The sequence below is a fragment of the Mesoterricola sediminis genome, assembly GCF_030295425.1.
GTDB lineage: Bacteria > Acidobacteriota > Holophagae > Holophagales > Holophagaceae > Mesoterricola > Mesoterricola sediminis.
The window spans coordinates 3,832,603-3,942,253 of record NZ_AP027081.1 but is presented as its reverse complement, the minus strand read 5'-3'; the positions used below and the strand labels follow the sequence as shown (position 1 = coordinate 3,942,253).

General features: G+C 71.1%; 103 protein-coding genes and 2 pseudogenes (2 of these 105 running past the window's edge). 43 read left to right on the top strand and 62 right to left on the bottom strand.

Translation table 11 applies throughout. From position 1 onward, the window contains the following. Both R2J75_RS17115 and R2J75_RS17110 read left to right on the top strand, forming a co-directional pair. Positions 1-105: the final stretch of a pirin family protein gene (locus R2J75_RS17115; RefSeq protein WP_243345781.1), read on the top strand. 762 nt of this gene lie to the left of the window's left edge; 105 of the gene's 867 nt are visible here — the last part of the coding sequence; its start codon lies beyond the left edge, outside the window; the stop codon is at positions 103-105. A gap of 55 nt (positions 106-160) precedes the next feature. Further along, complete coding sequence (locus tag R2J75_RS17110) at positions 161-1,552, top strand: sigma-54 interaction domain-containing protein (protein WP_243329143.1); 1,392 nt, start codon at positions 161-163, stop codon at positions 1,550-1,552. A 25-nt stretch (positions 1,553-1,577) separates the two neighbouring features. Here the strand turns inward: R2J75_RS17110 and R2J75_RS17105 are convergent, their stop codons facing one another. The 10 genes from R2J75_RS17105 to R2J75_RS17060 all read right to left on the bottom strand — a co-directional run bounded on the left by R2J75_RS17105 (position 1,578) and on the right by R2J75_RS17060 (position 10,627). Next, positions 1,578-1,811, bottom strand: coding sequence for a hypothetical protein (locus tag R2J75_RS17105; RefSeq protein ID WP_243329144.1), 234 nt, complete (start codon positions 1,809-1,811; stop codon positions 1,578-1,580). A gap of 151 nt (positions 1,812-1,962) precedes the next feature. Next, on the bottom strand, positions 1,963-2,844 hold the full coding sequence (locus R2J75_RS17100; RefSeq protein ID WP_243329145.1) for a LysR substrate-binding domain-containing protein: 882 nt from the start codon (positions 2,842-2,844) through the stop codon (positions 1,963-1,965). 101 nt (positions 2,845-2,945) lie between these two features. Continuing rightward, a complete protein-coding gene (locus R2J75_RS17095; protein WP_243329146.1) occupies positions 2,946-3,377 on the bottom strand; it encodes a MaoC family dehydratase in 432 nt (143 codons plus the stop codon). 73 nt (positions 3,378-3,450) lie between these two features. Beyond that, positions 3,451-3,741 (bottom strand): ferredoxin family protein, encoded by a 291-nt coding sequence (locus R2J75_RS17090; protein ID WP_243329147.1) that lies wholly within the window; start codon positions 3,739-3,741, stop codon positions 3,451-3,453. Further along, positions 3,738-5,018, bottom strand: coding sequence for an FAD-dependent oxidoreductase (locus tag R2J75_RS17085; RefSeq protein WP_243329148.1), 1,281 nt, complete (start codon positions 5,016-5,018; stop codon positions 3,738-3,740). Before R2J75_RS17085 ends, R2J75_RS17090 begins: the two co-directional genes overlap by 4 nt. 9 nt (positions 5,019-5,027) lie before the next feature. Next, positions 5,028-5,954, bottom strand: coding sequence for an electron transfer flavoprotein subunit alpha/FixB family protein (locus tag R2J75_RS17080; RefSeq protein ID WP_243329149.1), 927 nt, complete (start codon positions 5,952-5,954; stop codon positions 5,028-5,030). 10 nt (positions 5,955-5,964) lie between these two features. After that, positions 5,965-6,744 (bottom strand): electron transfer flavoprotein subunit beta/FixA family protein, encoded by a 780-nt coding sequence (locus R2J75_RS17075; RefSeq protein WP_243329150.1) that lies wholly within the window; start codon positions 6,742-6,744, stop codon positions 5,965-5,967. 9 nt (positions 6,745-6,753) lie between these two features. Further along, positions 6,754-7,860 carry an acyl-CoA dehydrogenase family protein gene (locus R2J75_RS17070; protein ID WP_279341756.1) on the bottom strand — a complete coding sequence of 369 codons (1,107 nt, stop codon included), beginning with the start codon at positions 7,858-7,860 and terminating at the stop codon, positions 6,754-6,756. Beyond that, a complete protein-coding gene (locus tag R2J75_RS17065) occupies positions 7,860-9,014 on the bottom strand; it encodes an acyl-CoA dehydrogenase family protein (protein ID WP_243345779.1) in 1,155 nt (384 codons plus the stop codon). The genes R2J75_RS17070 and R2J75_RS17065 overlap by 1 nt, the downstream gene beginning before the upstream one ends. Continuing rightward, positions 9,011-10,627 (bottom strand): acyl CoA:acetate/3-ketoacid CoA transferase, encoded by a 1,617-nt coding sequence (locus R2J75_RS17060; RefSeq protein WP_243329152.1) that lies wholly within the window; start codon positions 10,625-10,627, stop codon positions 9,011-9,013. Before R2J75_RS17060 ends, R2J75_RS17065 begins: the two co-directional genes overlap by 4 nt. 434 nt (positions 10,628-11,061) lie before the next feature. Between R2J75_RS17060 and R2J75_RS17055 the strand changes: the two genes are divergently transcribed. Further along, positions 11,062-11,436, top strand: a complete 375-nt coding sequence (locus tag R2J75_RS17055) for a hypothetical protein (protein ID WP_316410678.1) — start codon at positions 11,062-11,064, stop codon at positions 11,434-11,436. Position 11,437: 1 nt separating this feature from the next. On the opposite strand, the gene R2J75_RS17050 is transcribed toward R2J75_RS17055, so the two are convergent. Then, positions 11,438-12,955, bottom strand: a complete 1,518-nt coding sequence (locus R2J75_RS17050; RefSeq protein WP_243329153.1) for a methyl-accepting chemotaxis protein — start codon at positions 12,953-12,955, stop codon at positions 11,438-11,440. Positions 12,956-13,076: 121 nt separating this feature from the next. Here R2J75_RS17050 and R2J75_RS17045 point away from each other — a divergent pair, with 121 nt between their 5' ends. Then, a complete protein-coding gene (locus R2J75_RS17045; RefSeq protein WP_316410676.1) occupies positions 13,077-13,556 on the top strand; it encodes a DinB family protein in 480 nt (159 codons plus the stop codon). 10 nt (positions 13,557-13,566) lie between these two features. On the opposite strand, the gene R2J75_RS17040 is transcribed toward R2J75_RS17045, so the two are convergent. After that, entirely contained in the window at positions 13,567-14,730 is a 1,164-nt protein-coding gene (locus R2J75_RS17040; RefSeq protein ID WP_243329155.1) for a phospholipase D-like domain-containing protein, read from the bottom strand. Between the two features lie 68 nt (positions 14,731-14,798). After that, entirely contained in the window at positions 14,799-15,356 is a 558-nt protein-coding gene (locus R2J75_RS17035; protein WP_243329156.1) for a plasmid pRiA4b ORF-3 family protein, read from the bottom strand. Positions 15,357-15,436: 80 nt separating this feature from the next. Here R2J75_RS17035 and R2J75_RS17030 point away from each other — a divergent pair, with 80 nt between their 5' ends. Genes R2J75_RS17030 through R2J75_RS17020 form a run of 3 tightly spaced genes read left to right on the top strand, consistent with a single transcriptional unit; the run spans position 15,437 to position 18,271 of the window. Next, on the top strand, positions 15,437-16,333 hold the full coding sequence (locus R2J75_RS17030; protein ID WP_243329157.1) for a DUF7544 domain-containing protein: 897 nt from the start codon (positions 15,437-15,439) through the stop codon (positions 16,331-16,333). Between the two features lie 55 nt (positions 16,334-16,388). Continuing rightward, the gene (gene lpxD / locus R2J75_RS17025; RefSeq protein ID WP_243329158.1) at positions 16,389-17,393 is read left to right on the top strand and encodes a UDP-3-O-(3-hydroxymyristoyl)glucosamine N-acyltransferase; all 1,005 of its coding nucleotides are present in this window, start codon (positions 16,389-16,391) and stop codon (positions 17,391-17,393) included. After that, positions 17,393-18,271, top strand: a complete 879-nt coding sequence (locus R2J75_RS17020; RefSeq protein WP_316410675.1) for a hypothetical protein — start codon at positions 17,393-17,395, stop codon at positions 18,269-18,271. Before lpxD ends, R2J75_RS17020 begins: the two co-directional genes overlap by 1 nt. A gap of 67 nt (positions 18,272-18,338) precedes the next feature. On the opposite strand, the gene R2J75_RS17015 is transcribed toward R2J75_RS17020, so the two are convergent. Beyond that, positions 18,339-20,051 carry an NAD-dependent malic enzyme gene (locus R2J75_RS17015; protein ID WP_243329160.1) on the bottom strand — a complete coding sequence of 571 codons (1,713 nt, stop codon included), beginning with the start codon at positions 20,049-20,051 and terminating at the stop codon, positions 18,339-18,341. 217 nt (positions 20,052-20,268) lie between these two features. Here R2J75_RS17015 and R2J75_RS17010 point away from each other — a divergent pair, with 217 nt between their 5' ends. The 6 genes from R2J75_RS17010 to R2J75_RS16985 all read left to right on the top strand — a co-directional run bounded on the left by R2J75_RS17010 (position 20,269) and on the right by R2J75_RS16985 (position 26,922). Next, on the top strand, positions 20,269-21,000 hold the full coding sequence (locus R2J75_RS17010) for a 4Fe-4S dicluster domain-containing protein (RefSeq protein WP_243329161.1): 732 nt from the start codon (positions 20,269-20,271) through the stop codon (positions 20,998-21,000). Beyond that, positions 21,000-22,193, top strand: coding sequence for an NrfD/PsrC family molybdoenzyme membrane anchor subunit (gene nrfD / locus R2J75_RS17005; RefSeq protein ID WP_243329162.1), 1,194 nt, complete (start codon positions 21,000-21,002; stop codon positions 22,191-22,193). The genes R2J75_RS17010 and nrfD overlap by 1 nt, the downstream gene beginning before the upstream one ends. A gap of 1 nt (position 22,194) precedes the next feature. Beyond that, positions 22,195-23,727, top strand: coding sequence for a sensor histidine kinase (locus R2J75_RS17000; protein WP_316410674.1), 1,533 nt, complete (start codon positions 22,195-22,197; stop codon positions 23,725-23,727). Further along, entirely contained in the window at positions 23,724-24,824 is a 1,101-nt protein-coding gene (locus R2J75_RS16995; RefSeq protein ID WP_243329164.1) for a response regulator, read from the top strand. Before R2J75_RS17000 ends, R2J75_RS16995 begins: the two co-directional genes overlap by 4 nt. A 185-nt stretch (positions 24,825-25,009) precedes the next feature. After that, positions 25,010-26,005, top strand: coding sequence for an aldo/keto reductase (locus R2J75_RS16990; protein WP_316410673.1), 996 nt, complete (start codon positions 25,010-25,012; stop codon positions 26,003-26,005). Beyond that, entirely contained in the window at positions 26,005-26,922 is a 918-nt protein-coding gene (locus R2J75_RS16985; protein ID WP_243329166.1) for an AraC family transcriptional regulator, read from the top strand. The genes R2J75_RS16990 and R2J75_RS16985 overlap by 1 nt, the downstream gene beginning before the upstream one ends. A 169-nt stretch (positions 26,923-27,091) precedes the next feature. On the opposite strand, the gene R2J75_RS16980 is transcribed toward R2J75_RS16985, so the two are convergent. After that, positions 27,092-30,343, bottom strand: coding sequence for a S41 family peptidase (locus R2J75_RS16980; RefSeq protein ID WP_243329167.1), 3,252 nt, complete (start codon positions 30,341-30,343; stop codon positions 27,092-27,094). Positions 30,344-30,472: 129 nt separating this feature from the next. Next, a complete protein-coding gene (gene acs / locus R2J75_RS16975; protein ID WP_243329168.1) occupies positions 30,473-32,437 on the bottom strand; it encodes an acetate--CoA ligase in 1,965 nt (654 codons plus the stop codon). 127 nt (positions 32,438-32,564) lie between these two features. On the opposite strand from acs (R2J75_RS16975), the gene R2J75_RS16970 reads away from it, so the two are divergent. Genes R2J75_RS16970 through R2J75_RS16960 form a run of 3 tightly spaced genes read left to right on the top strand, consistent with a single transcriptional unit; the run spans position 32,565 to position 35,098 of the window. Further along, on the top strand, positions 32,565-33,683 hold the full coding sequence (locus R2J75_RS16970) for an NADH:flavin oxidoreductase (RefSeq protein WP_243329169.1): 1,119 nt from the start codon (positions 32,565-32,567) through the stop codon (positions 33,681-33,683). Further along, entirely contained in the window at positions 33,680-34,393 is a 714-nt protein-coding gene (locus tag R2J75_RS16965; RefSeq protein WP_243329170.1) for an NAD-dependent deacylase, read from the top strand. The genes R2J75_RS16970 and R2J75_RS16965 overlap by 4 nt, the downstream gene beginning before the upstream one ends. A 30-nt stretch (positions 34,394-34,423) precedes the next feature. Then, entirely contained in the window at positions 34,424-35,098 is a 675-nt protein-coding gene (locus R2J75_RS16960) for a phosphatase PAP2 family protein (RefSeq protein ID WP_316410672.1), read from the top strand. Here R2J75_RS16960 and R2J75_RS16955 read toward each other — a convergent pair whose 3' ends face one another. The 6 genes from R2J75_RS16955 to acs (R2J75_RS16930) form a co-directional block, all read right to left on the bottom strand. Continuing rightward, positions 35,099-35,872, bottom strand: a complete 774-nt coding sequence (locus R2J75_RS16955) for a dioxygenase family protein (protein ID WP_243345771.1) — start codon at positions 35,870-35,872, stop codon at positions 35,099-35,101. It lies immediately after the preceding gene. Positions 35,873-35,935: 63 nt separating this feature from the next. Continuing rightward, positions 35,936-36,154 carry a hypothetical protein gene (locus R2J75_RS16950; protein ID WP_243329173.1) on the bottom strand — a complete coding sequence of 73 codons (219 nt, stop codon included), beginning with the start codon at positions 36,152-36,154 and terminating at the stop codon, positions 35,936-35,938. Positions 36,155-36,232: 78 nt separating this feature from the next. Next, positions 36,233-37,000: a type I methionyl aminopeptidase gene (gene map, locus R2J75_RS16945; protein WP_243329174.1), complete on the bottom strand. Its 768-nt coding sequence runs from the start codon at positions 36,998-37,000 to the stop codon at positions 36,233-36,235. Continuing rightward, entirely contained in the window at positions 36,997-37,206 is a 210-nt protein-coding gene (locus tag R2J75_RS16940; protein ID WP_243329175.1) for a ParD-like family protein, read from the bottom strand. Before R2J75_RS16940 ends, map begins: the two co-directional genes overlap by 4 nt. Positions 37,207-37,276: 70 nt before the next feature. Then, positions 37,277-38,758 (bottom strand): glycerol kinase GlpK, encoded by a 1,482-nt coding sequence (glpK, locus tag R2J75_RS16935; RefSeq protein WP_243329176.1) that lies wholly within the window; start codon positions 38,756-38,758, stop codon positions 37,277-37,279. Further along, complete coding sequence (acs, locus tag R2J75_RS16930; RefSeq protein ID WP_243329177.1) at positions 38,755-40,728, bottom strand: acetate--CoA ligase; 1,974 nt, start codon at positions 40,726-40,728, stop codon at positions 38,755-38,757. Before acs (R2J75_RS16930) ends, glpK begins: the two co-directional genes overlap by 4 nt. 111 nt (positions 40,729-40,839) lie before the next feature. Here acs (R2J75_RS16930) and R2J75_RS16925 point away from each other — a divergent pair, with 111 nt between their 5' ends. Continuing rightward, positions 40,840-41,307 carry a hypothetical protein gene (locus tag R2J75_RS16925; RefSeq protein WP_243329178.1) on the top strand — a complete coding sequence of 156 codons (468 nt, stop codon included), beginning with the start codon at positions 40,840-40,842 and terminating at the stop codon, positions 41,305-41,307. Here R2J75_RS16925 and R2J75_RS16920 read toward each other — a convergent pair. Next, positions 41,304-41,795 (bottom strand): ferritin, encoded by a 492-nt coding sequence (locus tag R2J75_RS16920; protein ID WP_243345769.1) that lies wholly within the window; start codon positions 41,793-41,795, stop codon positions 41,304-41,306. The two genes, R2J75_RS16925 and R2J75_RS16920, sit on opposite strands and share 4 nt — an antisense overlap. A gap of 64 nt (positions 41,796-41,859) precedes the next feature. Continuing rightward, a complete protein-coding gene (locus R2J75_RS16915) occupies positions 41,860-42,327 on the bottom strand; it encodes a hypothetical protein (RefSeq protein ID WP_316410668.1) in 468 nt (155 codons plus the stop codon). 164 nt (positions 42,328-42,491) lie between these two features. Here R2J75_RS16915 and R2J75_RS16910 point away from each other — a divergent pair, with 164 nt between their 5' ends. Genes R2J75_RS16910 through R2J75_RS16900 form a run of 3 tightly spaced genes read left to right on the top strand, consistent with a single transcriptional unit; the run spans position 42,492 to position 45,379 of the window. Then, positions 42,492-43,937 (top strand): aminotransferase-like domain-containing protein, encoded by a 1,446-nt coding sequence (locus tag R2J75_RS16910; RefSeq protein WP_316410667.1) that lies wholly within the window; start codon positions 42,492-42,494, stop codon positions 43,935-43,937. Positions 43,938-43,991: 54 nt separating this feature from the next. Further along, positions 43,992-44,762: a class I SAM-dependent DNA methyltransferase gene (locus R2J75_RS16905; RefSeq protein WP_243329182.1), complete on the top strand. Its 771-nt coding sequence runs from the start codon at positions 43,992-43,994 to the stop codon at positions 44,760-44,762. Between the two features lie 38 nt (positions 44,763-44,800). Next, positions 44,801-45,379, top strand: a complete 579-nt coding sequence (locus tag R2J75_RS16900; protein ID WP_243329183.1) for an HD domain-containing protein — start codon at positions 44,801-44,803, stop codon at positions 45,377-45,379. Here the strand turns inward: R2J75_RS16900 and R2J75_RS16895 are convergent. Further along, a complete protein-coding gene (locus R2J75_RS16895) occupies positions 45,376-46,452 on the bottom strand; it encodes an NADH:flavin oxidoreductase/NADH oxidase (RefSeq protein WP_316410666.1) in 1,077 nt (358 codons plus the stop codon). The two genes, R2J75_RS16900 and R2J75_RS16895, sit on opposite strands and share 4 nt — an antisense overlap. Positions 46,453-46,559: 107 nt before the next feature. Between R2J75_RS16895 and R2J75_RS16890 the strand changes: the two genes are divergently transcribed. Continuing rightward, positions 46,560-46,928, top strand: a complete 369-nt coding sequence (locus R2J75_RS16890) for a response regulator (protein WP_243329185.1) — start codon at positions 46,560-46,562, stop codon at positions 46,926-46,928. Positions 46,929-46,937: 9 nt separating this feature from the next. On the opposite strand, the gene R2J75_RS16885 is transcribed toward R2J75_RS16890, so the two are convergent. Both R2J75_RS16885 and R2J75_RS16880 read right to left on the bottom strand, forming a co-directional pair. After that, the gene (locus R2J75_RS16885; RefSeq protein ID WP_316410665.1) at positions 46,938-48,224 is read right to left on the bottom strand and encodes an ABC transporter ATP-binding protein; all 1,287 of its coding nucleotides are present in this window, start codon (positions 48,222-48,224) and stop codon (positions 46,938-46,940) included. A gap of 10 nt (positions 48,225-48,234) precedes the next feature. After that, a complete protein-coding gene (locus R2J75_RS16880; protein WP_243329187.1) occupies positions 48,235-49,974 on the bottom strand; it encodes an ABC transporter permease in 1,740 nt (579 codons plus the stop codon). A gap of 287 nt (positions 49,975-50,261) precedes the next feature. Here R2J75_RS16880 and R2J75_RS16875 point away from each other — a divergent pair, with 287 nt between their 5' ends. Then, on the top strand, positions 50,262-51,443 hold the full coding sequence (locus R2J75_RS16875) for a trans-sulfuration enzyme family protein (RefSeq protein ID WP_243329188.1): 1,182 nt from the start codon (positions 50,262-50,264) through the stop codon (positions 51,441-51,443). 10 nt (positions 51,444-51,453) lie between these two features. After that, positions 51,454-51,825 carry a thiol-disulfide oxidoreductase DCC family protein gene (locus R2J75_RS16870; RefSeq protein ID WP_316410664.1) on the top strand — a complete coding sequence of 124 codons (372 nt, stop codon included), beginning with the start codon at positions 51,454-51,456 and terminating at the stop codon, positions 51,823-51,825. Here R2J75_RS16870 and R2J75_RS16865 read toward each other — a convergent pair. The 4 genes from R2J75_RS16865 to pyrR form a co-directional block, all read right to left on the bottom strand. Beyond that, positions 51,803-53,215, bottom strand: a complete 1,413-nt coding sequence (locus R2J75_RS16865; protein ID WP_243329190.1) for an alpha/beta hydrolase — start codon at positions 53,213-53,215, stop codon at positions 51,803-51,805. The genes R2J75_RS16870 and R2J75_RS16865 overlap by 23 nt on opposite strands. An 87-nt stretch (positions 53,216-53,302) precedes the next feature. Further along, the gene (gpmI, locus tag R2J75_RS16860) at positions 53,303-54,826 is read right to left on the bottom strand and encodes a 2,3-bisphosphoglycerate-independent phosphoglycerate mutase (protein WP_243329191.1); all 1,524 of its coding nucleotides are present in this window, start codon (positions 54,824-54,826) and stop codon (positions 53,303-53,305) included. 104 nt (positions 54,827-54,930) lie between these two features. Beyond that, entirely contained in the window at positions 54,931-55,890 is a 960-nt protein-coding gene (locus R2J75_RS16855; RefSeq protein WP_243329192.1) for an aspartate carbamoyltransferase catalytic subunit, read from the bottom strand. A gap of 2 nt (positions 55,891-55,892) precedes the next feature. Further along, positions 55,893-56,438 carry a bifunctional pyr operon transcriptional regulator/uracil phosphoribosyltransferase PyrR gene (pyrR, locus tag R2J75_RS16850; protein ID WP_243329193.1) on the bottom strand — a complete coding sequence of 182 codons (546 nt, stop codon included), beginning with the start codon at positions 56,436-56,438 and terminating at the stop codon, positions 55,893-55,895. A 212-nt stretch (positions 56,439-56,650) separates the two neighbouring features. Here pyrR and R2J75_RS16845 point away from each other — a divergent pair, with 212 nt between their 5' ends. Continuing rightward, positions 56,651-58,123: an aminoacyl-histidine dipeptidase gene (locus R2J75_RS16845; RefSeq protein WP_243329194.1), complete on the top strand. Its 1,473-nt coding sequence runs from the start codon at positions 56,651-56,653 to the stop codon at positions 58,121-58,123. Between the two features lie 96 nt (positions 58,124-58,219). Here R2J75_RS16845 and R2J75_RS16840 read toward each other — a convergent pair whose 3' ends face one another. From R2J75_RS16840 to R2J75_RS16830, 3 genes are all read right to left on the bottom strand, one after another. Continuing rightward, complete coding sequence (locus R2J75_RS16840; RefSeq protein ID WP_243329195.1) at positions 58,220-58,867, bottom strand: peptidase associated/transthyretin-like domain-containing protein; 648 nt, start codon at positions 58,865-58,867, stop codon at positions 58,220-58,222. A gap of 7 nt (positions 58,868-58,874) precedes the next feature. Then, entirely contained in the window at positions 58,875-60,242 is a 1,368-nt protein-coding gene (locus R2J75_RS16835) for a response regulator (RefSeq protein ID WP_316410663.1), read from the bottom strand. Positions 60,243-60,314: 72 nt separating this feature from the next. After that, positions 60,315-61,625 (bottom strand): hypothetical protein, encoded by a 1,311-nt coding sequence (locus tag R2J75_RS16830; protein ID WP_243335114.1) that lies wholly within the window; start codon positions 61,623-61,625, stop codon positions 60,315-60,317. Between the two features lie 82 nt (positions 61,626-61,707). Here R2J75_RS16830 and R2J75_RS16825 point away from each other — a divergent pair, with 82 nt between their 5' ends. Continuing rightward, on the top strand, positions 61,708-62,208 hold the full coding sequence (locus R2J75_RS16825) for a class IV adenylate cyclase (protein WP_243345762.1): 501 nt from the start codon (positions 61,708-61,710) through the stop codon (positions 62,206-62,208). Beyond that, positions 62,205-62,609: a DUF4440 domain-containing protein gene (locus R2J75_RS16820; RefSeq protein ID WP_243345761.1), complete on the top strand. Its 405-nt coding sequence runs from the start codon at positions 62,205-62,207 to the stop codon at positions 62,607-62,609. The genes R2J75_RS16825 and R2J75_RS16820 overlap by 4 nt, the downstream gene beginning before the upstream one ends. An 826-nt stretch (positions 62,610-63,435) precedes the next feature. Here the strand turns inward: R2J75_RS16820 and R2J75_RS16815 are convergent. Genes R2J75_RS16815 through R2J75_RS16780 form a run of 8 tightly spaced genes read right to left on the bottom strand, consistent with a single transcriptional unit; the run spans position 63,436 to position 72,730 of the window. Beyond that, positions 63,436-64,974, bottom strand: a complete 1,539-nt coding sequence (locus R2J75_RS16815; protein WP_243345760.1) for a serine/threonine-protein kinase — start codon at positions 64,972-64,974, stop codon at positions 63,436-63,438. A 60-nt stretch (positions 64,975-65,034) separates the two neighbouring features. Beyond that, positions 65,035-67,023, bottom strand: a complete 1,989-nt coding sequence (gene ligA, locus R2J75_RS16810; protein ID WP_243335108.1) for an NAD-dependent DNA ligase LigA — start codon at positions 67,021-67,023, stop codon at positions 65,035-65,037. Positions 67,024-67,032: 9 nt separating this feature from the next. Beyond that, positions 67,033-68,121, bottom strand: a complete 1,089-nt coding sequence (gene rodA, locus R2J75_RS16805; protein WP_243335107.1) for a rod shape-determining protein RodA — start codon at positions 68,119-68,121, stop codon at positions 67,033-67,035. Further along, a complete protein-coding gene (mrdA, locus tag R2J75_RS16800; RefSeq protein ID WP_243335105.1) occupies positions 68,118-69,989 on the bottom strand; it encodes a penicillin-binding protein 2 in 1,872 nt (623 codons plus the stop codon). Before mrdA ends, rodA begins: the two co-directional genes overlap by 4 nt. 3 nt (positions 69,990-69,992) lie before the next feature. Beyond that, positions 69,993-70,472, bottom strand: a complete 480-nt coding sequence (locus tag R2J75_RS16795; protein ID WP_243335103.1) for a hypothetical protein — start codon at positions 70,470-70,472, stop codon at positions 69,993-69,995. After that, the gene (gene mreC, locus R2J75_RS16790; protein ID WP_243335102.1) at positions 70,469-71,353 is read right to left on the bottom strand and encodes a rod shape-determining protein MreC; all 885 of its coding nucleotides are present in this window, start codon (positions 71,351-71,353) and stop codon (positions 70,469-70,471) included. The genes R2J75_RS16795 and mreC overlap by 4 nt, the downstream gene beginning before the upstream one ends. Further along, entirely contained in the window at positions 71,353-72,396 is a 1,044-nt protein-coding gene (gene mreB / locus R2J75_RS16785) for a rod shape-determining protein (protein ID WP_243335100.1), read from the bottom strand. Before mreB ends, mreC begins: the two co-directional genes overlap by 1 nt. A gap of 37 nt (positions 72,397-72,433) precedes the next feature. Then, on the bottom strand, positions 72,434-72,730 hold the full coding sequence (locus R2J75_RS16780; RefSeq protein ID WP_243345759.1) for a glutaredoxin family protein: 297 nt from the start codon (positions 72,728-72,730) through the stop codon (positions 72,434-72,436). A gap of 68 nt (positions 72,731-72,798) precedes the next feature. Here R2J75_RS16780 and R2J75_RS16775 point away from each other — a divergent pair, with 68 nt between their 5' ends. Then, positions 72,799-73,398 (top strand): hypothetical protein, encoded by a 600-nt coding sequence (locus R2J75_RS16775; RefSeq protein ID WP_243335095.1) that lies wholly within the window; start codon positions 72,799-72,801, stop codon positions 73,396-73,398. 81 nt (positions 73,399-73,479) lie between these two features. Here R2J75_RS16775 and gatD read toward each other — a convergent pair whose 3' ends face one another. Next, entirely contained in the window at positions 73,480-74,910 is a 1,431-nt protein-coding gene (gene gatD / locus R2J75_RS16770) for a Glu-tRNA(Gln) amidotransferase subunit GatD (RefSeq protein ID WP_243335093.1), read from the bottom strand. Continuing rightward, positions 74,907-76,829, bottom strand: coding sequence for a Glu-tRNA(Gln) amidotransferase subunit GatE (gatE, locus tag R2J75_RS16765; protein WP_243335091.1), 1,923 nt, complete (start codon positions 76,827-76,829; stop codon positions 74,907-74,909). Before gatE ends, gatD begins: the two co-directional genes overlap by 4 nt. Before the next feature lie 234 nt (positions 76,830-77,063). Here gatE and R2J75_RS16760 point away from each other — a divergent pair, with 234 nt between their 5' ends. Continuing rightward, positions 77,064-77,285, top strand: coding sequence for a hypothetical protein (locus tag R2J75_RS16760; RefSeq protein WP_243335089.1), 222 nt, complete (start codon positions 77,064-77,066; stop codon positions 77,283-77,285). A 98-nt stretch (positions 77,286-77,383) separates the two neighbouring features. On the opposite strand, the gene R2J75_RS16755 is transcribed toward R2J75_RS16760, so the two are convergent. From R2J75_RS16755 to R2J75_RS16720, 8 genes are all read right to left on the bottom strand, one after another. Next, the gene (locus tag R2J75_RS16755) at positions 77,384-77,866 is read right to left on the bottom strand and encodes a cytochrome c3 family protein (RefSeq protein WP_243335087.1); all 483 of its coding nucleotides are present in this window, start codon (positions 77,864-77,866) and stop codon (positions 77,384-77,386) included. Positions 77,867-77,946: 80 nt separating this feature from the next. Beyond that, positions 77,947-79,647, bottom strand: coding sequence for an FAD-dependent oxidoreductase (locus tag R2J75_RS16750; protein ID WP_243335085.1), 1,701 nt, complete (start codon positions 79,645-79,647; stop codon positions 77,947-77,949). Between the two features lie 340 nt (positions 79,648-79,987). Continuing rightward, positions 79,988-82,429, bottom strand: coding sequence for an SIS domain-containing protein (locus R2J75_RS16745; RefSeq protein ID WP_316410661.1), 2,442 nt, complete (start codon positions 82,427-82,429; stop codon positions 79,988-79,990). Positions 82,430-82,453: 24 nt separating this feature from the next. Then, complete coding sequence (locus R2J75_RS16740; protein WP_243335081.1) at positions 82,454-84,073, bottom strand: ABC-F family ATP-binding cassette domain-containing protein; 1,620 nt, start codon at positions 84,071-84,073, stop codon at positions 82,454-82,456. A gap of 31 nt (positions 84,074-84,104) precedes the next feature. After that, on the bottom strand, positions 84,105-84,566 hold the full coding sequence (locus tag R2J75_RS16735; RefSeq protein ID WP_243345757.1) for a MauE/DoxX family redox-associated membrane protein: 462 nt from the start codon (positions 84,564-84,566) through the stop codon (positions 84,105-84,107). Beyond that, positions 84,563-85,183, bottom strand: coding sequence for a rhodanese-like domain-containing protein (locus tag R2J75_RS16730; protein ID WP_243335078.1), 621 nt, complete (start codon positions 85,181-85,183; stop codon positions 84,563-84,565). Before R2J75_RS16730 ends, R2J75_RS16735 begins: the two co-directional genes overlap by 4 nt. 3 nt (positions 85,184-85,186) lie before the next feature. Next, positions 85,187-86,293, bottom strand: coding sequence for a response regulator (locus R2J75_RS16725; RefSeq protein ID WP_243335075.1), 1,107 nt, complete (start codon positions 86,291-86,293; stop codon positions 85,187-85,189). Then, positions 86,290-86,658 (bottom strand): response regulator, encoded by a 369-nt coding sequence (locus R2J75_RS16720; protein ID WP_243335073.1) that lies wholly within the window; start codon positions 86,656-86,658, stop codon positions 86,290-86,292. The genes R2J75_RS16725 and R2J75_RS16720 overlap by 4 nt, the downstream gene beginning before the upstream one ends. A gap of 155 nt (positions 86,659-86,813) precedes the next feature. Between R2J75_RS16720 and R2J75_RS16715 the strand changes: the two are divergent. Then, a pseudogene (locus tag R2J75_RS16715) lies at positions 86,814-87,520 on the top strand (IS5 family transposase). A 303-nt stretch (positions 87,521-87,823) separates the two neighbouring features. On the opposite strand, the gene R2J75_RS16710 reads toward R2J75_RS16715, so the two are convergent. Beyond that, positions 87,824-88,948 (bottom strand): IS91 family transposase, encoded by a 1,125-nt coding sequence (locus R2J75_RS16710; protein ID WP_316410089.1) that lies wholly within the window; start codon positions 88,946-88,948, stop codon positions 87,824-87,826. Positions 88,949-88,952: 4 nt separating this feature from the next. Beyond that, complete coding sequence (locus R2J75_RS16705; RefSeq protein ID WP_316410090.1) at positions 88,953-89,792, bottom strand: tyrosine-type recombinase/integrase; 840 nt, start codon at positions 89,790-89,792, stop codon at positions 88,953-88,955. Positions 89,793-90,120: 328 nt separating this feature from the next. Between R2J75_RS16705 and R2J75_RS20005 the strand changes: the two are divergent. Then, positions 90,121-90,315, top strand: a pseudogene (locus R2J75_RS20005) (GxxExxY protein); the annotation flags it as partial. A 204-nt stretch (positions 90,316-90,519) separates the two neighbouring features. Here R2J75_RS20005 and R2J75_RS16700 read toward each other — a convergent pair. Continuing rightward, a complete protein-coding gene (locus R2J75_RS16700; RefSeq protein ID WP_243347571.1) occupies positions 90,520-91,488 on the bottom strand; it encodes a CobW family GTP-binding protein in 969 nt (322 codons plus the stop codon). 44 nt (positions 91,489-91,532) lie between these two features. Between R2J75_RS16700 and R2J75_RS16695 the strand changes: the two genes are divergently transcribed. Both R2J75_RS16695 and R2J75_RS16690 read left to right on the top strand, forming a co-directional pair. Then, positions 91,533-92,789: a 3-deoxy-D-manno-octulosonic acid transferase gene (locus R2J75_RS16695; protein ID WP_316410659.1), complete on the top strand. Its 1,257-nt coding sequence runs from the start codon at positions 91,533-91,535 to the stop codon at positions 92,787-92,789. Between the two features lie 27 nt (positions 92,790-92,816). Continuing rightward, on the top strand, positions 92,817-93,734 hold the full coding sequence (locus tag R2J75_RS16690; protein ID WP_243335933.1) for an ATP-binding response regulator: 918 nt from the start codon (positions 92,817-92,819) through the stop codon (positions 93,732-93,734). A 56-nt stretch (positions 93,735-93,790) separates the two neighbouring features. Here R2J75_RS16690 and trxA read toward each other — a convergent pair whose 3' ends face one another. The 3 genes from trxA to ribB are packed head-to-tail and all read right to left on the bottom strand — an operon-like array spanning position 93,791 to position 95,719. After that, a complete protein-coding gene (gene trxA, locus R2J75_RS16685) occupies positions 93,791-94,111 on the bottom strand; it encodes a thioredoxin (RefSeq protein WP_243335934.1) in 321 nt (106 codons plus the stop codon). Positions 94,112-94,154: 43 nt separating this feature from the next. Then, the gene (locus tag R2J75_RS16680) at positions 94,155-94,649 is read right to left on the bottom strand and encodes a Crp/Fnr family transcriptional regulator (RefSeq protein ID WP_243335935.1); all 495 of its coding nucleotides are present in this window, start codon (positions 94,647-94,649) and stop codon (positions 94,155-94,157) included. After that, the gene (gene ribB / locus R2J75_RS16675; protein WP_243335937.1) at positions 94,649-95,719 is read right to left on the bottom strand and encodes a 3,4-dihydroxy-2-butanone-4-phosphate synthase; all 1,071 of its coding nucleotides are present in this window, start codon (positions 95,717-95,719) and stop codon (positions 94,649-94,651) included. Before ribB ends, R2J75_RS16680 begins: the two co-directional genes overlap by 1 nt. A gap of 177 nt (positions 95,720-95,896) precedes the next feature. On the opposite strand from ribB, the gene R2J75_RS16670 reads away from it, so the two are divergent. The 6 genes from R2J75_RS16670 (at position 95,897) to R2J75_RS16650 (ending at position 100,108) form a co-directional block, all read left to right on the top strand. Then, positions 95,897-96,910 carry a DUF4388 domain-containing protein gene (locus R2J75_RS16670; RefSeq protein ID WP_316410658.1) on the top strand — a complete coding sequence of 338 codons (1,014 nt, stop codon included), beginning with the start codon at positions 95,897-95,899 and terminating at the stop codon, positions 96,908-96,910. Between the two features lie 17 nt (positions 96,911-96,927). Then, positions 96,928-98,070 (top strand): hypothetical protein, encoded by a 1,143-nt coding sequence (locus R2J75_RS16665; protein ID WP_316410657.1) that lies wholly within the window; start codon positions 96,928-96,930, stop codon positions 98,068-98,070. Continuing rightward, positions 98,071-99,000 carry a cell division protein FtsX gene (locus tag R2J75_RS16660; protein ID WP_243335943.1) on the top strand — a complete coding sequence of 310 codons (930 nt, stop codon included), beginning with the start codon at positions 98,071-98,073 and terminating at the stop codon, positions 98,998-99,000. It abuts the gene before it with no gap. Between the two features lie 88 nt (positions 99,001-99,088). After that, positions 99,089-99,496 (top strand): IS5 family transposase, encoded by a 408-nt coding sequence (locus R2J75_RS20000; RefSeq protein WP_394365859.1) that lies wholly within the window; start codon positions 99,089-99,091, stop codon positions 99,494-99,496. Then, entirely contained in the window at positions 99,390-99,845 is a 456-nt protein-coding gene (locus R2J75_RS19995) for an IS5 family transposase (protein ID WP_394365924.1), read from the top strand. Before R2J75_RS20000 ends, R2J75_RS19995 begins: the two co-directional genes overlap by 107 nt. Positions 99,846-99,883: 38 nt before the next feature. Beyond that, the gene (locus R2J75_RS16650) at positions 99,884-100,108 is read left to right on the top strand and encodes a GxxExxY protein (RefSeq protein ID WP_316410655.1); all 225 of its coding nucleotides are present in this window, start codon (positions 99,884-99,886) and stop codon (positions 100,106-100,108) included. Between the two features lie 185 nt (positions 100,109-100,293). On the opposite strand, the gene R2J75_RS16645 is transcribed toward R2J75_RS16650, so the two are convergent. Next, positions 100,294-102,192 (bottom strand): cation:proton antiporter, encoded by a 1,899-nt coding sequence (locus tag R2J75_RS16645; RefSeq protein ID WP_279342009.1) that lies wholly within the window; start codon positions 102,190-102,192, stop codon positions 100,294-100,296. 73 nt (positions 102,193-102,265) lie between these two features. Between R2J75_RS16645 and R2J75_RS16640 the strand changes: the two genes are divergently transcribed. Further along, on the top strand, positions 102,266-103,213 hold the full coding sequence (locus R2J75_RS16640; RefSeq protein WP_243329789.1) for a glycosyltransferase: 948 nt from the start codon (positions 102,266-102,268) through the stop codon (positions 103,211-103,213). Further along, positions 103,210-104,730, top strand: coding sequence for a hypothetical protein (locus R2J75_RS16635; protein WP_243329787.1), 1,521 nt, complete (start codon positions 103,210-103,212; stop codon positions 104,728-104,730). The genes R2J75_RS16640 and R2J75_RS16635 overlap by 4 nt, the downstream gene beginning before the upstream one ends. Here the strand turns inward: R2J75_RS16635 and R2J75_RS16630 are convergent. The 3 genes from R2J75_RS16630 to R2J75_RS16620 form a co-directional block, all read right to left on the bottom strand. Continuing rightward, positions 104,708-105,712, bottom strand: a complete 1,005-nt coding sequence (locus R2J75_RS16630; RefSeq protein WP_243329785.1) for a potassium channel family protein — start codon at positions 105,710-105,712, stop codon at positions 104,708-104,710. The genes R2J75_RS16635 and R2J75_RS16630 overlap by 23 nt on opposite strands. A 144-nt stretch (positions 105,713-105,856) precedes the next feature. Then, positions 105,857-106,489 (bottom strand): riboflavin synthase, encoded by a 633-nt coding sequence (locus R2J75_RS16625; protein WP_243329783.1) that lies wholly within the window; start codon positions 106,487-106,489, stop codon positions 105,857-105,859. After that, entirely contained in the window at positions 106,489-108,066 is a 1,578-nt protein-coding gene (locus R2J75_RS16620) for an amino acid permease (RefSeq protein ID WP_316410654.1), read from the bottom strand. Before R2J75_RS16620 ends, R2J75_RS16625 begins: the two co-directional genes overlap by 1 nt. Positions 108,067-108,213: 147 nt before the next feature. Between R2J75_RS16620 and R2J75_RS16615 the strand changes: the two genes are divergently transcribed. The 3 genes in view from R2J75_RS16615 to R2J75_RS16605 are tightly spaced (at most 29 nt apart) and all read left to right on the top strand, a layout consistent with a single transcriptional unit that may run on beyond the window. After that, a complete protein-coding gene (locus tag R2J75_RS16615) occupies positions 108,214-109,089 on the top strand; it encodes a DUF58 domain-containing protein (protein ID WP_243329778.1) in 876 nt (291 codons plus the stop codon). A gap of 29 nt (positions 109,090-109,118) precedes the next feature. Beyond that, positions 109,119-109,541, top strand: coding sequence for a cytidine deaminase (locus tag R2J75_RS16610; protein WP_243329777.1), 423 nt, complete (start codon positions 109,119-109,121; stop codon positions 109,539-109,541). A 27-nt stretch (positions 109,542-109,568) separates the two neighbouring features. Then, positions 109,569-109,651, top strand: the 5' end (the start) of a protein-coding gene (locus tag R2J75_RS16605; protein ID WP_316410653.1) for a tetratricopeptide repeat protein. Its footprint extends 2,581 nt past the window's final position; 83 of the gene's 2,664 nt are visible here — the first part of the coding sequence; it begins with the start codon at positions 109,569-109,571; the stop codon falls past the right edge of the window.

The window sequence follows — 109,651 nt, the reverse complement described above, 5'->3', positions numbered from 1 at the left end:
CGGGAGCCCATCGCCCACTACGGCCCCTTCGTGATGAACACCCCCGAGGAGATCCAGCGGGCCTTCGAGGACTACCAGGCCGGGCGGTTCGGCACGATCGGGTGAACCGGGGGCGGCGCCTTCCGTGCGATCATGGACGGCGATCCCCCCCGAGCCTCCGGTGCCCAAGCCCCTGCCGATCTTCCAGGACTTCCCCCTGCTCAAGCAGCAGGCCGCGCAGCAGTTCTTCGCGTGCTTCGACGAGCTCGCGGAGGGCTGCCTCGTGGTGGACCAGGACGTGCGCGTGGTGATGATCAGCGAGCGCTACGCCGCCAACCTCGGCGTGGAGCCGTCCGACGTGCTGGGCCGCGAGATCGAGACCTTCCTGCCCAACAGCCTCATGCGCCAGGTGGTGGTCACGGGCAAGCCCATCCTCCTCGAGATCTTCGAGGCCGGCGGCCACGCCCTCGTCGTCACGCGCATGCCGGTGCGCGGCGAGGACGGCCGGGTGGTGGGCGCCATGGCCTTCGCCCTCTACAGCGACCTGGAGCCCCTCAAGCCCTTCGTGGACCGCTACGGCCAGCTCCAGGCCGAACTGGCCCACGCCCGGCGGCGGCTCGCGGAGGCGCGGCGCTCCAAGTACACCTTCTCCTCCTTCCTGGGCACGAGCCCCCAGGCCATGGAGACAAAGCGCCTGGCGCGCAGGGCCGCCCTCCTCCAGGCGCCGGTGCTCCTGCGGGGCGAGACGGGCACGGGCAAGGAACTGGTGGCCCATGCCATCCACGCCGGGGGTCCCCGCGCGGACCGCCCCTTCGTAGCCGTGAACGTGGCCGCGATCCCCGAGACGCTCCTGGAGGCCGAGTTCTTCGGCGTGGCCCCGGGGGCCTACACCGGGGCGGAGCGCAAGCCCCGTCCGGGGAAGTTCGAGCTGGCCGACGGCGGCACCCTCTTCCTGGACGAGATCGGCGACATGCCGCCGTCCCTGCAGTCCAAGCTCCTGCGCGTCCTCCAGGACCAGGAATTCGAGCCGCTGGGCTCCAACCGGGTGCTCAAGGTGGACGTGCGCATCATCGCCGCCACGAGCCGGAACCTGGAGGCCATGATCCGGGAGGGGCGCTTCCGGCGCGACCTCTTCTACCGCCTCAATGTCCTCACCATCGCCCTGCCGCCCCTGCGGGAGCGCATCGGCGACCTGCCGACCCTCTGCGAGCACCTCCTGGAGCGCATCGGGCACCGGGAAGGGGCGCCGGCCCGGGACCTGGGGCCGGACGCGCTCGAGATCCTCGCCGCCCGGGCCTGGCCGGGCAACGTGCGCGAACTGGAGAACGTCCTGGAGCAGGCCATGCTGGCCTCGGACGCGCACACCCTCGGCGCCGCCGACTTCGCCGGCCTTCCCCCCGAAGCGCCGGCCCCGGCCCCCGCCGGGAGCGTGGCCGACGCCGAGCGGCGGGAGCTCGAGGCCGCCATCGCCGCGGCCTCCGGGAACTACGCCGAGGCCGCCCGCCGCCTGGGCATCGGCCGCACGACCCTCTACCGCCGCATGGCCCGGCTGGGCCTGGAGGTCAGGCGGTAGCCATGCTTCCGCCAGGTCCCGGGATTCAGCGCTGCCATTCCTCCATGTAGGCCTCGAGCAGGGCGACGGAATCGGGCTCCTCTTCCAGATCGAGGAAGGAGAGGCCCACCGTCGGCGCCTGGACGGGGGCGGGGCGGGAGGCGGCGCTTTCGAGGATGCGGGCGACTTCGGCCTGGAGGGTCAGGCCGTCCGCGGCGGCTTTGGCGCGCAGGCGATCCAGCGCGACGGTCTCGACGTTCTCGATGAGCAGGGCGGTCATGGGATGCTCCTGGATGGGATGTCCAGGAAGAGCAGACTCCGTGCCAGGATCGGCGCCGGTCCAAGTGGCGCCGCCAGGGCGGTTGCGGCGCGGGGGCCGGCGCCTTCCGGGGCCCGGGTGTTCCGTTGCCGGAACATGTGCCGCGGCGGGGTCAGGCCTGGGTCTCCACCAGCTCCTCGAGGATGGCCAACGCGGGGCTGTGGTCGTCGCGCCGCCGGGCGAAGATGAGGTCGAGGGTGGGCGCGGGGTCCAGGTCCAGGGGGCGGGTGACGACGCCCTTGGGGACGATGTCCTCGACGTAGTTTGCGAAGAAGCAGAAGCCGAGGCCCGCGGAGACGGCGTTCAGGGAGGTGAGGACGTTCTCGGAGCAGAAGGATTCGGTGAAGGTCACGCCGGCCCGGGCCTGGATGTCCAGGGCGACCTGGTGCACCGCGGGCGCCACGGCCGGGGAGATGGGGATGTGGGGCAGGCCCGCCAGGGCCTTGACGGGGATGCGCGGCAGGCGCGCGAGGTCCCAGGCCTCGGGCAGCACGACGCGGACCTCCTCGTGCATGAAGAGGCCGCCCGTGAGCTCCGCGTGGTCGATGGGCCCCCGGAGGAAGCCCGCGGTGATCTCCCGGCGCAGGAGGGCCTGGACGATCTCGGGCCCGGTCATGGTGCGGACGATGAGGTGGGCCCCGGGGGACTGGCCCTTGATGAGGGGCGCGATCCTGGAGAGCACCATGCCCTCGGGGCCCGGGATGATGCCCAGCACGATGCGGCTCACCTCGCGCCGGGCCGCGGCCCGGGCCTGCTCGAGGGCCATGTCCACCGACGCGAGGATGGCCTTGGCGGCGGGCAGGAGGGCCCTGCCCGCCTCCGAAAGCTGGAGCCGGTGCTTGTCGCGGTGGAAGAGGGGCGCCCCGACGAGCTCCTCCAGCCGCCGCACCTGCTGGCTCAGGTTGGGCTGGGCCGTGTGCAGGCGCTCCGCGGCGCGGGTGACGTTCAGTTCTTCGGCGACGGCCGCGAAGTAGCGGAGGAGGCGGAGTTCCATGAGGGCGCTTTCCGGCCGCCCCGGGGCGGGGGCGGGCTCCCCGCCAGTGTATCGAGAAAAAATCCTCGATTCACCCTCGGAATGGGCCGGCACCGGCGGCCTCAGGCCTTGAAGAGCCAGCCGGGGAGCTTGACCTGGGCCTCGCCCTCGAAGACGACCTCGCCGGTCTGCTTGGTCACCACCGTGGTCAGGGTGGCGATGCTCTTGGGCAGGAGCTCCTTGATGGTCACCTCGGCCCGCACCGTGTCGCCGATGTGGACGGGCAGCTTGAAGTTGCAGGTCTGGCCGAGGTAGACGGTGCCCAGGCCGGGCATCTCCATGCCGAGGATGCGGCTGATGATGCCGAGCAGGATGACGCCGTGGGCGACGCGCTGGCCGAAGCGGCTGCGGGCGGCGACGGCGTCGTCGAGGTGGATGGGGTTGCGGTCGCCGCTGAGGGCCGCGAACTCGCGGACGAGCCTGTCGTCGATGACCTGCTCGCAGGCGTAGCTCTGGCCGACCTCGAAGGCGGGGAGGGTGGCGGTTTCGGTCATGGTGACCTCCTTGGGAAGGACCTCCCCCGCGCGCCCTCGGGGGCGGCGGAGGGGGCGGGTGGGGTTCCGCGGGCTAGCTGCAGCGGAAGGTGACGCCGAAGGTGGCGCCGGGATGGCTCCAGGAGACGAGGCCTCCGTGGGTGCAGACCACGCGGCAGGTCCCGCATTCGAGGCAGCCGGCGCAGTCGAACTGCACCTCGCCGTCCTTGAGGCGGTAGAGCCGGGCGGGGCAGGCCCAGAGGCAGGGGCGGTCCGGGCAGGACGCGCAGCGCGCCTTGTCCAGGAGGATGTGGGGGTTGCCTTCGTCCACGTTGAACCGGTCGAGGCCGAGGGCCTCCTCGGGAGTGAGTCGCTTGAGGGTCATAGGCTGCGGAACCCCTTCCAGGCGTCGCGCGCCAGCTGGCCGAAGGGCACGCGCGCCTTCACGAGCTGGCGGATCCGCCGGACCATGGGGGGCGGCACGGTGCCGTCCACCTTGAACAGGAACTGCATGATGTCGCCCGCCATCGCCGGGTATTCCCGGAAGATGCGGCCGATCTCGAAGAGGCGGTGGAAGCGGCGGTAGGCCTCGAGGGAGGGCAGGAGGGAGAGTTCCTCCAGCCGCCGCATGTAGGCCTCGCCGCACTGGGAAGCCTTCGGGGACGCGATGACGGCCTGGGCCGCCGCGAGGCCGCTGACGATGGCCAGGTCCATGCCCCGGATGATGAGGCCCGTGTTGATGCCGAACTGCGCGGCGTCCCCCACGACGAGGAGGCCCTCGCGGTGGAGCCGCTCCGGGACCCCGTCGTGGCCCAGTTCGGGCACGAGGTGGGCGCCGAACTCCACGGGGGTGGCGCCCGCCACGAGGGGGGCGATGGCGGGGTGGGTCTTGAGGTCCTGGAGCAGCTCCTGGACGGGGCGGCCGCTCCTGCCGGCCTGCTCGGGATTCACCACCAGGCCCAGGGAGAGGCTGCCCCGGTTGGTGTAGAGGAAGGCGCCTCCGGCCATGCCGGCGGTGCAGCCCACGGCCACCCGGGCCGCCCCTTCTTCCGGCCCAACGCCGAACCGGGCGTCGATGACATCGTCCGGCAGTTCCAGGGTCTCCTTGAGGCCCAGGCCCACGGCGCGGGCCTGGACATCGGGGAAGAGCCCGGCCTGGCGTCCGAGGACGGCGTTGACGCCGTCCGCGGCGATGACCACGTCGGCCCGCATCTCGTCCTCGCCGGCGCGGATCCCCACGATGCGGCCGCCCTCCTCCAGGAGGCCGTCCACCTTGACGCCCGAGGCCACCATGGCCCCGGCCGCCTCGGCCTCCCCGGCAAACCAGGCGTCCAAGGAAGCACGGACGACGCTGTAGGCGTTGGGGGCCTCGTCCCCGAAGGCCGGGTCGTGGAAGTCCACGGTGAGGGCCCGCCGCGCATCCAGGAGCATGACCTGCTCCCGGATGATCTTGCGCTGGAGGGGGGCCCGGGCGCGGAGCCCGGGGTCCACCAGGTCGAGCGCATAGGTGTAGAGCCGGCCGCCGCTGACGTTCTTGGCGCCGGGGGCGTCGCCGCGCTCCAGGAGGAGCACGTTCCGGCCAAAACGGGCGAGGGAATAGGCGCAGGCACAACCGGCCGGACCTGCCCCCACCACGATGGCGTCGAAGGATTCATCTGCCATGGGAACGCCTCACCGGGCCAGGGCGGCGGTGAGCAGGGGGAGGACCTGGTAGAGGTCCCCCACGATGCCGTAGTCCGCCGCCTCGAAAATGGGGGCCCGCTCGTCGCTGTTGATGGCGACGATGACCTTGGCCTCCCGGCAGCCCACCAGGTGCTGGACCTGGCCGGAAAGGCCGGCGGCCACATAGAGCTCGGGCTTCACGGTCTGGCCGCTGATCCCGATGTAGCGCTCGATGGGGAGCCAGTGCTCATCCTCCGCGATGCCCCGGGTGCAGGCCAGGTCGGCCTGGAGGGCGCCGGCGAGGCCGGCGGCGAGGTCCAGGTCCTCCCGGGTGCGGAACCCGCGGCCCACGGCCACGAGGCGCTGGGAGGCGGCGATGTCGACCCCCTCCCGGGCGGCCTGCTCCACCCGGGTCACCTGGACCCGGGCGTCCGCCAGGACGGCCTGGGGCGCGATGGCCACCTCGGCGGCGGAGGGGGGCGGGGGAAGGAAGGTCCGCGCCTGGACGGTCACGACGGCCGGGTAGGCCAGCACCTCCTCGGAGACGGCGAGGCCGCCGTAGAGGATCCGCTGGACGCCCAGGCCCCCTTCCGCCGGCGCGAGGGCCTTGGCGTCGCTGGCCAGGCCCGCGTCCAGGACGGCCGCGAGGTGGGCGGCCACGTGCTTGCCCCGGAGGGTGCCGCCCACCAGGACCACCTGGGCCCCTTCGCGCTGGAGGAGGTCGGCCAGGGCCGGCGCCAGGGCCTCGGGGGAGGCCGGGCCCGCCTCCAGCACCAGGACGCGGTCCGGGCCCAGGGCGGCGAGGGCCGCGGCGGAGGCCGCATCGGCCGTGAGGGCGACCACGGGCTGGCCCAGGCTGCGCTTCAGGTCCAGGGCGGGGGTGAGGAGTTGGCCGGCGAGGGCCAGGTCTTCGGAATAGACGAAAATGCCTGCCATCGGTCGCTCCTCAGCACATGCCTTCCGCAGCCAGGCTGGCTGCGAGCCGCGCGACGTTGGCCGCGGCGTCGGGTTCCTTGAAAAGGATGTTCTTGCGGTTCATCACGAACCCCTTGGCCCCCACCCGCACGGCCCGGGGCTCGAGCTGGCCGGGGGTCAGCCCCAGCTCCGCCAGCTTCACCTCCTGGTTGGGCTTCTTGGCCGCCCCCAGGACCTGCTTGAGGGTGGGGATGCGGGGCTTGTTCATTTCGCTGAGCACGCTGGCGACGGCGGGGAGGGCGGTCTCCACCTCCTCGACGCAGTCGCCCAGCTTGCGGGTGGCCCGGAGGCGGTCCCCCGCCACGGTCAGGGCCTGGGCGAAGCTCACGCAGGGGAGGCCCAGGAGCGCCGCAAGGCGGACGGGCAACTGCTGGTTGAAAGCGTCGGAGCTGCCTTCGCCGCAGAGGATCAGGTCGTAGGGACCGTGCTTGCGGATGGCCGCCGCCAGGACCTGGGCGGTGACGCGGGCGTCGGCCCGCTCCGCCAGGGGATCCGCGATCCAGAGCACCTGGTCGGCGCCCCGGGAGAGGACGTCCTTGAGGGCGTTCTTCACGGCGGGCCCCCCGAAGGTGAGGGCATCCACCCGGCCGCCCTGGGCCTCCACGAGCTGGGCCGCGGCCTCCAGGGCATTGCGGTCGAAGTCGCTGATCTTCCCCTTGGCCCGGCTGGTGTCCAGGCTCAGGTCCTCCGGGCGGATCTTGATGTCCTGCTCATCCAGGACCCATTTGAAACAGACGAGGATCTGGGGCATGGGGGCTCCTCAGGCCAGCAGGGAGGCCGCGATGACGGCCTCGGGCAGGTCGGCGGGCGCATCCCGGAGGGTGGTGCCGGCGATGTCGCGGAACAGGCGGGGCAGGGGCATGAATTCCGAGTAGCCGAAGCCCCCCTCCACCTGGACGGTGTCCTGGAGGATGCGGGAGCCCATGCGGCCGAGGAACTGCTGGGCCATGGCCGCTTCGACCTGGAAGGGCTGGCCCTCGTCAAGGAGCCGGGCGGCGCTGCGGAGGGCCAGACGACCCAGGTGGCAATCGGTGGCCGCTTCGGCCAGGAGGGTCTGGATGGCTTCCAGGGCGGCGATGGGCCGGCCGAACTGGACGCGGGTCTTGGCGTAGGCGGCGGCGTGGGCCACGGCGGCCGAACCGATGCCCACCGTCTGGGCCCCATGGACCAGGGCCGCGAGGGCCGCCAGGTCGGCGAGGAGGGCCGCGCCCCCGTCCGGGGCGCCCAGGAGGGCGGTCTCGGCCAGGACGACATCCGAGAAGGCCAGGTCGGCCACGGGGCAGCCCCGGAGGCCCATGGGCTCGGCGGGGGTCCCCACCTCGAGGCCGGCCGCGCCCGCCTCGACGAGGAAGAGGGAGGTGGTCTTCTCGCCCGTGGCCGCGGCCACGACGATCAGGCCCGCGGGGCCCGCGTTGCGGACATAGCCTTTCGTGCCGTTGAGGACCCAGCCCTCGGGGTGCTGCACGGCCATCAGCGGGTTCGGGCCGTGCTCGCCCAGGGCGGCGGCGCCCAGGACCTCGCCCTTGGCGAGGCGGGGGAGCCAGGTCCGCTTCTGGGGCTCGGTGCCCCACCGGTCCACGGCGTAGGCGGCCAGGGCGTGGCCGGCCAGGATGGCCGCGACCGCGGCGCTGGAGCCGGCGAGGGCCTCGAGCACCTCCACGAGGCTCACGAAGCCCGCCTCGGCGCCCCCGTAGGCGCCCGGCAGGAAGAGGCCGAGGAAGTCCTGGCCCGCGAGGGCCTCCACCGCGGCGGCGGGGTAGGCGCCGTCGTGGTCGAGGGCGGCGGCGAGGGGGTCGAGGGCTTCGCGGGCGAATTCGCGCGCGGCCTGGCCGATGAGCTGCTGTTCTTCAGTGAGGAGGAAGTCCATCAGTGGCCCCCTTTCTGGGCGGCGGCAGGCGCGGGAGCGAGCACCGCGCGGGAGATGACGAGCCGCTGGATCTGGTTGGTGCCTTCGTAGATCTGCATGATCTTGGCGTCGCGCATGTACTTGGAGAGTTCGCTGGTGTAGCCGTACGAGCCCATGAGCTGCACGGCCTGGCTCGTGACGCGCATCGCCACGTCGGCGCAGTTGGTCTTGGCCATGGCCGATTCCACGGAGTAGGGGGCGCCCGCGTCGCGCAGGAGCATGGTGTGGTGGAGCAGCTGGCGCGCCGCCTCGATCTCGATCCTCATGTCGGCCAGCTTGAACTGGAGGTTCTGGCCGGGCTGGCGCCGGGGGTCCGGGTAGCGGTGGTGGAGGTGCTCGACGCAGGCGTCCAGGGCGCGCTGGGCGAGGCCCACGCTGAGGGCCGCGATGGCCGGGCGGGCCATGTCGAGGGTCTTCATGGCGATCTTCATGCCCTCCCCCTCCTTGCCGAGCAGGTTGGCGGCGGGGATGCGCACGTCCTTGAAGAGCAGCTCGACGGTGTTCGAGCTGCGGATGCCGAGCTTGTGGTCGACGGTGCCGATGGTGAACCCGGGGCGGCCCTTCTCCACGATGAAGGCGCTCAGGCCCTTCATGCCCTTGGCGGGGTCGGTGAGGGCGTAGATGACGAAGACGGAGGCGAAGCCGCCGTTCGTGATCCAGCACTTGCTGCCGTTGAGGATGTAGTCGTCCCCGTCCTTGATGGCCGTGGACTTGCCGCTGCCGGCGTCGCTGCCGGCATTGGGCTCGGTCAGGCCGAAGGCCCCGATGCCCCCGGCGAGGATGGGCTCGAAGAACCGCCGCTTCTGCTCCTCCGTGCCCGCCACGAGGACGGAGTCCTGGGCCAGGACGCTGGCGGCGAGGGTGGTCCCCATGCCGGCGCAGGCGTAGCCCCACTCCTCCAGGACCAGGGCCTGGGTGAGGGCGTCGTAGTCCAGGCCGCCCAGCTCGCGGGGGACGGCCATCGAGAAGATGCGGCTGGCCGAGGCGGCCTCGAGCAGCCACGGGTGGAACTCGCCGGAGCGGTCGTGCTCGGCGGCGCGGGGGATGATGTGCGCGGCGGCGAAGGCTCTCGCCTCCTCCTTCACGCGCAGGTGGTCGGGGGTGAGCAGGGTCATGGACGTTCCTCCTGGGTTCGGGCGTTGACGGGTTCCGGCGCCGCGGCGTTCCGGCGGGCCGTGATGTGTTCGCGGAGACCTCCCCAGGTCTCCCGGAAGATGGCTTCGGGCATGGTGCGGAGCCCGGGCGCGATGGCGGGGCGGAAGTCCATCAGGGCGAGGACGTCCCGCTCCAGGTCCACGCCGGGCGCGATCTCGGTGAGGGTGAGGCGCCCGTCCCGGAGCTCGAAGACGGCGCGCTCGGTGACGTAGAGGGCCGGCTGGCCCACCTTCGCCGCGTAGGCGCCGCTGAAGGTCACCTGCTCGACGTGCTCGACGAACTTGCGGCCGGAGCCTTCCTGGAGGATGCGGAGCCGACCCCCGCCCACCTCCACGCGGAGGCCTCCGGCGGTGAAGGTGCCGCAGAAGACCACTTTCTTCGCGTTCTGGGTGATGTTGATGAAGCCGCCGCAGCCGACGCAGCGGCCCTTGAACTTGCTGACGTTGACGTTCCCGAGGCGGTCCATCTCGGCCGCGCCCAGGAAGGCGATGTCCAGGCCGCCGCCGTCGTACCAGTCGAACTGGGCGTGGTGCTCGACGAAGGCGCTGGGGTTGAAGGACATGCCGAAGTTCTCGCCGCCGGCGGGCACTCCGCCGATGACCCCGAGCTCCGTGGTCAGGGTCAGCAGGTCCGCCGCGCCTTCCCCGGCGGCGACCATGGCCACCGCGTCGGGCACCCCGATGCCCAGGTTGACCACGGCGCCCGGCTCGAGCTCCATGGCGGCGCGGCGCGCGATCACCATCCGCTCGTCCAGGGGCCAGGGGGGGATGGAGCCCAGGGGGATCCGGATGTTCCCGGAGAAGCTGGGGTTCTTGTAGGTGCCCGCGGCCTGCCAGTGGTGCTCGGGCGGGGCGACCAGGATGTAGTCCACCAGGATGCCGGGGATGCGCACGTCCTTGGGGTGGAGGGTGCCGGCCTCGGCCAGGTGCTCCACCTGGGCGATGACGATGCCGCCGCTGTTGCGGGCCGCCTGGGCCAGGGGCAGGCTCTCCAGGAGCACCCCCTCGTCCTCCATGGTGAGGTTGCCGTCCGTGTCGGCCGTGGTGGCCCGGATCATGGCCACGTCCACGGGGAAGCTGGGATAGAAGAGCCACTCCTCCCCGTCGAGTTCGAGGACCCGCACCCGGTCCCCCTGGGTGGCCGGGCTCATGCGGCCCCCCTCCAGGCGCGGGTCCACGAAGGTGCCGAGGCCGGTCTTGGTGATGACCCCGGGGCGCTTGGCGGCGATCTCCCGCCACAGCTGGCAGATGACGCCCTGGGGCAGGCAGTGGCCCTGCACCTCCCCGTCCAGGATCATGCGGGCCATGGCCGGGGAAAGGCCGGTGTGGCCCCCGATCCAGCGCGCGATCATGCCGGGGTGGGCGAAGTGCTGGGTTCCCTTGGTCTTCCAGTCCCCGGCCCCGGAGGCATGGGCCAGGGTCAGCGCCCGGGGGTGCCCGGTGGCCAGGAAACCCGCCTCCAGGGCGATGGCGACGGCCTCCGGCCAGCCCGACAGGGTGATGACGGCCGCGCCCAGGGTGGCCCCATCGGGCACGAGGCCGGGAATGTCGCTGGGCTGGATGACGCGGGCCATGGGAACTCCTGGGAGGACACAAACCTTCGGCGGGGCCCCCGGTCCGCCGGAGGGCCCAGAAAAAAAACGACCGCTCGGTAGCTTTTTATCCTCGAACGCCAAACTACGTCCCTCCCAGGCTCCAGGGAAAGACTTTCTTTCAATGACTTGAGACGTCCCACGTCTGATCCGCCCGACCGATGGCGCCCGGGGCCGCCCCGTTGGGAAGCGAAGGCGTAAATAAGTAATTACGTTGATGCATGACAACGGGGAGCCCAAGCCAGCCCCGTGATTTATACGTAATTAAAGGGCCCATGTGCAGATCAGCGGGGTTCGAGGGCGGTTCCTGAATGAAGACTTGATTTTTTACGTATAAAAGGGTGAACGTGATTACCGCAGCTTCCGCGGAGCGATCCATGCCCCGTCCTCCCAGTCCCGGGTGGCATCCCAAAACCATGAGCCTGTCCGCCGAGGTCATCGAGGCCGTGTGGGTGCTTGCCGCCAGGACCGGGCGCTCGCCGGGCAAAGTGGTGAACGATATCCTCGCGGCCGCCCTCCTGGGGGAGCCGGCCCCCGCCCCGGCGCCCCCGCAGGCCCACCCGTCGCCGGGCCGGGCGACGCCGCCGGACCCGGCCATCACCCTCCTGCCCCTGGTGGCCCAGCCCTGGCGGACGGCCTACGGCAACCGCATCGGCTTCTTCCAGGAACTCTCCGCCCGGGTCGGCGAGCCCCTGTCCCATCGGCTGATCGCGGACTGGCAGGCCAAGGGCCGGATTCCCGACGCCTACGTGCCCCACATCCAGGCCATGCTGGGGGCTGACGCCGACTGACTCAGACGAGGAAGGCGGAATCGAAGCCGACCCGGACGGCGCCCCAGGGGCGGTCGCCGACGCGCACGGGCACCGAGAGGTCGCAGATCACTTCGCCCGTGTCGCGGGCATAGGTCTGGATGAGGGCCGGCCGCTCTCCGGCGGCGGCCCTCCGCCCCACCGGGTCGTCGAAGAGGCGCTTGTGCCGGCAGTGGACCAGGTCCCGGGCCGGGTTGCCGGTGGGCGGCTGGGAGAAGGCGGTGGTGTGGGCGGGCGCGTAGCCCCGCCCGTCCACGGCCAGGGCGTAGACGCAGCCCTGAAGGCGGCCGACCAGGGCGTCGTAGCGGGCGCGCAGGTCCGCCTCCACCTCCGCGTCGTAGCGGGTCGTGAAGCGGGGGGGTTCGGAGCCGGGGATCCGGCGGTAGTCCCGGTCCCAGATGTCGAGGCCCCGGGCCGCCGCCGCGGCGAGGACGGCCGACACGGCGGCGGCCAGGTCCAGGGCGCCCTGCAGGAGGCCATCGAAGGGGGTGCCGCCGGTGCGGAAGGCGGAGAGGGTGTCCTGGACGGCCTCCGTGCTGGCCCGCAGGCCCTGGATGCCCTCCGCCATGCCGGCCGCGGCGCCGGCGGTGGCCTCGGCCCGGCCCAGGAGGGCGGAGATGCCGCCGCTCAGGTCCCGGCTGATCCCGTCCAGGCGCTCGACGGCGTCCGAGACGGAGGCCACGGATTGCTGGAGTTCCTGGAAATCGTCGATGAGGCGGCCGAAGTGGTCGCTGGTCCGACCCACCGCATCGTTGGAGGTCTCCATGGCGGCCCGGATCGCCTGGTTCTCCGCCTGGGTGGTTTCGACGAGGCCGAGCATGCCGCTGACCTGGGTCTCGATGTCCTCGGTGGCCTCCCCCGTGTGGACGGCGAGCTTCCGGACCTCGTCGGCCACCACCGCGAAGCCGCGGCCCACGTGCCCGGCGTGGGCGGCCTCGATGGCCGCGTTCAGGGCCAGGAGGTTGGTCTGCTGGGCGATCCCCCGGATGAGCTTGCCCAGGCCGTCCACCACCTGGGCCCGCCGGGAGAGGTCCTCCACGGTCGCGGAGAACTGGACCATGCGCCCGGTCACCTCCGCCACCCGGCGCCGCAGGTCCTCCAGGTCGGCGCGGGAGGCCTCGGCGGCGGCCAGGTTGCGGCCCGCGGTGTCCGCCATCTGGGAGGCGCTGGCGGCGACCGAGGCGGAGAGTCCGGCCACCTGGTCCGTGGCCCGGGCCAGCCGGGCCGCCTCCTCCCGCTGCCCCACGGCGTCGTCCGCCACCTGGCCCGCGTGCCGGTGCAGGCGGGCGGTGTCCACGGCGATGCGGATGGACAGGTCCCGGGCCGAGGCCACCAGCTGGCGGAACCGGGCGCGCACCTGGTCCAGGGCGCTCGCGAGGGGACGGGCAACGCCGGGCATCCCGTCCGCTGGAGGCGCGTCCAGGGGCTGGAGCCCCGAGGCCATGGCCTGGGCGCGCTCGGCCTCCCGGCGGATGCGGTTGTAGCCCCTGGCTGAAACCACGTAAAGCATCGGCACCCCCGGCGCGTCCGGTCTGGAGGGCCCATCATACAGCAGGCGCCGTTCTGGCCAAGGGTCCGACCTCCGCCGGCCGTTCGCGCTACCCTGGCGGCGGAGGTGCTGGATGCTGCCGACGCTGGAAGCCGTGGCCAAGGGATTCGCCCTGGGGACCCCGATGCTGGATCGGGCCGTGGGGGACTTCACCCCGGAGGACTGGGGGGTCCGGGACGCCGCCGGCCATGATCCCCGCTGGATCCTGGGTCACCTGGCCACCTACCGCCAGAGCGTGATCGCCCTGCAGGGCCAGCCCCGCGAGGACGCCTCCTGGATGGAGGCGTTCACCCGGGGCCGGACCGCCGTGGACATCCCCGGGGACCTGGACATGGCGACGGTGATGGCCGCTTTCCAGGCCGCCGGCGAGGTCATCGCCCGGGGCTGGGAGGCCCTCACCCCGGAACGGTTGGCGGCCCCCCTGGGCCGCACCCTGCCGGACGGAACCTCCACCGTGGGGGACGGCCTTCGCTTCCTGGCCTGGCATGAGGCCTACCACCTGGGGCAGCTGGGGCTCTTCCGCAAGCTCGCCGGCAAGCCCGGCGTCGCCTGAGGCCGCCGGGTCAGTCGACCTTGCGCGGGGTGTAGGTGCCGACCGGATTCAGGGGTTTGGCGTAAGGGCTGGTCCAGACCCGGGTGAAGATCTCGCCGCCCAGGCGGGCGGCCTCGGGGCGGCGCAGGATCGCCTCCACGTTGCGGCTGGCCTCGAAGTAGTCCTCCTCCCAGTTGCTCGTCCCCACCCAGAGGACCGCGCCGTCCACGACGAGGTACTTGCTGTGGATGGTCCGGGCGTAGGGGATGTGCCCCGTGGAGGCCTCGGGGATGGAGGCGATGCGCACCTCGACGTTGGGGAGCACGGCCAGGGACTTGAGGTGGGCGAGGCCGCGGCTCTTGTAGACCCAGTCGGAGATGAGGAGCTGCACCTTGACGCCGCGGACGGCGGCGGCGCGCAGGGCCCGGTCGATGGCGTTCCAGTAGATCCCCTTCCGGCTCACGGGGGAGTACTGCAGGAGCTGGACCTGGATGGAGGTCCGGGCCCCGTCCAGCAGCTCCACGAGGGCGTCCAGGGCGGGGCGGACGGTGCCGGGGGAGAGGAAGGGGGGGCTGGCCACCAGCTCCAGGTCCCCGGCGGGGCCGGGCCGGCCCTTGGGCTTGGGCAGGGACTTGTCCAGGGCGAAGGCCCAGTCGGCCTCGAAGACCTCCTGGAGGCGGTCCACCAGGGCGGGTTCGGTGGAGCGGAGGCCCAGCTCGTGGATGTGCTCAAGGGCCCGCCAGTCGAAGTTCTGGCTGCCCAGGACGGCCTCGCGGCCGTCGGCGAGGAAGTACTTGGCGTGGAGGATCCCGCCGGAGACGCCCTTCAGGTCGAAGATCCGCAGCTCCAGGCCCTTGACGCGCTTCAGGCGCTCCACGGAGGCGGGATCCTGGTCCAGCATGCGGCTGCTGAGGATGAAGCGGGTCTTCACGCCCCGGGCCCCGGCGGCCTCGAGCTCCCGGAGCACGGGCTCCAGGGCGCCCCCGGGCACCTGGGCGATGTAGAACTCGGCGAAGTCCAGGCGCGTCCGGGCGCCGCGGATCACCTCCACCCAGGCGTCGCGCGCGAAGGCCAGGCCGGGGTGGGCCAGGGCGGTCTCCGACGGCACCGACTGGATGAGCTGCGTGGTGCCCGCCGCCAGGGCGGGAAGGGCGGCGGAGAGGAGGAAGGCGCGAAGGGCGTCGGAAACTCGCATGGGACCTCGGGACAGGAGGTCCATTCTCGCCCGGATCGGCACCGGGGACCACCCCGGCGCCCGCGGCCTCAGCGGGCCGGCCGCTGGAGGGCGGCGTTGGCGAGGTCCAGGTCGAAGCGGTAGGGGTCCCAGCCGGCGGGGAAGCTGGTCTTCGCCTGGCCGTGCTCGGGGTGGCTGGGGTCCTGGGCGGCGGCCATCCGCTCCCGGAAGGCGAGGGGCCCGCCGGAGCCTTCCGGCGGGCAGGCCATGCGGCCTCCGGTGCACACGGGCGCCGCCAGGGGCGGCGCGGGGGCCAGGCGCCCCTCCACCGTGGCCAGGTGGGTCCACGCGTCCTCGACGCCGTACTCGTAGGCGAACACGTCCCCGGGCCCCACCCGGAGGGCCGCCAGGGTCGTGGACTCGGCGCGCAGGCCCAGGGCGGGTTCCGCGTTCCGGGGGCCGTACTCCCGGTCGCGGATGCGGAAGAGGTGGGCGTGGTCGTCCTCCCACCCGAAGGCGGCCTGCAGGACCCGGTGGAGGCCGGCCAGGCTCAGGTTCGCGGGGACCTGGAGCCGGCGCCACACGGGGGGATCCGTCTCCGCGAGGACGACCTTGATCTGGAGCGCCTCCCTGGTTCCGGCGGTCATGGGTGCCTCCCCGGACCGACGATTCTAGCCCAAACCTGCGACAATGGACGGGACAAGTCCTGCATCCCGGAGGCACGCCCATGATCTCGGTCACGGATCCCATCCAGCGGTCCATCGACTGGACCAAGAAGGTCCTTTTCCAGCCCTTCGACCTGGGCACCTGGTGCGTGATGGGCTTCGCCTCCTTCCTGGCCGCCCTGGGGAGCGGTGGGGGCGGCAATTTCCGGGGCCGGAACCCGTTCAAGGGCGGGCACGCGGCCACCATGGCCCCGGCCGAGATGTTCTCCACGGCGCGGGAATGGGTCCTGGCCCACCTGGTCCTGGTCGCGGCCGCGGCGGTCGCGCTCTTCGTCATCGGCATCCTCCTCGCCTGGATCTCCAGCCGGGGCCAGTTCGTGTTCCTGGAGTCCGTGGTCACCGGCAAGGCCGCCATCGCGGAGCCCTGGCGGCGCCATCGCCGGGCCGGGAACAGCCTCTTCCTCTTCCGGCTCGGGCTGGGGGTCGCGAACCTGGCCGTGCTCGCCCTGGCGGGGTGGGCCGGGTGGAAGCTGGCCGGGCCCGGCGCCTTCGACGGTCCCGTCGGGCTGGAGCTCTTCCGGGCCCTCCTGGGGGCCTTCGCCATCCTCCTGCCGGCGGGCCTCGTGCTCTTCCTCATCGGGCTCGTCCTCCGGGACTTCGTCGTGCCGGTCATGTACATCCGCGGCTGCGGAGCCGCCGAGGGCTACGGCCTCCTCTGGCGGGAGGTGATCCGGGGCAACGGCGGCAGCTTCGTGCTCTTCTACTTCCTGCGGCTGGTCCTGGCCCTGGCCGCGGGGATCGTCGTGCTCCTGGGCTCCTGCCTCACCTGCTGCGTCGCGGCCCTCCCCTACGTCAGCTCCGTGGTCTTCCTGCCCATCGCCTTCTTCTTCCGCAGCTACCCGCTCCACTTCATGGGGCAGTGCGGCGAGGCCTGGCGCCTGCTTCCGGACCGGCCCTGAGGCTTGGGGATCCGGGCGATTTCCAGGACAATAGGGCTGCCTGACGAGGATTCCCATGCCCGGACCCAGCCTGACCGCCCTTGAACTCGCCCAACGTCTGGAAGGGACCCTCCAGGGGTGCCCGCCGGACCGCGTCCTGACCCGGGTCCTGCCCCTGGACGAGGCCGGGGAGGGCGACCTCAGCTTCCTCTCCAATCCCAAGTACCGCGCCAAGGCCCACGAGAGCGCCGCGGGCCTCATCCTGGCCGACGCCGGGGCGGACCTGGGCGACCGGCCGGTCCTCGTCGTGAAGAACCCCTACTGGGCCTTCGCCCAGGCCGTGGGCTGGCTGTATCCCGAACCGGAGCCCGAGTTCCACGACGGTCCCGTCCACCCCGCCGCGCGGCTGGGTGAGGGGGTGCGCCTGGGCTACGGCGCCACCGTCGGCGCCCGGACCGTGATCGGGGCCCGCACCCGCATCCATCCCGGCGTGCACATCGCCGAGGACTGCGTGGTGGGCGAGGACTGCGAGTTCTTCCCCGGCGCCGTCCTCTACCGGGGCACCCGCGTCGGCGACCGGGTCCGCGTCCACGCCAACGCCGTCCTGGGCTCCGACGGCTTCGGCTACGTGCCCGTCCAGGGCGTCCACCGCAAGATCCCCCAGGTGGGCTGGGTCGAGGTGGGGGACGACGTGGAGATCGGCGCGGCCTCGACGGTGGACCGCGGGGCCCTGGGCCCCACCCGCGTGGGCGCGGGCACAAAGATCGACAACCTCTGCCAGATCGCCCACAACGTCCAGGTCGGCGAGCACTGCGTCATGGCCTCCATGACGGGCATCTCGGGCAGCACCACCCTCGGCCACCACGTGACCCTGGCCGGCAAGGTGGGCACCGCCGGGCACATCCACATCGGCAACGGGGCGATCTGCACGGGCAACTGCATGGTGGGCAAGGACGTGCCCGACGGCGCCATGATGAGCGGCCACCTGGCCCGGCCCCACCGGGACTGGCTGGAGGCCCAGGCGGCCCTGGGACGCCTGCCGGGCGTGCTGCGGACCCTCAAGCAGAAGGGCATCCTCTGATGCTGGACCGCCTCGTCTACGCCGACTGGGAGGATCCCCCCGAGGCCATGGCGTTCGAGGCGTCCTACGAGGAGGTGCTCGCCGAGCTCCGCGTGCTCCTGCCCCGCGTCATCGAGGGGCGGGACGCGGCCCTGGCCTCGCCGGCCTCCATGCCGACGCCCTACTGGGACGACAGCCTCCGCCTCTACCTGCTGGCGCCCGCCCTGGTGAACGTGGCGCTCAACTACAAGATCTGCGTGGAGCAGGGCCTGCCCCTCCATCCCACCTACTACTTCGAGGTCTCGGAGCGCAGCCGCTTCCAGGCCCACTATCCCCCCGCCGTCCTCCGCCACGCCAACGCCATCTTCCAGGGCTCCATCCGCGCCGCGCGGGCCGTCTACGCCCTGCGGGACAGCGCCGTCGCGGAGCTGGAGGACTTCGAGCGCGACCTGCCCGAGATCCTCGAGGGCTTCGTCTACATGAGCACCAAGGACCGCTACACCTGGCGGGCCTCGAATCCCCGCTGGATCCGGGCCCTGGCCGACCATGTCCTGGCCTCGTTCCAGCCGGCCCTCGTCGTGGGCGCGGCCCACGGGAGCATCATGTCCGGCCTGGTCTTCGCCAACCTCGTGGACGCGCCCCTCTACTTCGTGCGCTTCTCCATGTTCAAGCGCAACGACCAGGACCCCATCCTGGCCCCCTCGGACCTGGCGCACCTGGAGGGCTTCCGGGCGGGCCCCGCGCTGCTCTTCGACGAGGACGTCGCCAAGGGCACCACGCTCACCCGGTTCGAGCAGGTCATGCGGCCCCTCTTCGACGTCGCCCACACGGGCAGCGTCCTGCGGCACACCCTCAGCCCCTGCCGGCCCGAGTTCGTGGGCCACGCCTGGAACGACTGAGCGGCGCCCGCGCGGGGCGCGGCGGGAAGCGGAACCGGAGTCCCGCTTCCCGCCGTCCCGACGGGGTTCAGCCGGCCCGGTAGGGCACGAAGTGCGGCGTCCACTGGGCCTTCTCGATGAGGAGGCGGAGCTCCGCGTCGTCGGCGAGGCGGCCCAGGCCCTCCTCGCGGGCCTGGCGGGCCACGGCGAAGGCCACTTCGGTGGAGGCCCGGCGGATGTCCTCCATGGGCGGGAGCATCAGGCCCTGGGCCTCCTGCTCCGGGGTGACCATCCCGCTGATGGCGCGGCTCGCGGCGAGGAGCATGCCGTCGGTGACCTTGGAGGCCTTGGCGACGAGGGCGCCGAGGCCCACGCCCGGGAAGATGTACATGTTGTTGCACTGGCTGGAGCGCAGGATCCGGCCATTCCACTCCATGGGCGGGAAGGGGCTTCCGGTCGCCACGAGCCCCTTGCCGTCGGTGGCCTTCCACACCTGCTCGGGGGTGGCCTCGCACTTGGACGTGGGGTTGGAGAGGGCGAAGACGATGGGCCTGTCCGTGGCCTGGCCCACCTCGCGGAGGACCTGCTCGCTGAAGAGGCCGGTCTGGGCCGTCACGCCGACGAGGACGGTGGGCCGCGCGTTGCGGACGACGTCCATCATGCCGATCCGGCCGGGGGCCTCGAGGGTCCAGCCGGAGACCGCCGCGCGGCGCTGCGCGAAGGGCCGCTGGGGGGCGTCCAGGGCGGGGTCGTCGTCCACCAGCAGGCCCTGCATGTCGATGGCGAAGATGCGGGAGGCGGCGTCCTCGCGGGAGAGGCCCTCGGCCTCCAGCGCGGCGAGGATGTTCATGGCGATGCCCGTCCCGGCCTGGCCCATGCCGACGATCATGTACCGCTCGTCCGAGAAGCGGTGCTGCTTGATCCGCATGGCCGTCATCAGGGCCGCGATGGCGGTGGAGCCGGTGCCCTGGATGTCGTCGTTGAAGGAGAGGATCCGGTCGCGGTAGCGCTCGAGGTTCTTGAAGGCGGTGCCCTTGCCGAAGTCCTCCCACTGCAGGAGGGCGTCGGGGAAGTGGCGCTTGACGGCCATGACGAAGGTCTCGACCATGCGCTCGTAGGCCTCTCCGCGCAGGCGGGGCTGGCGGTAGCCGAGGTAGAAGGGATCGTCCAGGAGCCGCTGGTTGTTGGTGCCCACGTCGAGGCAGACCGGGAGGCACACGTGGGGGTGCAGGCCGCCCGCGGCCACGTAGAGGCTCACCTTGCCGACGGGGATGCCCATGCCGTCGGAGCCCAGGTCGCCCAGGCCCAGGATGCGCTCGCCGTCCGTCACCACGATGAGGCTCACCTGGGGCAGGGTGATGTTCTGGAGAACCTGATCGATATGTCCGATGTTTTCCGGGGTGATGTAGATGCCCCGGAACCGGCGCTGGATGTTGCTCATCTGCAGGCAGGCCGTCCCGACGGTGGGCGTGTAGACGATGGGCACCATCTCCTTCAGGTGGTCCGTGACGAGCTTGTAGAAGATCACTTCGCTCCGGTCCTGAAGGGCGACTAAAAAGATGTACTTCTCCAGATCGTCCGGCTTGTGCTGGAAGGCCTCATAGGCGCGGTCGACCTGCGCGTCGAGGTCCGTCACGGCTGAGCGGAGCAGGCCATCGAGCCCGAGGGTGGCCCGCTCCTCCGGGGTGAAGGCCGAGGCCTTGTTCAGGTGGGGGTCGTTGAGGAGCTGCCGGCCCCTGGCATAGACCTCGTAGTACTCCTCCCCCGTTAAAGGGTCGATCTTGAAGGAAAAGGTCCTCATGGGGCACCTCCCGTGCCGATATGGAATAAGGACATTCTACCTCCTTAATCTCCTTAGGATTTTGCGAACGATTCTCGACCTTTGCAGTCGGAAACCGGTGATTCGGATCACAATCGAGAAAAAAAGATCGGAATAGGTGTAGGATCAACTCATCCAGGAAATAGGAGGCCAGGGTGAAGATCCCGGCCATGGACTGAACAACGAGTTGGGAGGCCGTATGACGGTCGGACTTCTCTATGATTCAACGCGCTGTGTGGGTTGCCACGCGTGTTCTCAAGCCTGCAAGGAGCAGAACAAGCTCCCGGGGGAGGTGCAGGACCATACGACGGCCTACACCTGGACGGTCGTGAAGGAGCATGAGGGGGCTTTCGTCCGCCAGATGTGCATGCACTGCCTGGAACCCTCCTGCGCCTCCGTCTGCCCGGTTGGGGCCCTCCACAAGACCAAGGAAGGCCCCGTCGTCTACGACGCCAAGAAGTGCATGGGCTGCCGCTACTGCATGCTCGCTTGCCCCTTCGAGGTGCCCAAGTACCAGTGGGACCGCGCGGTGCCCGTCGTCGGCAAGTGCATCATGTGCTACGACCGCGTCAAGGAAGGGAAGGCCACGGCCTGCGCCGAGGCCTGCCCGACGCAGGCGACGGTCTTCGGCGAGCGCAAGGAACTCATCATGGACGCCCGGGAGCGGATGCGGGCCAACCCCTCCGGCTACCAGGACGCCATCTACGGCATCAAGGAGGTCGGCGGGACCGGCGTCCTGATGCTCTCCGGCGTGCCCTTCGCGAGCCTCGGCCTCAAGACCGGGCTGCCCGAGGAGGCCCCGCCCATGCGCACCTGGCAGGTGCTCTCCAAGATCCCCGATTTCGTGGCCATCTGGGCCGCGTCCCTCTATGCGATCCACTGGATCACCAAGCGTCGTGACGACGTCGCCAAGGCCGAAGGAGGCGAGTGATGGATACCCCTGTGCGCAACGACCGCTTCCGCGCCGGCTTCTGGACGGTGCTCTGCGCCCTGTTCACGCTGGCCTTCCTGGTCATCGCGGTCCTCCGGTTCACCAAGGGCCTCGGCGCGGTGACGAACCTCAGCGACCGCTTCCCCTGGGGCCTCTGGATCGGCTTCGACCTGCTCTGCGGCGTCGGCCTCGCCGCCGGCGCCTTCACGGTCACGGCCTGCGTCCACCTCTTCAACCTGAAGGCCTACGAGCCGATCGTCAGGCCCACCATCCTCACGGGCTTCCTCGGCTACGTCTTCGTGATCGTCGCCCTCCTCCTGGACCTCGGCCAGCCCTGGAACATCTGGCACGCCATCATCTACTGGAACCACCACTCGGTGATGTTCGAGGTGGCCTGGTGCGTGATGCTCTACACCACGGTCCTCTCCATCGAGTTCTCCCCCGTGGTCCTGGAGCGGTTCGGGTTCCACAAGGTCGCCCACATGATCCACAAGTTCATCACCCCGCTCGTGATCGTGGGCGTCTGCCTCTCCACCCTCCACCAGTCCTCCCTGGGTTCGGTCTACCTGATCGTCCCCTCCAAGCTCCACCCGATCTGGTACACCCCGATGCTGCCGCTCCTCTTCTTCACCTCCGCGGTGGGCGCCGGCCTGGGCATGGTGGTGATCGAGTCCTACCTCAGCGGCCGCGCCTTCGGGAGGCACCTGGAGATGGACCTGCTCGCGCCCCTCGGCCGCGTCATGGTGGCGGTCCTGTCGATATACGGACTCATGCGCATCCAGACCATCGCGCACAACGGCGCCTTCCGGGATATCATCGGCCTCACCTACGAGGGCAAGATGTTCATCCTGGAGTTCGCCATCGGCGTGCTGGCCCCCGTCATCCTGCTGGCGATCGACAAGGTGCGCAACAACCCCACCGGCCTCGTGACCGGCGCCTTCCTGGCGGTGATGGGCTTCGTGGTCAACCGTCTGAACGTGAGCGTCACGGGCATGGAGCGCTCCGCGGGCATCCACTACATCCCGTCGGCCATGGAGATCACCGTCTCCATCGCCCTCGTCGGCATCGGCATGGCGATCTTCGCCCTGGCCTGCCGCTACCTGCCCATCTTCCCCGACGCCAAGGGCGCCAAGCGGTCCAGGCGCCCCGCCTCCCCGTCGCCCGACCTGGTCCCGGCCGAAGAGGGCCGCTAGCATGGGCACGCGCATCGGAACCCGCCTGATCATCGGCGCCAGCCTCGTCTCGGCGCTGGTGATCGGCGTGATGTCCGTCCTCACGGTGCGCAGCCACAACGACGAACTCGTCGCCCAGCTGATGCGCAACGCGAACCAGCTCGGCGAGACGATCAAGATCTCCACCCACTACGACATGCTCGAGAACCGCCGCGAGGACCTGCACCGCCAGATCCGCACGCTGGGCGGCCTCCAGAGCGAAGGCGTCCGCAAGGTCCGGCTCTTCAACAAGGAGGGCCGGATCATGTTCAGCTCCGACAGTTCGGAGATCGGGACCACCCTCGACAAGCGGGGGGAGGCTTGCTACGCCTGCCACCAGGAAGGCAAGCCCCTCGAGAAGCTGGACATCAACGCGCGGGCCCGGATCTTCCGGGATCCCGACGACGGGGTGCGGGTGCTGGGGATCATCAATCCCATCCCCAACGAGCCCGGGTGCTATACGGCCGCCTGCCACGCCCACTCCCGGCAGCAGAGCGTCCTCGGCGTGCTGGACGTGAACATCTCCCTCGCCCAGGCCGACCAGGACATCGCCCGGAGCCGCCGCAACATGGCCCTCCTGGCGGGCGCGGCCATCTTCTTCACGGGCATCGTCATCTGGTGGCTGAACCGCCGTTTGGTGGTGCGGCCCGTGGAAGCCCTCATCAAGGGCACCCGCCGGGTGGCCGACGGGGACCTCGGCAGCGCCATCCACGTGGAAGGCCGGCACGAGCTGGGTCACCTGGCCGAGGCCTTCAACACCATGACGCGGACCCTGTCCGAGACGCGCCTGCAGCTCACCCAGGCCGACAAGCTCGCCTCCGTCGGCAGACTCGCCGCAGGCATCGCCCATGAGATCAACAACCCGCTGACCGGCGTGCTCACCTACGCCTCCCTCATGGCCAAGCGCTTCCCCGCCGGGGATCCGTCGGCCGAGGACCTGGAGGTGATCATCCGGGAGACGAAGCGGTGCCGGGGCATCATCAAGGAACTGCTGGACTTCGCCCGGCCCACGCCCCCCTCCCGGCGGCTCACGGACCTCAACGAGGTCATGCGGCACAGCCTCGCGGTGGTCATGAACCAGCTGAGCATGAGCCAGGTGAACCTGTCCCTGGACCTCGCCCAGGACCTGCCCGAGGTCTTCGCGGACGCCAACCAGCTCCAGCAGGTGGTGGTGAACCTCCTCCTCAACGCGGCCGACGTGGTCGAGCCCGAGACCGGCCAGATCCGCCTCTCCACCCGCGACGTAGGCGACGGCTTCGTGGCCTTCCAGGTCGAGGACAACGGCTCGGGCATCCGGGCCGAGGACGTCCCCCACCTCTTCGAACCGTTCTTCTCCACGAAGGGCAACAGGGGCACCGGGCTCGGCCTGGCGGTCACCTGGGGCATCGTGGAAGGCCACGCCGGCTCCATCGACGTCCAGACGGAACTCGGCAAGGGCACGTGCTTCTCCGTCCGCATCCCAACCAGGAACCCCGAAACCGGAAACCCAGACACCAACAAGGAGGCACTGCCATGACCGTGCTGCTCGTCATCATCATGCTGCTCGCGTTCGTGGGCATCGACTACCTCGTCCGCGAGACGACGGCCAGGCTCAAGGAGAAACGCCAGCGCGCGGCCCGTGAGGAGATCCTCAAGGTCGCGGTCCGCCTCGACGTCGCGGGCGAGGTCAAGAGCCTCAAGCGCGTCGAGGTGCCCGAGCCCAAGGCCCGCATCCTCGCCGTGGACGACGAGGCGATCGTCCTCGACTCCTTCCGCCGCATCCTCGTGCTGGAAGGCTACAACGTCGACACCGTCGAGAACGGCCCCGAGGCCCTGAACCTCGTTCAGCGCCACGACTACGACTTCGTGTTCACCGACCTCAAGATGCCCATCATGGACGGCGTCGAAGTGGTGAAGGCCGTCAAGCACCTGCGCCCCGACGTCGACGTGGTCGTCATCACCGGCTACGCGACCATCGAGACCGCGGTCGAGACCATGAAGCACGGCGCCACCGAATACGTGCAGAAGCCCTTCACGGCCGAGGAGCTCTCCGAGTTCGTGAACCGCATCCTCGTTAAGCGCCAGGCCCGCATCGAGGCCCAGAAGGCCCCCACCGTCCGCATCGTCAGCCCCAGCCAGGCCGAGAACGCGCCCGCCGGCGAGTTCTGCGTCCCCGGCGGCTCCTTCATCTCCACCGGCCACGCCTGGGTCCGCATCGAGCCCGACGGCCAGGTCCGGATCGGCGTCGACGACTTCGCCCACAAGGCGATGGGCGCCGTCAGCCAGGTGGTCCTGCCCGCGCCCGGCAAGGCCGTGGCCAAGGGCGACGTCCTGTTCTCCTTCCGCCGCGGCGAGGAGGAGATCCGCTTCGCCGCCCCCGTCGCCGGGAAGGTGGTCGAGGACAACGGCGCCCTGAAGGCCGAGCCCGCCCTCGTCGCCGCCAGCCCCTACAAGGACGGCTGGATCTGCCGCCTGCAGCCTGCCGACCTCGCCGCCGAGCTGCCCGCCCTGAAGATCGGCCGGCCCGTGGTCGACTGGTATGCCGAAGAGATCAAGCGCCTGCGCGAGCTCAAGGCGGAGGGCGACGGCCAGGAACTGGCCTGGAGCGACCTGGAAGCCGCCTTCCTCAAGTAGGCCGGCCCACCCCCCGGAAGGCCCCCCCCGGGGGGCCTTCCTGCGTACGGGCCCGCAGGATTGTTCAAGCATTCCGGAGGATCGTGCAAAGATCGGTCCGGGGCCGGACCTAGACTGGCATCAGACCCGGCGGCCCTGGTTGACAACCTCGACGGGGCCGGCCTGGGGAGCGGAGGAGGAACATCATGGAAACGCGCAAACTCGGGACATCCGGCCTGGAGGTCTCGGCCCTGGGACTGGGGTGCATGGGGATCAGCTTCGGCCTCGGCCCCGCCGTGGACCGGGCGGAGGGGGTCGCCCTCATCCGCGCGGCCGTGGCGCGGGGGGTCACCTTCTTCGACACGGCCGAGGTCTACGGCCCCTTCGTGAACGAGGACGTGGTCGGCGAGGCGCTCCAGCCCTTCCGGGACCAGGTGGTCATCGCCACCAAGTTCGGGTTCCGCATCGACCCCGCCACCGGGGAGAACCTCGGCGGTCTGGACAGCCGTCCGGCTCACATCCGGGAGGTGGCGGAGGCCTCCCTCCGCCGGCTCCGGGTGGAGGCCCTCGACCTCTTCTACCAGCACCGGGTGGATCCGGAGGTGCCCATCGAGGATGTGGCCGGCACCGTGGCCGACCTGGTCCGCGAGGGCAAGGTCCGGCACTTCGGCTTGTCCGAGGCCGGCGCCGGCACCATCCGCCGCGCCCACGCGGTGCACCCCGTGGCCGCCCTGCAGAGCGAGTATTCCCTCTGGTGGCGCGAGCCGGAACGGGAGATCCTGCCGCTCCTGGAGGAGCTGGGCATCGGCTTCGTCCCCTTCAGCCCGCTGGGGCGGGGCTTCCTCACCGGGAAGATCGACGCGGCCACGACCTTCGACCCCGGGGACATCCGCGCCACGGTGCCGCGCTTCACGCCCGAGGCCCGGCAGGCCAACCTGGCCCTGGTGGACCGCCTGAAGGCCATCGCCGCCGCCAAGGGCGGCACCCCGGCCCAGGTCGCCCTGGCCTGGATCCTGGCCCAGAAGCCCTGGATCGTCCCCATCCCCGGCACCCGTCGGCTGGAACGCCTGGAGGAGAACCTGGGCGGGGCGGAACTGGCGCTCACGCCGGCGGACCTGGCCGCCATCGATCGGGCCCTGGCCGAGGTGGAGATCCAGGGGGCCCGGTACCCGGAGCACCTGCAGCGGCTCGTGGGCCGCTGATGGACGTCCGGCCCCTCCCCGACCTGGCGCGCCTGCGGGAGCTGATCCAGGCGTCCGCCCCCTGCGACGGCGCCTTCGAGCTCCGGGTGCCGGGGGTCTTCGCCTCCCGGGTCTCCCGGGCCCAGAAGGCCTGGCACCACGCGGTGCAGCGTCCGGCCCTGTGTCTCGTGGCCCAGGGGGCGAAGCGGGTGACGCTCGGGGCGGAGGCCTACGATTACGACGCCAACCGCATGCTGGTCTATGCCGTGGACGTGCCGATCATGGCCCAGGTCACGGAGGCCCCCTACCTGGGCCTCCGCCTCGACCTGGACCCGCAGCGGATCTGCGCCCTGACGGCCCAGGTCCACCCCCAGGGCCTGCCCGCGGCCCCGGAGGGCCGGGCCATCTGCGTGGACGCGGCCGATCCGGCCCTCCTCAACGCCATCCTCCGTCTGGTGGAACTGGCGGCCCGGCCCGGCGACTCGGACCTCATCGCCCCGCTGGTGATGGACGAGATCCTCATCCGCCTCCTGGGGAGCCCCCTGGGCCGCCGGGTCGCGAGCGCAGGCCTGGAGAACAGCCGAACCCACCGCGTCTCCCAGGCCCTGAGCTGGGTGCGCGCCCACTTCGACCAGCCCCTGGACGTGGCGCGTCTGGCCGCCCTCGCCCACATGAGTCCCTCGTCCTTCCACCAGCACTTCAAGGCGGTCACCTCCATGAGCCCCCTCCAGTACCAGAAGGCGCTGCGCCTCCAGGAGGCGCGGCGCCTGATGCTCCTGGCCGACCTGGACGCGGGCTCCGCGGGGCGGCGCGTGGGCTACCAGAGCCCCTCCCAGTTCACCCGGGAGTACGGCCGCTATTTCGGCGACGCCCCCACCCGGGACATCGCCCGCCTCCGCCGGGTGCCCGAACCCCAGGACCGGGGCCCCGCGGACTGAGTGCAGCGTCCGCCAAGTTGCCTGAATCATCCGAGGGGAGCGGCCGCTGCACTTCCATCGCGTGCGGATGATCCAAGAGACTTGGCGGACGCGGCCCTGAGGCTGAGCCCGGAAACGGAACAGGGTCCGTGAGGACCCTGTTCGTCGTTCCGGGTTGGGGGGCCGGGGCTCAGTGGGCCCGGTTGGGGTAGGCGGGCTTGGCGGGGCGCTTGGGGGGATTCTTTTCCAGCGCCGCCGTGACCTCCTGGAGGGCGCGCTCCAGCTGGGGATCGCGGCCCTGGGCCATGAGCGCGGGATCGTCCATGACCTCGATGTCGGGATCGACGCCGTGGCCCTCGATCAGCCATTCGCCGGCGGTGGAGTAAATGCCGAAGGTGGGCACCGTGATGTTGCCGCCGTCGATGAGCGCGGGCGCGCCGCTGATGCCGATCAGGCCGCCCCAGGTGCGGCGCCCGATGAGGGGGCCGAGGCCCGCCTGGCGGAAGTAGAAGGGGAAGCAGTCGCCGCCCGAGCCGCTCCAGCCGTTCATGAGCATGGCCTTGGGGCCGTTGTGGGCCACGGTGGGCCACTGCCAGTCCATGCCGTCGCGGACGCCCCAGTAGTTGAGGACCTTGCGGCCCAGCATCTCGACGAAGCGATCGGGGATCTGGCCGCCGCTGTTGAAGCGGTCGTCGATGATGAGGCCGGGCTTCGTCCACTGGCCGCGGAACTGCCGGACCAGGTCGTTCTGGCCGCCGATGCCCGTGTCGGGGACGTAGACGTAGCCGACGCGGCCGTTGGAGGTCTTGTCGACCCAGGCGCGCATCCCCTCCACCCAGGCCAGGTGGCGCAGGCGCATCTCGTTGGGGATGGTCTCGACGAGGACGTCGCGGGCGCCGGCGGCCTCGGGGCGGTCGTTGACGGTCAGCAGGACGGTCTTGCCGGCCAGGCCCTGGAAGGCCGCCCAGGGATCCTTGGAGGTGTCCACGGGCACGCGGTTGACGGCCAGCAGGTAGTCGCCTTCCTTCACGTTGACGCCGGGCTGGGCGAGGGGGGCCTTGGCGGAGGCGTCCCAGGAGGCGCCGCGCAGGATGCGCTTGATGCGGTACTTGCCGTTCTCAAGCGCATAGTCGGCGCCCAGGAGCCCGACGCCCTTGGGCGCGGCCAGCTCCACGTCGCCGCCGCCGCGGTAGGCATGGGAGGCGTTCAGCTCGGCGATGAGCTCGCCCAGGACGAAGTTGACGTCCTCGCGGGTGACGCAATCGTCGATGAGCTTGCCGTAGCGGGTCTTCATGGCCTTCCAGTCCACGCCGTGGAGGGCGGGATCGTAGAACATGTCGCGCTCCAGGCGCCAGGTGTCGTTGAAGATCTGGCGCCATTCGGCCTTGGCGTCCACCTGCATGGGCAGGTCGCCGGTGGGCATGCGCTTGTCGAGCTTCTGGTCCGGGCGCAGGTCGATGAAGCCGAAGGCGTCCTTCCGGGCGACGAGGGCCTTGCTGCCGTCGGGGGTGACGCCCACGCCGTCGACGTCGGCGATCACGGTCTTCTCCTCGCGCTCCTCCAGGTCGTAGGTGTACAGGGTGCCCTTCCGATCGCCGTCCATGGCCTGGGGCCCGAGGCGGCGGTAGACGAGCTTGCCCTTCACCGCGACGAGGTCGGCGTAGTCGCCGGCTGGAGGCGGCAGCAGGACCATGCGCCCTTCGAGGCCGTCCAGGTCGATCTCGACGGCCTTGGGGCCGGCGGGCTTCGCTTCCTTCGCGTCCTTGGCGTCCTTCTTCTCCTCCTTCTTGTCCTCCTTCACGTCGTCGTTGCGGGGCGCGAGGGGGCTGGGGACGTCCTTGCGCAGGGGCAGGGCGGCCAGCTTGGTGGAGTCCTTGTAGATCCAGGTGTTGTCCAGGTCGCTGTAGGTGGGCGAGAAGACCTGGCCGGTGGTGATGAAGAGGTAGTTGCCCTCGGGATCGAAGGCGGCGTCGGAGGCGTTGTAGAAGTTGGAGGTGGCCTCCTTCAGGCTGCCGGCCTTGGTGTCGTAGAGCATCACCACGGCGTTCCGGTTGGGGGTGTCGCGCACGTAGGTGATCCACCGGCTGTCAGCGGACCAATTGACGGAGAAGGCTGCCACGCCCCCGTCCATCATGAAGTGGCCCTTGTCGATGGCCTGGACCTTGCCGGTCTCCACGTCGCAGAGGTTGATGCGCATGGCCACGTCGGCGAAGACGATCTTCTTGCCGTCGGGGGACCACTGGGGGCGGTAGCGGAAGCCGGGGCCCAGCTTCGTCACCTGGCGGGGGGAGCCGGTGCCGTCGGCGGGGCGGACCCAGAGCTCGTACTCGCCCGTGGCGTCGCTGAAGTAGGCGAGCTGCTTGCCGTCGGCGGAGAGGGCAGGGAAGCGCTCGGCGACGCCGGGGGTGTTCGTCAGGTTCAGGACGACGCCCTTCTCGGCGGGCACGCTGAAGAGCTCGCCGCGGGCCTCGAAGACGGCGCGCTTGCCCTGGGGCCCAGGGGTGGCGCCCCGGATCAGCTTGGAGGCGTTCTCGGTGCGGGCCCGCAGGACGGCGGCGTCGGTCACCACCTCCACCTTGACTTCGACGAGCTTCCCGCTGGGGAGCTCGAGGCGGTGCAGCCGGCCGCCTGCCTCGAGGACGATGTCCGAGGGGCCGATGGCGGGGAAGTGGACGTCGTAGTCCTTGAAGAAGGTGATCTGCTTGAAGGCCTTGGTGCGGGTGTCGAAGGACCAGATGTTGTTGCGCTTGGAGGCGTCGCGGTCGGAGAGGAAGTAGAGGGTGCTCCCGTGCCACATGGGCTGGGCGTCGTTGGAGCCGCCCTCGCTGGGCAGCCGGAAGCTGGTCTTCTTCTCCAGGTCGTAGAACCAGATCTCGGAGGCCATGCCGCCGCGGTAGCGCTTCCAGGTGCGGAAGTCGGTGGAGATGGGCATGTAGGCCAGCACCTTCCCGTCGGGGGAGAGGGCGCCGAACTCGCCGTAGGGGACCGGGAGGGCTTCGGGCAGCCCGCCGCCCTTGGCGACCTTGAAGATCTTATTAAAGCGGTCCTTGCCGGATTCCATCATGGAGGCGAAGAGGATGGACTTGCCGTCGGGCGTCCAACCCAGGACCCGGTCCGGGAGGGGGTGATGGGTGATGCGGGCGGGGACACCGCCGCCGGCGGGCATCACGTACACATCCTGGTTGCCGTCGTAGGTGGCGGTGAAGGCGATTTCCTTGCCGTCGGGCGAGAAGCGGGGGAAGGATTCCTCCCCGGCCGGCGTCGACAGGCGCTGGGCCAGGCCGCCCTCCTTGGGGACCACCCACACGTCGCCGGCGAAGCAGAACGTGATCTGGGAGGCCGAGACATGGGGAAAGCGGATCAGCTTGGCGTCCAGATGGGCGCTGGCCGGAGCTCCGGCGGCCAGCAGCATCGGCAGGGCCAGCCATGTGCGTGCGTGCATGATCTCTCCTTGAGGATGGATTCCCTAGCATCGTATTACGCGGACGCGCGTACGGGCGTTTAGCCCGCCGGACCGCGGTTCGTGGCGGGCCCTGCCCCCAGGGTCAATCAATTATTGGTTTATGTATGCTCAGTCGGCGAGGGTCGACAGGTCCCCGGGGTCCTCGCCCATCTCCAGCGCCTTGAGGTAGCGCCGGACGATCTTGCCGGAGCGGGTCTTGGGGAGGGAGGTGCGCACCTCGATCTCCGCCGGCACGGCGATGGGGCCCAGATCCTGGCGGACGTGGTCCTTGAGGGAGGCGATGAGGCCGGGGCCCTGGGCCACGCCGCTCCGGAGCACGACGAAGGCCTTGATCCGCTCGCCCTTGACGGGGTCGGGCAGTCCGATGACCGCGGCCTCCCCGATGGCGGGGTGGCGCACCAGGGCGCCCTCGACGTCCGCCGTCCCGATGCGGTGGCCGGCCACGTTCATGACGTCGTCGGAGCGGCCCAGGACGGCGAAGTAGCCGTCGCGGTCCTTCACCGCGATGTCGCCGGCGGTGTAGACGCCCCCCGGCACCTGGTTCCAGTAGCGCTCGTAGCGGGCGTGGTCCCCCCAGACGGTGCGCATCATGTAGGGCAGGGGCCTGCGGAGGATGAGGAGGCCGCCGGACCCGTCGGGGACGGGCACGCCCTCGGCGTCCACCACCTCCGCCACGACGCCGGGCATGGGCTTGCCCACCTTGCCCGGCCGCGCCTCGAAGGTGGGGAGCGTGCCGAGGACGGGGGCGGCGATCTCGGTCTGCCACCAGTTGTCCACGACCATGCCGTTGCTCTGGCCGGCGAGGTACTTCTGGGCCCAGTGGTGGGCCTCGGGGTTGAGGGGCTCCCCGGCGCAGGCGATGAGGCGCAGGCGGCTGAGGTCGTACTTGCTGGGCGCCTCGGGCCCGTGGCTCATCCACATGCGCACCGCCGTGGGGGCCGTGAACATGAGGTTGACGCCGTACCGCTCGCAGAGCTCCCAGGTCACCTCGGGGCTGGGATAGTCCGGCACGCCCTCGCGGCAGAAGACCGTCGCGCCGCAGGAGAGGGGGCCGTAGACGATGAAGGAGTGGCCGACGATCCAGCCGATGTCGGAGGTGCTCCAGTAGATGTCGCGGTCGGTGATCTGGTAGAAGGCGCGGGCCAGGTAGGTGACGCCCACGAGGTAGCCGCCGGTGGCGTGCACGACGCCCTTGGGCTTCCCGGTGGTGCCCGAGGTGTAGAGGATGAACAGCGGGTCCTCGGCGTCCATGGGCTCCGGCTCGCAGTGGATGCTGTGGGCCTCCTGGATGTCGTAGAAGTCGTGCTCGCGTTCGGACTCGAAGGCGTAGGGCTCGTCGCCGGGCCGGGATCCGCGCCGGTGGACGATGATGTGGTCCACGCTGAAGAGGTCCCGGACGGCCTCGTCCACGGTGGGCTTCAGGGCCACCTTCTTGCCCCGGCGGAGGGTGTAGTCGGAGCACACGACCACCTTGGCGGCGCAGTCCACGATGCGGGCCCGGAGGGCCTGGGTGCCCATGCCCGCGTAGACCACCGAGTGGATGGCGCCGATGCGCGCGCACGCAAGCATGGTGATGACGCCCTCGGGGCAGAGCGGCATGTAGAGGATGACGCGGTCACCCTTCGCCACGCCCAGGTTGCGGAGGGTGTTCGCGAAGCGGTTCACCTCGCGGTAGAGGCGCCCGTAGGTGTAGGCGTGCTCCTCGCCGTCCTCGCCGACCCAGATGAGGGCGGCCTTGTTGCGGCGCTCGGAGTACACGTGGCGGTCGATGCAGTTGACCGTGGCGTTGAGCTTGCCGCCCAGGAACCACTGGTGGCGCGGCGGATCGAACTTCGAGACCTGGGTGAAGGGCTCCATCCAGTCCACCAGCTTCGCCCGTTCGGTCCAGAAGCCGTCCGGGTCCGAGAGGGCGTGGCTGCGCTCCACGGCATCGTTGGCCAGGTGGGCCTGGCGCGAAAGCCAGATGGGAGCGGGAATGACATTCTCATCCCGCTGCAGGCGGGAGATGGCGGCCTGCTGGGACTCGCTCAGGTGCGTGGCCGCTTGAAGGTCCTCGTTCGTTCCCTGGGACATGGCGCCGGCTCCTTGGGGTTTGGGTGGGAGGATCATAGACGCAATCTCAGGCTTGTCGAGGGAAAGTCGTCCGGATTTCCGGGCCTCCGGCCGTGTTCAAATGGAAGGGTTCTTTCAGAGGTTCCGCATGCCCCAGCTCTCCGATCCCATCCAGCTGAAATCCTTCACGTTGCCCAACCGGCTCGTGATGGCGCCCATGGTCACCGGCCTGGCCGAGGACCACCAACCCTCGGAGGCCCAGCTGGCCTGGTACCGGGACCACGCCCGGGCCGGCGTGGGCCTGGTGGTGGTCGAATCCACCGCCGTGGCGGCCGACGCCATCATCATGCCCCGGCTCCTGGGGGCCTGGGACGACGCCCAGGTGCCCGGCCTGGCGCGGCTGGCCGCGGCGGTGAAGGCCGAGGGTGTGCCCGTCGTCGTCCAGCTGGTGCACGGGGGCGGACGCGCGGTGCGGGAGGACCCGGCCGTGCCCCGCCTGTCCGCGTCTCCCGTGGCCGTGCTCCCCGGCCCCGCGCCCCGGGCGATGACCGAGGCGGAGATCCAGGCGGTCATCGCGGCCTTCGCGGCCGCCGCGCGGCGCGCGGTGGCCGCGGGCTTCGACGGCGTGGAGGTCCACGCGGCCCACTACTACCTGCTGTCCCAGTTCCTCTCCCCCCGCACCAACCAGCGCACGGACCGCTGGGGCGGGAGCCTGGAGAACCGCGCCCGGTTCGCGCTGGAAACGGTGAAGGCCGTGCGGGAGGCCGTGGGTCCCGACAAGCTCGTGCTCTGCCGCATGCACGCCGTGGAGCACGTGGAGGGGGGCCTGACCCCCGAGGCCTGCGCCTGGCTCGCCCAGGCCCTCGAAGCGGCCGGCGTGGATCTCCTGGACGCCTCCGGCATCGGCACCAGCTCCGTGGGGGACTGGGAGGGCCAGCCCTTCCTGAACACCAGCTCCGTCCCCCCCAAGGGCACCCCCGGCGGCGGCTACGTGCCCTTCGCGGCCCGCCTCCGGAAGGCGGTGGGCATCCCCGTCATCACCGTCGGCAAGCTGGCCGAGCCGGGCCTCGCCGCGGGCGTGGTGGCCCGGGGCGACGCGGACCTGGTGGCCCTGGGCCGCCCCCTGATCGCCGACGTCCAGGCCGCCCGCAAGCTGCTGGAGGGCCGGGACGCGGAGGTGGACGCCTGCCGTGAATGCCTCGCCTGCTTCGCCTCCATCCGCAAGGGGCCCGTGCGCTGCTCCGTGAACCGGGAGCTCCGGGCATGAGCCGCGCGGGGTCCATCGTCCTGCTGACCGGGGCCGGCATCTCCGCCGAGAGCGGCCTGGCCACCTTCCGCGGGGCGGGGGGCCTGTGGGAGGGTCAGCGGGTGGAGGACGTGGCCACCCCGGAGGCCTTCCGGCGGGATCCCGCGCGGGTCCACGCCTTCTACAACGCGCGCCGGGCGAGCCTCGCCCAGGTCCAGCCCAACGCCGCGCACCTGGCCCTGGCCCGCCTGGAGCGGGCCTGGCCCGGGGAGGTCCTCCTCGTCACCCAGAACGTGGACGATCTGCACGACCGGGCCGGGAGCCGGAACCTCCTCCACATGCACGGGGAGCTCCTCAAGGTCCGCTGCCTGCGCTGTGAGGCGGTGCACCCCTGGACCGGCCCGACCTCCCTGGACACGGTGTGCCCCGCTTGCGGCCGGCCGGCGGGCATCCGCCCCCACATCGTGTGGTTCGGGGAGATGCCCCTGGAGATGGCGCGCATCGAGGCGGCCCTGGAGACCTGCGCCCTCTTCGCGGCCGTGGGCACCTCGGGCAACGTCTACCCCGCCGCCGGCTTCGTGGCGGGGGTCCGGCCCGGGGTCCCCACCGTCGAGCTGAACCTGGAGCCGTCCCTCGTGAGTTCCCGCTTCACGGACCGGCGCCAGGGGCCGGCCAGCAGGCTGGTGCCCGCCTGGGTGGACGAGCTTCTGGCCGGGGGCATCCCCGCTTAGACTGGGGGAACCCCCGCCCCCGGAGCCGCCATGACCCTTCGTTCCCTGCGCTTTGCCCTCGCCCTGGCCCTGGCGGGGCCCCTCGTCCTGTCGTTGCCGGCGCGGCCGGCCGTGGCGGCGGAACCCGACTGGCAGGCCCTCGTAGGGCCCTACCCGGCCGAGGATTCGGAGGCGGCCAAGGCGGAGGCGGCCATCCTCCTCTGGCTGCAGAAGACCCGGACCCGGGCCGACGTGGCCCGGGCGGCGTCCACGGAATGGCTGACGCCGGACGCCTTCGCGGACCTCTACCCCAGGGGCGCGGGCCCGAACGCCCGGCCCAGGACCGCCGCGCTGCTCGAGGCGGGCCGGGTGGTGCTGCGGCCCGCCGTGGCCCTCGTCAAGAAGCACTACCACCGCCAGCGCCCCTTCGTCGTGCTGACCCAGCTCACGCCCACGGTGGCCAAGGAGAATACGGGCAGCTACCCCAGCGGCCACGCGGCCCTGGCCGGCCTCTACGCCCGCATCCTCGCGGAACTGGACCCCGCCCACCGGGACGCCCTCCTGGAGCGGGGCGCCCTCATCGCCCACGACCGGGTGCTGGCCGGCGCCCACTGGCCCAGCGACGTGGAGGCGGGCCTGAAGGTGGGGGAGGCCTTCGCCGAACACTGGCTCCAGGAGAACCGGAAGCAGGTGGACGCCGTGATCGCCGCGGAGTGGCCGCGCTGATCAGGCCCAGGCCAGGCAGCGCAGGCTCATGTTGGCCAGCTGCCAGCCCTCGTGGACGGAGCGGGGGGCCGCGCCCGGGGTGGCCGCCCCCAGGGCGGGGAAGAGCACATCCAGGTGCTCGGTGGTGGGGGCCGCCCAGGCGCTCCGGGGCCACCGGTCCCGGTGGGCCAGCAGGTCCTCGGTCCGGCCCTCCTCCAGCCGGGTGACGAACCAGGTCTCCGCCTCCCGGGCCCAGGGATCCACCTGGCCGTCCGGGGCGGCGAAGTCGGCCAGCCGCAGGTTGTGCACCAGGCCGCCGCTGGCGACGATGAGGATCCCCGCGTCCCGCAGGGGGCGCAGGGCCGCGCCCAGGGCCACCAGGCCGGCCGGGTCCCGGCGGGGCAGGCTGAGCTGGACGACGGGCACGTCGGCGGCGGGGAACAGGTGGCGGAGCACGGCCCAGGCCCCGTGGTCCAGGGGCCGGTCCGCGTCCAGGGCGGCCCCGGTGAGGGCCGCCACCTCCCGGGCCAGGCCCGGATCGCCGGGGGCCGGGTAGTCGATCGCGTGGAGTTCGGGCGGGAAGCCATAGAAATCATGGAGCGTCCCCGGCCGCGGCGCGGCGGTGACCCGCAGGTCGCTGGTCTGCCAGTGGGCGGAGAGGACCAGCACCGCCCGGGGCCGGTCCGGGAGGGTCCGGGCGAAGGCGGCCAGATCCCGGACGTACGGATGGGCCGGCCCCTCCAGGGCCAGCATGGGCGAACCGTGGGAGACGAACAGCACCGGGAGCCGGGTCATGATGCACCTCGCACCCCCAATTATATGTTCAAACATCTAATTGGCAAGCCCGCCCTGGGACCCCTACCGGAAGGCCAGGAAGAGCAGCAGGACCCAGGCGAGGGCCGCCCCGCCGACGATGAGGGCGAGGCGCTGGGGCCGGATCTCCAGGCTCCATTCCAGCCGGGGCACCTGGGGATCGCCCTTGCGGTTGCCGTTCCATCGCCGGCGGTCCGGAGTCCGCCGGCGTTCCCAGGTGGGAATGCGGGACGAGGGGAGGGGAGGGTGGAGGAGGGCGGCCATGGTGTTCCACCCAATGTAATAATTAATTCATTCATGGCAAGGGGGCCCGACCGATTCCCGGAGGGGCGCGGGCCGGGTTCAGCGGTCCCAGGCCTCGCCGGGGCGGAGCGTCAGGACCCGGGCCCCCTGCCGGGTCACGGCGATCGTGTGCTCGAACTGGGCCGACCAGGCGCCGTCGCAGGTCACCACGGTCCAGCCATCCGCCTGGGTCCGGACCGAACGATGGCCCTGGTTGATCATGGGCTCGATCGTGAACACCATGCCCTCCCTCAGCGGGAGCCCGGTCCCGGGCCGGCCCCAGTGCAGGACCTCGGGGGGTTCGTGCATCTTCTGGCCGATCCCGTGCCCGCAATAGTCCTCCACCACGGAGCACCCGTGCTCCCGGGCATGGCGGGCGATGGCATGGCCGATGTCGCCGAGGCGCGCGCCAGGGCGAACGGCCTGGATGCCTTTCCAAAGGGATTCATAAGCGACCCGGACCAGCCGCCGGGCGGAGGGCGCGACCTCGCCGATCAGGTAGGTCTTGCTGGAATCCGCGATGAACCCGTCCTTTTCCAGGGTGATGTCGAAATTCACGATATCCCCGCTCCGGAGCACGTCCGACGCGGAGGGCACCCCGTGGCAGACCACCTCGTTGCGGGAGGCGTTCAGCGCGTAGGCGTAGCCGTACTGGCCCTTGCTGGCGGGACGGGCGTGGAGGTCGTTCACGATGAAGGCTTCAACGATATCGTTGACGCGCAGGGTCGACAGGCCGGCTAGGTCGTAGGTGTCCAGGTGCCTGAAGACGGATGCCAGCAGCCGGCCCGACTCGGCCAGCTTCCGGAGCGCCTCCGGCCCCTTGATCACAGGGGCGCGCCGGCCGCGGGCGCCTCGACCCCCGCGGCCCGGAAGGCGCGCGCCAGGAGCTCCTGGTAGGGCAGGGTCGGGTTCATTTCGCACAGCATGCCGATGCGGATCCAGTACCCGGCCTGCGCATTGATGGAGCGGCAGGCGACGGCGCTGGCCTTCCGCACCTGGTCGTGCAGGTCGTCATCGAGGTTCACGATCCCCATCGGCGGGCCTCCAGGCTATACGGATCATCCATGGATTGTAACAATCCGTACAGCGGGGTCAAGGGGCCCGTCAGTCCGCCCAGTCCTTGGCGCGCGCCACGGCCCGGTGCCAGCGGTCCAGGCGGGCGGAGCGCTCGGTGGCGTCCAGGGTCGGCTCGAAGCGGGCCTCGGGGCGCCAGTTGCGGGCGAGCTGCTCGGGGGTGTCCCAGAAGCCCACGGCGAGGCCGGCCAGGTAGGCCGCGCCCAGGGCCGTCGTCTCGGTGACCCGGGGCCGCACCACGGTGACGCCGAGGACATCGGCCTGGAACTGCATGAGGAGGTCGTTCCGGGAGGCGCCCCCGTCCACCCGCAGCTCCCGCAGCCGGATGCCCGAATCCGCCTCCATGGCGGTGAGCAGGTCCGCGGTCTGGTAGGCGATGCTCTCCAGCACCGCGCGGGCCAGGTGCCCCTTGTGGCTGCCCCGGGTGAGCCCGAAGAAGGCCCCCCGCGCGGCGGGGTCCCACCAGGGCGCGCCCAGGCCGGTGAAGGCGGGGACGTGGAACACGCCGCCGCTGTCCGGGACGGAGCGGGCCAGGGGCTCCACCTCGGCGGAGGTGGCGATGATGCCGAGGCCGTCCCGCAGCCACTGCACGGCGGCCCCCGCCATGAAGACGCTTCCCTCCAGGGCGTAGTCCAGGCGGTCGCCCACTTTCCAGAGGGTGGTGCTGAGGAGGCGGTTCCGGCTCAGCACCGGCCGGTCCCCGGTGTTCATGAGCATGAAGCAGCCCGTGCCGTAGGTGTTCTTGGCCATGCCGGGTTCCAGGCAGGCCTGGCCGAAGGTCGCGGCCTGCTGGTCCCCGGCCATGCCGGCCAGGGTCAGGGGCCCGCCGAAGAGCTCGGGCCGGATGGTGCCCAGGGGGCCGCTGGAGTCGGCGACGGCGGGCAGCACCGCGGCGGGGATGTCCAGGATGCCCAGCAGCTCCTCGTCCCACCGGTTGCGGTGGATGTCGAAGAGGAGGGTGCGCGAGGCGTTGCTGGGATCCGTGACGTGGCGGCCGGTGAGGTTCCAGGCCAGCCACGCGTCGATGGTCCCGAAGGCCAGCTCGCCCCGCTCCGCCCGGGCCCGGGCGCCGGGGATCTCGTCCAGCAGCCACTTCAGCTTGGTGCCGGAGAAGTAGGCGTCGAGGACGAGGCCCGTGCGCTCCTGGAAGAGGGGGCCCAGGCCGCGGGTCCGCAGCTCCTCGCAGAGGCCCGCGGTGCGCCGGTCCTGCCACACGATGGCCGGGGCGAGGGGCTCGCCCGTGGCGCGGTCCCAGAGGACCGTGGTCTCCCGCTGGTTGGTGATGCCCACCGCGGCCACGTCCCGGGGCCGGGCGCCGGCTGCGGCCAGGGCCTCCCGGGCCGTGGCGAGCTGGGTCTCCCAGATCTCGCGCGCGTCGTGCTCCACCCAGCCGGGCCGGGGAAAGTGCTGCGCGAACTCCTTCTGGGCGACAGAACGGACAGCGCCCTCCCCGTCGAAGAGGAGGGCGCGGCTGCTGGTGGTGCCCTGGTCCAGGGCGAGGACGAAGCTCATCTGATCGATTTCCTCTTCTCGATGAGGGCCTCGACGACCGTCGGGTCGGCCAGGGTGGTGATGTCCCCCAGCTCCCCGTAGTCCTCGGAGGCGATCTTGCGCAGGATGCGTCGCATGATCTTACCGCTCCTCGTCTTGGGGAGGCCAGGCGCGATGAGGATGAGGTCGGGCGTGGCGAAGGGGCCGATGTGGTGGCGGACCTCGTTCTTGAGCTCGCCGATGAGCTCCTGCCCCTCCTCCCATCCCGCGTTGAGGATGACGTAGGCGAAGATGCCCTGGCCCTTGATGTCGTGGGGGAAGCCGACGACGGCGGCCTCGGCGCAGCCCGGGTGGGTGACGAGGGCGCTCTCGACCTCGGCGGTGCCCATGCGGTGGCCGGAGACGTTGATGACATCGTCGACGCGCCCGGTGATCCAGTAGTAGCCGTCCTCGTCCCGGCGGCAGCCGTCCCCGGTGATGTAGTAGCCCATGAAGGGCCTCAGGTAGGTCTCGACGAAGCGCTGGTGGTCGTTCTGGATCGTGCGGGCCATGCCGGGCCAGGGGTTCCGGATGGCCAGGAGCCCCGTGACGCCGTTGCCCTCGATCTCCCGGCCCTGCTCGTCCAGGACGACGGGCTCGACCCCGAAGAAGGGGAAGGTCGCCGAACCGGGCTTCAGGGGCGTGGCGCCCGGCATGGGGCTGATCATGATGCCGCCGGTCTCCGTCTGCCACCACGTGTCGACGACGGGGCAGCGCCCCTCTCCGACCTGGGTGTGGTACCACTTCCACGCCTCGGGATTGATGGGCTCGCCGACGCTGCCCAGGATGCGCAGGGAGGAGCGGTCGTGCCGCTTGACGAATTCGTCGCCCTCGCGGGCCACGGCGCGGATGGCGGTGGGGGACGTGTAGAACTGGGTGATGCCCAGGCGCTCGACCATCTCCCAGTAGCGGCCCGCGTCCGGGAAGGTGGGCACGCTCTCGAAGAGGACCGTCGTGGCGCCGTTGCAGAGGGGGCCGTACACGACGTAGGAGTGGCCCGTGATCCAGCCGATGTCCGCCACGCAGGCGTAGACGTCGCCGGGCTGGTAGTCGAAGACGTAGCGGTGGGAAAGGGCCGCGTGCAGGAGGTAGCCCGCCGTCGTGTGGGCGACGCCCTTGGGCTTGCCCGTGCTGCCGGAGGTGTAGAGCAGGAAGAGGGTGTCCTCGGCGTCCACGTGCTCGATGGGGCAGAAGGGCCGCTCCGCGTCCATGGCCGGGCGGAGCCACACGTCCCGCTGGGGGTAGAAGGGGATCTTGTTGCCGGTGCGCTGGGCCACGAAGACGAACTTGACGGTGGGGCAGGCCATGACGGCCTCGTCCACGGTGCGCTTGAGGGGAATGATCTTCCCGCCGCGGATGCCCTCGTCGGCGGTGATCACCGCCTTGCAGCGCGCGTCGTTGATGCGGTCCCGCAGGCTCTCCGCCGAGAACCCCGCGAACACCACGTTGTGCACGGCGCCGATCCGCGCGCAGGCCAGCATGGCGTAGACGGCCTCGAGGATCATGGGCATGTAGATGGCGACGCGGTCCCCCTTCCGGATGCCGTGGTGCCGGAGCACGTTGGCCAGCCGGCAGACCTCGCGCTGGAGCTCGCGGTAGTCCACGCTCCGGCCCTCGCCGGGGGTGTCGGACTCCCAGATGAGGGCGGTCTGGGTGCCCCGCTGCGAGGCGTGGCGGTCCACGCAGTTGTGGCAGGCGTTGAGGCGCCCATTGAGGAACCACTGCACCTGGCCCCACTCGAAGTCGTACTCCCGGACCTTGCTGAAGGGGTGGAACCAGTCGAGCTGCGTGAGGGCCTGCTCCTCCCAGAAGGCCTCGGGTTCCCGCACGCTGCGGTCGTAGAGCGCCCGGTAGGCCTCCATGGACGGCAGGTGGGCCCGGGCCCGCATGGCCTCCGAGGGGGGGTACACCTCGCTGGAGAACTGGGATTCGCTCTCGGGGACTGGGGCCATGGCGTCGCCTCCTGGCGGTCGGATCAGGGTGGGGTTGGGGGAACTGGCGCCGTATCGTATATCAATTCCCATTCGCGGTCATTGAACGGTTTTTCAGGGATAATTCCTGCCATGGACGTCCTCAATCCCGCCTCCCAGGCCCTTCAGCTCCTCTTCAAGAAACTCCACCCCCACCTGGAGGACGCGGCCCACGCCCTGGCCACCGGCGCGGGCCGGGAGGACCTGGAGCGCCTCCACGCGAAGCTCGTGCGCGCCTGCCACCAGGCGTCGGAGGTCCTGGACGGCCTGGCGGCGCAGAGCGAGGGGGACCTGGCGGAGAGCCTGGAGACCCTCTCCGCCAACCTGCTCCCCGTGGGGGCGGGCTACCGCCAGACCCTCATCCTCGTCCAGCTCTGCCTGGAAGAGGCCCCCGCCGACCTGCTGCCCCATGCGCCCGCGGGGGAGGCGGCCCGGTCGGCCTGGGGCGCCCGCATGGTGGCCTTCCTGGCTCGCCTGGAGGACCCGGCCTTCCAGGCCCGGGCCCGCTGGGAAGCCGTGGACCCCGACCTGGGCGACGAGGCCCTGGAGGACGGTTTCTAGGCCTGGCGCTTGCCCATCTTCGAATCGAGGTACCAGATGGCGCCGCCCTTGTCGCCGACGGCGCGGAGGTGGTCCACGATCTCGGAGACCTTGGCCTCCTCCTCGACCTGCTCGGTGACGTACCACTGCAGGGCGATCTCGGTGGCGAAGTCCCGGGCGTCCCGGGCAGCGGCGAAGAGGTCGTTGATCCGGGCCGTGATGCCCTTCTCATGCTGCAGCACCTGCTCGAAGACCTCGATGATGCCGCCGAAGGTCTGGGGCGGGGCGGGGACGGTCTGGAGTTCGAGGCGGCCCCCCCGGTCGAGGAGGAACTGGATGAGGCGGTCGGCATGGGCCGTTTCCTCGCCAGCCTGGACCTTGAGCCAGTGGGCGAAGCCCTTGAAGCTGAGGGAGGCGCAGTGGCCGGCCATGGCGAGGTAGAGCTGGGCCGAGGCCTGTTCGCAGTTGATCTGGGCGTTGATGGCGGTCTGCATGGCGGGAGCGATCATGGGGCCTCCTGGGGGAGGCCATTGTAGCCATGCCTGCCCGCCGGGCGGCAACCCCTCTTTTCTGTCAGGCGCCCAGGCCGAGGATCTGCCGGGCCTCCTGGCGGAGGCCCTCGAGGCGGTCCCGGTCCAGGCGGCCCTCGAAGGCGCAGCCCCCGAAGAGGTGGACCTCCCGGCCGTCCCGGCACAGGACCACCAGGTCGTAGGCCCGGGTGCCATCGGTGGCGTCGCCCAGGCCGCTCAGGGCCAGATCCCGGATGTCGGCGACCGGGATGTCCACCCGGCGGACCCGGCCCCCCCGCCAGGTCACCACCAGCCGGACGCCCGCGGGACCCACCTCCACCCGCCGTGCCTCGCCCAGGAGCAGGGCGACGGCGCCCAGCCCGAAGACCAGGGCCCCGAGGAGGAACCCGGCCGTGCCCGGGGTGGGGGGCCAGGTCCCCTGGGGCCGGCCCAGGACCAGGAGCAGGGCGCCGACGGCGAGGGCGGCGAGTTGGAGGAGGGTCATGGGCGCGCGCTGGCTTTCAAGGACCACGGCGGACTCCGGAGGCGCAGCCAGTGTGGGCGAAGGGGGCCGGTCCCGCAAGCGTTCGCTCCCTCGGTTGGACGGGAGCCGCCCCCACTGGCAGGCTCCGAAAGGCGGCCCACTGGCCGGATTCGACCAGCCAGACGGGTCTACAGTGGGGTCCGGAGGCTGCCATGCTGCTGGCCATCAAGGAGGACGGGGGACCCAAGGGGAAGCAGGTCGTCACCCAGGTCCAGGCCCTGATCGCCCGGGGCGCGCTCAAGCCGGGGGAGGCCCTGCCTTCCACCCGGCTCCTGGCCGAACAGCTGGGCCTGCACCGGAGCACGGTGGCGGCGGCCTACCAGGACCTGTGGGCCCAGGGCTGCCTGGACCTCCGGCCCGGCGCCCAGCCCCGGGTTCGTCCCCGCGGCGGCCTGATACCCGCCCCCCCGGCGGGGGCGCCGGGCTTCCCCTGGGAGGCGCGCCTGGCCGACCTCGGGCGCCTGCCGCGGCGCCCCGTCCGGCCGGAGGGAGCGATCTCCTTCGCGGACTTCACCATGGACCCGCGCCTCATGCCGGTGGCGGCCTTCGAACGTTCGCTCCGCTCCGTGCTCCGGCGCCGGGGGCCCGAGGTGCTGGCCTACGGGGACCCCCAGGGACAGCCGGGCTTCCGGGCCTTGCTGGCGGCCCGCATGGCCCAGCACGGGGTGGCGGCGGCCCCGGAGGAGATCCTCGTCACCCACGGCTCGCAGCAGGCCCTGGAGCTGGTCCTGCGCGGCGTCGCCCGGCCCGGCGACGCCGTCCTGGTGGAGACCCCCACCTACAACCAGTTCCTCCGGCTCCTGGGCCTCCTGGGGCTGCGGGCCCTGGCCGTGCCGGAAGGCCCCGGGGGGCCGGACTTCGCGGCCCTGGAGGCCCTGGTGCGCCGGGAGCGGCCCGCCCTGGCCTACGTGATGCCCAGTTTCCGCAACCCGACCGGCCGGAGCCTGGACCCGGCCCAGCGGGAGCGCCTGCTGGCGCTCTGCGGGGCGGCGGGCCTGCCCATCCTGGAGGACGGCTTCACGGAGGAGATGAAGTACTTCGGCCGGGCCATCCAGCCCCTCAAGGCCCTGGACCGGTCCGGCCTGGTGATCTACGCGGGCACCTTCTCCAAGATCCTTTTCCCGGGCCTGCGCCTGGGCTGGATCGCGGCTCCGGAGCCCTGCGTGGCCGGCCTCACCGCCCTGCGCGCCGCCGGGGAGCTGGGGCCGCCCCCCCTGCTCCAGGAGGGCCTCGAGGACTTCATCCGCCTGGGCCGGTTCGACCAGCACCTGGCCCGCCTCCACCGGTGCTTCCGGCGGCGCATGGACGCGGCCCTCGCGGCCCTCCGCCGCCACCTGGACCCCGCCTGGGCCGCCTGGGAGGCGCCCGCGGGGGGCTACCTGCTCTGGCTGCGCCTGACCGGGTTCGACCCGGCCCTGGACCTGGAGGCCGCCCTCGCCCGCCACGGGGTGGCCGTGCGGGACGGACGCAGCTTCTTCCCCTGCCCGGCTGAAGGTCCCCGCTGGGTGCGCCTTTCCATTTCCACCCTGGACGAGGCGGAAATCGCCCGGGGCATCGAACGCCTGGCCGTGGGCCTGCGGGCCCTCCGCGGAACCTGACCCCCCGTCTCGCCACCTGTCCATGGGCGCGGCCTCGCCGCGCCGGGAGCCGCCATGTCCTTCGCCAACACCTACGCGGACGCCGTCCGCGCCGAAGCGTACGCCCAGCTGCAGTTCCCGGGCACCTACCACCTGGCCTTCCGGGACCTGCCCGCCCTTCTGGGGCCCGGCCGGGGCCGGGCCCTGGACTTCGGGTGCGGGGCGGGGCGCTCCACCCGCTTCCTGCGCGCCCTGGGCTTCCAGGCCGAGGGCGCCGACTGCTCGGAAGCCATGCTGGCCCAGGCCCGGCTCCGGGACGGGGAGGGCACGTACCTCCGGGTCCCGGACGGGGACCTGTCCCTGCTCGCCCCCGGGCGCTACGCGCGGATCCTCTGCGCCTTCACCTTCGACAATGTCCGCCCGGAGGCCAAGCCCGCCCTGTTCCGCCAGCTGGCGGGGCTCCTGGCGCCGGGGGGCCGCCTCCTCAACCTGGTCAGCTCGGAGGCCCTCTACCGCCTGGAGTGGGCCTCCTTCTCCACCGCGGGCTTCCCCGGGAACCGCGCGGCGCGGCCGGGGGACCTGGTCTACACCGTCATGAAGGACGTGCCCGACGCCCGGCCCGTTCCCGATGTGTTCTGCCCGGAGGCCCAGTACCAGGCCCTGTACGCGGGGGCGGGGCTGGCCCGGGTGGCCGTCCACCGGCCTTTGGGCCGGCCGGAGGAGCCCTTCCCCTGGATCAGCGAGCGCCTGGAGGCGCCCTGGCGCATCGATGTGCTGGCGCGGCCGGAGGCCGGGGCGGCGCCGGCGCTCGGCCGGGTGTGGGGCCTCGCCGGGGGGCCCTGCTGATAGACTGGAGCCCGGGACCTCCCCGCCGTGGAACGACCATGAGTGATTTGAACGGACGCCTCGCCTTCATCCAGGAGGCCGAGCGCCTCAAGAACGTCCTGCGCTCGGCGCACACCTCCCAGGGACGGCGGGAGAGCACGGCGGAACACACCTGGCGGCTCTGCCTCATGGCCCTCGTCTTCGCCGACCGGCTGGAGCCCGTGAACCTGGAGCGCGTCCTCAAGCTCTGCGTCGTGCACGACCTGGGCGAGGCCATCCACGGGGATGTCCCCGCGGTGGCGCTGCATCTGGCGGCCGGCAAGTCCGACCAGGAGCGGGCGGACCTGGAGGTCCTGACCGCGACCCTGCCCGAGGGGGTGCGGACCGAGCTCCTGGCCCTGTGGGAGGAGTACGAGGCCGGCCTGACCCCCGAGGCCAAGGCCGTGAAGGCCCTGGACAAGCTGGAGACGATCATCCAGCACAACCAGGGGGACAACCCCGAGGACTTCGACTACGCCTTCAACCTGGACTACGGCCGGCGCTACACGGCCGCGGACCCCCTCTTCGCGGAGATCCGCGCCCTGGTCGACGCCGACACCCGGCGCCGGGCCGAGGCCTCCGGGCAGTTGCCCGCCTAGCCGCGGAGGGGGACCGGTTCGCGGCTGCCGCGGGCGTACTGGGCGGGCCAGGGCACGACTGCCCCCAGCTCCCGGGCCGCGGCCAGGGGCCAGCGGGGGTTGCGGAGGAGCTCCCGGCCCAGGAGGACGAGGTCGGCCTCGCCGGCCTCCAGGATGGCCTCGGCCTGGGCGGCGCCGGTGATGAGGCCGACGGCGCCCGTGGGCAGGCCGGCCTCGCGCCGGATGCGGGCGGCGAAGGGAACCTGGTAGCCGGGGCCCGCGGGGATCGCCGCGCGGGGGACGAGGCCCCCCGAGGAGCAGTCCACCAGGTCCACGCCCAGGGGTTTCAGCCAGCGGGCCAGCTCCACGCTGGCCTCCGGGTCCCAGCCGCCCTCCACCCAATCCGTGCAGGAGAGCCGCACGAAGAGGGGCAGCCGCTCGGGCCACACGGTCCGGACGGCGGCCACCACCTCCCGCAGGAGGCGGCTCCGCCCCTCCAGGCTCCCACCGTAGGCGTCCTCGCGCCGGTTGGTGAGGGGCGACAGGAACTGGTGCAGCAGGTAGCCGTGGGCGGCGTGCACTTCCACGACCCGGAAGCCCGCGTCCAGGGCCCGGCCCGCGGCGTCCCGGAAGGCCGCGGCGACGCCGCGGAGGCCCTCCGCGTCCAGGGCCCGGGGCACGGGCCAGTCCGTGTCGAAGGGGAGCGGGCTGGGAGCCACGCCCGTCCAGGAGGCGGGCGGGACCCCGCCGCCCAGCCAGGGCGCCCCGGAGCCGGCCTTCCGGCCCGCGTGGGCCAGCTGGACGCCGGGCACGGCGCCCTGGGACGCCACGAAGGCGTTGATGCGGGCCAGGGCCTCGGCCTGGGCGCCGTTCCAGAGGCCCAGGTCCGCCCCGCTGATGCGCCCTTCCGGGGCCACGGCGGCCGCCTCGGTGATCACGAGCCCCGCCCCCCCCTGGGCCAGGCCGCCCAGGTGGACCAGGTGCCAGTCGTTGGGGAGGCCCGCCACGGCCGAGTACTGGCACATGGGGGAGACGGCGATGCGGTTGGGGAGGACGACCTCCCGGAGCTGGAGGGGCTCGAAGAGTCTGGCCATGGATTCCCGCCTTTCCGGGCGATTATACGTCCTGGCGCGGGCCGGGTGCGCTACAGTGGTGCCGATCCATGGCCCGGCGCCGCGCCCGGGCCCCATCCGGGGACGACATGGCCAAGATCGCGATCGTGGACGACAGCCGCCTGGCCCGGACCTTCACGGCCACCGTCCTGCGCCGGCTCGGGCACGAGGTGGAGGAGATCGACCCGGCGAGCATCTTCGAGGTCGTCCGGATGCTCAAGGAGGTCGGTCCGGACCTCCTGGTGATGGACTTCCTCATGCCCAACTGCCCGGGCATGAGCCTGGCGCGGGTCTGCCGGGAGGAGGCGGCCCTGGCGGGCATGCGCATCCTCGTCATCACGGCCCACCACGACGAGGAGGTGGCCACCCGGCTGACCCAGATGGGCGTGGCGGGGATCCTGTACAAGCCCGTGGAGGCCGCCGGCCTCGCGGAGCAGGTCGGCGAGCTCCTGGGCTGAACCGCGGGGCTACTCGAAGGTGAGGACGCCGCGCTCCTTGCGGTAGGCGAAGAGCTCGCCGAACCGGCCCCAGGCCACGATGGTCTCGAAGGTCACCTCCGGGTCCTCCATGGGGAGGCGGCTGGCGATCTCCTGGATCAGCTCCTCGCGGGCGAGGACGCCCTCGCGCAGCTCCAGCATCTCCTGGACGACCCGGAAGAGCTTGAGCTCCATGAGCTGGTCGCGCCAGATCAGCTTGCGCTCGTCCATGCCGCCCTGCACGAAGCGGCGGCCCAGGGCGGTCAGCTCGACGCTGCGCTTGGGGGTGTCCACCAGCTCCAGCATCTCCAGGCCCTTCACCGTGGTGAGCACCTTCTCGAAGGGCACGTGGGTGTGGGAGACCACCTGGAAGAGGTCGCAGGAGCCGCCCAGGGTCTCCAGGAGCTCCAGGAGGCCGAGCATGTCGGCGTTCTGCGCGCCGGGGAGCGGCTCGACGATGTCGGACTCCATGGAGGGCTCCACGGTGCTGACCTGGATGTCGGGGAGCTCGGCGCTGGTGATGATGTCGTGGAGCTGGTCCACCAGCCGCAGGAACTCGGGGCTGCGGGTGTCGCGGGGGCGGGACAGGGGGTTGTCGACGATGGTGCGGATGCGGCCCGGGTTGGCGGAGAGCACGACGACCCGGTCCGCCATGTAGGCCACTTCCTTGATGTCGTGGCTCACCATGAGGATGGAGGAGGGGTTGCGCTCCCGGTCGTCCCAGATGTCCAGGATCTCGGCCCGGAGGCCCTCGGCGGTGAGGGCGTCCACCTGGCTGAAGGGCTCGTCCATGAAGAGGATCTCCGGATCCACCGACAGGGCGCGGGCCATGCCCACGCGCTGCTTCATGCCGCCGGAGAGCTCGCGGGGGTAGGCCTCCTCGAAGCCCTCGAGGCCGACCATGCGGATGGCCCGGTTCGTGCGCTCCTTGACCTCCGCGGGCGGGAGGCCCTTGGCGACGAGGACGTTCTCCACGTTGGCCTCGACGGTCATCCAGGGGTAGAGGGCGAAGCCCTGGAAGACGATGGAGACGTTGGGGTTGAGGCCGGCCTGGCGGCGGCCCCGGTACCGGACCTGGCCCGTGGTGGGCTCGATGAGGCCGGCGAAGATGCGCATGATGGTGGACTTGCCGCAGCCCGAGGGGCCGATGAGGCAGATCACCTCGTTGGGGCGGATGTCGAGGTTGATGTCCTCCAGGACGCGCAGGGGCACGCCGGTGCCTCGGTCGAAGGACTTCTGGACGCCGCGGAGTTCGAGGATGGGCTGGACCTGGGCCATGGCGCTGACCTCACTTCGTCAGGGAATAGCGCGTGTGGGCCAGCTTGTAGCAGGGCTTCCACACGATGCGGTTGAACAGGACGACGATGGCGCTCATGAGGAGCACGCCGGCGGCGAGGAGGGTGAGGTTGCGCTCGTAGAACGCCTGGCTCACCGTGGCCCCGAGCCCGAAGGTCTTGAGGGTCTGGCCGTGGAAGTCGTAGTACTCGGCGACGATGCTGGCGTTCCAGGCGCCCCCGGCGGCGGTGACCCAGCCCGTGACCAGGTAGGGGAAGGTCGCGGGGAGGTAGAGGGCCTTGAAGCGCTGCCAGGGCGAGAGCCGGAAGCAGACCGCGGCCTCCTTGAGGTCGCCCGGGATGGCCATGGCGCCGGCGATGACGTTGAAGAGGATGTACCACTGGGTGCCCAGCAGCATCAGGAGGATGCAGCCGTACCCCATGCCCACGTGGAGGTGGGCGAGGAAGGCGATCACCACGGGGAACAGCATGGGCGCCGGGAAGGACGCCGCCACCTGGACCACGGGCTGGAGGATGCGGCTCAACCGCGGGCTGAGGCCGATGGCCAGCCCCGCGGGCACCGCCCACAGGGTGCCCAGGGCCGTGGAGGCCAGCACCCGCGAGAGGGTCAGGCCCCCGGCGCGGAGGAGGACCAGCCACTGGCCGGCGCGGATGGCGGAGAGGTAGTGGACCAGGCTCACCGCGCCCCACACCACGACGAGGAGGAGGGCGGCGAGGGCCCCGTTGGCGATCCACCGCTGGATCTGGGACGCCCGGTGGATGGTCCTGGGCCTGAGGACGGGGGAGGCGGCCTTGCGGTGGTGGCGGCGGTGGGAGGCCCGGGCCTCCAGGATGCGCACGAGGCGCGAGCGCCGCAGGACACGCAGGAGCCAGCTCCGGGGGGCCTCGACCTGGGCCGTCTCCTCCACCCGGAACCGCTGGGCCCACACCACCACGGGGCGCCACAGGATCTGGTCCAGGAACACGATCATGGCGACCATGGCGATGACGGCGGCCAGCATGGCGGGGCCGTTGCCCTTGTCCACGGCCACGCTCATGTAGGAGCCGAGGCCGGGCAGGCGGAAGTCCTGGTCGCCCATGCGGAAGGCCTCGGTGATCATGAGGAAGAACCAGCCCCCGGCCATGCTCATCATGCTGTTCCACACCAGGCCCGTGGTCCCGTAGGGCAGCTCCACCCACTTGAGCCGCTGCCACCAGGTGAACCGGTAGACCGTCCCGGCCTCCTGGAGGTCCTGGGGCACGGACTTGAGGGAGTGGTAGAGGCTGAAGGTCATGTTCCAGGCCTGCCCGGTGAAGATCATGAGCACCGCGGCCAGCTCCAGGCCCAGGTTGCTGTGGGGGAACACCGCCACCAGGGCCAGGATGAGGCCGGGCATGAAGCCCAGCACCGGGATGCTCTGGAGGATGTCCAGGAGGGGGACCAGGAGCTTCTCGGCGCGGCTGTCCTTGGCGGCCCAGTAGGCGTAGACCAGGGTGAAGCCCAGGGAGATCACGTAGGCGGCCAGGCCCCGCATCATGGAGAAGAAGGTGTAGAGGGGCAGGGACCAGGGGGAGAGGTTGATCTCCACGACGGGGCGCTTGGCGCCCGTCCACTGCTGGCCCAGCTGGACGAGGCCGAAGAGCAGGGCGAGGCCCGCCAGGATCACCACCAGGTCCACCCAGCGCCGGCGGCGGAAGGGATAGAACAGGGTGTTGGCCTGGCCCCAGACGGTATCGATCAATCGGTTGAGCATGGCGGATCCGAGACGGGGAGACCCTGGGCGGTCCCGGGCCGGCCGGCCTTCATGGCGCGCGGCGGGCACCCGGGTGTGGTTTCCGGGACCCCTGGCTTCCGGGGACCCTCAGGAAGGGCACAAAGGGGGTTCATCGATGGGTTTCATGCCTGGCATCGATACCTCCTTTCCGGTCAAATCCTCACTTGGCAGCATGACCCCCCCGGGGGGGGCCGGTCAACCCTGGAAAGGCCCCGTTTGGCCCGGGCCCCCGGAGGGTGGACAATGGTGGGAAAGGAGCAAGTGCCGTGGATACCAGGAAGATGGGTTTCAACACCAAGCTCGTGCACGCGGGCATCCCGGAGGATGCCCTGGGCAGCGTGACCACGCCGGTCTACCAGACCTCCACCTTCGCCTTCCGGAACGCCGAGCAGGGCGCGAACCGCTTCGCGGGCAAGGAGGCCGGGTTCATCTACAGCCGCATCGGGAACCCCACCGTCGGGGCCCTGGAGGAGGCCGTCGCCCAGCTGGAGAACGGGGCGGGCTGCACCGCCACCTCGTCGGGCATGGGCGCCGTCTCCAGCGTCTACATGGCCCTCCTCAACCAGGGCGACCACATGGTCAGCACCGCCGGCGTCTACGGGCCCAGCCGGGTGCTCATGGACAAGCACTTCAGCCGCTTCGGCGTGGAGAGCACCTACCTGGACACCTCGGACCTGGAGGCCCTGAAGGCCGCCATCCGGCCCAACACCAAGGTGGTCTACGTCGAATCCCCCTCCAATCCGTCCATGATCGTCACCGACATCGCGGCCGCGGCCCGGATCGCCCACGCGGCCGGGGCCCTCCTCGTGGTGGACAACACCTTCGCGAGCCCCTTCCTCCAGCGGCCCCTGGACCTGGGCGCCGACGTGGTGCTCCACTCCATCACCAAGTTCATCAACGGCCACGCCGACGTGGTGGGCGGGGTCATCGTGGCGAAGACCGAGGCCGTCCACAAGCAGATCCGCGCCATGGTCGTCATGATGGGCCCCTGCATGGACCCCCACCAGGCCTCCCTCGTCGCCCGCGGCCTCAAGACCCTCTCCATCCGCATGGAGCGGGCCCAGGCCAACGCCATGGCCATCGCCCAGTGGCTGGAGCGCCACCCGAAGGTCGAGTGGGTGAGCTACCTGGGCCTGCCCAGCCACCCCCAGTACGAGCTGGTGAAGCGCCAGATGGCCGGTCCGGGCGCCATGATCAGCTTCGAGGTGAAGGGCGGCGTCGAGGCGGGCGCCCGGCTCATGGACAACGTCAAGCTGGCCGCCCTGGCGGTGAGCCTGGGCGGCGTCGAGACGCTCATCTGCCACCCCGCCTCCATGACCCACGCCAGCATGGGCCGGGAAGCCCGCCTGGCCGGCGGCGTCACCGATGGCCTCGTGCGCTACGCCGTGGGCATCGAGGACGTGGAGGACCTGATCGCCGACCTGGACCAGGCCCTGGCCCACGTCTGAGGCCGGACCCATGGACCCCGGGGGCGCCCTGATCCGTTTCGACGGCGGGTGCGTCCTGTGCCGGGGGTGGGTGCGCTTCCTCCTGGCCCGGGACCGGGCCGGGAGGCTGCGCTTCGCGCCCCTGGAGGCGCCCGGGGACACGGTGGTGGTGGAGACCGCGGCCGGGACCTTCCGGCGGAGCGACGCGGTCCTGGAGGTGCTGAAACGCCTCCCCGCCCCCTGGCGGTGGGCCGGCCTCCTGCGGGCCCTGCCCCGGCCCTGGCGGGACGCGGTCTACGATGCGGTCGCCCGGAACCGCCACCGCTGGTTCGGCCGGGACGAAAGCTGCCCGGTCCTGCCCCCGGAAGGGCGGGACCGCTTCACCGGGGGGCCCCGGGGCTGACGCCCGGGTCCATGGGCATGCCGCGGTGGATCCATTCGAAGCCCGCGGGCAGGGCCACGGCGATGGCGCCCAGGTGGGACCAGCCCGCGCCGCGGTCGCCGATGGGCTGGACGCGGAGGAAGTCCGCCGGGTTGCTCCCGGCCAGGGCCAGCTCCGCGCCGAGCCGTTCGGCGGTGCGCAGGGACTGCTGGTACGACAGGTCCGCGTCCGCGGGGCTGTGGCAGAAGAGGATGGGACAGGTGGGCCGCCAGCCCTGGTGCAGGTCGTTCTCCTCCAGGAGGCGGCGCATGCCGCTGGTGGCGAAGGCCGGGTCCTCCAGTTCCCGGGCCATCCAGGCGGGGTTGAGGAGGTCCCGGACGCGGACCTGGTCCTGGGGCTTGCCCAGGCGCCGGGCGATGTAGTCCCCGGCCTCGAAGCCGTCCAGGGTCCCGTCCATCCAGCGGAGGATGCCCCCGTCCTCCCGCTCTTCCAGGAGCACGGGGGCGAAGGCCTCCCGCAGGTCCACCCGGGGGCCGTACACGTGGGCCCAGGCGGTGAGCAGGTAGGGGAGGAAGAAGCAGTAGGTGAAGCGGGCGTCGGGCCGGATCAGGTCCCGGCGGGCCTGGTCGGAGAGGTCGAAGGGACCCGACATGCACGCGGCCCCCGTCAGGGTCCAGCGCTGGCCCGCGTAGGCCTCGGGGCGGGTGGCCAGCTCCCGGGCGGCGGCCAGGGACGTGTAGGCCCCCTCCGAGTAGCCCAGGAGGAAGGTGCGGCCGTCCCACCCGTAGCCCCCGGCCACGAGCCAGGGGTCCGTGCGGAACAGGTCCAGGGCCGCCGGGATGGCGTCCAGGGTGGACCAGGCCAGGGAGGTGGCGTGGCAGAAGGGATGGTAGTGGACCCCGTCGGCCCCCATGCCGGGCAGGTCGGGCATGGCCACCGCGAACCCGTAGTAGAGGGCCGCCGCGGCCGCGAAGACCCATTCATGGCCCCCGTAGGCCGAAGGCACGGCCTTCTTGCCCAGCCCGGTGAAGTGGGGGTAGACGACGAGGGGAAGGTCCCGGCGCAGGGGCAGGCGCCAGGTGGGGGGGTAGAAGACCCGCCCGGACATGGGGACGAGGTCGGCCTCCTGGTCCCCCCGCTCGTCCAGCACCGGTTCTCCCCGGGCGTCAAAGCGGGGCCGGCGGCCCAGGTACGACAGGTAGGCCGAGTGCACGGCGAGGTCGGGGATCTCGGGCCCCAGCCACTGCTCCAGGACGTTCACGGCCACGGTGAACGTGGTCAGGGCCGAGTAGCCGCGGAAGGGCCCGAGGAGGGGCTGGGGGACGGGGATGGGGGGTGGGTCGGCCGCCTGGGCTGACGCCGGGGCGAGGCCCAGCGTGAGGGCCTGGAGCAGGGGGCGGAGGGGGCGCATCGTCGGCCTCGGGAGCGGGACGCCCCACGATGGGGTCGCCGCGCCGCCGGGGCCATGGTTTTTTTCAGGAGGGAAGCCGTTCGGCCGTCAGAAGAGGCTGGTTCCGTCCATCTCGGCCGGCTGGTCCACGCCCAGGAGCTTGAGGAGGGTGGGGGCCACGTCGGCGAGGGCGCCGCCCGCGCGCAGCTGCCGGGCCTCGAAGCCCCGGGCCACGAGGACGGCGGGCACCGGGTTGGTGGTGTGGGCCGTGTGGGGGTTCCCCTTCTCGTCCCGCATGCACTCGCAGTTGCCGTGGTCGGCGGTCACCAGCAGGGCGCCGCCCTGCTCGAGGGTGGCGGCCGCGATCTGGCGGATGGCGTCGTCCACCACGGCGCAGGCCGCGGCGGCGGCATTCAGGTCGCCGGTGTGGCCGACCATGTCGGGGTTGGCCAGGTTGCACACCAGGAGCCGGAACTCCCCGCCCCGGATGGCCTTGAGGAGGCCCCGGACCACCTCGTGGGCGCTCATCTCGGGCTGGAGCTCGTAGGTGGGCACCTTGGGGCTGGGCACGAGGATCCGCTCCTCGCCGGGGAAGGGCTCCTCGCGCCCCCCGTTGAAGAAGTAGGTCACGTGGGCGTACTTCTCGGTCTCGGCGGTGCGGAGCTGCTTCCAGCCCTTCTCGCTGACCAGCTCGCCCAGGATGCGGGTGAGGTTCTGGGGCGGGTACGCCACGGAGACGTGGGGCTCGAGGTCGGCCTCGTACGCGGTGAAGGTGACGAGCTTCACCTTCGGGCGCCGGGCCTGGGGGAAGGCGTCGAAGGCGGGGTCCACGAGGGCGTGGCTGAACTGGCGGGCCCGGTCCGCGCGGAAATTGAAGAAGATGCAGCCGTCGCCGTCGGCGATGGGGTGGAAGCCGTCGAGCTTCGTGGGGCTCACGAACTCGTCCGTCTCGCCCCGGTCGTAGGCGGCCTTGATGCCGGCCTGGGCGTCGGCGGCCTCGAACTCGCCCTCCCCGTCCACGAGCAGCTTCCAGGCCCGGACGACGCGCTCCCAGCGCTTGTCGCGGTCCATGACCACGTAGCGCCCGATGAGGCTGCCGATGGTGACCAGGGGGCAGGCCCGGAGCTGGAAGGCCAGCCACTGGAGGTAGCCGTCGGCGCTCTTCTGGGCCGTGTCGCGCCCGTCCAGGAACGCGTGGATGGTGGTGGGGACGCCCTCCGCCTGGGCCCACTGGGCCAGGGCCACGAGGTGGTTCTGGTGGCTGTGCACGCCGCCGTCGGAGACCAGGCCCATCAGGTGGAGGCGCCCGCCGGAGGCCTTGAGGTCCCGGAGGAGGCCGCCCATGGCCGCGTTGTCGCGGAAGGTGCCCTTGCGGATGGCGGCGTCGATGCGGGTGAGCTCCTGCCACACCACGCGGCCGGCGCCCAGGTTCATGTGACCCACTTCGGAATTGCCGAACTGGCCTTCGGGGAGGCCCACGGCCTCGCCGCCGGCGTTGAGCTGGGTGGCGGCGTAGCGGCGGCGCAGGTCCGACAGGTGGGCCATGCCGGAGACGAAGGTGGCGTCGAAGGCGTTGCGGGGACCATCCCCGAACCCGTCGAGGATGAGGAGCGTGACGGGACCCGTGATCATAAATGTGTCCTTCTCGTCTGCCCGCCAGTCGTAGGGTGGCTGGGCAGGGGGTGTGGGGGGGGCGCGCCGGGGCCGCACGTGCGGCCGGTCCCCCCGCGGTTGCTTCAGGGAACCTGCTCCCCGTGGGGGTTGCAGAGGAGATAGAGAACGGCCATTCGCACGGGGACGCCGTTGGTGACCTGGTCGAGGATGAGGTTGTTGGGCCCGTCCGCCACCTCGGAGGTGATCTCCACCCCCCGGTTGATGGGCCCAGGGTGCAGGACGGCCACGTCGGGACGGGCCAGCCCCATGCGGCGGGCGTTCAGCTGGAAGAAGCGCACGTACTCCCCCTGTCCGGGGATGAAGGCGCCGGTGCCGCGCTCGAACTGGCAGCGCAGCATCATGACGGCGTCCTGGCTGGGCAGGGCGGCGTCGAGGTCGTGGGTGATCTCGATGTCGGGCCAGGTCGCCTTCAGCTCCCGGGGCACGAGGGTCGGGGGGCCCACCAGGGTGACGTGGGCGCCCATCTTGGTGAGGAGCCAGAGGTTGGACCGCACCACGCGGCTGTTGCGGATGTCGCCGACGATGGCGATCCGCAGGCCCTCCAGCTTCCCGAAGCGCTTGCGCAGGGTGTAGGCGTCGAGCAGGGCCTGGGTGGGATGCTCGTGGGCCCCGTCCCCGGCGTTCACGATGCTGGCCTTCATGTGCCGGGCCAGGAGGGCGTGGGCGCCCGGGGCGCTGTGGCGCATGACGATGAGGTCGGGGTGCATGGCCTCCAGGTTGAGGGCCGTGTCGATGAGGGTCTCGCCCTTGCTCAGGGAGCTGGTGTCGGCGTCGAAGTTGATGATCTCGGCCGACAGTCGCTTCTCCGCGATCTCGAAGCTGTTGCGGGTGCGCGTGCTGTTCTCGAAGAACAGGTTCACGATCAGCCGCTTGCGGAGGGCCGGGACGATCTTGATCTCGGGGCGCTCGCAGACCTCCTCGAAGGCCCGGGCCTGGTCCAGGATGTGGGTGATGTCCTCCGGGGAGAGGGGCTCGATCCCCAGGAGGTGGCGGTGGGGGAAGACGTAGCGGTTCTGGGGCATGGTCAGCTCCGGGTCTCCAGGAGGACGCTGTCCTCCCCGTCGGCTTCCTTCATCCGGACCGCCACCCGGTGGGTGAGGGCCACGTCCAGCTTCAGGCCCACGAAGTCGCCCTGGATGGGCACTTCCCGGCCCCCGCGGTCCACCAGGACCGCCAGCCAGACCCGCTTGGGGCGGCCGTGGTCCAGCAGGGCGTCCAGGGCCGCGCGGATGGTGCGTCCCGTGAAGAGCACGTCGTCCACCAGGATCACGGACCGCTCCCGGAGGCTGAAGGGGATCTCGGTGGGGCGCACGATGGGGCTTCCCGCCAGCTCGGACAGGTCGTCCCGGTAGAGGGTGATGTCCAGCACCCCCAGGGGCACGTCGCGCTGGAGGACCTCCTCCAACATGGCCTTGAGGCGCTCGGCGAGGTGGAGGCCCCGGGTCCGGATGCCCAGGAGGGCGATGGAGGGGTCGTCGCCGAAGGCGGCCGTGATCTCCCGGCAGAGCCGCTGGAGATGGGTCTCCATCTGCTTGGCGTCCAGCAGGCAGGGGGCGTTCGACTGGGACATCTTGCGGCTCCTGGTTCGTGTCCGCCCTCCAGTGTATCGGAAGTGGGGTGCGGCCCGTCCGGCCGTGAGCTCCCGGGCAGGCGAAAACCAGACGAAATGGATTCGGTCACGGGGCGGGCACGCTACTCTTTGGATGCATTCCGGAACGAACTTCCGGGCAGCCGGCTCGGCCCCCGCCCGGACCCCCAGGTTTCCATCCACGGAGGAACACCATGACCACCGCCACCGCCACCCGCGAGGACCTCGGCGTCCTCGAGCCCCATGGGCTCTGGCACTACTTCATCGAGCTCTCCCGCATCCCCCGCGGCTCCAAGAACGAGGCCGCCGCCGCTCGCTGGGTCGCTGACATGGGCCGGGCCCTCGGCTGCGAGGTCCACCAGGACGCCGTGGGCAACGTGATCATCCGCAAGCCCGCCGCCCCCGGCCGGGAAGGCGCCCCCGTGACGGCCCTCCAGGCCCACGTGGACATGGTCTGCGAGAAGAACGAGGGCACGCCCCACGACTTCCTGAAGGATCCCATCGCCCTCCGGCGCGTGGGCGACCGCCTGTACGCGACCGGGACGACCCTGGGCGCGGACAACGGCGTCGGCGTGGCCGCCGCTCTGGCCGTCCTGGCCTCCAAGGACATCCAGCACGGGCCCCTGGAAGTGCTGGTGACCATCGACGAGGAGACGGGCCTCACCGGCGCCGCCAACCTCGCCTCCGGCCAGCTCAAGGCAAAGTACCTCCTCAACCTGGACAGCGAGGAGGAGGGCGACCTCACCATCGGCTGCGCCGGCGGCATCGACACCACGGCCACCCGGAAGATGGCGCTCCGTCCCGCCACCGCGGGCCACGCCCCCTACCGCCTGAAGGTCATGGGCCTCAAGGGCGGCCACTCCGGCATGGAGATCAACGCGGGCCGCGGCAACTCCCTGCGCATCCTGGGCAGCGTGCTCTGGACCCTCGGGCCCCGTTTCGGCCTGGAGGTCGCGGCCCTGGCCGGCGGCAACAAGCGCAACGCCATCCCCCGCGAGGCCTCCGCGGTGCTCTGGATCGCCCCCGCGCAGGTCGAGGCTTTCCAGGCCGCCCTGAAGGCCCTCGAGGCGGATCACCGGTCCGCCCTGGGCGCCTTCGATCCGGGCCTCGCCTTCGTGCTCGAGCCCAAGGCGGACGCCCCCGCCCAGGTCTGGGAGGACGCCGGCGCCCGCGCGGTGGCGAGCTTCCTCTTCACCTGCCCCCACGGCGTCGAGGCCAACAGCCCCGACATCCCGGGCCTCGTGCAGACCTCCACGAACCTGGCCATCATCGCCACCAACGGCGACCAGGTGGAGATCTCCACCAGCCAGCGCAGCTCCATCCACGGCTCCAAGATGGACATGGCCCACCGCGTGGCGGCCTCCCTCGAGCTGTGCGGCTTCACCGTCAAGCACGGCGACGGCTACCCCGGCTGGAAGCCCGAGCCCAGCGCCGACCTCGTGAAGCTGGTGACCGGCGTCCACGAGAAGGTCTTCGGGAAGCCCATGGCCATCAAGGCCATCCACGCCGGCCTGGAGTGCGGCCTCATCGGCGAGAAGTACCCCGGCATGCAGATGGTCTCCTTCGGCCCCGACATGTGGGACGTCCACACCCCCGACGAGCACGTGAGCATCCCCTCCGTGGGGAACTTCTGGAAGCTCCTCGTGGCGGTGCTCGAGAACGCCTAGGCGTCCGCGGGCGGCGTCCCGCCCTTCAGCGCTGCCGGCCCCTGGATGCCTCCGCATCCAGGGGCCGGTTCCGGTTTCCCCGGGCGGGCCCGGCCTTCAGGCGGTGATGAGGGCGCGGACCTCGTCGTTGCCGAATTCGGAGGCGCAGGAGACCTGGAGGGCCAGGTGGCCGGGCTGGCTCGGGGGCAGGTCCACCTGGACGCTGAAGGCGCCCTCGGCGTCCGTCCTGCCCGCGGCGAGGCTGCCCGCCTTCTTGAGGCTGGACATGAGGCGCACCGTGACCTCGGCCCCGGCCACCGGCGCCTGGCTCACGCAGAGCCGGGCCCGGATCCGGACCTGGAAGGGCTCGCCGAACTTGGGGACCATGGGCTCGTCCAGCACCAGTTCCAGGGTGTCCGTGTCGCCCTCCTGCTGGAGGTACTCCAGGATGGCCTGGTCCAGGGGGCGGTCGTTGAAGACGCTCTGCTCGGCGAGGCTGGGATCGGCGGGCGTGACGTCGTACTTGCCGTTCTTGATGTCCCGGATGACGGCCTTGTGCTGGTCGTCCATGCGGGCCTGGATGGCCCCCTCGGGGACGGGGTGCTCGGCCATCAGGTCCTCGTACGTGCCCCGGTAGCTGTCGAGGATCTCGCCGCCCACGTAGATGAGGGTCTCGATCTTGGGATTGGCGAGGCCCTTGTCCTCCGTCTGGACGTGGAAGACGCGGTTGCCGTGCCGGACGTCGGTGTTGTAGCCGGTGATCATGGGGGGCTCAGGGGCGGCCGATGCGCTCGGCGAGCTCGGGCATGACCTCCCAGGCCACCTCGCGCAGGGCGTCGTTGCCGAGGCGGGCCGCGACGGCCTTGGCCAGGCGGTCCATGAGGACGGGGTCGGCGAGGAGGGCCGCCAGGGGGTCGTGGCCGGCGGGGGCGGGCGCCGGGGGCAGCTCGAGGGTCGCCGGGGCGGGGACCTCGGCCGGGGTTTCGGCCGGGGCCTCGGCGGGCGCGGCGACGGCCACGGCGCCGGCCGCGGCCAGGACGGACGCGATGGCGCCCAGGGCCGGGGTGGGCTCGGGCTCGAAGGCGGGCGGTTCGGGGGCGGCCTCGGCCTCCGGGGGGAGGGTGGGGGGCGTCACCTCCCCGGGCAGGTCGGGCAGGAAGGCCGGGGTGGCCTCCGGGGCCGCGTCCTGGTCGAGGAAGCTGTCAGAATCGAAGTCGGAATGCCCGGCGATGGGATCGGCCGCGGGCTCGGGTTCGGGGGGCGCCGGGGCCTTCCAGACCTCGTCGCGGCCCAGGTCCAGCAGGGTGTCGCTCTCGTCGGACCAGTCCGCCGGGATGGCGGAGACGGGGGTCGGCGCGCTCAGGTGCGGGGCGACGTCCACGTGGAGGGCGGGCTCCTCCTCCCCGGGCAGGGCCTCGAGGGGCAGGTCCAGGGACGGGCCCAGGTCGGGCAGGACCTCCTGCGCCGCCTCGGGCAGGGTGTCCTCCGCGGTGAAGTCGAGGAAGCCCTCGGCGGCCGCGGCGGGGGGCTCCGCCAGGGGCAGGGGGGCCCCGGCGTCCTCGACGGCCGGACCCTCCAGGTTCAGGCCCTTGAGGCTCTCCAGGTCGAGCTCCTCCAGTTCCAGGCCGTCGGCGGGCGCCTCCGCGGCGGCGGGCTCCTCCAGCACGTCGCCGGGCTCCAGCAGGAGCAGGTCGTCCTCGACGGCCAGGCGGTGGTCCGCCAGCCGCAGGCCGGGGACCGTCGCGGTCAGGTCGGGGGAGGCGGGGGCGGGGACCGGCACCGCCATGAGGGCGCGCACCCGGTCCGCGATGTCGTGGAAGTCCACCGGCTTCCGCAGGAAGCCCTGGATGGGCGCCGCGTCCACCTTCCCCAGGTCGACCGTGTCGAGCACGCCGGCCATCATGGCGATGGGCATCCGGGCCGTGGCGGGGGCCGCGCGGAGGCGCTCCATGAGGTCCCACCCGTCCATGTCCAGCAGGATGGCGTCCACCAGGGCCGCGTCGAAGCCGCCCGCGGCGGCCAGGTCCAGCGCCTCGGCGCCCGAGGAGGCGCAGGTCAGCTGGAGGTCCGTGGCGGCCAGGAGCGTCTCGACGATCTGGTGGATTCGCTGGTTGTCGTCCACGAGGAGGAGTCGGGGCATGAGAAACCTCGGGAGGCCTGATGGCGGGAGAAGGGCTGGGCTAACACTAGCAGAGACCTGGGTACATGATAGCTAACGTTTCAAGGCGGACCGCACCGTCCTGAGCCTGGCCGTGGGCTGCAGGCGCACCAGGATGGCCCGGTCCCCGACCCACACCCAGCCCACCTCCCAGGCCTCGCGCAGGGCGATTTCGGGCCCTTCGGGGATCCAGCCCTTCACCGAGGCGCGGAGCCCCAGGGCCGTGCGCCACTCGGGCCGGAAGGCCTTCAGCAGGGCCTCCCGCTGGCGCTCCCGGGGCAGGTCCGGGGTCTCCCCGCCCCAGCGCTGGTCCCAGGCGGTGGCGGCGGCGCCGTCGCCGAACCAGAGCCACGCGGGGTCATTGGCCGGCCAGGCTGCCAGAGAGGGGTCGACCTTCTCCCATTCCGCGCGATCCGCGGGGGTGACGCTGCGCGGCGCGGGTTCGCCCTTCCGCTCGGGGCCCAGGAGGCCCATGCGCCGGGGAGGCAGGGCCTGCAGCGTGCCGGCACCGGCGGCGCTGCGCTTCCAGACGCCGGATTCCAGGACCCAGAGGGTCCACTGGCCGCCGGCCGACACCCACAGGCGGTCCTGCTGGGGGAACCAAAGCCGTCCACCGGCCTGCCAAGGCACCATCACCCGGGCCCCGGGCAGGTCCTTGCCGTCGTCCCAGAGGTGATCCTGGCGGACTGGCCAGCCGCGCGGCGCCGGCGGCAAGCCCTTCTCGTCCCAGGGGGCCAGGGTGGCCGGGGGGAGCTCGGGCTCCAGCGGCAGGGTCGCCAGGAGCAGGCCCGCCTCGCCCTGGGGGGGCTTCAGGCCGATCAGGACCGCCTTGCCGTCCCAGCTGAAGCGGCTCCAGGGACCGCTGTCCGTGGCCCACAGCACCCGGCCCTCGGGCACTTCCATGAGCCGCGTCTCGAAGCGCCCCGGGCCCGCCGAGAGGGTCACCAGGAGGCGGCTCCCCCGGAGCGGGTCCAGCCGGGCGCTGGCGATGGGGGCGTCGAAGCGGTAGTGGCGCCACTCCAGGCCCTTCCAGAGGATGATCTCGCTGCGGCCGCCGGGCCCGTTCAGGGCCAGGCCCTGGTCGGTGAGGTAGGCCGAGGCGGGTTCCCAGGGCGAGCCGAACCCGCCGCCGTAGGGCCAGGGCTGCTCCTGGTCCGGATCCACGGCCCCCTGGAAGCGGGGCGCCCAGCCGTCCAGGAGGCGGTACTCGGCGAGGGTCTCGAAGGTCTGGAGGGACTGTTCGACCGCCGCGGATTCCACCACAGCGCCCCCTTCCCGCGTGGAGCGGGGCGCCTGGACGATCGCCAACAGCATCAGCATGGCGGCGATGAACATGCTGGCGAACAGGTATCGCTTGGGGATCACGGGTGGAAGAACCCTCCTGGAACATGATGCAATCATTCCTGGATGGGCCGCCATGAAACATGAAGGGCATGTGGAGACCGAAATGAAGTTCCGGATCCCGGACCTGGCCGCCGCCGCCCAGGCCCTCGCGGACCGCGGCTTCCGCGAGGCCGTTCCCGCCGCGGAGGAGGCCAGCGTCCTCTGGGACCGGGACGGCGCGCTCCGCGAGGCGGGCTGCGCCCTGCGCCTGCGCACCCACGGGGGCCGGTCCGTCCTCACCTGGAAGGGCGCGCGGGTGGAGGATCCGCTGCTGAAGATCCGTCCCGAGATCGAGACCGGGGTCGCCGACCCCCGGGCCCTGGCGGGCATCCTCGCCGCGCTGGGCTACGCGCCCTGGATGGACATGACCAAGCGCCGCGCCGTCTGGCGCCGCGCGGACCTGGAGGCCTGCCTGGACGAGACGCCCTTCGGGACCTTCCTGGAGCTGGAGGGGGAGGCCGCCGCGATCCGGGCCGAGATGGCCGCCCTGGGCCTGTCCGAGGACATGGTGGAGGCCCGCAGCTACCCGGCCCTGTTCCAGGCCTTCCGCGAGGGCCGGCCGTGAGGGCCGCGGCCGCCGCCGTCCTCCTGGTCCTGGCGGCCTGCGGCCGGGAGACGCCGGAAGCCCAGGTCCGGCGCGCCTTCGACCGGGCCGTGGCCGCCGTGGAGCGCGGCGACGCCGCGGGGGCCGCCGAGGCGCTCTCCCCCGCCTTCTCCGGCCCCGAGGGCCTGGACCGGGCCTCGGCCCGCCTCTTCCTGGCGGCGCGGCTGCGGGGCAGCCGGATCGGCGTGACGGTCCTGGGCAGCCGCATCCAGGTGGAGGGCCGGGAGGCGGTCCAGACCGTGGACGTGCTGCTCACCGGCCGCGGCAGCGGGGAGCTCCTGCCCGGCGAATCCTCGCGGCGGACCTTCGTGCTGCGCTGGGAGGCGCGGGAGGGAACCTGGCGGCTGCGGGAGCTCGTGTAGGCCGCAGGAAGAACCGGCAACGCCTTGTCCCCAGGTCGACCTGGTGTGGGTGGATCGAATCACCGGAAGGATCGTGTTCCGATCCTTCGTGACGGCAAGGGTAGGTAAAGAACCCGTACACCGAGTGCGCCGAGGGGCCGAGTCACGCGGAGTCGGCTTCGCGGTTCAGCCCGCCGACCCATACCACCCAGGCCCTGGCCCGCTGGCGCGGGCCGCGATGCTGCGCATCGCTCGGCTGGGGGCTCCGGGCCTTCCGCAGGCACGCCTGCGGGTGCCCTGCGCCCCCAGCCTTGGGCGGGCCTGGGCTCAGCCGCCTCGGTAAACCTCGGTTTCGGGAACACACGCCGACCTCCTGGAAGCCAAGGCCGTGGAGCGGCTGACCCCCATCCGTCAGGCCCAGCGCCTCACCTGTCCGCGCCTCTCTGGCAAGGAGGTGGGACGGCTTCTCAACGTCTGGGCCTGCCCGTTGAACCTTGCCCTCCGCCGTGAGGGTGGCCTTTCGCCCCCGGTCCCGCCACCACCGGATGGTGTTGTCACCCACCTGGAGCTGATCGACGGTGGGCCGAACCTCCGACCCAGGCCCGTCCAAGGCTGGGGGCGCAGGGCACCCGCAGGCGTGCCTGCGGAAGGCCCGGAGCCCCCAGCCGGGCGATGCGCAGCATCGCGGCCCGCATGCGCGGGCCAGGGCCTGGGCGGCATGGGTCGGCGCGGTGGATCGCGAAGCCGACTCCGCGTGACTCGGTGTCTCGGCGAACTCGGCGTACGGGTTCTTTACCTACCCTTGCCGTCACGAAGGATCGGAACCCGATCGTTCCGGTGATTCGATCTACCTACCCTGGTCCGCACCCTCCGCGCGCCGCCTCGGGAGGCGGGGCTGCAGGCGTTCCCGCTCGAAGACCTGGCGGAGCCGCGGGTACTTCAGCGCCATGGGCCAGAGGGGATGCCCGCCGCGCTTGGCTTCCATCATGGCCCGGCCCGTGCCGCGGTAGTCGCCCGACTCGTACAGGGCGGCGATGCGCAGGGCGATGGCCCGCTCGTTGTCCGGCTCCCGCTGCAGGATGCCCTCCAGGGCGGCCAGGGCCCCCCGCGGATCCTTGTCGAGGGCTGCCGCGGCCGCGTCCAGGTCCCGGTACGGGGCCGGGGCCGGGGCGGGCGCAGGGGGTTGGGCGGCCGGCTGGCTTGGGACCGGATGCGCGGCCGGGGGCTGACCCGGGTTCTGGCCCGGGGCCGGCGTCTGGACGGGGGGCGCCGTCTCCGGGGCGGGCTGGGCCGCGGGCGGCTGGGTGGGCGTTGGATCCGGGGCGGCGGGCACCGGCACGGCCACGGCCTGGGGGACCGGCTGAACGGCTTGCGCCGCGGCCCGGGCCCGGCGGCGGTGGCGGCGCCAGGCCCAGGCGCCCCCGCCGGCCGCGCCGGCCAGGAGCACCGCGAGGAGGCTCCAGACGAGGATCCGGAGCCCCCGCCGGGGGGCGGTCCCGCCCTCGGGGCGGATGCGGGGCATGCGGACGGTGATCTCCCGGGTGTCCCCGCCCGTCCAGGCGGGATTCCGGGCGGCCCGGAGGTCGGCGGCCAGGGCGTCCGCGGTGGCGTAGCGGGCGGCGGGGGCCTTGGCCAGGGCCCGGGCCACCACGTCCCGGAGGGCGGGGCTGACGCCCTCCAGGGCCTCGGGATCCAGGGGGGCGGGCTCATCGTGGACGATGCGGTGCAGCACCGTGGCCGTGGACTCGCCGTCGAAGGGGCGCTCGCCGGCCAGGGCCTCGTAGAGGAGGACGCCCACGGCGAAGAGGTCGGCCCGGTGATCGGCCTTGCCGCCCTGGATGGCCTCGGGGGCCAGGTAGCCGAAGGTCCCCAGGAGGGTGCCCGTGGAGGTGAGGTCGCTGCCCGGGAGCCGCGCGATGCCGAAATCGAGGATCTTGGCGGTGAGCCGGTTGGAGAACCGGGTCACCCGCACGTTGCTGGGCTTGATGTCCCGGTGGACGACGCCCCGCTGGTGGGCGTAGGCGAGGCCGTCGCAGACCTGGGCCAGCAGGTCCAGGATCGCGGGCCGGCTGAGCTCGCGGGAGGCCAGCAGGGCCGCGAGGTCGTCGCCGGGCACGTGTTCCATGGCGATGTAGTGGACGCCGGCGTCCTCGCCGAACTCGTGGATGGTGACGAGGTTGGGGTGGTTGAGGCGGCCCGCGGCCTGGGCCTCCCGGAAGAAGCGCTCCCGGGCGTCGGGGGAGGTCAGGGCGGCGGGGCGGATGGTCTTCAGGGCCACCTCGCGGCCGATGAGGGTGTCCCGGGCCAGGAAAACCTCGCCCATGGCGCCTTCGCCCAGGCGCTCAATGAGCTCGAACTTGCCGATGCGGCGGGGATGGTTCGTCATGGCCAGGCTTCCCGGGGTGCGCCCGACGGCGCCCCTCCAGTGTGCCACGGCCGGGCCGGGTCATTCCGGTTTCAGGGCGCGGAGCCAGGCCTCGTCCCGGACGGGGATGCCCAGGGCCTCGGCCTTGGCCAGCTTGGAGCCGGCCTTCTCGCCGGCCACCAGCACCGTGGTCTTGGCGCTGACGGATCCGGTCACCTTGGCGCCCAGGGCCTTGAGCAGGGCCTCGGCCTCCTCGCGCCCCAGGGTGGGCAGGGTGCCCGTGACCACGGCCACCTGGCCCGCCAGGGGCAGGCCGGCGCGGTCCCGGGGGGCGGGGGCCTCGGGCGCGACGCCCATCGCGGCGAGCTGGCCCGGGAGGCCGGGGTGGAGGGCGGCGAAGGCCCGGATGGCGGCGGCCACCTTGGGACCCACCTCCTCCACGGCCTGGAGCTTCGGTTCCGGGGCGGCCCACAGGTCCTCCAGGGTGGGGAAGGCCTCGGCCAGGAGCTCCGCGGTGCGGGCCCCGACCATGGGGATGCCCAGGGCGTGGATCCACCGGGCCAGGGGCTTGCGGCGGGCCGCCTCCAGGGCCGTCATGAGGTTCTGGGCGCTCTTCTCGCCCATGCGCTCCAGCCCGGCCAGCCTCGCCAGGCTGTTGCGGGGATCCTCGAGGAGACTGAAGACGTCCCAGGGCTGGGCGAACCGCGGGGCCAGCTGCTCCACGAGGGCCTCGCCCAGGCCCTCGATGTCCAGGGCCACCCGGGAGCCCAGGTGCTGGAGGCGGGCGCTGATCTTGGCGGGGCACTCGGGGTTCTGGCAGCGCCAGGCGACTTCCTCGTCGGAGTCCTTCCCCACGGCCCCGCCGCAGACGGGACAGGCCTGGGGCACGGCGGGGGGCGGCGCGTCCCCGGGCAGGGTGCCCGGGACCACGGCCACCACCTTGGGGATGACCTCGCCGCCCTTCTCCACGAAGACCTTGCAGCCCACGCGGACGCCGAGGCGCAGGAGCTCGTCGGCGTTGTGCAGGGTGGCGCGGCGCACCGTCGATCCCGCCACCTCCACCGCCTCCAGCTCGGCCACCGGGGTCAGCTTCCCGGCCCGGCTCACCTGCCAGGTGACGCCCAGGAGGGTGGTGGTGGCCTGGAGGCCGGGGTACTTGAAGGCGATGGCCCAGCGGGGCACCCGGTCCGTGAAGCCCAGGCGCTCCTGGAAGTCCAGGCCGTCCACCTTGACGACGACCCCGTCGGTGTCGAAGGGCAGCTTCAGCCGGGCCTCCCGCTGGGCCTCGATGAAGGCGAGGACGTCCGCGAACGTGCCCTCCCCGTGGGCGGGCATGCGCGTGAAACCCCAGGCGGCGAGCTGGTCCATGCCCGAGCTGTGCGCGGCCGAGCCGATCATCTGCCAGGGGAGGAAGGAGAGGCGGCGCTCCGCCGTGATGCGGCTGTCGAGCTGCTTCATGGTGCCGGAGGCGGCATTGCGCGGATTCGCGAACCGGGCCTCGCCGCGGGCGTCCCGCTCGCGGTTCAGCTCCTCCCACCGCCGCCTGGACAGGAACACCTCGCCGCGCACCTCCAGGGTCCCGGGGGCCGCGGCCGGCAGGGTGAGGGGGATGTCGGCGATGGTGCGGGCGTTCTCGGTGACGTCCTCCCCCTCCTCGCCGTTGCCGCGGGTGACGGCGCGGACGAGGGTCCGGTCCTGGTACAGGAGGGACAGGGAGAGCCCGTCCACCTTGAGCTCAGCCGAAAAGACGGGCGAAAAGCCGAGGCCCTTGATGACCCGGCCCTCCCAGTCGCGCAGGTCGTCCTCGGAATAGGTGTTGTCGAGGCTCAGCATGGGGGTGGCGTGCCGGGCCTTCCGGAACTGGTCCAGGGGCGGCGCGCCCACCCGCTGGGTGGGGCTGTTGGGGTCCGCGGCCTCGGGGTGGGCCGCCTCCAGGTCCCGCAGCTCGCGCTCCAGGGCGTCGTATTCCGCGTCGGAGAGGACGGGCTGGTCGAGGACGAAGTAGCGGCGGCGGTGCTCCAGCACCTGGGCCGCCAGCTCCTGCATTCGGATCTTGGGATCGGCGCTCATGGGGAGATTCTACTTGAGCGTGGCCCGGTGCCTCACGCCCATGACGACGCCCAGCCCCAGGAAGTAGCTGAGGGTGCTGCTGCCGCCGGCGCTGAAGAAGGGCAGGACGATGCCCTTGTTGGGCAGGACGCCCACGACCATGCCCACGTTCACCAGGAGGTGCAGGGCGATGATGCCCGCGGCCCCGACGCAGAAGTAGGTCTCCGAGGCGCTCCGGGCCGCCACCGCCGTGTCCAGGATGCGGGTCAGGACCAGGCCGAAGAGCCCCAGGGCCAGGAGCACGCCCAGGAAACCGCGCTCCTCCGCCCACACCGAGAACACGAAGTCCGTGGTCTTCACCGGCAGGAAGTTGAGCTGGGTCTGGCTGCCGGAGGTGAAGCCCTGGCCGGTGAGGCCGCCCGCGCCGATGGCGATGCGGCTCTGGTTGATCTGGTAGCCCTTGCCCTTGAGGTCGGCGCCGGGGTCCAGGAAGGTCATCACGCGCTGCTTCTGGTAGGGCTTGAGGACCTTGTGCCAGGCGAAGACCCCGCCCGCGCAGCAGATGGCGAGGGTGAGGGCCACCCACTTGGCGCGCAGGCCCTTGATGACCGGGATGAGGGCGAGGATGGGGGTGAAGCTGATGGCCATGCCCAGGTCGGGCTGCTTGAGCACCAGGAGCATGGGGAAGAACACGAGGGCCGAGGTCTGCACCAGGTCCCAGCCGGTCAGGTCCTGGGGCTGGCGGGTGCCGAGGCGGTGGGCGACGAAGAGCAGGGTCAGCCACTTCATCAGCTCGGAGGGCTGGAAGGTCAGGCCCCCCACGCCCAGCCAGCGCTGGGCGCCGCCGATGCGGTGGCCGGCCGCCAGGACCGCCACCAGGCTCAGGATGCCCAGGACGTAGAGGGCGAACCCGCTGCGGAAGACCCGGCGGGGGTCCATGCCGGCGAGGAAGGCCATCAGGGCGAAGCCGATGAGGTTCCAGAGCCCCTGCTTGGCCCAGATCATCGCCTGCTGGTTGGTGCCGCGCCCCGCCGAGTACACGGTGAGCAGGCCCATGATCACCAGGAGCGCCATGGGCCAGAGGAGGGAGGTGTCGAGGGCGCGCAGGCGTTCCTTCACGGCGCCTCCCCTTCCGCCGCCGCGTCCTCGGGCCGGTACTCGTCGGGGATCTTGGCGCTGGGCGGCGGCAGCGGCTTCTTGAGCCGGTCGATGAACCAGTACTGGCAGAGCTTCTTGGCGATGGGCGCCGCGTTGGAGGCGCCGAAGCCGGCGTTCTCGGCCACCACGGCGAAGGCGATCTGGGGGTTCTCGCGGGGCGCGTACCCGGCGAAGAGGGCGTTGTCCCGGAACTTCTTGGCCAGGGTGGCGTAGTGGGACTTGCTGACGAAGGTCGTCACCTGGCTGGTGCCGGTCTTGCCCACCATGGTCACGCCGGGGATGCCCATGCCCTTGGCGGTGCCCGACTGGACCACCTCGTAGAGGCCCTCGTCCAGGATGGCCCGGATGCGGGGATCCAGGCCCGCGTCCCGCGGCGCCGGCGGCACGAAGGGCTCCATGGGCCGGCTGTCGTCGGGGCGCACCCCGTAGAGGAGGTGCGGCGTCAGCAGCTTGCCCCCCGTGGCCAGCATGGCGTAGAAGCGGGCGAGGCTGATGGGGGTGATGCTGTTGGCGCCCTGGCCGATGGCGACGCTGATGGTCTCGCCCGCCCACCACTTCTCCTTCTTGACCCGCTTCTTCCACTCCCGGCTCGGCACGCGGCTGACGCTCTCGTGGGGCAGGTCGACGCCCGTGGGCGAGATGAGGCCGTACTTCTCCGCCGCGGCGTGGATGTCGTCCACGTCCAGCTTCATGCCCAGCTCGTAGAAGTAGATGTCGCAGCTCTGGGCGATGGCCTGCACCAGGTTCACGGTGCCGTGGACGTTGTCGCAGCGGAAGTCCCGGTTGTAGTAGACCTTGTGCCCGTGGCAGGTGTACGTGGTGTCGGGGGTGATGAGGCCCTTGTCGAGGGCGGCCAGGGCCACCAGCAGCTTGAAGGTGGAGCCCGGCGGGTAGCGGCCCTGGGTGACCCGGTCCAGCATGGGGCGGTCGGGGTTGCCCCAGAACTGCTCCACCTGCTCCTGGGTGAGGCGGTTGAGGAAGATGTTGGGGTCGTAGGACGGGGCGGAGTACATGGCCAGGATGCCCCCGTCGCGCAGGTCGATGACGATGCCGGCGCCGGAGTTCTCCCCGAAGGCCTCCTTCATGACCTGCTGCAGGCCCGCGTCCAGGGTGAGGTAGACGCTCCGGCCCGGCCTGGCCTCCACCTGCCCGAACACGGCCACCTCGCGGCCGAGGTTGTCCACGAGGATGCGGCGCTGGCCGTCCACGCCCCGCAGCTTGTCGTTGCGGCTGGCCTCGAAGCCCGAGCGGCCGATGATCTCGCCCAGCTGGTACACATCGGGGTTCTTGGCGAGCTCGTCCGGCGTCACCTCGCCGACGTAGCCCAGCGCGTGGCCCGCCAGCTCCTGGCCGAGGTAGACCCGCCGGGGGGCCACCTCGATGCTGAGGAAGGGGTAGCGGGCCCGGAGCACCTCGGCCCGGGCCAGGGCCGAATCGTCCAGGTTGTCCTGGAGGACCAGCATGCGGTTGCCCGCGGCCTGCCGGATGGCCTGGATCCGTCGCTTCAGGGCCTCGGGCTCCAGCTGGAGGGCGTAGGCCAGGCCCTCGATCTGGGCGGGGTCCCGGGGCAGGTCCTCGTTCTGGATCACGAGGTGGAGGGCCCGGCGGTTGTCGACGATCTTGTTGCCGTTCCGGTCGTAGATGATGCCGCGCGGCGCCGGCGTGGTGCGGGTCTTGACGGCCTGCGAGAACGCCAGCCGCTGCATCTCGCGCCGCAGGCCCAGCTGCACCCAGCCGTAGGCAAGCACGAGGCCCAGGAGCATGCAGTACACCACCGTCTTCATCACGGCGATGCGGCGGTGGATGACGTTGCGGTTGACGAGTTCCATCCCCTACCTCCGGTGGATGGGCTCGTGGAGCTTCAGGGCCAGGGTCGCCCAGAGGGGGACGGAGCCGAGGGTGAACACCCACTGGAAGCCCCAGGCGTGGGGACCGCCCGCGAGCCGGAGCAGGAGGTTCGCCAGGAGCCAGTGGAGGGCCGCGAGGGCGGCCATGCGGCCCCAGAAGGGCCGGCGGGTGTGGGGGGGCCACTGGACGAGGAGGGCGTAGGCCGTCAGGCAGATCAGCATGTTGGCCAGGGGGGTGGCGCCCATGTGGGGCGTGAGCCGGAGGCTGCCTTCCACCACCCACCCGGCGGCGGCGGACCACAGGAGGCCGGTCAGCGGGGAGGGGAAGCCCGGGGCCAGGCCCAGGATGAGGAAGATGTGGACGATGGCCTGGAGCCCCGGCCAGGGCGCGGCGAGGGGCAGGCAGGCGATGGCGGCCAGGCTCAGGAGGTGCCGGCGCACCATGGGAGGCGTCTGGCCGCTCATGGCGCCCCCTTCCGGACCTTGGGCTTCTCGGTGGGCTTGGGCTGGGCCGGCGGCGGCAGTTCCAGCTGGGGCCGGGGCGGCAGGATCAGGACGAGGTTGACCCGGTCCAGGGGCGCGGCCAGGGAGACCTCCACCTGGAGCTCCACGTCGCGGGGGCGCACGGAACTCACGTAGCCCACCAGGAGGCCGCGGGGGAAGATGCGGTCCAGGCCCGAGGTGTAGACCGGCTCGCCGACCTGGACCCCTTCCTGGCTGCCGATGTAGCGCAGGGCGGCCTTGCCCGGGCCCAGGCCCTGGAGGACGCCGGTGGCCCGGCTCCGGGCCAGCATCACGCCGGTGGAGGCGTTGTAGGCGTCCAGGGGGAGGAGGCTCGCCTGGGTGGGACCCACCTCCCAAAGCCGGCCGACCACCCCCTCGGGGCAGATCACGCCCTGGTCCGGCTGGAGCCCCCCGTCGCTGCCCAGGTCGAGGAAGAGGCCGCCGAAGGGGGCCCGGCGGGTGCTCGCGATGACCCGGGCCGGCGTGAAGGAGAGGGGCAGGAGCTTCTTGAGCCCCAGGAGGCGGATGGCCTCGTCGGCCTCCACCAGGCGCGGCGCGAGGGCGTCCCGCTCCGCCTGGAAGGCGGCCACCTGGGCCCGGAGGCGGGTGGCTTCGGCCACGGCCGCCTTGTAGGTGTCCAGGCGCTGCCGGCGGTGATCCCGCCAGGCTTCGAGCCGGCCGGACACCATCCGGGTGGGGGTCCCCGCCAGGTCCATCAGGGCCCGCCAGCGCCCGCCGGGGCCGCGCCCCAACAGGATCCAGCCCAGATGCCCCAGCAGCAGGGCCGCCATGGCCCAGCGCCTGCGTCCGGTCGGGTTCCAGCCCCAGGCGCGCCTACGCATCAGTCCAGGATCTGGATGCGCCTCAGGAAGGGGATGTCCTCGAGCAGCATGGCGGTGCCGCGCACCACGGCGGTCTCGGGGTTTTCCGCTCGGTAGCAGGGCAGGTGGGTCTCCTTGGAGATGCGCACGTCCAGGCCCTGGATCTTGGACCCGCCGCCGGTCAGGCAGATGCCCCGGTCGATGAGGTCCGCCGCCAGCTGGGGGGGCGTCTCGTTGAGGGCCTTGCGCACGAGGTCGATGATGGCGCTGATGGGCTCGGCCAGGGCCTCCCGGATCTCGGTGTCGTTCAGGGTCAGGGTCTTGGGCAGGCCCTCGAACTGGTCCCGGCCGGAAATGCTCATGGTCCGGGTCTTGTCGGAGATGTACGCGGAGCCGAGGGTCCACTTGACCTCTTCGGCGGCCGCCTCGGAGATGAGGACGTTGTACTTCTCACGGATGTACTTGATGATCGCCTCGTCCATCTCGTCGCCGGCCACGAGGATGGAGTCGGAGAAGACCTTGCCGTTGTAGGAGATCACCGCCACGTCCGTGGTGCCGCCGCCGATATCGACGATCATGCAGCCCCGCTTCTCGTTGATGGCGAGCCCGGCGCCGATGGCGGCCACCATGGTCTGGTCCACGAGGAAGACCTCGCCGGCCTTGGCGTCGTAGCAGACCTGCTTGACCGCGCGGCGCGCCACCTGGTGGGCCCGGGGGGGGACGCTGACGACGATGCGGGTGCGGGCGATGCCCCGGTTGGGCCGGGCCTTCTTGATGAAGGCGGCCAGCATCTTCTCGGCGGCGTCCACCTCGTAGATCATGCCGTCCTTCATGGGCCGGATGGTCTGGACCCCCTGGGGGGTGCGGCCCAGGAGCTGCTTGGCCTCGTCGCCGACGGCCTCCACTTCATGGGTCTGGGTGTTCAGGGCGACGATGGATGGCTCGTAAACCACGATTCTGCCCGCCTGCTTGGTGTACACCAGCACGGAGGCGGTGCCCAGATCGATGGCGAGATCGGACGTGAAGAGGCTGGACCAGAATTGGGCGGAAAAAGGTGTCGGCACGTGGCGCTCCGGCGAATCTCTTAGAATGCCATGAAAATCAAGATTCTGCCGCTTGCAGCAGTTCCTGGACCAGCAGGGCGGGGTCCAGGCGGCTCGGCAGCTCCCGGTGATAGCCCCGGACCCAGCGGGTTCCATTCACGAGGATGAAGGGGATGGCGCGCTTGCCCGTCTCCCGCTCCAGGCGTTCGGCGGCCCCGGGGACGGTCTCGATGTCCACGTCCGCATGGGGGATGCCGGCCTCGGCCAGCCAGCGTTCCAGGCGGCGGCAATCGGGGCACCAGGTGGCGGTATATACTTGTAAATCCAGTCCCTTAAGGGATTCGTGACCCGGCATGGACGTTCCTCGCTAGGCAGGGTATGCCTTCGCTGTCATTCTGGAACTGAAACGTGTAGGAGAGAAGCATGGAAATGCGCACCGCGCGGGTATGGGGCATGTGTGGTCTTCTGGTCGCGGGCCTCGCCTGCTCCCGGGTTTCCCCCGACAACTCCAAGGTCGTCGCCAACGTGGGCGGCGAGAAGATCACGGAGAAGGCCTTCACCGAGGCCGTGAAGATCCTCCTGGGCGACGAGGCCCGGGCCAAGGACCTGCTCACCAACCCCGCCAACCGCGACCAGCGGAACCGCTTCCTGCAGGAGTTCGTGGACCAGAAGGTGCTGGTCAAGTACGGCGACAAGCAGGGCCTGGGCAAGGATCCCAAGGCCAAGCTGCTGGTGGACGCCGCCAAGGCCAACGCCTACGGCCAGGTGCTCATGGAGCGCGCCGTCTCCACCGGCGAGCCCTCCGAGGAGCAGATGAAGGCCTTCTACGAGAAGGTCAAGGCCCAGGCCAAGGCCGCGGGCCAGGACAAGGACTTCCCCGCCTACGAGGCGGTCAAGGCCCAGCTCCCCGCCGCCGTGCGCCGCGACCAGATCAAGGAGGCCAGCCAGGGCCTCATCGGCCGCGCCAAGGCCGCCGTGCCCGCCACCATCGATCCCGAGTGGCGCTCCGCCGAGGCCAAGTAGCCCCGACCTTCCCGCCGAAAGTCCTGCCCCCGGTTCCCGCGGCGCGCCGCCGGGACCGGGGGCAGAAGCGTGAGGGGCGCCCTACTTCCAGTGCTGCCCGATGAAGGCTTCCACCTCGGGGAGCCCGCCCTGGAGCACGAGGTAGCCGTTGTGCGGCTCCCGGGGCGTGATCTCGTGGTTCACGGGGGTGAGCAGCATCTCCCGGATCCGCTTGGGATCGTCGGTCTGGCCCAGGACCCAGGCGAGCTTCATGTAGGCCGTCTCGGGGAGCATGTTGTCCATGGGGATGATCCCCAGGTTGAGCAGGTCGCGGCCGGTGTCGTAGACGTACATCTGGGCGTAGCCCCAGATGGTCTGGACCGTCATGACCACGGTCATGCCCTTCTGGATGGCGCGCTTGACGGCGGGGTACAGGGGCTTGTTGATGTGGCCCAGGCCCGTCCCGGCGATCACGAGGCCCCGGTAGTTCAGGTCGGAGAGGGCGTCGATGATGTCGGGGTTGAAGTTCGGGTAGTAGTACTGGATGGTGACCTTCTCCTCGAAGGCCGGGTTGATGATGGGCACGCGGCTGCGGTCCCGCTTCAGGTAGTCGTCGGTGAGGTAGGTGAAGTGCTTCCCGTGCTCGTTGGTCTCCCGGCTCACGGTGGCCAGGGGGGTGGCGCCGATGGTGCGGAAGGTGCTCCGGTAGCTGGAGTGCATCTTCCGGCAGCGGGTGCCGCGGTGCAGCAGGTCGTAGTTGTCCGACGTCGGGCCGAACATGCAGAGCATGACTTCGGCGATGTCGCACTCGGCCGCGGTCCGGACCGCGTTCATGAGGTTGAGGGCCGCGTCGGAGGAGGGCCGGTCGGAACTGCGCTGGCTGCCGACGAGGACGATGGGCACCGGGGAGTTCTGGACCATGAAGCTGAGGATCGCCCCCGTGTGGCTCATGGTGTCCGTGCCGTGGCCGACCACGATGCCGTCCACGCCCTTGGCGATCTCCTCGCCGATGGCCTTGGCCAGGGCCTTGTACTGCTCGGGGCCCATGTTCTCGCTGAAGACCCCGAAGAGCTTCTTGGTCTCCATGTTCGCGATGTCGGCCAGCTCCGGGACGGCGCCGTAGAGCTCGCCGGGGGTGAAGGCCGGGATCACGGCGCCGGTGCGGTAGTCCAGGCGGGAGGCGATGGTGCCGCCCGTGCCCAGCAGGGTGACGTTCTTCTTGCGGAAGTCGCAGGGGAAGGCCTTCTCGGGGATCTTGTAGACGGCCTTGCGGTATCCGGTCTCGACGGCGGAGGCGATGCGGGTGGCCTCGACGCCGACGTTGTAGCCGTTGAACAGCTTGACCACGATGTGGAGGTCGTCGAAGGTCTCGCTGCGGGGGAGGATCACGCCCTTGAAGACCGAGCCGCGGTCGTTGACGATCTCCACCTCGCTCCAGACGCCGATGGCGTAGCGCTCGAGGGCGTCGCGCGCGGGTCCGCGGTAGCCCTGGAACCGGTCGTCACGCTCGTTCAGGGGGATGGCGGCGCTCATCGGGAAGCCTCCTGGGTGAGCCGGGTCCTGAGGTAGTCGGCCACGTCCTTCGCGGGGGCCTTGCCGAGGAGGAGCTTCATGGCGCGCCCGGCCAGGAAGCGCAGGCGCTTGCCGTCCGAGTCGCCCTTGTCGATGCGGTAGTCCTCCATGGAGAGGGCGGACAGCTCGCGGGCCCAGGCCTCCCGGGGCTGGACGCCGATGCCCAGGGCCTCCATGGACGCCTGGGCGTCCCGGCCCGGGTTGGCGGCCATGTGGGCGGCGAGCATCTGGATGCCCTCGCGGGGGATCTGGCCGCCGGTGAAGAGGTCGAAGATCTGGACCCATTCGGTGGCGCCCAGCCGTTCCACGGGCAGGCCGCGGCGGTGGAGGGCCTTGGCCCGCTGCCCGATCTCCACGGAGGCCAGGAGGCCGTCCGCGCCCGTCGCGGCCACCACGGCGTCCACGAGGGCGACGCCGCCCCTGCGGATGAGGTACTCCGTGGTCTCCGGGGGCACGCCCCAGGCGCCGAACTGGTGGAACCGCGCCCAGGGGGTGGGCCGCATGCGGGCCCGGGCCGCCTCCACGCGCTCGGCGGTGATGCGGGTGGGGGGCGAGTCGGTGTCGGGGTACATCCGGTCCGGGCCGGGCAGGATGCGCTCGAAGGTGGTGAACCCGCCGGCCAGGGACTGGCGGGTCTCCTGGGGCACCCCTTTGAGGGCGTCCACGAAGCGGATCCGGATCTCCTCGGCGGCCGTGCGGCAGTCCACCTCGGGTCCGAAGACGATGAAGTAGTCGTCGTTCTCCCCCATGCGCAGCTTCCGGCGGAGGCGCTCGAGGGTGCGGTGCTTCAGGGGGAATTCGGGCATCTGCTGGCCGCTGAGCACAATGGGCGCTTCGTCCAGGCAGGCGATGACCCGGACCCGGCCCGCGAGTTCGTCCAGGAAGGTGGTCTCCGGCTGGGTGGGCCACTGGGCCAGGCCCAGGCCGCCCTCCAGGCGGACCGCGAAGATCCGGCCGCCGCTCCGGATGGCGCGCTGCATGAAGCCCAGGTCCACCGACTGGAACACGTCGGTGACATCGGCCACGTGGGTGCGGACATCGCCGGGCTCCCGCCAGCCGCGCCGGTGGAGCTCGTCGCGCAGGCGGAGCAGGTTGACCTGGCGGATGCCCTCGTTGTGCACGAGCTTCACCGCCCAGGCCGCCTTGGGCACGCCCTTGATCTCGACCCGGCTGCCGCCCCTGACGCTGACATTGACGTCCTGGCGGCTGGCGCCGATGCCGGTGCGGACCCGGCCCGTGGTCCGGGCCACGAGGCCGCAGAGGGTGATGGCGTCCCGCACCTCCTGGGGGGTCCGCAGGTCGGGGCCGGTCACGGTCTCCGTGAGGGGCATGCCCAGGCGGTCCGTGCGCCAGACGATGCGGTGGCCCTTGTCGCTCACCTCGCGGCAGGAGTCCTCCTCGATCGAGACGTGGGTGACGCTGAGGGTGCGCCCGTGGAAGGGCATCCCGCCGTTCATGCCCACGATGGCCGTGCGCTGGAAGCCGGTGGGAATGGAGCCGTCCAGGTACTGCTTCCGGGCGATGTGGACCTCGTCGATGATGTCCATGCCCATGGCCAGGCAGAGCTCGATGGCGACGTCGATGGCCTCCTGGTTCACCAGGAAGGGCGGGGTGTCGTCCATCTCATAGGTGCACACGTTGAGGTGGTTCAGGAGATAGATGATCTCCTTGCGCGTCTTGAACTCCATCAGCGCCGTGCCGTCGTACTCGCCCAGCTCGGAGAGGGTGGGCCGCATGTGGCGGAGCACCTCGCCGTCGTGGGTGTGGGTGTAGAGCCCCGCGGGGCAGCGGCAGAAGAGCTTGTGGGCGGTGAGAAGCTGCTGATGCACTTCCAGGCCCGAGATCAAGCCCGCCGATTCGTAGTCAAGCTTCTCGATCATGCTGCACCTGTTCCGGGGGAGGATCTAAGGGTCGCTTTCCCCTGAACGGCCCGTCAAGGCGCGCGGCCCGCTCCGGCGGATATTGATGACCCCCGTCACAGCCCGCCTCCGGGGCGATGACATGAACGTGACATTTGCCCCGGATCCTGGGCAAGCGGCCCGGTCCGCCGCCGGGCAACACGCGCCGGGTTGGGACATCCAAAGGCCTAGGCCGGATGGCCTTGGAGAACCGACATGTCCAGACTGCTGCTCCCCTTCTTCACCGCCTCCCTGGTCCTCTTCGCGGGCCAGCACGAGGCCAAGCCTCGCAAGACCTGTTGTTCCAACGCCTGCTGCAAGCCGGACCGCAATTGCGACCGGCATTGCGACAAAGCGTGCGAGAAGGCCGGCTGTCCCAACTGCTGCGACAAGCCCGCCCACCTCCAGCCGGCCCCCACCGAGCCGCGCAAACCATGAGTCCGTCCCATGAAAGGAAACCGGACCCTGAAGGCGTCCGCCTCCAGGGTCCGGTCGCAGGCTCCCGTCGCGGAGCCCTTCAGGGTGTCGTCAGGTTGCTAGGGCACCTGGAACTGGAAAGCGTGGCACTGCAGGCAGTCGTTCTCCGAGGCGCGGTGCATGTGGTGGCACTTGGCGCAGGCGGCGTCCGTGCCGTAGTGGCGGGACTGATGCGGGTTGTGGGGCTTCACCTGGGCGGTGCGGGCGGCGAGGTCCTTCGTGGGGCCGTGGCAGCCCACGCAGGTCCAGGTCGGCACGGGGGCGGGCTTGCCCTTCCCGTCGTGGCACTGGGCGCAGGTGACGCCGGCGAGGGCGTGGATCTGGACGCCCTTCAGCTTGCCGACTAGGCTGGCCGGCTTGCCCTGGGCCCCCGTGTGGCAGGTCTTGCAGTCCTTGAAGGACTTGCCCTGGATGGACACGTGGCCCGCGGGCAGCTTGATGGGCTCCGCCCCCGTGGCCGGCTTGGCCTGGGCCTGGACGCCCAGGGTGAGGGCGGCGAGGAGCGCGAGGGACGATGGCAGAAATCTCCAAATTCGGATCATGGTTCCTTCCTGTGATGGGCGAGGGAGGGGTGAGGTGCGGCCGGCCCGTCCCCACCCCCAGGGACGGGCCGGAGGCGGGCTCAGAGGCTCGCCACGTGCTTCCCGGTGAGGTACCCGACGGTGTAGCACCGGCCCAAGGAGAGGCCGGGGACTGCCATCGGGTAATCGATGCCACCGTAGAAGCCGCCGCTCAGGTTGCCGGCGAGGTAGAGCCCCTTGATGGGCTTGCCGTCGGCGTCCAGGGCGTTATGCCGTTCGTTCACCACCATGCCCGACACGATGGCCGAGACCCGGACGGCGCGGTGAATCCCGTAGAAGGGGGCCTTGAGCACCGGGGCCATCTTGTCCGCGGGGTTGCCGAAGTCCTCGTCGCGGCCGGCCGCGGCCAGGTCGTTGTAGCGCTTGACCGTCGCGGCCAGCGCGGCGGGATCCAGACCCAGCTTGCGGGCCAGTTCGTCCAGGGTGTCGGCCACGTGGGTGTTGATGAAGGGCTCCAGCACGCCCTTCTTGGGACCGGGGACGTCGGGCATGTAGTTCTTCAGGCCCTCGGGGGGAACGAGGCGACCGGGCCACTTCGCGGCGCGGGTCATGTAGTCCGCGTCGAAGATCTGGCAGTAGTGGCCGGCGTCCTTCTCGTTCTTCAGGTAGTTGTTGAGCAGGGACATCTCCACGCACTCGCTGACGAAGCGCTTGCCGTCGCGGTTGACCGCCAGGAAGGGCATGTCGCACATGGTGGCCGGCCCCGCGTCGAAGTCGTGGAGCATCTTGGTGTGGCCGATGGGGTCGAAGACGGCCCCGGCCCAGAAGGCCATGACGAACCCGTCGCCATCGCGGTCCATCTGCTTCCGGCCCATGTGCCTGAGGTCGGGCAGGAAGTAGTCGCTCATCGCCTTGTTGCTCTGGTAGTCGCCCGTCGCCAGGATGACGCCCTTCTTGGCCATGAACCGGATGTACTGGCCCTGGGCGTTCTGGGCGATCACGCCCACCACCTCGCCGTTGCGCCCCTGCACGAGCTGGGCCGCGGGGTGGAGGTAGAAGAACTTCACGCCCTGCGCTTCGGCGTACTTGGCCAGGTCGCGCATGCCGTCGCCCGTGGTGTAGGGCTTGGGGCCGAAGAACGAGGTGACGTAGCTCATGGGGTAGCCGTTCACCTTCAGGTTGGGGCCGTGCTGGACGTTGCCCTGGTCGAAGACGGGGCTGCCGCCCTTCTTGGCGCGGTCGATGACCCAGCGGACGGCTTCACCGGAGTTGTAGGCCCACTGGCGGACCAGCTTGGTGTTGCTGCGATGGTTGTTGTTGCCCACGATCAGGGCGACCAGGGCCTCGACGCCGGCCTTGTCGCTCTTGGCCAGGTCGATGCCGGTGCCCGTGTTGCCCTGGGAGACGGCGAAGGGGGCCTTCTGGAGGACGGCGACCTTGGCGCCGGCCTCATGGGCGGAGAGGGCCGCCGGGACGCCCGAGGCGCCGGCGCCGACCACCACCACATCGAAGGTGAGGGTCTCCTTGATGGCCTTTTCGGGGATGGGCTTGGGCTTGGGCAGGAAGTTCAGGGTGGCGCCGGGCGTCTTCCCGAACTCGCCGGCGGGGGCCGCGGCGGCCTTGGCCTTGGCCTTGCCGGGCTCGGCGGCGGCCGCGGCGACGCCGGGCAGGCCGACCATGCCGACCGCTGCCGCCCCGAGGGCCGTGTGGGTCAGGAAGCTGCGCCGGGAAAGGCCGTTCTCCAGGGCATGCCGGGTCGCGGCATCCAGCTCCGGTGCGTCGTGGGATGGGTTGTTCGTCATCCGCGTGTCCTCCAAGGGGGGTGGGTGCTCCATAGGGCGGACCGAGGGCAGGTCGGGCCGCCCGGAGGGGCAGACCGAAGGCCGTCCCCTGTCAGGGACGGGAGGGGCGCCACCGCGCGCCGCCTGCCTTTCAGACCTATGATCCCATCCTAGGGCCGCCCTGGCCCGGCGCCCAGGTCGGCGCCAACCCCCCTCCGGCGTTTTTCGTGCTGTAATTATCGATTTCTAAAATATAGAAAAATTTATACTTGGCGCCTGAGCGAACAGGCATACAACCCGGGCCGGGAGGGGGGCTGGTAGTTTCCGGCCCCCCTCCGGTAGATTTGTGCAGCCCCTAGGCTCAGTCCACGGTGATGGACTTGGAGACGTTCTTGGGACTGTCGGGGTGGACGCCGTGGTCGGCCACCCGCAACTGGTCCAGATACTCCATCTTGAGCACCGACATGCGGAAGGCGAGGCGCTGGAGGAGGAGGGTCGCCGCGAACACGAAGAGGTTCGGATCGGGGGCCGGCGGGACCTCCAGGTAGAGGGACTGGTAGCGGTCGTCGCCCATGGGCCGGCCGGCGACGGCCAGGGCCAGGTCGGGATCGGCCTCGGCGATGAGGAGGATGTCGGCGCCCCGGATCTTGTGGGTGTGGATCTGGCTGATGGTGATCCGCACGTCCCGCTCGTCCCGGGGGCACACGAAGAGGAGGGGGTAGTTGGAGAAGTGGGACTCGACGAGGTCGGGGTTGGCCCGCAGGACGTCGATGCCGCCGGGGAAGGGGCTGCCGTCCCGGCGGGCCTCGTAGGCGTCCAGGAGCCCCGCCAGGTCCGCGATGGAGAAGAGGGTGTTCTTGCCGAGGATGGTGTTGGGCCCGTGCTTGAACTCGGCGGCGTCGTACCCTTCGGCGTGGTTGAGCACCACCTCGCGGATCTTGAGGGCCCCCTCCCGGGCCAGGCCGATGAGGCCGGTGCCGAGGATGTGGAGGCTGGGCTCCAGGTGGAGGCGGCGCGCGGCGGCCTCCACGGCCTCGCCGCACCCGGCCAGGGTGCGCTCCACGAGGTCCCGGGCCGCCCGGAGCTGCTCGACGACGCGGCGCTCGTTCATGGAGAAGGAGGCGGCGAGGGCGTAGAGCACGGCGATCTGGTTGAGGAAGCTCTTGGTGGCGGCCACCGCGATCTCGGGGCCGCAGAGGAGGGGCAGGTAGAACTCCGAGAGCTCCTGGGGGATGCGGCTGTTCTCGTTGTTCACGAGGGCCACCCGGCGGAGGGCGGGGACCCGGGCCCGGACGTCCTGGAAGATATCCACCAGGTCCTTGGTCTCGCCGGACTGGGTGATGCCCACCAGCAGGTCCCCCGGCTCCAGGGTGTTGAGGTACATGGAGCGGAAGGTCCCCGGGTTGGCCGGGAAGACCGCCACCCCCGCGAGGTTGTTGAAGAAGTAGGCGCCCACCAGCGCGGCGTGGTACGAGGTGCCGGAGGCCACGAGGAAGATCCGGCCCTTGGCCTCGCGCATGGCCTTGGCGAGCTCCTGCAGGAGCCCCGAGACGCGCCGCTGCTTCTTCCACACGAAAAGGCGGTCGAAGAGGGCCAGGTCCTCGGCGGCGCCGGGCGCCAGGCGGGCCAGGTCCCCCAGCAGCCCCCGCTCCTCGGAGGTGAAGGGCTCCCCGACGCCGAGGGCCTCCCGGTGGGGCTTCACGGCGGCCCTCAGCTCCCCGAGGGCGGGATCGTCCAGGAGCCTGTCGAACCCTTCCCGGAGGGCCTCGGCGTCCGGGGCCTCGTTCAGGGCCGCGGCCTTGGCCAGGACGGCCTTGCCCAGGTCCAGGCGGGCCTCGAAGGCCTGGTGGAGGGCCTCGGTGGCGGGGTCCTGGAAGTAGTAGCGCAGGATGGCGTCCAGGTTCTCCGCGGAGGAGGCGATCTCCTGGTCCATGAAGTACTTGAAGGGGGGCCGCAGGCCGGTGTCCCGCACGTTGAGCTTGGAGCGGCGGGGCTTCGGGGCCGAGAGCGCCAGGGGCCCGGCCAGGGGGAAGACGGCGTACTCCCGGTCCGTGAACCAGATGCCCTCGCCTTCGCTCAGGGGGATGAGCATCCGGGTCTTGCTGAGGACGCTGGTGAGGTCGCTGGAGACGAGGACGAAGGGCCCGTGCGCGTCCGAGCCGATCCCGGCGTAGAGGGAGGAGCCCGACTTCACCGCGACGACGCCGGGGACCCGGGGGTCGCAGAAGGCGGCGGCGTACGAGCCTTCAGCGCGGGCGTCGGCCCGGCGCGCGGCGTCCATGAGGAGGAGGGCCCCGTCCGGGGGCGGGGCGGGGAGGGCCGCCGCGGCGCGGCGGCCGGCCTCGAGGGCCTCGGCGGGGGCTTCCAGGTTGTCGGCGTAGAACGCCTCGGCGACGTGGGTGATCATCTCCCCGTCGTTGTCCGAGACGACCCGGTGCCCGAGGTCCGTGAGCCAGCCCTTCAGGGAGTCGGTGTTCGAGATGTTGCCGTTGTGGGCGCCCACGAAGGGCAGCCGGCAGGTGACGTGGTGGGGCTGGCTGTTCACGTCGGTGACGGCGCCGTAGGTGGCCCAGCGCACCTGGCCGATGAACCGCGCGCCGCGCTCCCGGTCGATGCCGATGGCGGAGCAGACCCGGCTGGGGGCGCCCACCTTCTTCAGGAGGCGGATCTCCCCGGCGCCGTCCACGAAGGCGCCGCCGGTGGAATCGTATCCACGGTACTCAAGCCTTTTCAGTAGTTCAGTGGCCTCGGCGCCCAGCGACGCGTTGTCAGACCCGTAGCAGATGGAGACGATTCCGCACATCGGCGACCTTTCTGTTGGATGGAATCAGGATAGTCCCTTGTGGGCCTGGAATTCGCTGAAGCTGCCCTGGAAGTCCTCGATCCCGTCGTCCGTGATGTTCCAGATGCGCGTCGCCACCTCGTCGATGAGATCCTCATCGTGCGTCACGAGGATCACGGTCCCCTCGTAGCGCTGGAGGGCGGTGTTGAGGGCGATCACGGCCTCGAGGTCCAGGTGGTTGGTGGGCTCGTCGAGGACCAGGAAGTTGGGCTTCTGGAGCATGAGCTTGCAGAACATGAGCCGGCAGCCCTCTCCGCCCGAAAGGACCTCGGTGCGCTTCATGCCCTCCTCGCCGCGGAAGAGCATCTGGCCCAGCACGCCGCGGATCTGCTCCACCATGGCGTCGGGATCGAACTGGCGCAGCCAGTCCACGAGGGCGTGGCCGCCGGGGATGGACTCGCGGAAGTCCTGGGCGAAGTAGCCGACGTTGACCTCGTGCCCCCACTTGACGGTGCCGGCGTCGATGCCGCGGTCCGCCTCGGTCACGCCGGGGGCGTTGGCCAGCAGGGCCTTGATGAGCGTGGACTTGCCGGCGCCGTTGCGGCCGACGACGGCGATCTTCTCGCCCCGGGCGACGTTGGCGGAGAAGCCCCGGATCACCTCGAGGCGGCTGCCGTCCTCCAGGTCGTAGCCGCGGCTGACGTCCTCGAACTCCACGGCGTGGCGGCCCCCGGGCTTGGCCTGGGAGAACATGATGTAGGGCCGCTGGATGTTGCTCCGGGCCAGGTCGTTCGGGGTCAGGCGCTCCACCTCCTTGCGGCGGGAGGCGACCTGGCTCGAGCGGGTGCCGGCGGCGAAGCGCTGGATGAACTCGTTCAGCTGGGCGATCTTCTTCTCGCGCTGGGTGTTCTCGGCCTCCAGGCGGGAGCGGATCTGCATCTTCTGGACGACCATGTCGTCGTAGCCGCCCGAGTACTGGATGATGGTCTGGTAGTCGATGTCCGCGATGTGGGTGCAGATCGAGTTGAGGAAGTGCCGGTCGTGGGAGATGACCACGAGGGAGCCCTTGTAGCGCTGCAGGAAGTTCTCCAGCCAGTGGATGGAGTCCAGGTCGAGGTGGTTGGTGGGCTCGTCCAGCAGGAGGGCCTCGGGGTTGCCGAAGAGGGCCTGGGCCAGCAGGACCCGGACCTTCTGGCCGCCCTGGAGCTCGCCCATGGTGCGCTCGTGGAAGGCCTCGGGGACGCCCAGGCCGTCCAGGAGGATCGCCGCGTCCGCCTCGGCGGTGTAGCCGTCCTCGTCGGCGACGATGCCCTCGAGCTCGCCGAGGCGCATGCCGTCCTCGTCGGTCATCTCCGCCTTCTCGTAGATGGCGTCCCGCTCCTGGAGGGCGGCCCAGAGGCCCTTGTTGCCCATGATGACGGTGTCGATGACCCGGAAGGCGTCGAAGGCGAACTGGTCCTGGGCCAGGACGCCCATCTTGCGGGGCCGCTGGATGGTGCCGCTGGAGGGCTCCTGCTCGCCGGTGAAGAGCTTGATGAAAGTGGACTTGCCGCTTCCGTTGGGGCCGGTCAGGCCGTACCGGCGGCCCGGCGCGAAGGTCGTGGTGACGTCCTCGAACAGGATCCTGGCGCCAAAGCGCATGGTGACGTTTTGCGCACCGAGCATGGTCTCTCCCCCCAAACCTCCTATTCTACCTTCACGCGGCGGGATTGCGAGGACGGGTCCCGAGCGCGTGGAGGGCGAGGAGGAGGAGGCCCAGGTCGCGCAGGATGTCCCAGCGCATGTCGGAGATCCGCTCGGCCTCGCTCCGGGCGCGTTCCCCGGTGGAGAAGCACCCGCAGTCCACGGGGCGGTGCCGGGCCAGGTTCACCGACAGGGCCAGGATGAAGGCCGCGAGGAGGGCGGCGATCCACCCCGCCGCGGCCCGGACCCAGACGCCGAGGCAGAGCGCGGCCCCGCAGGCCAGTTCCAGCCAGGGCACCACGAGGGCCGCGGGGTGGACGGCCCAGGCCGGGAAGAGGGCGTAGTTCCAGATCAGCTTCGCGAAGCCGGGGGGATCGGCGATCTTCGGCAGGGCCGCCGCCACGAAGACCGCCCCCAGGGCGATCTGCGCCCGGACCTGGAGCCAGGGATGGGCGAGGGCGCGGCGGAGGCTCACCGGGAGCCTCCCCGGGCCGTGGGCCGGCCCTGGGCGGTCCAGTCGGGCCAGCCGCCCCCGTAGACCAGCAGGTTCCGGTAGCCCAGTTCCAGGAGGCGCCGGGCCAGCAGATGGGAGTCCTCGCAGCCGCCGCCGGAGCAGTAGAGCACCAGGGGGGCCTTCGGGTCCGGGGCCGCCTGGGCCTCGAAGCGGGTGATGGCCTCGGCCGCGCCGTCCTCCCAGACGGGGATGCACCAGGCCCCGGCCACGTGACCGGCGGCGTAGTCCGCGCTGCGCCGGGCGTCCAGGAAGGGAATGCCCGCCCGGTAGGCCTCCCAGGCTTCGCCGGAGGTGAGGTCCCGCACCGGCGCGCCGGGGTCCGGCGGGAAGGGCCGGGGCCCGGGTTCAGGCGAGGCCTTCGGCGCCGCGGGGCGCGGCGCCGGGATCGGGGCCGGCGCGGGGTCGGCGGCCGGGGCCGCGGCCGTGGGCCCGGCGGGGGCGGCCGGGGCCGGGACGGGGACCCGGCCCGTCCAGGCCAGGCGCCGACCGGGTCCGGCCAGGGCGTTGGACACCGCCGCCAGCAGCCCGGCCACGGCCAGGAGCCACGCGGCGCGACGGATCAGTACGGGCGGGTTCACCCGTCAAGTTTCGGCCATCCACGCCTCCCGGATCAAGGCGATCTTCTCCTCGATCACGGCCGGATCCACGGGCTTGACCAGGTAGCCGTCGGCGTCGAAGACGAGGCTGGCCTTGATGTCGTCCACGCTTTCGCTGGCCGTGGTGACGAGCACGCGGCACCGCTGGGACCGGGGGATCCGCCGCTCGGACTCGAAGCGGCGCAGGGCGCTGAGGATCGCCAACCCGCTGAGATCGGGCAGGTGGAGGTCCAGGAAACAGACCTGGTAGGGTTCCCCGCGGTCCCAGGCGCGGGTGAACTGGGTGTAGCCCTCCCGCGCGGTGCCGGTCACCATGCAGGCCCCGAAGCGCTTGACGATGTGCGCCAGGACGGTGCTGGAGGCGGCATCGTCCTCGACGATGAGGAACCGGGCGCCCGGAACCTGGTCCAGGCCCTCGGGCAGGGGATGGGGCGCCTGCACCTCGATCAGGGGATCGAAGAACGTGCGCTCCAGTTCCTCCCGGGTCCGGGGCGAGGCGAAGAGGAGCTTGAGGACCTGCTCCTCGGGGCCGGCGGCGTAGGCGTCGTAGCCGGGGTGCATGGCCAGGAGGCTGCCGGCCTCGGCCACGTCCTCCATGACCGGCAGGGTGTCGAAGGTCTCCCGGTCCAGCCCCTGGCGGAAGAGCTTCTCGATCCGGTAGATGCCGTGGCCCGCGCGGAGGGCCGCCTCCAGGCGTTCCGTCTGCTCGGGGGTGAGGGGGAGCCCCAGGCCGGCCTGGGCGGTGGCGGGGCCGGGCGCAGGAGCCGCCCCGGTCCCTTCGCCGGGGGCCAGGTCCTGCGCCTGGTCCAGCACCTGCCGGGTGAGATCGATGCTCCGGAAGACCTCGTCCGACCAGGCGGAAGTCCAGTCCTCCCGTCCCCGGCGGATGCGGTCCAGGCCGTCCTCGAGCCGGTGGAACACGCCGGCCAGCTCCCGGAGGCCCGCGAAGCCCGCCAGGCTCTTCAGGTTGTGCACGGTGCGGAAGAGGAGGTGGACATGGGAGGCGTCTCCGCCGCTGTCGAGGGCCAGGGCTTCGTCCTCGAGCTGGTCCGCGAGGTCGGCGAGATGGGCCCCCTCCTCCGCAAGGTTCATGCGAGCCTCTTGAACAGTTCGTCCAGCTTGGCCTGATTGAAGGGCTTGACGATGTAGTGGAAGGCCCCGAGGGCCATCACCCGCTCCTTGACGTCGTTGCCTTCCAGGGTGGACAGGATGACCACGGGCACATCCTTGTACGTGGGCAGGCGCTTCACGGCCCGGAGGAATTCGGCGCCGTTCATGTTCGGCATCTCGAAGTCGCTGAAGACCAGGGAAAAGGTCTGCTGCTTGCACAGGGCGAGGCCCTCCTGGCCGTCCGTCGCCGCCAGGACCCGGTAGCCCTTGGCGCCCAGGGTCATCTTGATGAGGCTGCGATGAATGTCCGTGTCGTCCACGACCAGGGCGAGGGGCAGTTCGGCCATGGGTCCTCCCGTTCAGACCCCAGGCTACGGCGCCCCCCGACCCTGGAAAATAAGTCAAAACACCTAGGCTGTGTTCGGAATCTATAGATTAGATAAATAGTTAACTTGTACTCATACGTAAAGGCTCGTACACCACGAATTTTCCTGGGGTAACGATGCCGAGACGTTTCCTGACCGATGCCATGTGGGCAAAGCTTGAACCGCTCCTTCCGCCAGAGCGTGGAGGGATGGGGCGATCCCGTCACCCCAACCGTCCCATGGTGGAGGCGATCCTGTGGAGGCACAGGACTGGGGCGCCGTGGAGGGACCTGCCGGAGGAATCTGGACCTTGGACAAGCGTGTACACGCGATTTGAGGCCTGGACCAAGCGCGGCGTGTGGCAAAGGATCCTGGAGTTCCTGCGCAAGGAAGCCGACCTGGAGTGGGTCATGCTGGATGGCACCATCATTCGCGCTCATCAACATTCAGCAGGCAAAAGGGGGGGCTCTGGAACCAGGCGCTCGGACAATCTCGGGGTGGATGCTCGACCAAGATCCATTTGATCTGCGATGCCCACGGTAATCCTTTGGATTTCCTGGTCACTCCGGGGCAAGCCCATGGAAGCCGGTCTGCTGAAGGATTGCTGTGCGGTTGGCAGGCAGAGTACGTGTCCGGAGATCGGGCCTACGATGGGAACCCGGTAAGGAAGGCGATCGAGGCCATGGGTGCGACAGCCGTCATCCCACCTCATCCCCGGCGCAAGAATCCGGCGGCCTGGGACTCACACCTATACAAGGCCCGCCATGCCATCGAGCATGGGTTCGCCAAGCTCAAACAGTTCAGGGCGCTGGCCACCAGGTTCGACAAAACGGCGCGAAGTTAGTTAGTAAATCGGGCTCGCAGGAACACGAGCGTACGCCTTGACCGGCGCGCTGACGCGCAGCCCGATCTTACGTTCTTGGACAGGCCCGTAGCGGCAGGGGGCCGGCGCAACCGGGCTATGGGGATTTCGAAATGGGTCGGAGCCCGGGAGGGGACCCGATGGCTCCCTGGATCGTTCCGTGGGGCTCAGATTCGCCCTTCGGGATCACCGTTCCCGGCGGGATGCTGAGGTGCAGGCAGACCCCGGTCCAGCCACCCCAACCGGGCAGGCCGGGAGTTGATGTCATGGGCGTTGTGGGGACGGTCAGCATGGATCGTCCTCGGGCGGTGCGCGGATGGTGGCGGGCAGGGGTGTCCGACGGAGGGCCCCGCCGCAGACCGGGCAGGTCTGGGATTCGCGTTCCACCCGTTCCAGGTCGGATGGATCCTTCCGGGGCTTCTTGCAGGTCCCGACGATGGCCCTGGCCTTCTCCAGAAGGCCGCCAGCCTGGAGGGAGCCGTAGAGGCCGGCATGACGGATCTTGTGGAAGCCCGGGGGGAGGACGTGCTGGACCAGGCGCTCGAGGAACTCCACGGGGTGGACCGTTGCAGTGTTGCCGTTCTTGGTGGCGAACGTCACCCGGTCCTCGGTGACGTCCAGGAGCCGGGAGTTGGCGATGCCGACCCGGTGGGTGTACCGGGCCAGGTAGCCGGCCACATGGCTGGAGTGCCCGAACGGCTTCTTGGCGTGGACGCCCCAGTCCAGATCGCTGACCGTGGCCATCCGACTGGCGTAGAGTTCCTTCGGGACCTCAGGGAAGGCGCCCTTCGCCTGGAGCCGGCCCAGGGCGTTGAGCATCTTGGCCCGGAACACCTCACCCATCATGGCCACCGGGAACAGGTAATTCTTCCCGCTGGGGATGAAGCCTCCGCCGTCGAGGGCGAGGCCCCCGGCGGTGACCAGCACATGGAGGTGGGGGTGGAAGGTCAACTCCCGGGTCCAGGTGTGCAGCACCAGCAGCAGGCCGGGAATGGCCTTCAGTCGGCTCCGGAACAGCTTCAGGAGGGTCTTCGTCGCTGCCCGGAACAGGGCGCCGTAGAACTTGGCCGGATACTGCCGGGCCAGGAACCGCAGTTCCGCCGGGAGGGTGAACACCAGGTGGAAGTGGGGCACGTCCAGGAGGCGCTGGGTCTCCTTGTCGAGCCAGCGTTCCTGGGCCAGGGCCTGGCACTTGGGGCAGTGCCGGTCCCGGCAGGAGTTGTAGGCGATCCGCTCGAAGTCACCGTGCTCGCAGACCTCCTTGTGCCCGCCCAGGGCCGCGGTGCGGCATTGGCCGATGGCCGTGAGGACGCGGCGCTGCTGCCGGTTCAAGGCAACCCGGCTTTCCAGGGCGTCGCGGTGGAGGCGGACGATGTCGGCGATGTCGAAACGGGGTCGGGTGAACCCCACCGCCCTACTCCGGCAGGTCCTCCAGAGGGCTTCGCACGGCGGCGATCTGGCCTGGCGCCACCTGGGTGTAGATCTGGGTGGAGGTGATGCTGGCGTGGCCCAGGACCACCTGGATCTTGCGCAGGTCCTCGCCGCTCTCCAGCAGGTGGGTCGCGAACGCGTGGCGCAGAAGGTGGGGGTTCACGAACTTGCCGATGCCGGAGACGGCCGCTGCGCAAAGGAGGGCGCGCCGGGCGGTGTCCGCGCAGAGGGGCCCTCCCGACTTGGAGGCGAACAGCCAAGGCTTCGGGGGCTGCATGTGCTTGTAGTAGGTCCGCAGCGCCCGGTAGAGCTTGGCCCCCATGGGCACCATCCGGTCCTTGCCGCCCTTTCCATCGCGGACGTGGATCACCTGCTGCATGGCGTCGATGTCCCGGGTCTCGAGCCGGCAGGCCTCGTTGATCCGCAGGCCGGTGGCGTAGACCAGAGTGAAGAAGGTGCGGTATTTCGTGGTGGTGAACCCGTCCAGCAGCCGCGCAACCTCAGCCTGGCTCAAGGTGGAAGGCAGGTGGGCCTTGGCCTTGGGGACGGTGATCCAGGCCACCTTCTCGGGCTGGCCCAGGGTCCGGGCATAGAGGAACTTCAAGGCTGAGTAGTGGAGGGCCAGCCGGGAGGCTCCGATGGCCTGCTGCCGGAGGACGTCCACCCACCGCCGCACCGATTCCTGGCTGGCGTCGCATGGGTCGTGGCCAAGGAATTCCTCGAAACGCCTCACCGATGCGACGTACTGCTGGATCGTCTTATGGGCGCGGTTCGCCATTTGAAGGTCCCCGGCGAACCGGGACAGAGATAAACTGACCGCCATTGCAGTCCTCCATGAATGTGGGGCTGGTGCTGTAACACCGCCACATCCATGGGGACTGCAAGCTGTAGATCCCGCAAGCCTTATTGGACGATCAGGCTGGACGGACGCTGATCACCCCTGCCGCGAAGCGGCTTCGTCCAATTCTCAGCCCAGGTGGCTTTGGCCTGCATCGTGATCTGGCTGAGGCTATGAGCGGAGGGTGACAAGCGTTCCGGATCCTCATTGATCCTATGAAACGCGGAGGCGCGGAGGATCTCGCAGAGGGTCGCGGAGGAAAGCGCTCCTGGAACCTGCCACCTCCCAATGACACGTCCCAACGGGAGGCGTGATGGGAAGGCATTGGGGAGAGGTCGACGGGGAGGATCATCCGCACAAGGAGATCACCCAGGCCATCATCGGGGAGGCCATCGAGATCCAGAAGGCTCTGGGGCACGGACTCCTGGAAGATCCCTACAAGGTCTGTCTGGCGCACTCCCTGAGACTGGCCGGCCATAAGGTGAAGCGGGAGGTTTTCCTGGATATCGAGTGGAGGGGGCTTGTGGGCTTGATCCTTTCTCCGCGAGCCTCAGCGAGATCCTCCGCGCCTCCGCGTTCCAATAGGATGCTGCGAATGCGCGGCGCCATCAGGCACTGCAGCACAGACTCACTATTCCAGCTCCTCCATGCTCCGGCACGGATGGGTATTAGCCATTACTATCCTAGATTACGAACACACCCTAGGTGCTTTCTAGTCCGTCACCAGGCTCCCGCGCTGAAGCCCGAGCAGGTCCGCGCGCCAGGCGGGCATGTCCAGGTCGAGGCCGATGACCACGCCGGCGCAGGGCGCGGGGGTGCCGCCGGGCAGGAGCGGGAGGGGGGCCACCTCCAGGCGGCCGTCGGCCAACTGGAAGGCCCAGCGGTCGCTGCCATCGTTCCGGGGGGGCCACTGGGCGAAGACGCAGACGCCCTTCGCCCGCAGGACCTCGCCCCGGGCCGGGGGCCGCAGGAAGAGCGCCTCCAGGGCCTCGGGATCCAGGGGACGGTCCCAGGCCACCGTCAGGGCCCGGGCCCCGGCGAAGCTCACCCGGCCCGTGGAGGCGGGGGCCTCGGGCAGCAGGCCCTCCCAGGGGTCGGGGCTCCCGGCGGGCGCCACCCCCAGGCGCGTCTGGACGATGGCGTGGCCGGGGTAGGCGGCGCGGATCTGGCTCTCCCAGGCCACCGCCAGGCTCGGGTCCAGGTCCGCCTTGCTCACGTACACCAGGCTGGCGAGGGCCGCCTGGCGGCGCAGCAGGGCGCGCTGCTCCAGGTGGTGCAGGGGGGTCAGGGCCGAGACTACGGTCAGGCAGCCTGCAAGGCGGATGCCCCCCAGGGCGGGGTCCGTCTCCAGGTCCACCAGGTCGGTGGGGTCCGCCAGTCCGGTCGTTTCCAGGACCACCCGGTCCGGACGGGTCTCGGGGGGGGCTCCGGCCCATTCGGCCAGGACCTTCACCACATCGGCCTTGAGGCTGCAGCAGGCGCAGCCGTTCACCAGGTTGGCGATGCCCGCCAGCTCCGGGCGCTCGGCGTCCACCAGCACCCCGTCCACGCTCACGGACCCGAACTCATTGATCAGGACGGCCACCTTGCGGCCCCGCCCCAGCTCCTCCCGGAGCAGGCGGTTCACCACCGTGGTCTTCCCCGAGCCCAGGGGACCCGTCACGAGCAGAACATCGAGCATGGGCGGCCTTTCCGTATCCACCTCGATCATGGCACGCTGAAGCCATGGATTGGGTGGACAGCAGCTACCTGGTGGCCGTATCCCTGGCTGGGGCGGTCGCCCGGGCCCTGAAGCGGGGCCTTCCCCCGGACTGGCGCCTGCGCCTGGAGGCCTCGCCCTGCGAGGACCTGGCGCAGGGCTGGATCTGGGTGCACGCGGTGAGCGTGGGGGAACTGCTCCTGGCCGAAGGTCTGCTCGGCATCCTCCGGGACGCGGGGCACCGCCTGCACGTGACCACGGGGACGGCCAACGGCCTCGCCCTCCTGGAACGCCGCCTGCCAGGATGGGACCGGGGGACGGGCCGGGTCACAGGCGGCGCCTTCCCCCTGGACGATCCCCGGGGCCTGGCCCCCTTCCTGCGGGTGCCCCCGGGCGCCTTCGTGTGCCTGGAGACGGAGATCTGGCCGAACCTGCTCCGGGAACTGGAGGCCCGCGGCATTCCCAGGTGCATCGTGAACGGGCGGCTCACCCCGCGGAGCCTCGCCCGGGGAGGCCGTTGGCTTGGTCGTGCGGCATCCCGCCTGACCCTCGTGGCGGCCCGGGACGCGGCCTCGGCGGAGGCCTGGCGGACCCTCGGGGCCCCCCGGGTGGACCTGGGCGGCAACCTGAAGGCGGACCTGCCCGAACCCCGGCCCCTGCACGCCGGATGGACCCTTCTGCGGGAGGCCTGGGCGGCCGACCCCGTCCTCGTGGCGGGCAACACGGTGGAGGGGGAGGAGGCGGCCCTGCTCGACCTGTGGACCGGGTTGCGGGCGGCCTGGCCCGGCCTGCGCCTCATCCTGGCCCCGCGCCAGCCCCGCCGCTTCCAGGAGGTGGCCGGCCTCCTGGCGGGCCAACCCTTCCGGCGGGCCTCGGAGCCCTGGCCCGGGGACGCCCGGGCCTGGGCGGACACGGGCATCCTCCTCGCGGACACCCTGGGCGAACTGGCCTCGGCCTACCGGGAGGGCACCCTGGCCCTCGTGGGGGGCGGCTGGGGCTGGCACGGGGGGCACAACCCCCTGGAGCCGGTGCGCTTCGGCCTGCCGACCCTGATCGGCCCGGGGTTCGCCAATTTCGAGGACCTGGTGGTCCCCCTCCGGGAGGCGGGGCTGGTGGAGGTCCTGCCCCTCGATGGCCTGGCTGGCCGGATCGGAGCCCTGCTGGCGGCCACGCCTTTGCGCCCCGCCCTGGCCGGGAAGCCGGTACCCTATCCGGAAGCCCTCACGGGAACCCTGGGAAAAACAGCCGCATTGCTCAAGAATTGCCTACCTCCCGCACGATAAGGAACGTATCCCCCGGAGTCCGTCCCCATGAGCCATCCCCAGCCGCCTCATGTTCTGCTCATTGATGACGACGTGGCCGTGCTGGGCCTGGTGGGGGACGCCCTCACCCACTTCGGGATGCGGGTGCACCCCTTTTCCGAGGCGAACCGCGCCCTGCGCCTCCTGGAGGACCCCGAATCCCCCCAGTTCGACCTGGTCATCTCCGACATCAACATGGACGGGATGGACGGCTTCGACGTAATCAACCGGGTCAAGTCCACCCATCCCAACCTGCCCGTCGTCCTCATGACGGGGCAGGCCAGCCTGGACTACGCCATCCGGGCCATGCGCATGGGCGCGGCCAACCTGTTCCAGAAGCCCCTCACCATCCGGGAGCTGGTGAACAGCGTGTTCCACCTGGTGGACCTCCACCGGGAGATCCGCCTGGCCGAGAGCGGCCTCCGGGGCATGGTGGAGGAACGCCGCGTCTTCCGGGCAAGGGCCGACGAGCTCGACATCCCCAGCCTCGTCACGCACCTGACGGACCGGCTCGTGCCCATGGGCTTCGCCAAGGCCACGAACGTGGACGTCATCGCCATGGCCTTCCACGAGGCGCTGGTCAACGCCCTGGAGCACGGCTGCCTCGAGCTGGACTCGGGGCTCAAGGGCGACCTCTTCGCCGAGAAGGACGCCTACGCCGCCCAGATGCAGGAGCGCCTCGCGGACCCGCGCTACGCCCACCGCCACATCGAGATCGAAAGCGTGCTCACCGGCGACAGCTTCACCGTGGCCATCCGGGACGGCGGGCCCGGGTTCGACACGGCCACCGTGGCCAACATCTCCGACGTGGACCTGAACCGCCAGTGCGGCCGCGGCCTGCCCCTGATCCTCCTCGTGATGGACGAGGTGATCCACAACCCCGCCGGCAACGAGATCCGCCTGGTCCTGGCCAAGAAGGAAGCCTGAGGCGTACGCGGAAGGGCCGGACGCCGCGGGGCGTCCGGCCCTTCCGTGCGGGGATCCTACAGGGCCTGCTCGATGAAGGCCTTCAGGGCGGGCTTGGCCTGGCCGCCGACCTTCTGATCCACCCGCTTGCCGTCCTTGAAGAGGAGGAGGGTGGGGATGGACATGACGCCGAACTGGCCGGCGACGACGGGGTTCTCGTCCACGTTGATCTTGACGATCTGGGCCTTGCCCTGGAGCTCGCCGGCGAGCTCGTCCAGGATGGGGGCGATCATGCGGCAGGGGCCGCACCAGGGGGCCCAGAAGTCGATGAGCGTGACGCCCTGGGCGACGGTCTGCTGGAATTCACCATCGGTGATGTGCTTGACGAGGTCAGACATGTTTCTCCTCTCGGGTCGGGGATCGCCCGGTCGTGGGACCGGGTCAGGGAATGGGGAACAGGTTGGCCTGGGGCATGCCGCCCCCCCATTGTGCCAGGGTGAACACGGTCATGTAACGTTCGTTGGTTTCCCGCAGGCGCTGGGTCAGGACCTCGCACAGCGCGTAGAGGACCTTCAGGGCGATGCCGTGGTGGGTCTCGATCAGGCCGCGGAGGGCCTGGAGGGGGATGAAGAAGGTGCCCGTGGGGCCGTTGGCGATGGCGTCGGCCGCCCGGGGCGAATCGTCCACCAGGGCCATCTCGCCGAAGAAGGCGTTGGGGCCCAGGATCGCGAGGGCCTCCTCGCCGGCCGCGGCGTGCTTGCTGATGCGCACCTCGCCGGTGACGACGATGTAGAGTCCGTCCCCAGGGTCGCCTTCCCGGAATATGACCTCCTCCCCCGCGTGGGCCCTGGGCTGGCCGATGGCCAGGATCCGGGCGCGCTCCGCCTCGTCCAGGTTCCTGAACAGGGGCGAGGCTTGGAGGAATTGAGAATTCATTATTGGGCGTCCAGGTGCACGTGGCCTACGATGTCCAGCCCGAAGCCACGGAGACCAATATACTTCTTTTCCTGACGGCTCAGGAGCCGCATTTCCCGGACGCCCAGGGACTCCAGGATCTGCGCGCCGACGCCCACATCCCGGTCCGAGAGCGGGCCCTGGGCGGCGCCTTCGGGGGCCCCGGCGGGACGGCGGAGGTAGACGAGGACGCCCCGGCCCTCGCGGCGGAGGGCCTCCATGGCCTGATGGAAGGGCGTGGGCTCCACGCCTCCGAACCCGTCCAGGTCCGCGGGGAGGCTCTCCTGGTGGACCCGCACCAGCGGCGGATCACCGGCCAGGTCGCCCAGCACGAAGGCCATGTGGGTGTTGCCGTCCAGCAGGCTCTCGAAGCGGTGGATGTGGAGGCTGCCCCAGGGGGTCTCCCGGCGCGCGGCGCCGAGGGGGCGGATGATGGGATCGACCCGCAGGCGGTGGGCCACCAGGGCCGCCACGGTCACCAGGGGCAGATCGAACTTCCGGCAGAAGGGGATCAGGTCCGGCACCCGGGCCATGGTCCCATCGTCCTTCATGATCTCGCAGATGACCCCCGAAGGGTGGAGGCCCGCCAGGCGCGCCAGGTCCACCGAGGCCTCGGTCTGGCCCGTGCGCGCCAGGACGCCGCCGGCCCGGGCCCGGAGCGGAAAGACGTGGCCCGGCTTGACGAAATCCGAGGGCTTGGCCCCGGGGGCGACGAGGGCCTGGATCGTGCGGGCCCGGTCGTGGGCGGAGATGCCCGTGCTCGTGCCTTCCCGGGCCTCGACGCTGACGCAGAAGGCCGTCTCGAAGGGGCTGGTGTTGTCCTGCACCATCTGGGGGATGTGGAGGCGGTCCAGGAGCCCCCCCTCCAGGGCGGTGCAGATGAGGCCGCGCCCGTGGGTGGCCATGAAGGCGATCAGCTCGGGGGTCACCTTCTCGGCCGCCAGGGTCAGGTCCCCCTCGTTCTCCCGGTCCTCGTCGTCCACGACGACGACCATGCGTCCCTGCCGGATGGCCTCGATGGCGGTTTCGATCTCTGAAAAGGGCGTGTCCACGGTCGCTTCCTGAAAACTGGATTGTAGGCCCGAATCCAGGCTCCCTTCCAGGAACCTCCGGGTCCGCGGCGGCACCCATCATCGGGTGACCTTCAGGGGGACCGTGCTAGGATTCTCTCTAAGCATACCTTTACTCGAGAGGGAATCTCCATGTCCCAAGGGCTGATCCAAGGTTCCATGCGGGAAGCCCCGCTCCCCGACATCATCCAGCTGGTGAGCCAGGGTGGGAAGACGGGGTGCTTCCACGTGGCGGACGAGCCGCGGAAGGCCCGGATCTATCTGAAGGACGGCAAGATCGTCCACGCCGTCACCAACGACTGCGAGGGCCTGGACGCCATCTACGAAATCGCCCTCTGGCTCGACGGCACCTACCATTTCGAGGAGAAGGACCCGGGGACCGAGGTGACCATCACCAAGCCCAACCCGTCCATCCTCATGGAAATGCATAAACGCATGGACGAATGGCGGGTGATCAGCCAGAAGATCCCCTCGCTGGACCTCCATCCCCAGTCCACCCTGCTTCCGGGCGAGACGCCTTCCGGCGTCAATCCCCGCGAGGCCCGGCTGCTGGCCCTCGTCACCGGGTGGTACACCGTCCATGAGCTGGCCGAGGTCCTGGAAAAGCCCGTGCTGACCATCGCCAAGGATCTCTATGGGCTCGTCATGGCCGGCCACGTGATCCTCAAGGGCGTCCGCGGCGGCCGGCGCCCGGAGGTGCCGGTCCACGAAGCGCCCCCCCAGGACCTGCCTGCCGCGCCCGAGCCCGCGCCGGCCCCGGAACCCGTCCCCGTCTCCGTCTCCATCCCCGCGCCCGTTCCGGAGCCGGTTCCCGAGCCGGTCCCGCCCCCGGTGGCGCCCGCCGAACCTGCCCGCGTGGAGATCCGACCGCTTCCCCATCCCGCGCCCCATCCCACGGCCCGTCCGGTGGTCCAGGATCCGGTCAAGCTGGCGAAGCTCACCAATTTCACCCAGCGCATCGTCCAGGCCTCCAAGGCCGTCCTGCCGCCGGAGCACCACGACATGGTCAACAAGCTCCAGGCCAGGGCCAATCAGCAGCTCATGGCTGGCGAGGGCCCCGAGGCCGTGAAGAACCTGGCCCTGGCGGTGTCCCGGGGCGCCGTGGACGCGGGCTGCGACGGGGAGACCGTCAAGAACCTCAACGCGGGCCTCAAGGCCCTCTTCGCCAAGTGACCCCAGGACGTACCCGCATGACCAGACCCAGGCTCCTCCTCGCCGTCCCGGCCCTTCTCGCCCTCCTCGCCGCGACGGCCTGCGTGGATCCCAAACCCGGGGACACGAGCAGGACCATGGTCTACGTGTACGACGAGACCGGCCAGCAGGTGCTCGTCTGGAACGACGTCAACGCCCTCTACGACGCCGCCTCCAGCGGCACGGCGGCGCCGTCCCCCGACCGGGTCATCACGAGTTCGGCCCTCCTCACCGGGCGCGGCGCCATGGCCTGGGGCGGCATGGCCCTCAACCCCTCGGCGGAGCTCCTCTACCTGGTGTACGAGAACGGCGCGGTGGTGCGCATCTCCAACGTGGCGAACCAGAGCGGCAACCTGAGCAACGTCACCGACATCGTCTCCTTCAACCTGGGCAACAGCAGCTCCACCACCGATCACTACTCCAACTACTATTTCGACCAGGCCGCCCTCGACCCCACGACGGGCACGCTCTACGCCCTCGAGAAGGGGAACAGCAGCGCCAGCCGCATCTGGGTGGTGGCCTCGCCGGCGGCGATCGCCAACAACACGACGCTCCCCCTGGGCACGGTGATCGGGAACGACCTCACCTCGGACACCGGCGGCTCCGGCCTGACCGCGGGCAGCTCGGGCACCGTCCTGGCCTGGTTCAAGGACGGGAACCAGGTCCCCGACGCCCTGGGCACCTACTACACCGGCTTCCGGGCGCGGCTCTCCTCCGGCGGCAGCTTCGCCCTGGCCAGCAACGTGATCATCGGGACCCAGGCCCTCCTGGGGGACACCTCGACGACGTGGGCCTCCCTGGCCTTCGATTCGGCCAACAACCGGGTCTACATCCTGCGCCAGCTCGCGTCGGGCAATCCCGTGATCGCCTTCAACCAGAGCCAGTTCACCATCGGCACCCTGACCCAGACTCCCTACGCCTCGCTGCCCGACGGCAGCCTCCCCAACCTGCGCACCCTCGCCCACGCCCGCACCAAGGACTGGATGGCGGGGGCCGACGTGGTCACGGGCACGGGGAACGGCACGGGCACGAACATCCTGCGGCTGTGGAAGGGCCCCAGCACCGGCACGGTCAAGTCCGTGGCGGTCAGCCTGGGCGCGGGCGTGGCCATCAAGGGCATCGCCCTGGACGGGAGCCTGTAGATGGTGCTGCACCGCCTCCTGGGCGTCCTGGCCCGGGACGTCGCCAAGGATCTGCTCCGCCACCGGGGACAGCATCTCCTCGCCATCCTCACCCTCGCCTCGGGCCTGTTCCTGGCCGGGGGCGGCCTGCTGGTGGTGCAGGGGCTGGACCGCTGGGTCTCCCGCATGGAGGCCCTGGCGCGCATCACGCTCTTCGCGGGGGAGGGGGGCACCCTGGACCAGGCGGAGGCGCAGCTCGCCCGGGACCCCCGGTTCGTGCAGGTCCGCCGCGTCAGCTCCCAGGAGGGCACCCGCCGGTTCATGGAGACCACCCGCGACGCGGGCCTGATGCTGAAGAGCCTGGGCGAGCCCATCCCCGAGACCCTCGAGCTCTCTCTGCGCCCCGACCTCCGCTCGGGACGGCGGGCCATCGAAGTGGGCGAGAGCCTGCGGAACCTCCCCGGCGTCGGGGACGTGGTGGTGGACCAGGAGCGCATGGAGGGCCTCCAGCGCGCGGCGCGCCTCCTCCGTTCCGCCCTGGGCTCCTTCGGCGCCCTCCTGCTGATCGCCGCGGGTTTCGCCACCGGCAACGTCATCCGCATGTGCGTCATGGCCCGGGAGGAGGAGATCACCATCATGCGCCTCGTCGGCGCCACCGAGGGCTTCATCCGGACCCCCCTCCTGGTGGAGGGCGCGGTGCTCGGCCTCCTGGGCAGCGCCGGGGCCGTCCTGGGCCTCCTCGGCCTCTGGTGGCCCCTCCACCGCGGCGTGGGCGGGCTCTCCCCCCTCCTCGTGGAACTGGCGCGGACGGGCTTCTTCTCGCCCTGGAACGTCCTCCTCCTGGTGGCCATCGGCATGGCCACCGGCGCCCTCGGCGCCCTGTGGGGGTTCTGGTCCACCCAGCGCGCCGTGCGCCGCATGGAAGCGCTGATGGAGGAGCGGGGCGCCTAGGCTGTGTTCGGAATCTATAGATTAGATAAATAGTTAACTTGTACTCATACGTAAAGGCTCGTACACCACGAATTTTCCTGGGGTAACGATGCCGAGACGTTTCCTGACCGATGCCATGTGGGCAAAGCTTGAACCGCTCCTTCCGCCAGAGCGTGGAGGGATGGGGCGATCCCGTCACCCCAACCGTCCCATGGTGGAGGCGATCCTGTGGAGGCACAGGACTGGGGCGCCGTGGAGGGACCTGCCGGAGGAATTTGGACCTTGGACAAGCGTGTACACGCGATTTGAGGCCTGGACCAAGCGCGGCGTGTGGCAAAGGATCCTGGAGTTCCTGCGCAAGGAAGCCGACCTGGAGTGGGTCATGCTGGATGGCACCATCATTCGCGCTCATCAACATTCAGCAGGCAAAAGGGGGGGGGCTCTGGAACCAGGCGCTCGGACGATCTCGGGGTGGATGCTCGACCAAGATCCATTTGATCTGCGATGCCCACGGTAATCCTTTGGATTTCCTGGTCACTCCGGGGCAAGCCCATGAAAGCCGGTCTGCTGAAGGATTGCTGTGCGGTTGGCAGGCAGAGTACGGGTTCGGAGATCGGGCCTACGATGGGAACCCGGTAAGGAAGGCGATCGAGGCCATGGGTGCGACAGCCGTCATCCCACCTCATCCCCGGCGCAAGAATCCGGCGGCCTGGGACTCACACCTATACAAGGCCCGCCATGCCATCGAGCATGGGTTCGCCAAGCTCAAACAGTTCAGGGCGCTGGCCACCAGGTTCGACAAAACGGCGCGAAGTTTCTCAGCCCAGGTGGCTTTGGCCTGCATCGTGATCTGGCTGAGGCTATGAGCGGAGGGTGACAAGCGTTCCGGATCCTCATTGATCCTATGAAACGCGGAGGCGCGGAGGATCTCGCAGAGGGTCGCGGAGGAAAGCGCTCCTGGAACCTGCCCCTGGATATCGAGTGGAGGGGGCTTGTGGTTGAGCGGGCCTACCGGCTGGATTTGCTGGTTGACGACCTCGTGGTCGTGGAGGCGAAGGCGGAATGGAGGTCGGCCTGCTCCTCAATTCCCGTCAGTGGCCTTTCAAAGACGGTGGAATCAAGCGGGTGATACATACAAGGGCTTGATCCTTTCTCCGCGAGCCTCAGCGAGATCCTCCGCGCCTCCGCGTTCCAATAGGATGCTGCGAATGCGCGGCGCCATCAGGCACTGCAGCACAGACTCACTATTCCAGCTCCTCCATGCTCCGGCACGGATGGGTATTAGCCATTACTATCCTAGATGACGAACACACCCTAGGCGCCAGGCTCCCCGGCGCCCTCGAGGAGGGATTCGGCGGCTTGGAGGCCGGGGGGAGATCCGGCCAGAGCCAGACGATCGCCGGGGCGCAGGATCGCGTCCCCGTCGATGGGCAGCCAGTGGCCCGCCCGGTGGATGGCGGCCAGGTCGGTGTCCGGCAGGTCGGCCAGCGCGGCCTGGAGGTCGGCCAGGGGGCGATCGATGAAGGGGCAGGGATCCTGGACCTGCACGCAGGCCAGGGTCGGCCGTGGTCCGGGATCCGCGGGCCGCACGCGCCAGCCGGGGGCGGCGGCGCCCAGGGGCGCGGGAGCCCGGATGAGCACCGCCACCCCCAGGAGGAGGCCCACGAGCAGGGCCAGGGCCGGGCCGGCCGGAAGGAGGGCGAAGGTCGGCGCGCTGAGCCCCAGGAGGATGGCCAGGCGGAGCAGGCCGACCCGGCCCGGGTGACGGGCGGGGGCCGCCACCACGAGGCCGGCGATCTGGCCCGCACGGCGGAAGAGCACCCAGCCCAAAAGGAGCAGGCCGGCCAGGGCCACGGCCAGGAAGGAGGCGGCGGCCAGGGGATGGCGGGCCACCAGGGGCAGGGCCCTCACTTGGGCGGTCACGAGGAGGAGCAGGTTGAACACGAGGGCGTCCACCAGGAGGTAGGCCACGGGGGCCGCGGGCCCGCGGGGGGCGGCCGGACCCCGGCCGTCCAGGGGCCCCCGGGGGGCCAGCCAGCGCCGGAGGGCGCGCGGCGCGTGCCGGACGAGGCCTTCGGCGAGGGCGGACCCGGTCCGGAAGGTCCAGGGCCCCGCCACGGCGGTCACCAGGGCGACGCCCGCCACCACGGGCAGGGCGTGGGGCCACAGCAGGCCCGCGGCGCTCCCCACGCCCGCGAGGACGAAGGAAAGTTCGCCGGGCTGGGCGAGGGTGAGCCCCACCCGGAGCCCCCGGGCGACGGGAACGCCGGCCAGGGCGGCTCCCAGGCCGCCGCCCAGAGTGCTGGCGACGAGGAGCCCGGCGGAGAGCAGGAGGATGGGGCCCGCCTGGGCCGCCAGGTGCCGGGGATCCAGGAGCATGCCCACGGCCACGAAGAAGATGGCGCCGAACATGTCCCGGACGGGCTGGACGAGCCGCTCGATGGCCTCCCCCCGGCGGCTGGCGAAGGCCAGCATGCCCGCGGCGAAGGCGCCAAGGGCCGGGGAGATGCCGGCCTGCCCGGCCAGGGCGGCCCCCGCGAAGCAGGCGCCCATGGCCGTCACCAGGAGGGTCTCGTCCCGCCCGTGGTCGGCCGCCCACCGGAGCAGGGGGGGCACGACCAGGCCGCCCGCGAGCAGGGCCCCGCACGCGAAGGCGGCCACCTTCAGGAGGGCCAGACCGACGCCGCCGGCGGCGGCCCTGGCGTCCAAACCGGCGAGGAGGAGGACCGCGAAGAGGTCCTGGACGACGAGGACGGAGAAGACCAGGTCCCGGAAGGGGCCGCGGGTCCCGTGCTCCTGGAAGAGCTTGGCGATGATCATGGTGCTGCTCACGGCCAGGGCCGCCCCCAGCAGGGCGGCCTCCTGGGGCTGCCAGCCCAGGGCGCGCCCCGTGGCCGAGGCCAGGAGGACGGCGGCGCCCACCTGGGAGGAGCCGATGACCAGGGCCGCCACCCCCTCCCGCGCGAGCTTGCGCAGGTCGAACTCCAGCCCCACCGAGAACATCAGGAGGATCACGCCCAGCTCGGAGAGGGTCCGGATGCTGCCCACGTCGGCCATGATCGGGACGGGCAGGTGCGGGCCCACGATGAGCCCGGCCAGGACGTAGCCCAGGACCGCCGGCTGGCGGAGGCGGCGGAAGACGACGGTCGTGACGCCGGCGACCCCCAGCACGATGGCGAGGTCGGCGACGAGAGGCGGGATTCCCTGGGTCATGGTCCTGGGATGCCTCCAGGGCCGGCATCGTTCCCGGGGGGACCGGAGGCGCGCTCCTGATAGGATTTCCGGCATGGACACCCCCATGGAACCCCGGCCCAGGATCGCCGTGCTCATCCCCTGCCACAACGAGGCCGCGGCCATCGGCCGCGTCGTGGCGTCCTTCCGGGAGGCCCTGCCGGAGGCCGTCATCCACGTCTACGACAACAACTCCACGGACGGGACGGCGGAGGCCGCCCGGGCCGCGGGGGCCCGCGTCGGCCGCGAGGCCTGCCAGGGCAAGGGGCACGTGGTGCGCCGGATGTTCGCCGACGTGGAGGCCGACGTCTACCTGATGGTGGACGGCGACGGCACCTACGACGCCGCCAGCGCCCCCCTCCTGGTGCGGACCCTCCGGGAGGGCCGCCTGGACATGGTGGTCGGGAGCCGCGTCGAGACGGCCCTCGAGGCCTACCGGCCCGGTCATCGCGTCGGCAACCGCCTCCTCACCGGTTCCGTGCGCCTCCTCTTCGGGCGGCGCTTCACTGACATCCTCTCGGGCTACCGGGCCTTCTCCCGGCGGTTCGTGAAGTCCTTCCCCGTCCTCTCCGCGGGGTTCGAGATCGAGACGGAGCTCACGGTCCACGCCCTGGAGCTGTCCATGCCGGTGGAGGAGGTCCCCGCCCCCTACGGGGCCCGGGCGGAGGGCACCCAGAGCAAGCTGCGCACCTGGAGCGACGGGCTCCGGATCCTCCGCCTCATCGCGAGCCTCTACCGCAACGAGAAGCCCCTCCAGTTCTTCTCCATCCTCTCGGGCCTCGTCGCCGCGGCCTCGCTGGCGCTGGCCGTGCCGCTCTTCGTGACCTACGCGCGGACCGGGCTCGTGCCGAGGTTCCCCACGGCCATCCTCTGCGCCGGCATGATGACGATCTCGGCCCTCGGCCTCGCCTGCGGCCTCGTCCTGGACACGGTGACCCGGGGCCGGCGCGAGATGAAGAAGCTGGCCTACCTCGCGGTGGCGGCGCCCGGGGACGGGCGGTGAACCCCGGCGGCCGGATCCGCCGGCTGGCCCTGCCCGGGGCCGCCGCGGGCTACGCGGCCCTCCTCTTCGGGGCCACGGCCCTCCTCCAGCAGGGCCTCTTCGAGCGGGACGGGTACTTCCACGCGCGCTTCGCGTGGATGATGCCGGTCCGGGGCCTCTCCAGGGCCTTCCCCTGGACCCAGCTGAGCACCTGGCGGGACCGGTTCTGCGACAAGGAGTTCCTCTACCACCTGCTGATGGCGCCCTTCGCGCGGATCGGGGACGACCCCATCCTCGGGGCCCGGATCCTCTCGGTCCTCCTCGCCGCCGCCGTGCTGGGCGCCCTGGCGGTGGTGCTCCGGGCCCACCGGGCGCGGGCGCCCCTCGCCTTCGCGCTCCTGCCGCTGGCGGCGGGCGGGCTCTTCATCGCCCGGCTGGGCATGATCCGTTCCCACGTGCTCAGCATGCTCCTGCTGGTGGTGGGGGTGCACCTCCTCCTGAAACGCTCGGTCCGGGGGCTCTTCCTCCTGGGCTTCCTGTACGCCTGGAGCTACACGGTCCCCTTCGTGCTGGCCATGACGGCCGCGCCCTTCGCGCTGGGGGTCTGGGCCGCCGGCGGGCGACTGCCCTGGAAGCTGCCGGCGGCCGCCGCCCTCGGCGCCGTCGCGGGCCTGGCGCTCCACCCCTACACCCCCCTCACGCTGGAGACGTTCCTGACCTACGTGCAGGTGTTCCGCCTGGGGATGCAGGGCGCGGGGACCTCGGGCTTCGAGCTGGGCAACGAGCTGTATCCCTACCCCCTGGCCGTGTTCCTGGACATCTACCCCCTCCTGGCGGCGGAGGCCGTGCTGCTCGCGGCCGCGCTGGCGGGGTTCCGGCGGCGCCTCGGCGCCGACGCCCTGGGGCTCGGCGCGGCGGCCCTGGCCTGGTTCGGGCTCACCCTGGCCACCCCCCGCTTCGCGGAGTATTCGGTCCTCCTGGTGGCCGCCGCCTGCGCCCTGGTCGTCCGGGACCTCCTGCCCGCCCTGGAGGCGCGCCTGGCGGCGCGGCGCTGGGCCCGCCTGGCGGGCGGCGTCCTCGCGTGGGCCGTCCTCGCGGGCTTCCACGCGCGGTCCCTGACGTTCTACGCCTGGTACCAGTCCACGGGGGCCCCGCCGCGCTTCTTCACGGGGGCCTGCGCCTGGATGGCCGCGAACCTCCCGCCGGGGGAGCGGGTGGTGAACCTCTTCTGGGACGACTTTCCCGAGCTCTACTACGACGGCTACCGCCAGACCTACCTCTGGGGCCTGGACCCCACCTACACGATCCGCGAGGACCCGGCGCGGGCGCGCCTCCTGGAGGACCTCCGCCTCCACCGCGCCGTGGTGGACGGCCCCCGCATCGCGGCCGCCTTCGGGGCCAGGTACCTGGTCCTGCGCAAGGCCCGCGCGGACCGCTTCCCGGAATTCGGGGGCCCGGGCTTCCGGCGGCGCTACGGGGACGACCGGGCCGTGGTGCTGGAACTGGAGACCGGGGTCACTCCCCCCGGGCGACCTTGACGAGGGCGTCCAGGGCCTCGTGGGAACCCATGGCGATCAGCACGTCCCCCGCCTCGAAGACCTCGGCGCCGGTGGGGTTGAACCGGAGTCCCTCCAGGCCGCGGTTGATGCCGACGATGAGGGCGCCGGTGCAGTCCCGCACCCGGATCTCCCGCATGGTGCGTCCCACCAGGGGCGAGCCGGGGCGCACGAGCACGTGCTCGATGGCCATCTCGAGCTGCTTCTTGTCCAGCATCACGTCGACGTAGTTGAGGAGGTCGGGGGTCATGAGGAGGGAGGCCATGCGGCGCCCCCCGATCTCGTAGGGGCTGACGATGTGGTCGGCCCCGGCGGCCTTGAGCTTGTTCTCGGTGCCCAGCTTGGTGGCGCGGGCGACGATCTCCAGGTCGGGGTTCATCTGCCGGGCGGTGAGGGTCACCAGGACGTTGTCGGCGTCCGAGGTGAGGGCGGTGATGAGCCCCCGGGCCCGCGCGATCCCGGCCTGCTCCAGGACCACCTCGTCCATGGCGTTGCCGACGATGAAGAGGTCCCCCTGGAACCGGGGGTTGTGGGTCTTGTCGGGATCCCGCTCGACCACCACGAAGGGGACGTTGGCCTGCTTGAGCTCCCAGGCCGACTGGAATCCGGTCTTCCCGAACCCGCAGACGACGACGTGGCCCTTCAGGGCGTTGAGGCGGTTCTGCATGCGGCGCTCCAGGAACAACCCCTTGAGGTCCCCCTCGAGGAGGAGGGCCAGGAGGTTGGAAAAGGCCATGCCCACCACGACCAGGCCGGCGATGAGGTAGAAGATGACGAAGAGCTTCAGGCCGTAGCCCCCGGGGTGCTCGTCCCGGAAGCCGACCAGGGTGGTGACGGCCATGTAGAAGCCGTCCATCCAGCCCGCACGGCCCAGGAGGTGGAAGCCCACGGCCCCCATGAGGGCCACGAGGGCCAGGAGGGTGATGGACTGGGCCAGGCGCCGGATGGGGGGGAGGTCCTTCATGGGACCTCCCACGGCGCCGCGAGGGCGGCCTCATGCAGGGCATGCGCGCTGGCCATGGTGCCAGTGTAGCTTAAGGGACGGCTCGTGCCGCGTCCGCTCCCCTCGGATGATTCAGGCAACTTTGCGGACGCTGCACTCGGGGCCTCAGGCCCACCCTTCCCGGGCGAACCGGGCCAGGCGCTCCTCCCCGGACCGGAGGTCCAGGGCCCGGGCCACGAACCGCCCGATGGGGTCGGCCTCCAGGTTCACGGGGGCGCCCGGGATCATCTTCTCCAGGCGGGTGCGGCGCACGGTCTCGGGGATCAGGGCCACCGTGAACCAGTCCCGGCCGCAGTCGACCACGGTCAGGGAGATGCCGTCCACGGCGACGGAGCCCTTGGGCGCCATCATGGCGGCCAGCTCCGGGGGCATGCCGAAGCGCCAGACGCCCTCGCCGGAGGCGCGCTCCAGGAGCTGCCCGACCCCGTCCACGTGGCCGGACACGAGGTGCCCGTCCAGGGGATCCCCGACGCGCAGGGCGGGCTCCAGGTGGAGCAGCGCCCCGGGCTCCAGGCGCCCCAGGGTGGTGCGGGCCAGGGTCTCGTGGGAGAGGTCCGCCTCCCAGGCGCGGGGGGAGCGCGCGACGGCGGTGAGGCAGGCCCCGTTGGTGCAGATGCTGGCGCCCTCCTCGGCGCGCTCGATGAGATCGGGGGGGGCCTGGATGGTCAGGCGCGCCCCCCCGGGGCGGTCGCGCCGGGCTTCCAGGGTCCCCAGATGGCGGATCAGTCCCGTGAACATCAGGCCTCCTCCGTCCTAGTGTGCAACGCGCTGTTGCGGAGTCCATAGGCGAAGTAGATCACCAGGCCCAGGCCGAGCCATGCGAAGAAGCGGATCCAGGTGACGGCGGGCAGGCCCTTGGCGATCCAGAGGCAGGCCAGGATGCCCGCCGGGGCGAACACCCAGATCCAGGGCATGCGGAAGCGGCGGACCGCCTCCGGCCGGCGCTTCCGGAGGATCATGACGGCGGCGCAGACGACGGAGAACGCGAAGAGGGTGCCGATGTTGCACAGCTCGACCACCTCGTCGATGCTCAGCAGGGCGGCGGGGATGGCGACGAGGAGGCCCGTCAGGAGGGTGGCGTTGGAGGGGGTCCGGTGGCGGGGGCTCACCCGGCCGAACCAGGGGCCCAGGAGGCCGTCCCGGCTCATGGCCATGAAGATGCGCGGCTGGCCGACCTGGTAGACGAGGAGGGCGGCCGTCGTGGCGATCACCGCGCCCAGGCTGATGACGCCGGCCACGCCGTTCATGTGGTTCTGGCTGAAGATGTAGGCCAGGGGGTCGGCCTTCCCGGCCAGGTCGGTGTACTTGAGCATGCCGGTGACCACGAGGGCCACGGCGGCGTAGATCAGGGTGCAGATGCCCAGGCTCAGGAGGATCCCCCGGGGAAGGCTGTGGCCCGGATCCCGGCACTCCTCGGCCGTGGTGCTCACGGCGTCGAACCCGATGAAGGCGAAGAAGATGATGGCCGCCCCTGCCTGGATCCCGCCGAAGCCGTGGGGGGCGAAGGGGTGCCAGTTGCCGGGGTTGATGAACCGGGCCCCGATGGCCACGACGGCGGCCAGGATGAGGACCTTGAGCACCACCATGACGGCGTTGGCCCTGGCGCTCTCGCGGATGCCCAGGTAGACCAGGTAGGTGACCCCCACCGTGACCACGACGGCGAGGAGGTTCACGGTCACGGGAAAGCCCGCCACCAGAGGCGCGTCCCGGAGCACCTGCCAGTTGGCGAAGACGGCGCCGCCGTCGGCGAGGCCGGCCCGCGCCTGGGCGAGGAGGTGGAGCTTGGCCCCCAGGCCCATGGGGGGCGAGGCGGGCAGGAGCTGGAGGGCGGTCCGGGGATCCATGGCCAGCCAGCCCGGGACGTGGACGCCCAGGACGTTGGCCAGGAAGCTCCGGGCGTAGTCGCCCCAGCTGATGGCCACCGCGACGTTGCTGACCGCGTACTCCAGGAGGAGGTCCCAGCCGATGATCCAGGCCATGAGCTCGCCCAGGGTGGCGTAGGCGTACGTGTAGGCCGAGCCCGAGACCGGGATCATGGAGGCCAGTTCGGCGTAGGCGAGGGCCGTGAAGCCGCAGCCCACGGCCACCAGGAGGATGCTGACCACCAGGGCCGGGCCCGCCGGGAGCCTCCCGTCGGCGAGGTGCCCGGCGGCGGCCGTCCCGATGCTGGAGAAGATGCCGGCCCCGATGATGGCGCCGATGCCGAACATGGTCAGGTCGAAGGTGCCCAGGTTCCTCCGGAGCTGGTGCTCGGGCTCCTCCGCCTGTGCCTTGAGCGTCTCCAATGACTTGGAACGGAAAAGTTTTTCGATCATCGGGGCCCTTCCTGGCGTCAGACTGGGGGCTGCTGGCTTTGGACCATGGTAATGGCAAACGACGGAACCCGGGGTAGGGCCTGAATGGACCTCTGGCGCGACAGACGGCTCCGGCTCAGCGTGACCCGACTCGGGATGGAGTTCCTGGTGGCCCTGCTCGCCCTCGGCGCGGCCGCCGTCAACACGGGCAACAACCTGCTGTACCTCGTCTTCTCCCTGATGCTGGGGCTGTTCCTGGCCTCGGGCTGGATCAGCCGGCGGGCGATCCGGGACCTGGAGGTCCTGGGGGTGGAGGAGGGCAACCTCTTCGCGCGGGTGAAGGGCGCCGTGAAGGTGCGCTACCGGGACGGCGACCCCGCCCGGCTCCGGGCCCTGGAGGTGCGGCTGGACCTGGCCGGCGCCAGGGCCGAGGCCGCCTTCGTCCGGGGCGGCGACGGGACCAGGGAGGGGGTGGCGGCGGTCCAGGTCACCCCCGCCCAGCGCGGCTGGACCCCGCTCCGGAACGTGGAGCTGCGCACAGCCTTCCCCTTCGGGTTCATGGAGAAGGCCTGGTCGGTGCCCCTGGACCAGCGGATCCTGGTGCTGCCCCATCCCCGGACCCTGGCCGGCGGCCCCGGGGGCCTGGGGGACGCCCCTTTCCCCCTCGCCCGGGCCGGCGCCGCCAGCCCGGATGGGGCCCGTCCCTTCCGGGAACGGGACCCCCTCTCCCGGGTCCACTGGAAGCGCACCGCCCAGCGTGGCGAGCCCTGGGTCCGCACCTTCGAGGACGAGGCGGCCCGGGGGGTGCGCCTGGTCCTGGACCTGGCGGCCTGGGAGCCCGGCCCGGCCTTTGAGCGGGAGCTGGAAGGCCTTTCGGGCAGCGTCCTCCAGGCCCGGCTCCAGCGGCGCCAGGTGCGGCTGGAGGCGGCGGGCTCCGACGGGCGGGTGGCCGTGGACGGGCCCGGCCCCTGCTGGCGGGCCCTGGCCCTGGCCCAGGCCGGCGGGCTGGTCAGAGACCTGTGCAGCGGACCGGATTTTGCCTAAGATGAATCCACGATTGCTTTGAGGTGGCCATGACCTTCGACGACCCCCAGTCCCCCGCATGGGACGCCCTTCTGGACGCCGCCTGGAAGGCGCGGGCCAACGCCCACGCCCCCTATTCCGGGTTCCAGGTGGGCGCCGCGATCCTCCGGGAGGACGGAAGCGTCACGGCCGGCTGCAACGTGGAGAACGCGGCCTACCCCTCCTCCATCTGCGCGGAGCGCAACGCCGTCTTCGCCGCCACCGCGGCGGGGATGAAGCCCGGCGGACTGAAGGCCGTCGTGGTGGTCACCGACGCGCCGGACCTCACGCCGCCCTGCGGTTCCTGCCGCCAGGTGCTCGCGGAATTCGCCGAGGATGCGCCCGTCCTCCTGGCGAACCGGAAGGCCCGGGCGCTCCATCGGCTGGCCGACCTGCTCCCCCACGCCTTCACCATCCGCAATCTCAAGGGCTGATCCAGCCCAAGCACCCCGGGGCGCCCCATGGCCATTGACCGAGCGAAGATCACCAGGCAGGCAGAGACCTACATGGCCCAGGGGCGCATCGACCGCGCCATCGATGAGTT

Coding starts and splice junctions, on each gene's coding strand:
- R2J75_RS17105 (WP_243329144.1), bottom strand. CDS start 1,811: ATGACCGCCCTGCTCATCGAGAACGTCGAGACCGTCGCGCTGGATCGC.
- R2J75_RS17100 (WP_243329145.1), bottom strand. CDS start 2,844: ATGGAACTCCGCCTCCTCCGCTACTTCGCGGCCGTCGCCGAAGAACTG.
- R2J75_RS17095 (WP_243329146.1), bottom strand. CDS start 3,377: ATGACCGAAACCGCCACCCTCCCCGCCTTCGAGGTCGGCCAGAGCTAC.
- R2J75_RS17090 (WP_243329147.1), bottom strand. CDS start 3,741: ATGACCCTCAAGCGACTCACTCCCGAGGAGGCCCTCGGCCTCGACCGG.
- R2J75_RS17085 (WP_243329148.1), bottom strand. CDS start 5,018: ATGGCAGATGAATCCTTCGACGCCATCGTGGTGGGGGCAGGTCCGGCC.
- R2J75_RS17080 (WP_243329149.1), bottom strand. CDS start 5,954: ATGGCAGGCATTTTCGTCTATTCCGAAGACCTGGCCCTCGCCGGCCAA.
- R2J75_RS17075 (WP_243329150.1), bottom strand. CDS start 6,744: ATGCCCCAGATCCTCGTCTGTTTCAAATGGGTCCTGGATGAGCAGGAC.
- R2J75_RS17070 (WP_279341756.1), bottom strand. CDS start 7,860: ATGGACTTCCTCCTCACTGAAGAACAGCAGCTCATCGGCCAGGCCGCG.
- R2J75_RS17065 (WP_243345779.1), bottom strand. CDS start 9,014: ATGACCCTGCTCACCCCCGACCACCTGCGCGTGAAGGAGGAGGCGAGA.
- R2J75_RS17060 (WP_243329152.1), bottom strand. CDS start 10,627: ATGGCCCGCGTCATCCAGCCCAGCGACATTCCCGGCCTCGTGCCCGAT.
- R2J75_RS17055 (WP_316410678.1), top strand. CDS start 11,062: ATGAGCCTGTCCGCCGAGGTCATCGAGGCCGTGTGGGTGCTTGCCGCC.
- R2J75_RS17045 (WP_316410676.1), top strand. CDS start 13,077: ATGCTGCCGACGCTGGAAGCCGTGGCCAAGGGATTCGCCCTGGGGACC.
- R2J75_RS17040 (WP_243329155.1), bottom strand. CDS start 14,730: ATGCGAGTTTCCGACGCCCTTCGCGCCTTCCTCCTCTCCGCCGCCCTT.
- R2J75_RS17035 (WP_243329156.1), bottom strand. CDS start 15,356: ATGACCGCCGGAACCAGGGAGGCGCTCCAGATCAAGGTCGTCCTCGCG.
- R2J75_RS17030 (WP_243329157.1), top strand. CDS start 15,437: ATGATCTCGGTCACGGATCCCATCCAGCGGTCCATCGACTGGACCAAG.
- lpxD (WP_243329158.1), top strand. CDS start 16,389: ATGCCCGGACCCAGCCTGACCGCCCTTGAACTCGCCCAACGTCTGGAA.
- R2J75_RS17020 (WP_316410675.1), top strand. CDS start 17,393: ATGCTGGACCGCCTCGTCTACGCCGACTGGGAGGATCCCCCCGAGGCC.
- R2J75_RS17015 (WP_243329160.1), bottom strand. CDS start 20,051: ATGAGGACCTTTTCCTTCAAGATCGACCCTTTAACGGGGGAGGAGTAC.
- R2J75_RS17010 (WP_243329161.1), top strand. CDS start 20,269: ATGACGGTCGGACTTCTCTATGATTCAACGCGCTGTGTGGGTTGCCAC.
- nrfD (WP_243329162.1), top strand. CDS start 21,000: ATGGATACCCCTGTGCGCAACGACCGCTTCCGCGCCGGCTTCTGGACG.
- R2J75_RS17000 (WP_316410674.1), top strand. CDS start 22,195: ATGGGCACGCGCATCGGAACCCGCCTGATCATCGGCGCCAGCCTCGTC.
- R2J75_RS16995 (WP_243329164.1), top strand. CDS start 23,724: ATGACCGTGCTGCTCGTCATCATCATGCTGCTCGCGTTCGTGGGCATC.
- R2J75_RS16990 (WP_316410673.1), top strand. CDS start 25,010: ATGGAAACGCGCAAACTCGGGACATCCGGCCTGGAGGTCTCGGCCCTG.
- R2J75_RS16985 (WP_243329166.1), top strand. CDS start 26,005: ATGGACGTCCGGCCCCTCCCCGACCTGGCGCGCCTGCGGGAGCTGATC.
- R2J75_RS16980 (WP_243329167.1), bottom strand. CDS start 30,343: ATGCACGCACGCACATGGCTGGCCCTGCCGATGCTGCTGGCCGCCGGA.
- acs (WP_243329168.1), bottom strand. CDS start 32,437: ATGTCCCAGGGAACGAACGAGGACCTTCAAGCGGCCACGCACCTGAGC.
- R2J75_RS16970 (WP_243329169.1), top strand. CDS start 32,565: ATGCCCCAGCTCTCCGATCCCATCCAGCTGAAATCCTTCACGTTGCCC.
- R2J75_RS16965 (WP_243329170.1), top strand. CDS start 33,680: ATGAGCCGCGCGGGGTCCATCGTCCTGCTGACCGGGGCCGGCATCTCC.
- R2J75_RS16960 (WP_316410672.1), top strand. CDS start 34,424: ATGACCCTTCGTTCCCTGCGCTTTGCCCTCGCCCTGGCCCTGGCGGGG.
- R2J75_RS16955 (WP_243345771.1), bottom strand. CDS start 35,872: ATGACCCGGCTCCCGGTGCTGTTCGTCTCCCACGGTTCGCCCATGCTG.
- R2J75_RS16950 (WP_243329173.1), bottom strand. CDS start 36,154: ATGGCCGCCCTCCTCCACCCTCCCCTCCCCTCGTCCCGCATTCCCACC.
- R2J75_RS16940 (WP_243329175.1), bottom strand. CDS start 37,206: ATGGGGATCGTGAACCTCGATGACGACCTGCACGACCAGGTGCGGAAG.
- glpK (WP_243329176.1), bottom strand. CDS start 38,758: ATGAGCTTCGTCCTCGCCCTGGACCAGGGCACCACCAGCAGCCGCGCC.
- acs (WP_243329177.1), bottom strand. CDS start 40,728: ATGGCCCCAGTCCCCGAGAGCGAATCCCAGTTCTCCAGCGAGGTGTAC.
- R2J75_RS16925 (WP_243329178.1), top strand. CDS start 40,840: ATGGACGTCCTCAATCCCGCCTCCCAGGCCCTTCAGCTCCTCTTCAAG.
- R2J75_RS16920 (WP_243345769.1), bottom strand. CDS start 41,795: ATGATCGCTCCCGCCATGCAGACCGCCATCAACGCCCAGATCAACTGC.
- R2J75_RS16910 (WP_316410667.1), top strand. CDS start 42,492: ATGCTGCTGGCCATCAAGGAGGACGGGGGACCCAAGGGGAAGCAGGTC.
- R2J75_RS16905 (WP_243329182.1), top strand. CDS start 43,992: ATGTCCTTCGCCAACACCTACGCGGACGCCGTCCGCGCCGAAGCGTAC.
- R2J75_RS16900 (WP_243329183.1), top strand. CDS start 44,801: ATGAGTGATTTGAACGGACGCCTCGCCTTCATCCAGGAGGCCGAGCGC.
- R2J75_RS16895 (WP_316410666.1), bottom strand. CDS start 46,452: ATGGCCAGACTCTTCGAGCCCCTCCAGCTCCGGGAGGTCGTCCTCCCC.
- R2J75_RS16890 (WP_243329185.1), top strand. CDS start 46,560: ATGGCCAAGATCGCGATCGTGGACGACAGCCGCCTGGCCCGGACCTTC.
- R2J75_RS16885 (WP_316410665.1), bottom strand. CDS start 48,224: ATGGCCCAGGTCCAGCCCATCCTCGAACTCCGCGGCGTCCAGAAGTCC.
- R2J75_RS16880 (WP_243329187.1), bottom strand. CDS start 49,974: ATGCTCAACCGATTGATCGATACCGTCTGGGGCCAGGCCAACACCCTG.
- R2J75_RS16870 (WP_316410664.1), top strand. CDS start 51,454: ATGGACCCCGGGGGCGCCCTGATCCGTTTCGACGGCGGGTGCGTCCTG.
- R2J75_RS16865 (WP_243329190.1), bottom strand. CDS start 53,215: ATGCGCCCCCTCCGCCCCCTGCTCCAGGCCCTCACGCTGGGCCTCGCC.
- gpmI (WP_243329191.1), bottom strand. CDS start 54,826: ATGATCACGGGTCCCGTCACGCTCCTCATCCTCGACGGGTTCGGGGAT.
- R2J75_RS16855 (WP_243329192.1), bottom strand. CDS start 55,890: ATGCCCCAGAACCGCTACGTCTTCCCCCACCGCCACCTCCTGGGGATC.
- pyrR (WP_243329193.1), bottom strand. CDS start 56,438: ATGTCCCAGTCGAACGCCCCCTGCCTGCTGGACGCCAAGCAGATGGAG.
- R2J75_RS16845 (WP_243329194.1), top strand. CDS start 56,651: ATGACCACCGCCACCGCCACCCGCGAGGACCTCGGCGTCCTCGAGCCC.
- R2J75_RS16840 (WP_243329195.1), bottom strand. CDS start 58,867: ATGATCACCGGCTACAACACCGACGTCCGGCACGGCAACCGCGTCTTC.
- R2J75_RS16835 (WP_316410663.1), bottom strand. CDS start 60,242: ATGCCCCGACTCCTCCTCGTGGACGACAACCAGCGAATCCACCAGATC.
- R2J75_RS16825 (WP_243345762.1), top strand. CDS start 61,708: ATGAAGTTCCGGATCCCGGACCTGGCCGCCGCCGCCCAGGCCCTCGCG.
- R2J75_RS16815 (WP_243345760.1), bottom strand. CDS start 64,974: ATGACGAACCATCCCCGCCGCATCGGCAAGTTCGAGCTCATTGAGCGC.
- ligA (WP_243335108.1), bottom strand. CDS start 67,023: ATGAGCGCCGATCCCAAGATCCGAATGCAGGAGCTGGCGGCCCAGGTG.
- mrdA (WP_243335105.1), bottom strand. CDS start 69,989: ATGGAACTCGTCAACCGCAACGTCATCCACCGCCGCATCGCCGTGATG.
- R2J75_RS16795 (WP_243335103.1), bottom strand. CDS start 70,472: ATGAGCGGCCAGACGCCTCCCATGGTGCGCCGGCACCTCCTGAGCCTG.
- mreC (WP_243335102.1), bottom strand. CDS start 71,353: ATGCGTAGGCGCGCCTGGGGCTGGAACCCGACCGGACGCAGGCGCTGG.
- R2J75_RS16780 (WP_243345759.1), bottom strand. CDS start 72,730: ATGCCGGGTCACGAATCCCTTAAGGGACTGGATTTACAAGTATATACC.
- R2J75_RS16775 (WP_243335095.1), top strand. CDS start 72,799: ATGGAAATGCGCACCGCGCGGGTATGGGGCATGTGTGGTCTTCTGGTC.
- gatD (WP_243335093.1), bottom strand. CDS start 74,910: ATGAGCGCCGCCATCCCCCTGAACGAGCGTGACGACCGGTTCCAGGGC.
- gatE (WP_243335091.1), bottom strand. CDS start 76,829: ATGATCGAGAAGCTTGACTACGAATCGGCGGGCTTGATCTCGGGCCTG.
- R2J75_RS16760 (WP_243335089.1), top strand. CDS start 77,064: ATGTCCAGACTGCTGCTCCCCTTCTTCACCGCCTCCCTGGTCCTCTTC.
- R2J75_RS16755 (WP_243335087.1), bottom strand. CDS start 77,866: ATGATCCGAATTTGGAGATTTCTGCCATCGTCCCTCGCGCTCCTCGCC.
- R2J75_RS16750 (WP_243335085.1), bottom strand. CDS start 79,647: ATGACGAACAACCCATCCCACGACGCACCGGAGCTGGATGCCGCGACC.
- R2J75_RS16745 (WP_316410661.1), bottom strand. CDS start 82,429: ATGTGCGGAATCGTCTCCATCTGCTACGGGTCTGACAACGCGTCGCTG.
- R2J75_RS16740 (WP_243335081.1), bottom strand. CDS start 84,073: ATGCTCGGTGCGCAAAACGTCACCATGCGCTTTGGCGCCAGGATCCTG.
- R2J75_RS16725 (WP_243335075.1), bottom strand. CDS start 86,293: ATGAACCTTGCGGAGGAGGGGGCCCATCTCGCCGACCTCGCGGACCAG.
- R2J75_RS16720 (WP_243335073.1), bottom strand. CDS start 86,658: ATGGCCGAACTGCCCCTCGCCCTGGTCGTGGACGACACGGACATTCAT.
- R2J75_RS16705 (WP_316410090.1), bottom strand. CDS start 89,792: ATGGCGGTCAGTTTATCTCTGTCCCGGTTCGCCGGGGACCTTCAAATG.
- R2J75_RS16700 (WP_243347571.1), bottom strand. CDS start 91,488: ATGCTCGATGTTCTGCTCGTGACGGGTCCCCTGGGCTCGGGGAAGACC.
- R2J75_RS16695 (WP_316410659.1), top strand. CDS start 91,533: ATGGATTGGGTGGACAGCAGCTACCTGGTGGCCGTATCCCTGGCTGGG.
- R2J75_RS16690 (WP_243335933.1), top strand. CDS start 92,817: ATGAGCCATCCCCAGCCGCCTCATGTTCTGCTCATTGATGACGACGTG.
- trxA (WP_243335934.1), bottom strand. CDS start 94,111: ATGTCTGACCTCGTCAAGCACATCACCGATGGTGAATTCCAGCAGACC.
- R2J75_RS16680 (WP_243335935.1), bottom strand. CDS start 94,649: ATGAATTCTCAATTCCTCCAAGCCTCGCCCCTGTTCAGGAACCTGGAC.
- R2J75_RS16670 (WP_316410658.1), top strand. CDS start 95,897: ATGCGGGAAGCCCCGCTCCCCGACATCATCCAGCTGGTGAGCCAGGGT.
- R2J75_RS16665 (WP_316410657.1), top strand. CDS start 96,928: ATGACCAGACCCAGGCTCCTCCTCGCCGTCCCGGCCCTTCTCGCCCTC.
- R2J75_RS16660 (WP_243335943.1), top strand. CDS start 98,071: ATGGTGCTGCACCGCCTCCTGGGCGTCCTGGCCCGGGACGTCGCCAAG.
- R2J75_RS20000 (WP_394365859.1), top strand. CDS start 99,089: ATGCCGAGACGTTTCCTGACCGATGCCATGTGGGCAAAGCTTGAACCG.
- R2J75_RS16650 (WP_316410655.1), top strand. CDS start 99,884: ATGAAACGCGGAGGCGCGGAGGATCTCGCAGAGGGTCGCGGAGGAAAG.
- R2J75_RS16645 (WP_279342009.1), bottom strand. CDS start 102,192: ATGACCCAGGGAATCCCGCCTCTCGTCGCCGACCTCGCCATCGTGCTG.
- R2J75_RS16640 (WP_243329789.1), top strand. CDS start 102,266: ATGGACACCCCCATGGAACCCCGGCCCAGGATCGCCGTGCTCATCCCC.
- R2J75_RS16630 (WP_243329785.1), bottom strand. CDS start 105,712: ATGAAGGACCTCCCCCCCATCCGGCGCCTGGCCCAGTCCATCACCCTC.
- R2J75_RS16625 (WP_243329783.1), bottom strand. CDS start 106,489: ATGTTCACGGGACTGATCCGCCATCTGGGGACCCTGGAAGCCCGGCGC.
- R2J75_RS16620 (WP_316410654.1), bottom strand. CDS start 108,066: ATGATCGAAAAACTTTTCCGTTCCAAGTCATTGGAGACGCTCAAGGCA.
- R2J75_RS16610 (WP_243329777.1), top strand. CDS start 109,119: ATGACCTTCGACGACCCCCAGTCCCCCGCATGGGACGCCCTTCTGGAC.